The sequence below is a fragment of the Streptomyces sp. NPDC098781 genome (assembly GCF_044759995.1).
Taxonomy (GTDB): domain Bacteria; phylum Actinomycetota; class Actinomycetes; order Streptomycetales; family Streptomycetaceae; genus Streptomyces.
In genome coordinates this window covers 168194-281610 of the sequence record NZ_JBIWAK010000005.1, presented here as the reverse complement: position 1 = coordinate 281610, position 113417 = coordinate 168194, and the positions used below count along the sequence as shown (strand labels likewise).

Genomic DNA, 113417 nt, shown 5'->3' with positions numbered 1-113417 from the left:
AGCCGTCCGGAGGTGATCGCGTCGGCGATGCGGTCGGCGATGCGCCGGTAGTCCTCCATGTGCCCCCCTGACATTGCACCGAGGGCAAAGATCTTATTGCACCGAGGAGTTGACGCGACCTAGGGTCGTCCACATGACCCCCTTCCTCGCATACGAGGACAAAGGCGCGGATTCCTCACGGGTCCCCCTCGTCCTCGTGCACGGCCACCCCTTCGACCGCACGATGTGGACCCCGCAGATCGAGGAGTTCTCGGCCGGCCGCCGGGTCGTCGCCCCCGACCTGCGCGGCTACGGCGCCTCCCCCGTCGTACCGGGCATCACCCCGCTGTCCGTCTTCGCCGGGGACATCGAGGCCCTGCTGGACGACCTCGGGGTGGAGACGTTCGTCCTGGCGGGCCTGTCGATGGGCGGCCAGATCGTCATGGAGTGCTACGACCGCTTCCCCGAGCGGGTCCGGGGCCTGGTCCTCGCGGACACCTTCCCGGCGGCGGAGACGGCCGAGGGCCGGCGGACCCGGGACGCCATGGCGGACCGGCTGCTGCGGGAGGGCATGCGCGGGTACGCCGACGAGGTGCTGGAGCGGATGGTCGCGCCGTACGCGCCCGCCGAGGTCAAGGCCCACGTCCACGGCATGATGACCGCGACCGCGCCGGAGGGCGCCGCCGCGGCCCTGCGCGGGCGCGCGCAGCGCCCCGACTACCGCGCCCTGCTGACCCGCGTCAGGGTCCCCGCCCTGGTCGTGGTGGGCGCCGACGACGCCTACACCCCGGTGTCGGACGCCGAGGCCATGCACACCGCACTCCCGGACTCGGCCCTGAGGGTGATCGAGGGCGCGGCCCACATGCCGAACCTGGAGCGGCCGGCGCAGTTCAACCGGGCGCTGGAGGAGTTCCTGGCCCGGGTCGACACCTGACCCGACCGCCACGCAACCTTCGCCCCACGGCCCCCGTCTTTGAGGGAGGATTCGGGCATCCCACCCACGAGCGGAAGGCCGGGACTTGGAGACTGCGGCTGCCGAGTGGACGGCTTTCCCGGACGGCATGCCAGGGCGCCGGGCCCGGCGGCGGATCGGCGCCTGGTCGGCGGGCGGGCTGTTCGCGGGCGTCAGCGTGGTCGTCGGCTGCCGTGTCGCCGACACCGACGCGATCACCCCGGTGCCGCAACTCCTCGCCTTCCTGCCGTGGCTGCTGGTCCCGGCCGGCCTCGGACTGCTGCTCTCCCTGCTCTCGCGCTGGTGGTCCGGCGTGGTGTGGGCGCTCGTGCTGCTGGGGCTGCTGGCCTGGTTCATCGAGCCGTACGGCAGGACCGACCGCCCGGGCGGGCCCCCGCTCGCGTCCTTCCGGGTGCTGACCTCGAACGTCGAGTTCGGGCAGGCGACCGACGCCCTCGCCGCCGCCGTACGCCGGGAGAAGCCGGACATCGTGTTCGTCCAGGAGTGCGAGTACGGCTGCGACGCCACGCTCCGGAAGGCCCTCGGCACCGACTGCCCGCACCGGGCGGCGGTGGTGGCCGGCGGGTCGGAGGGTTCGGTCGTCCTCAGCCGCTTCCCGCTCGACCGCACCGACGGACTGCCCGGCACCATGGCCATGCCCGGTGCCGTCGCCGACGTCCGCGGGCACGCCGTACGGCTCCAGCTCGCCCACCCCATGCCCCCGCTGCCCGGACACGTCGGCCGGTGGCGCCGGGAACTCGGGGAGCTGCGGGACTTCGCCGCCGAGGGCGACAGGACGCCCCTCGTCGTCGCCGGGGACTTCAACGCCTCCCAGGACCACGCCGCCTTCCGCCGCGTCCTGGACACCGGACTTCAGGACGCCGCCCGGCTCGCGGGCCACGACCGCACAGCAAGCTGGCCGGCCCGGACGGCACCGGCGTTCGGAGTGCAGATCGACCATGTGCTGCTCTCCGCCGACTTCTCGGTGCGCACCGCCCGCTTCCTCGACCTGCCCGACACCGACCACCGCGCGCTGGTCGCCGACGTCACCCTCCACCAGCGCCGGTGAGCTGAACCGGGGGGCCCATTTGTCGGACATCCTGAACCGCCAGGGCACCGGGCTGCTGCTGCCGCCTTCGGCCCGGCCGACGCCGACCCGTCGGCCCGCGCCCGGATGCGCCGCCGCCTCTACCGCGACCTCGGCGGGGCGTGGTGGCCGCTGGTCGTGGCGGTGGAGCGGATCGTGGACGCGACCACGGCGGCCAGGGTGCGGGCGGGCCAGGGGCGACGCCGCCGTCCACGGCCGAGGTGACCCAGGTCGCCCGTCAGCTAAGGGAGTTGGCGGCGGGGGTGCGGGAGGCCGAGACCCTCTACGAGGTCCGCACGGACCTCACGGGCCCGGCGGGCAGCGTCCTGGAGCCGGTCCACCAGGAGGTGGCGGCGGACCGCGCCATCGCGTCCCCGCGCTGAGGAGGGACGGAACACAAATGGGCGCGGCCGCCCCGTGCAGGAGGGCGACCGCGCCATGTGGGGGGTGGTCCTGGTGGTGCGGGTGTGCCTAGCGGCCGGCCTTGTGCAGGGCCTTGTCCATCGCGGCGGCGAACCCGTTGGCCCACAGCTGCTCCACGCGGGCCCGCTCGTTCGCGTCCGGCTGCGAGTTCGTGCAGGACGGGCCGGGGCCGCCGCCCGACATCAGCTCACTGCACGGCCCCTCGTAGTGGTCCGGCAGCCCGAGCACGTGGCCCGTCTCGTGCGCGGTGACGCGCGTGGAGTCGTACTCCTGGTTCTGCTGGTAGTCGAGGAAGATGTAGCCGTTGCCGTGACCGTCGGTCGAGGCGTACGAGCCACGCGGGTCGTTGCCCTCGCGGTAGGTGAAGTCGGCGTTCGAGCCCTGCTGGAGCTGGACGTTGGATACCGAGCTGTTCCAGATCTGGGTGCTGCGGGATATCTGCGCGCTGAACGTCGGCGCGGCGGACGCGTCGTAGGTGACGGTGACGGCCGCGAGGCCCGGGTTCTCGGCGCGCTTCTCGGCGACGGACTTCAGTACCGCCTCGAAGAAGGCCCGACTCGAGTCGGACTCGGCCGAGTCGGCGACGTAGCCGGCCCGGACGTGGGCCGGGGCGGCCGTCGCCGGAGCGACCGTACCGAGGCCGAGGGCCGCGACACCGAGACCGACCGCCGTCAGCGAACGGGCGGACAGGGAGAAGGACATGCGCATCGATGACTCCTAGGTGGGGGGTGAGTCGTCAAGGCGAGTGTCTGCGCCTGTGTGGCCGCTGTGATGATGGCAATCGGCGATAGCCCTGCCCTATCGGGGCCCCAATTGGCGGGCATCGGTGGGGGTTTGTGCGGCTGGTGAAACCAGTGCGTCCGCTTTAGTCTCCCAGGGCATGGAGCTCGAGGTGAGACACCTCCGCGCGCTGTGCGCCATAGCCGACACCGGCAGTCTGCACCGGGCCGCGCGCCAACTGGGCGTCGCCCAGCCGTCGCTCAGCACCCAGCTGCGGCGGATCGAGCAGGAACTGGGCGGCACGCTGTTCCTGCGCGCCCGGACAGGCTGCCGCCCCACCCCGCTGGGCCGACTGGTCCTCAGCCGCGCCCGGCCGCTGGTCGCCGACATGCGCGCCCTGGTCGCGGAGGCCCGGGCGGCCGCGGTGGGCGGCCCGGAGCTGCGGGTCGGCTCGACGGCGAGCAAGGCGCTGGCGGGCTGGCTGCGCCGGCTGCGCGGGCACGGCCAGGACCCGACGCTCCATATGAACGTCTCCCCGAACGCCCTGCTGCGCATGGTCGCCGACGGCCAGCTGGACGTCGCCTTCGTGCACGAGGTGGAGGGCTGCCCGCTGCGCATCCCGCCCGAGCTGAGACTCCGCGTGCTGATGGACCGGGAGCCCCAGTTCGTGTCCCTGCCGACCGATCACCCGGCCACCGCGAAGTCGGAGGTCCACCTGCGTGATCTGGCCGACGACCGCTGGATGGTCGACCCGACGGTGGACGGCGAGTGGGACGCGGTGCAGCGGATGTTCCGCGCGGCCGGCGTCAACCCGCATGTCCTGCACGGCGACTACTACACGGCCGACGCCCTGGTCGCCACCGGCGAGGTGGTCGCCGTCTGCCAGCCCACCCACGCCGACAGCCCCACGATGGCGGTACGGCGTCTGCACGGCGACCCGCTCGGTGTACGCCTCCTCCTCGCGGCCCGTACGGAGACGGACCTCGACGGGGTGTATCCCGCGCTGGAGGAGGCGTACTGGGAGGCGGCGCGGCAGGCGCCGGCGTACCGGGAGTGGCTGGAACACGACGGTGAGCGGCAGTCGCCGGTCCCAGCCCTCCCGTAGTTCGGCGTCCGTGGGGGTCAGACGCCGATGTCGCAGCCGTCCTTGCGCCAGACCGCCACGACGGCCGGGCGGTTGATCTTGCCGGCACCGTCGGGCCAGGCGCTCAGCGGCTTCTCGGCCGTGGCGCCGTCGATCTCGCCCGGGTGCTGCACGGCCACGAGGACACGGCGGTCCTGGATGACCGGGCCGCAGGTCTCCGCGCCCTTCGGCACCGTGAGGAACTGCTTGAGCTCACCCCGGCGGTCACCGCGCGTGGCGACACCGAAGAGACCGTCGTGCGAGCCGAGCTGGGCGCCGTCGGTGGAGATCCACAGGTTGCCGTGCGAGTCGAAGGCGACGTTGTCCGGGCAGGAGATCGGGGAGACGTCGTCCTTCGGGAAGCCGGCGAAGTAGGTGGCCGGGTCCTCCGGGTCACCCGCGACCAGGAACAGCGTCCAGGCGAACTTCTTGCTGTCGGCGCGGTTCCAGCGCTCGGTCAGCTCCAGGATCTGGCCGTGCTTGTTGGCGTTGCGCGGGTTGGCCTCGTCCGCCTTGGCGTTGGAGCCGACACCGCGGTTGGTGTTGTTGGTGAGGGCGACGTACACCTTGCCGGAGTACGGGTTCGGCTCGATGTCCTCGGGACGGTCCATCTTGGTGGCGCCGACCTTGTCACCGGCGAGCCGCGTGAAGACGAACACCTCCTCCGCCGTCATGCCCTCGACGTGCGACTCGGCGCCGTCGCAGGTGGCGGTGGCCAGCGGAATCCACTCGCCGCTGCCGTCGAACTCACCGTCGGCGGGGAGCTTGCCGGTGCCGTCGATCTCGATGGCGGGGGAGTCACCGGTGAGCTTGGCGACGTAGAGCGTGCCCTCGTCGAGCAGCGAGAGGTTGTGCTCGCGCACGGAGCGCGAGTGGCCCTTCTTCATCCGCTTGCTGCCGACGAACTTGTAGAAGTAGTCGAAGCGCTCGTCGTCACCGGAGTACACGACCGGACGCCCGTCCTCGGTCAGCCGCACGGTCGCACCCTCGTGCTTGAAACGACCGAGCGCGGTGCGCTTGCGCGGCTTGGCGGTGGGGTCGTACGGGTCGAGCTCGACGACGTACCCGAACCGGTGCGACTCGTTCGGCTCCTGGGCGACGTCGAACCGCTTGTCGAAACGCTCCCACTTGCGCTCGGTGGCGCCGGTGCCGAGACCGTACCGCTTGTCGGTCGCCCGGCTGGCGTTGGCGAAGTACTGGTTGAAGTTCTCCTCGCCGTGCAGCGTGGTGCCCCACGGGGTGACGCCGCCGGAGCAGTTGTTGAGCGTGCCCAGGACCTTGGTGCCGGTCGGGTCGGCGGAGGTCTTCAGCAGGTCGGAGCCGGCGGCCGGCCCGGTGATCTTGAACTCGGAGGTGGCGGTCACGCGCCGGTTGAGCGGGTGCCGCGAGACGGGCGTGAGCTTGCCGCTGCGCCGGTCCCCCTCGACGACGACGGCGGACAGCCCGTGGGCCGCCCAGGCGACCTCGACCTGCTGCTTGGTCGGGTTGGCGGCGTCGTAGCCACGGAACATGAGCACTTCGTCCGTGTACTCGTGATTGGCGACGAGGACCTGCCGGTTGTGCTCACCCGGCAGGGGCAGCAGCGCGAGGAAGTCGTTGTTGTAACCGAACTGCTTGGACTGCGACTCGGCGGTCTGGTTCTCCGGGTCGAAGGCGGGCGCGCCGCGCAGGATGGGCTCGCCCCAGCGGATGACGATGTTCTGGCCGTAGCCGTCCGGGATGGTCACGGCGTCGGCGGTGTTCGGCGCGACGGGGGTGAAGCGCAGGCCGCGGGCGCCGCGGGAGGCGTGCCGGGTGCTGGTGGCGGCGGTGGCCTCGGCGGCGCTCGCCTCCGGGGCGGCGACGGTGGCGGAGGCGCCGACGGCGGTGGCCGCGGTGACGACGGCGGCGGCGCGCATCACGGTACGGCGGCTGAGGGCGTCGGCGATGACATCACCGACGTACGGGTTGGTGGTGGTGTTGGGCACCTCGTGGAAACAGGCGTCACCACACCGGAAGCGGCAGGTCAGGGCCGCCCTGCCACCATGATGCGAGTCGTTGTTGACGCTGACGATCGGCAACTGAATACGCATGGCTCTTGGTACTCCCCTTGCTTCCCCTTGAATGCAGCGTGGGGGACGGTAGGGGCACGTTTGTGCGGGAGCGGAGCATTTGAATGAACGCAGGATGAACCAGAGGTATCTGTACGGGAGTTGGTGTGCCGCGTCCGATCGACGCGATGTGACCCTTGACTTGTGCGGACCCCAGGTGTCCGCCCCTCCCCAAGATCACCATCCGGGGCCGCTAACCTTACGTGTCCGTCCTGGCCAGGGATCTACGGGCATCAACTCACGCGAAGGGTTGCGCACATGGGCATTCTCACTCTCCTGCGGAACGCGTTCGGCCGGTCACGCAAGGGGCGTAGCGCCGAAGCGGAGGGTGCGACGACGCCTTCGCCGGAGCCGACTCCGACGGTCCCCTCCCCGTCCCCGGAGGCGACCCCGACGGTCCCCTCCCCGTCCCCCGAACCCCAGCCACCGGCCACCGCCCAGGTACCGGAACCCCGAACGGCCCCGACGCCGGACACGGACGACAACGACGAGCACGAGCTGGTCTCGGCCGCATTCGACAACGTGACAGTGCCTCGACCGGCGGAGTCGGTGGAGGGGGTGGCGGAGACGCCGGGTGCTGAGACGCCGGTGGTCGAGGAGCGGGCGGCTGAGGAGCCGGTTGCGGAGGCGCCTGCGGTTGAGGAGCCGGCTGAGGTTGAGCCGGTTGCTGAGACGCCGGTGGTCGAGGAGCGGGCGGCTGAGGAGCCGGTTTCGGAGACGCCTGCGGTTGAGGAGCCGGCTGAGGTTGAGCCGGTTACTGAGACGCCGGTCGTCGAGGAGCCGGTTGAGGTTGAGCCGGTTGCCGAGACGCCTGCGGTTGAGGAGCCGGTCGCTGAGACGGCGGCTGAGGCAGAGGCCGTGGCTGAGGAGCCGGTCGCCGAGGAGCCCGCTGCGGCGGAGCCGGTCGCTGAGACGACTGTGGCCGACGAACCGGCCGAGGTGGAGCCGGTGGTCGAGGAGCCCGCCGCGGAAGCGCCCGCCACCGAAGAGCCGGCCGTCGAGGAGCCCGCTCCGGCAGCCACTGCCGACGAGGCGACGCCGGAGCCCGAGCCGGCCGCCGAGGTCGCGGCGTCCCCCGAGAACACCGCCGCGGCCGCCGACGGCGAGGACGCCCCACAGGAGTCACCCGCAGCCGACGACGAAACCCGCACGGGTGGTGCGGGTGGGAACACCCCGGCCGAAGGCGAAGCCGAGGCCGAGGCCACAGCCACCAACACCCCCGCAGCCACCGCCCTCGCCAAGGCCGGCCTGGAAACCGCCCGCGCCAAGGTCTACCTCGTCCTCGACCGCTCCGCGAGCATGCGCCCGTACTACAAGGACGGCTCCGCCCAGGCCCTCGCCGACCAGACCCTCGCCCTCGCCGAGCACCTGGACCCCGACGCCCCGAACACCTCCGTACACGTCGTCTTCTTCTCCACCGAGGTCGACGGCACCACCGACCTCACCCCGGCCTCCTCCGAGACCGCGGTCGACGACGCACACGCCGGCCTCGGCCGCATGGGCCGTACCAGCTACCACGCCGCCGTGGAAGCCGTCCTCGCCCACTACGACAAGAACGCCACCCCCGGCGCCCCCGCCCTGGTCGTCTTCCAGACCGACGGCGCCCCCGACGCCAAGACCCCGGCCACCCAGTCGCTCACCGAAGCCGCGAAGAGCCACCCCTCGGTGTTCTTCTCCTTCATCGCCTTCGGCGACCACGACAACAAGGCCTTCGACTACCTCCGCAAGCTGAAGACCGACAACACGGCCTTCTTCCACGCGGGCCCGACCCCCCGCGAGCTCACGGACGCCGAGCTCTACGACGGCGTACTGATCGACTGGCGCCCGTAACCCCCCGGAGATCACCTCGTAGATCACCTCGGAGATCAACCCGAAGATCACCTGACGGCCGCCCCTTCCCACCCTGTAAAACGGGAAGCGGGCGGCCCACCCATGTCGGCTACGATTTCAAGGTTCGCAAAGAACCAAGAACCCCGAATTCCGACCTGGGAGCAGCCCCCGATGGCTCGACACCTCATCACCAGCGCCCTTCCGTACATCAACGGAATCAAGCACCTGGGCAACATGGTGGGGTCCATGCTCCCGGCGGACGTGTACTCCCGGTACCTCCGCCAGCGCGGCCACGACGTCCTGTACATCTGCGCCACCGACGAGCACGGCACCCCCGCCGAGCTCGCCGCGAAGGAGCAGGGCATCCCGGTCGCCGACTTCTGCGCCCAGGCGCACGACGCCCAGAAGGCGGTCTACGACGGCTTCGCACTGGCGTTCGACTACTTCGGCCGCAGCTCCAGCCCGCAGAACGTCGAGATCACCCAGCACTTCGCCCGCAAGCTGCACGAGAACGGCTTCATCGAGGAGCGGGCGATCCGCCAGGTGTACTCGCCCGCCGACGGCCGCTTCCTCCCGGACCGCTATGTCGAGGGCACCTGCCCCCACTGCGGCTACGACAAGGCCCGCGGCGACCAGTGCGAGAACTGCACCCGCGTACTCGACCCGACGGACCTGATCAACCCCCGCTCCGCGATCTCCGGCTCCACGGACCTGGAGGTCCGCGAGACCAAGCACCTCTTCCTCCTCCAGTCCAAGCTCCAGAACGAGGTCCAGGAGTGGGTCGCCCGCCACGACGGCGTCTGGCCGCACCTGGCCTCCTCCATCGCCCACAAGTGGCTGACCGAGGGCCTGCACGACCGCGCGATCACCCGTGACCTGGACTGGGGCGTCCCGGTCCCGGCGGACACCTGGCCGGAGCTGGCGGCGGAGGGCAAGGTCTTCTACGTCTGGTTCGACGCCCCGATCGAGTACCTCGGCGCCACGAAGGAGTGGTCGGACCTCGACCCGTCCAACCGCGACTGGAAGTCGTGGTGGTACGACGTGGACGAGACCGTCCGCTACACGCAGTTCATGGCGAAGGACAACGTCCCGTTCCACACGGTGATGTTCCCGGCCACCGAGCTCGGCATCCGCGAGCCCTGGAAGAAGGTCGACTTCGTCAAGGCCTTCAACTGGCTGACGTACTACGGCGGAAAGTTCTCCACGAGCCAGAAGCGCGGCGTCTTCACCGACCACGCACTCGACATCCTCCCCGCCGACTACTGGCGCTACTTCCTGATCGCCAACGCCCCCGAGTCCGACGACTCGTCCTTCACCTGGGAGCACTTCACGGCCACGGTCAACAAGGACCTGGCCGACACCCTCGGCAACTTCGTCAACCGCGTCCTGTCCTTCTCCAAGAAGCGCTTCGGCGAGGAGGTCCCCGCGGGCGGCGAGCCCGGCGAGGCGGAGACGAAGCTCGGCGAGCAGATCGCCGAGCTGCTCGCGGAGTACGAGGGCCACATGGAGACCCTCCAGTTCCGCAAGGCCGCGGCGGCGCTGCGCGCCCTGTGGTCGGCCGGCAACTCCTACCTGGAGGAGAAGGCCCCCTGGCTGGAGATCAAGACCGACAAGGACGGCGCGGCCCTCACCCTGCGCACGGCGATGAACCTGATCCACCTGTACGCGGTGGTCTCGGAGCCCTTCATCCCGGCCAGCTCGGCCGCCATGCGCCAGGCGTTCGCCCTGCCCGACGACACGGCGACCTGGGTGACCGCCGACGAGGCCCGCTCCCTCACGGCCGTCCCCGTCGGCACCCCGTTCACCGTCCCCCCGGTCCTCTTCGCCAAGCTCACGGACGAGGACCTGGAGACGTACAAGGAGCGCTTCGGCGGAGAGGGCGCGTAGCACTCCGCTTCCCGGGCCCGGAACCGACATGGTTCCGGGCCCGTTCTCATGCGCTTCCGATCAAGCGAGAAGACCGAGTTTTGGGTAGCTTGAATCTACGTAGAACGAATCTACATAACTCCCTCGGGGGGTCGCATGCCCGCCTCGTTCGTAGGCCGCCGGACCGAACTGGCACTCCTTCGCAAACGTCTTGACCGTGTCACCGCCGACAGCGCCGGCACCGCGGTCGCCATGAGAGGCCGACGGCAGGTCGGGAAGTCCCGGCTGGTCCAGGAGTTCTGTGACCGGGCGGGCCGACCGTACGTCTTCTTCACCGCGACCAAAGGCGCCTCGCCCGTGGAGGGCATCGCGGACTTCATGGCGGAACTGCGTGAGTCCTCGCTCCCGACCGACCCGGAGCTCGTGCCGAGGACCGCCCCCACCAACTGGCCCGACGCCTTCCGTGCTCTCGCCGCCCTGCTGCCCGACACCCCGAGCATCGTCGTCCTCGACGAACTGCCCTGGCTCTCGGAACAGGACCCGGTCTTTGACGGCGCACTACAGACCGCCTGGGACCGACTGCTGTCCGGCCGCCCCGTACTGCTGCTCCTGCTCGGCAGCGACCTCCACATGATGGAACGGTTCACGGCGTACGACCGCCCGTTCTACGGACGCGCCGACAGTTTCGTCCTCGGCCCTCTCAATCCGGCGGAGACCGGGAACGCACTGGGTCTGGACTCGGCCGACGCCATCGACGCACACCTCGTCTCCGGTGGCCTGCCGGGAATTCTGCGAGCCTGGCCGCACGGCACCCCGGCGCTCGACTTCATCGAGTCCGAGTGCGCCGACCCCGCCTCACCGCTGTTCGGCGTCCCGGAGGCAGCGCTGCTTGCCGAGTTCCCGGCCCCGGACCAGGCACGCCGCGTCCTCGAGGCCGTGGGCAGCGGGGACCGGACGCATGCCAATATCGCTGCGACGGCCGGCAGCCAGAGTGGAGCACTGCCGTCCGGCATACTGTCGCCCCTGCTGCGCCGCCTCACCGAGGAGAAGCGGGTCCTCGCCTCGGACGCCCCGCTGTCGACCAAGCCCGGCAAACCCACTCTCTATCGTGTGGCCGACAGCAATCTGCGCCTCTATCTGGCTGCCATGCGCTCCGCGCAGGAGCTGTCCCGGCGCGGCCGCCCCGAGGCCGCGTACCGGGTGGTGGAGCGGCGCTGGGCCGCTTGGCGGGGCCGGGCCGTCGAACCGCTGATCCGTGAGGCGCTCGAACTCGCCGCCTCTTCAGGGGACTTCCCCTGGCCGGACACGGACGTCGTAGGAGGCTGGTGGAATCGCCGGTTCACACCGGAGATCGACCTCGTCGGTGCCGACCGCGCCCCAGTGGCCGGAAGCGTCTTCTTCGCGGGGTCCGTGAAATGGCTGGCCACCCCCTTCGACCAGCACGACCTGACCACGCTCGCGCAAGGCGCCGGCGAGATCCCCGGCTTCCCCTCCGACTGCGCCGGCCTGGCCGTCGTATCGCTGTCCGGTACGACGGCCGCGGTGACCGGTGACACGGTCGGACTCGTGTGGGGACCACGGGACGTGGTCCACGCGTGGGAATCGTGAGCCGTCGAGCACAGCCGGAGACGACTGACCGAGACTCATCGTCACGGCGCTAGGAGAGCACGCCGGCTCCCGTCGTGGCCGCCAGCTCCCCCGCAAGGTTCCCCACCGCCGTCTGCAACCCCGCCACCAACCCCGGCTTCCAGTTCACGGATGTCTTGATCTTCTTCGAGTTCGCGGCGTTGTACGCGGCCACGACGTCGGTGGCCGTGCCGTTGACGAGGTTGCCGCTGCCCGCGATCGAGCCCGTGCCGTCGCCGGAGAGCAGCTTGGCGACCTTCGCGCCGGACGGCAGCTTCCAGACGTTGTACTCGGCGACGACCTGGGCCTTGGCGCGGGAGTCGATGCTGTACTTGGGCTCGTAGCCGTTGAGGGGCGTCGTGTCGTAGACGTTGTTGTAGAGGTGGATCTGGCCGATGCGGGCCAGCGGCGCCCGCTGCACAATCCCCTTCCACACGTTGTGGTGGAGGGTGACGCGCAGCTTGCCGGTGCTGTCGCTGTCGCTGCTGCCGATGAGCATCGTCTTGTCGTGGTTGCTGAAGACGTTGCGCTCGACGGTCACCAGGTCCGAGCCGTTGGTGATGTCGAGGGCGCCGTCGTGGATCTGGTACTTGCGGCCGAAGTAGGTCTTCAGCGACTTGTCGAAGACCGGCGCGTCCGTGAACGTGTTGTGGTCGGCCCAGACGTTCGTCGCGCCGCGCAGGGTGACGGAGTCGTAGGCGGAGTTCCACTCGCCGGCCGAGCCGTCCGTCGGGTCCCACTGCGGGAAGCAGTCCTCGGTGGCGGCGAAGGTGAGGTTGCGGATGATGACGTTCTTGACGTTCTGCACCTGAAGGCTGCCGCCCTTGATGCCGGCGTTCGTGCCCGGGACGCCGACGAGGGTGGTGTTGGCCGGCACCCGGAAGACGATGTTCTTCTTCTGCTGCTCGGCGGCCTTCTTGCGGGCGCTCTCCTGGCCGCCCGCCGGCGCCTTCCTGCCGTACGTCGCCGGGTCGAAGGCCTTCAGATAGGCGGACAGCGAGTAGCCGGTGCCGGAGGCGTGGTCGGCGCAGGTCAGCTTCTTGCCGGCGTCGTCGGTGTTGGCGTCGATGGTGCCCTTGATCCGGATGATCCGGGGGGTCGTGTCGGAGACCGAGCCGAGCGCCTTCACGAGCTGGGCGCGGGTGCTGACGGTGAAGACGTGGGCCGAGTCGGCCTTGGAGCCGCCCGTCGTTCCGGAACCGGAGGCCGCCCAGCCGTCCTTGGCGGGCAGAACCTGGTGGTACAGGTCGACCGCGTCGGCGTTCGCGTTCATCACGAGGACACCGGCCCCGAGGCCGGCGGCCGCCACGGCGGCGGTGACGACGACGGTGCGGCGCCTGCGGAGGGAACGGCGGTGGGAAGGGGATGCCACGAATGAGTCCTTACGTGCTTCGGTGAGGCTCGCCCGCCGGCGAGCGGGCCCGCGTGAGCGGGCCTCCGAATCCCTCGTGGTCGCGGAGATCTGAAAGGTTGCCGTGAATTTCTTGATCGATCGGTGGCCAACTCGGGGACATCACGGGGATGTTGCCCATCCCGTTGGCATCGATCGCACCCCGGCGCCACCATGTCCCCCCACACGACCGTATGGTTTCCGCCATGGCAGTCCCTGAGGTCATTCCGATCGCGTACGAGCCGCACGGCCGTACCGAGGCGATCGGCTTTTACGAGGACGGGCAGTTCATGGGGTCGGTCACCTACGCCTTCCCCAAGGGCTTCGAACTCGACACGGGCTGGGAAGAGCACAAACGCCTCTACGCGGTCCTGCACACCTTCGATCCCGAGGGCAGGTACCGCGACTCGGAGATCTGGTGCGCCGGCACCTGGGCCGAGCAGCAGCGCACCGCGCAGGGCGCCGACTCGCCGCTCGCCCGTGCCCGCGCCCACCTCGCGACCCAGCTGCGCCGTCTGCCTCGGCGGACGTACACCGACATCGCGATACGGCCCTTCCAACTCACCGTGGACGGCGTGCTGTTCGGCCTCGTCACCGGCGAGGACGAAGGGGAGGTGTGGGCCGAGCTGTACCCCGACAACCTGGGCTTCGGCGCGCCCTGGGACGGTTCGTACGACACCTGATCGTTTGGGTCTCTATGCCTGGACCCCTCCCAGGCGCTATACATTGCGAAGATCATGTAGAGCCATCAAGTGGGGGGATCCATTCATGGCGCTCTTCGGTAACGCGCACACCATCGACTCGGGCCAGGCGCAGCAGGACTTCGCGCGTCTGCTCGGCCACGGTGAGCAGGTGCACGCCGCGTACCTGCTGATACGCGACACCATCCTGTTCACCGACCGCCGTCTGATCCTGGTCGACAAGCAGGGCATCACCGGCAAGAAGGTGGAGTACCACTCCATCCCGTACCGCAGCATCACGCATTTCGCCGTCGAGACGGCCGGCACCTTCGACCTGGACGCGGAGCTGAAGATCTGGGTCTCGGGGACGCCGACGCCGATCGAGAAGACGTTCACCAAGGGCGTCGACATCTACGAGGTGCAGGCGATCCTTACGCAGTTCGTGGCGAAGTAGCCCGCCCTTCCGGCCCCGCCGAGGTCAGCGGCCTCGGCGGGGCCGTCATAATCTGCGCACGATGATTCCGCTCCGCCGCCATCTGCTGACCGACGTCCTCAGGATCGGTGCCGTCTATCCGCTCGTCCTGGCCGGCGGGTACGCGGTCCGGGCGCACGGCCTGACGCCGCGGGAGTCGGCGCGGGGGCCGCTGGAACTGGCGACCGAGACGCCCGAGCCCATGGACCGGATCTCGGCGGAGGTCCAGCGGGGCCTGACCGGACTCGGCTGGCTGGTGCACCCCTTGGAGACCGACCCGCTCTCCGCCCGTCTCCTCGTGACCGGCGTGGAGGGCGCGCAGGAACACCCGGTCGACCTCCTGAAGGAAACCCTCTGGCACCCGCCCGTCATGACCGACCTGGGCCCGGCCCTCTCCCTCGACGACCTCATCGGCACCAAGGTCCGCGCCCTCACCGACCGCGGCACCGCCCGCGACCTGACCGACGTCTACGCCGCCGCGGCCCACTGGAGCTTCCCCGACCTGGAGGAACAGGGCCGCCGGCACGCCTGGGACGAGTTCGACCCGGCCGACCTCCAGACCCGGCTGGAGGCCACGGAACTGCTGGACGACCGGGAGTTCACCGCCCGGGGCCTGGCCGAGGAGTCCGTGCCGGACCTGCGCCGGTGGGTGCGGGCGTGGGCGGACGACATCGCGGAGCGACTGCTGGAGGAGGAGGCGCTCCGGCCGCCGGCGGACACGGACGAGTGACCCGGTGCCCCCTCGCTCACCTGGGCTTCGGTGCGGCCCGCTCGGTTCCGGCCGCACAACCCACTGGTAACATCCGCCCACTTGTGCGAGGGCAGGGGGCCCTCGTAGGGGAGGGAAACTCACGTGGGCAGACACGCCCCGAGACGAGCGGGCCGCAGCACGCTCGTCTCCGCACTGGCCGTGGCGTTGGCGGCCGGATCGATCACCCTGTTCTCCGGCACGGAGGACAGCGGCGCGCAGGCGGCCACGACCGCGGCGGCCGGGACCACCGAGATCGTCCTGGACGACCCGAGCAGCGAGACCCGGCGCACCGACCGGCTGCTCGCGGCGGGCGAGACCGGCTTCCTGCACCGGCAGGCGGGGGTCACCGGCCTGCTCTGGACGGACTACGACGACGGCTCCACCGTCGGCGTCGAGGGCACGTCGGGGCTCTACACGCCGACCACCACCAGCTGCTACGACATCCAGACCCGCTGCGCCACGGGCGTGTTCGGGCAGGGCGCCGACACCGTCGCGCTGCCGCACCGCACGTACGGCGACCCGGTGTACCTGTGGCGCCCGGACGGCAGTGCGCTGCGGACCGTGGACCTGAGCCAGTCGGCCGACCGGGTGGGAACGTACGGCGAGACCACCGTCACCGTCGAGTACAACGGCGTCGTCGACGGTGAGCAGCTGGACGGCCATGTCCTGCACCTCGTCGACCTCGTCGACGGACAGCAGCGCGACCGGGTCGTCACCGGCTATCCGGCCGACACCTACTGGGAGTGGAACAACGCGCGCACCGGCGACCATAACGGCGCCCTGCTGACCCACCCCGTCCACGACGAGTACGGCGAGGTCCAGTCCTACACCGTCGGCTACCTGGACTTCGCCACCGCGCGGTTCACGCCGGTCTTCACCGGCCTCGACTCCCTGCCGGAGCCGGTCCTCAGCGACGACCGGGTGGGCTGGTACACGGAGGCCGACGGTCTGCACCTCAAGCCGCGCGCCGATCTCGGGGCCGAGGAGACGGTCCCGGTGGCCGGCGCGGCGACCAATGTGTCCCCCAAGCCCGTGCCGACCCTGGTGGGGGATTGGGCGGTCCTCACCAGCGGCTCCGGCGTCAAGGCCGTCTCGCTGACCGTCGGCACCACGAAGACCCTGCTCACCGCCGCGTACGGCACCCCGCTGGCCACCCCCGACGGCGGCACGCTCGTCACCGGCGGCACCACCGCGTCCGACTGGTGGGTGCAGCGGGTGAGCCTCGGCGCCGACGGTACGCCGCAGGTGAAGAAGCTGGTCAAGGTCGCCCCGTACGAGAACGCCAAGACCGGAGTCGCGCTCAGCCGGGGCAACCTGCGGGTCGCGGAGGACAACCCCAGGAACGCCAACAGCGACACCACGTCCGTGCGCGGGATCGCCACGAACGGCAGCACCGCACTGACCGCGTCCGCCGCCACCGAGGGCGACCAGGTCTCCACCAAGTGCCCGTACCCGAACACCGCCTGCTCCGCGCTGTGGGGCAACAGCACCGCGGAGCCCGAGGACGTCTTCCTCAACACCTTCTACAACGGCGATGAGGGCGGCACCGGTCTGGAGAACGAGGACCAGCTGGTCTCCCTCCACGACGGGTGGTCCGGCTACACGCTGTCCTACGGCACCACCGGCGGCGCGATCGTCGACGTCTCCGACGGCTACGCGATCTACAACTCGGGCGGCTCGACGCCCGCGCAGTACGTCGGCGAGTTCGGGTACAGCCAGATCCTGAAGCGGTCGGTCCGGGCCGCCGGGCTCAACGGCTCCACCCTGTGGAGCGCGACGACGACCCCGGGCCGGCTCACCTCGTACGACCTGGTCACCAGGAAGACCCTCGCCACCGTGGACGTCCCGGGCCTGGGCTGTGTGCCGAACGAGCTTCAGGCGGCGGGCCGCTGGCTGTACTGGACGTGCGGGACCGCCTCGGCCGGCGTCTACGACACCAAGGCCAGGACGTCCCGGCCGGTCGCCCCCGGTGACGTGCTGCTCGGCGACGGCTTCACCGTCCGTCACGACCACGAGGCCGACCGGCTCGTCCTGACGGACGCGGCCACCGGCACGACGCGCGTGGTCGCCTCGGGTCTGCCCGACTCCGGGCTCCCCGTGGACCGTCGCTACCGGTGGACGGTCGACGAGTACACGGGCCTGGTCGCCTGGTTCGACAAGTTCGAGCAGACCCACCTCGCCACCACCGGCGTCACCCCGTCCGCGGTGACGGCCTTCCGCACGGAGGCCACCAACTACGCGGGTCCCTCAACGCCGTGGACCGGCGAGTGGCTGCTGTCCCGCCCGGTCACGTCCTGGTCCCTCACCCTCACCTCGGTCCAGAGCGGCGCGAACGGCAAGGCCACCCGCACGCTGACCGGCGGCGCCACCCCGGCGACGGTGTCGGCGTCCTGGAACGGCAAGACATCGAGCGGGGCGTACTTCCCCACCGGCGGGTTCACATGGACGCTGAAGGCGACGGGCCTCGGCACCACCACCCCCGTCACGGTGACGTCCGGTGAGGGCTATCTGGAGCGGGGCTCGGCGGTCCGCCACGACTTCGTCAGCCCCGACGGGGCCGACGGCCGCGGTGACCTGCTCACCCTGAACTCCTCCGGCGGCCTGACCTTCCACAGCGGCACCGGCACCGGCAAGTTCGGCGACAAGTACACCGGCACCGGCTGGCCCACCACCGTCACGGCCGTCCCCTTCGGCGACCTGAGCGGCGACCGCTGCAACGACGTCCTCGTGCGCTACAGCACCGGCGCCCTGCGGCTGTACAAGCCGGGCTGCGGCGCGGCGGTCAAGCCGTCGACGTCGTACACCACCCTGGCGAGCAGCGGCTGGACCCAGTACAACGCGTTCACCTCACCCGGTGACATCAGCGGCGACGGCCGCCCGGACCTGATCGTCCGCCATGCCTCCACCGGCACGGTCTATCTCTACAAGGGCACCAGCGACGGCAAGCTCGCCTCCCGGGTGAAGCTCTACGACAGCTGGAAGGGCTACAAGAAGATCGTCGGCGTCGGCGACATCACCGGCGACGGCAGGCCCGACCTCCTCGCCCAGGACACGGCGAACACCCTCTGGCGCTACGACGGCAAGGGCGACGGCACCTTCGCCGCCCGCGTGAAGGTGTTCACCAACTGGGGCGGCAACTACAACGTCGTCGTCGGCGTCGGCGACATCACCGACGACGGCCGCCCGGACCTCGTCTCCCGCGACACCAGCGGCAACGCCTGGCGCAACAGCGGCGACGGCAAGGGGTCGTTCGGCTCGCGCACCCAGATCGCGAGCGGCTGGAGCGGCTACAAGTCCCTTTCGTAGAACAGCGATCGACCCTCGCTGAGGCGCCCGGAGACCGAATGTCCCCGGGCGCCTTCACGTCCGGGGTCAGGTCGACGACGACGTGGCTCCCGGCTGCACCGAGTCGTCCGTGCCGTCATGCGTGGCCTCGGGGTCGACGCCCATGGTGAGGGTGCCGACGACGCCCTTCGCGATGGCGTTCTTCCGGTACTTCAGCTTCAGCAGGCCGCCGGTCGTCCCGCTCTGGTCGTAGATCGTGTCCTCGTCGAGCGTGGTGCGCGTGGTCGTGTTCGTGGAGTACGGCGCCACCTCGGCGGAGGCCAGCACGCTCTCCTCGTCGAAGAAGAACTGGCCCGTGTGGCAGGTGGTGCCGCCCTCGTACCCGGCGTCCGTCCAGGTGCCGTTCACATGCACCTTGGTGTGGATGTGGACGCAGCGGCCCTGGTACCAGCCGGGGAAGACCGTCCTGAACTCCACCAGGCCGCTGCGGTCCGTCTTCGAAGTGCCGCGCAGGTAGCGCTCGTCGTCCGTCGGCTCCTCGTGGACGCCGCCTCCGCCTCCCGGCTCTCCCGAGGGCTCCCCGGACGGGGGCTCACCCGTGGGCTCACCGGACGGCGGGGTGCCGCCTCCGCCGCCACCGCCGCTGCCCATGGCCTCGTATCCCGAGTACACGCCCAGCGCGTTGCAGTGCCAGATGTCGACCGCGGCGTTCCTGATGGGCTTGCACGTCTCGGCGTCGATCACCTTCAGACGGAGGGTGAGCGGGATGCCCTCCTGGTCCTCGGTGATGTCCTTGCGGAGCTTGTCCGCGTCGATGTAGTAGGGGCCCTCGGTGGTCTCCGAGGTGAGCTTGTAGCAGACCTCGGACGTGGTGGCCTCGTTGCCGGTCGCGCTCTTCTCGTCGGCGAACGCGCCGGCCGCCAGTGTGCCGCCCACGCCCACCGCGGCGACCGCGCCCGCTCCGGCGACGACGACCTTACGACGCGTCAGATCCCGTTTGTGCTTCGGCTCTTGGGCCGTGTGGTTTCCCGTCATGCCCAGGACGCTAGGTAAGAGCGCTGTAAGGGGCATGGGTGTGGGCTGTGGCTACCTGTGGAACCTGAAAGGGCCCGGAACCGAGCACGGTTCCGGGCCCCTCACTCAGCCGACTACTTGGGCTGCGGCTTGCGCACCGACAGGTGCAGCTCCTTCAGCCGCGCCTCCTCCAGCTCCGTCGGCGCGCCCATCATCAGGTCCTGGGCGTTGCCGTTGAGCGGGAAGGCGATGGTCTCGCGGATGTTGGGCTCGTCGGCCAGCAGCATGACGATGCGGTCGACGCCGGGCGCGATGCCGCCGTGCGGCGGGGCGCCGAAGCGGAACGCGCGCAGCATGCCGGCGAACTTCTCCTCGACGGTCTCGCGGTCGTAGCCCGCGATCTCGAAGGCCTTCAGCATGATCTCCGGCTCGTGGTTCCGGATCGCGCCGGAGGACAGCTCGACGCCGTTGCAGACGATGTCGTACTGCCAGCCGAGGATGTCCAGCGGGTCCTGGGTCTCAAGGGCCTCAAGACCGCCCTGCGGCATGGAGAACGGGTTGTGCGAGAAGTCGATCGCGCCGGTCTCCTCGTCCTTCTCGTACATCGGGAAGTCGACGATCCAGCAGAACCGGAAGACGCCCTCCTCGAAGTGCCCGGCGCGCTTGGCGGCCTCCACGCGGACCGCGCCCATGATCTTCGAGACCTCGTCGAACTCACCGGCGCCGAAGAACACGGCGTGACCGGCGGCCAGCGACAGGCGCTTGGTCAGCTCGGCGACGTTCTCCTCGGTGAGGAACTTCGCGATCGGGCCGGACAGCGAACCGTCCTCGGCCACCCGGACCCAGGCCAGACCCTTCGCGCCCTGGGAGACGGCGAAGTCACCGAGCTGGTCGAAGAACTTCCGGGGCTGCGCGGAGACGTCCGGCACCGGCAGCGCGCGCACGTGCTTGCCGGCGAACGCCTTGAACTCCGAGCCCTCGAACACGTCGGTGATGTCGACGAGTTCCAGCTGGGCGCGCAGGTCCGGCTTGTCGGAGCCGTACTTCAGCATCGCCTCGCGGAACGGGATCCGGGGGAAGGGGGAGGTGACGTGACGGCCGCCTCCGAACTCCTCGAACAGCTCCGTCATGAGCTGCTCGATCGGCTGGAACACGTCCTCCTGCTCGACGAAGCTCATCTCGACGTCGAGCTGGTAGAACTCGCCCGGCGAGCGGTCGGCGCGCGCGTCCTCGTCGCGGAAGCAGGGCGCGATCTGGAAGTAGCGGTCGAAGCCGGAGATCATCAGCAGCTGCTTGAACTGCTGAGGGGCCTGGGGGAGGGCGTAGAACTTGCCCGGGTTCAGGCGGGAGGGGACGACGAAGTCGCGGGCGCCCTCGGGGGAGGTCGCGGACAGGATCGGCGTCGCCATCTCGTTGAAGCCCAGCGCCGTCATCTTGTGGCGGATCGCCGAGATGACCGACGTACGCAGCAGGATGTTGCGGTGCATGCGCTCGCGGCGCAGGTCCAGGAAGCGGTACTCCAGGCGCCGCTCCTCGTTGACCCCGTCCTCGGTGTTGATCGTGAAGGGGAGCGGGGCGGCGGCGCCGAGCAGCTCGACCTCGCCGACCTCGACCTCGATCTCACCGGTGGGCAGCTCGGCGTTGATGTTCTCGGTGCCGCGGGAGACGACCTTGCCGTCGACCCGGACCGTGGACTCCTTGGACAGCTTGTCCAGGGCCTCGTACGCGGGCGTGCCGGGGCGGGCCACGAGCTGCGTGATGCCGTAGTGGTCGCGCAGATCGATGAAGAGGATGCCGCCCAGGTCGCGCCGATTGTGCAGCCAGCCACTCAGCCGGACGTCGGTGCCGACGTCAGAGGAGCGGAGCTCGCCGCAGGTGTGGGACCTGTACCGATGCATCGTCGTTCATCCAGTCTTCGCGGATCGGGGGCGTCGTTCCCGTGAAGCTCCGGGCCAGTGGATCTGGGGCAGATCCGGGGCCCTGTTTCACGTGAAACTCCCCCCAAGCCTACCGGGCACCCCAAGATCGCCTCCCCACCATTTCCCCGCGCCCAGGGCCCCTTCCGACAGATGTCCCGTACAGCTTCGGTGGCAGTCTGCGATCACCTCTTCTTAAAGTGGGGCAATGCGCACTGGTGAGCCCCTGCCCGCCGTGGGGGCGGTTCTCGCCGCCCTCGCGACCGGTCTGTGGCACTGGAACACCGCCACGGGACTGGTCACGGTCGACGCGGAGGCGGCACGGCTACTCGGTTTGCCCCCGGAACAGGCCACGCTCAGCCAGGCCCAGGTGCGCGCTCGTCTGCATCCGGTGGACTGGAACGAGATCAGCGGAGTGATCCAGCTCGCCGTCGCCGAGGGCACGCTCGGCGAGGTCCGGGTACGGATCATGGACGACCGGGGCCGGGTCGTCCGGGTCGGCCGCAGCCGCTTCCACGCCTCCTTCGACAGCGCGAAACGGTCGTACGAGGTGACGGGCTCCCTCCAGGAGGTCACCGAGCCCGCGCCGGGCACCCCGTCGGGGCGCAGGGCGGTCACGGGCGACTGGCGGCGCTCGCGGGAGGCGTTCCTGCTGGACGCCGGCCGGGCACTGGCTGAGGCGCGGTCGACGGAGGAGGTGCTGCGGGTCGCGGCGGGGCTGTCGATGCCGGGGTTCTCGCCGGACGGGCTGGCGGTCTTCGGCGTCACCGGCGACCGTCTGACGATCATCGGCCACCACGGTCATCAGCCCGGTGACGAGGACCCGTTCACGCATATGGCCCTGGACACGGACTATCCGGCCGCCGAGGTCGTCCGCACCGGCCGTGCCGTCTATCTCTCCTCACCCGAGCGCTACAAGGACCGCTACCCGCTCACCTGGCCGCTCGCCGCGCACTTCAACCGGCAGTCCTGGGCGTTCCTGCCGCTGACCGTCGCCGGCCGCACGATGGGCGCCTGGATGGCGGCGTTCACCTATCCGGTCGCCTTCACCCCCGACGAGCGGTCCGTGCTGACGACGGTCGCCCGCATGCTCGCCCAGGCCCTGAGCCGCGCCGAGGCCGCCGAGACCGCACGGGAGCTGACGGACGGCCTCCAACGCTCGATGCTGCCGCAGCTGGGCCCCGAGATACCTGGCATGGGCGTCGCCGCCCGCTATGTGCCGACGGGGGGCGGGCTCCAGGTCGGCGGTGACTGGTACGACATGATTCCGCTGCCCAACGCGCGCTTCGCCCTCGTCATCGGCGACGTCCAGGGCCACGACGTCCGGGCGGCGGGTCTGATGGGCCAGCTCCGGATCGCGCTGCGCGCCTACGCCTCCGAGGGCCACCGCCCCGACGCGGTCCTGTCCCGGGCCTCCCGCTTTCTGCACGGGATGACCTTCGGCGCCCTCGACGAGGACCCCTCCGACCTGCGCTTCGCGACCTGCCTGTACGTCGAGGTCGATCCCACGACCGGTCTGCTGGACATCGCCCGAGCCGGCCACCCGGACCCCGCGATCCGCATGATCGACGGCACGGTGCTCGCCCGTCCGACGGCCGGCGGCCTGCCCCTCGGTATCGACCCGGACGCCGACTACCCGACGACCCGGATCACTCTGGAGCCCGGCGAGACCATGCTGATCTGCACGGACGGCCTGATCGAGACCGGCGGCCACGACCTGGAGACCGGCTGGAAGCGGATCCGCACCATCCTGGAGGAGCACGACGGCGACCTGGAGACCCTCGCCGACGCCCTCGTACAGGCCGTGCACGGCCCGTCCTCCCACCACACCACCGGCCCGCTCGCCGACCGGCGCGAGGACGACATAGCGGTCCTGCTGCTGACCCGGCAGGGCGACGGCCGCGGCTACGGCGACACGGTGGCCGTACAGCCGAGGATCAGGCGCACCGTGCTGTCCGTCGCGCAGGCCGAGCCGGAGCGGGTCGCGGTGGCCCGCCAGCAGCTGCGCGAGATGCTGCACGACTGGACCTCCGAGGACCAGGTCGACTCGGCGGTCCTGCTGCTGTCGGAGACGCTGACGAACGTCCTCGTGCACACCGACGCCGACGCCCTGCTCCTCGCCGAGGTGCGGGGCGAGCACGGCGCCCGCCGGATGCGCGTCGAGGTCACGGACAACAGCGACGACCTGCCGCACAAGCGCAGCCCGGGGGAACTGGCGTCGTCCGGGCGGGGCCTGATGCTGATCGAGCTGCTGGCCCAGGCCTGGGGCGTCGACCCTCGCGGGGAGGGCAAGAGCATCTGGTTCGAGTTCTACGAGTCCGACGGCGCCGACGCCTCCGGTGGCTCGGCCGGCCCGGCGGGCGTCGAGCTGCCGTAGCGCTCTCTGAGTTCGTGCACGACGCCGGTGGCGGCGGCGGTGAGCGGCACGGCGAGCAGCGTGCCGAGGATTCCGGCGACGGACGCGCCCGCGGTGATCGTCACCATGACGACGGCGGGGTGCATCTGCACGGTCCGGCTCTGGATCGCGGGTTGCAGCACATGCCCTTCCAGCAGCTGCACGGCGAGCACGATCCCGAGCACCCACAGCGCGATGACGAACCCCCGGTCGGCGAGCGCGACCAGCACGGCGACGGCGCCGGAGAGGAAGGCGCCGAGGTAGGGGATGTAGGCGCCGATGAAGACGAGCGCGCCGAGCCCGACCGCGCCCGGCACGTCGAGGATCACCAGTCCGATGGTGATGCACACGGCGTCGATGAGGGCGATGAAGGTCGTCCCCCGCATGAACCCCTCCATGGCCCGGAAGGCCCGCCGGGCCATGGCCTCCAAGAGGTCCCCGGTTCCGCCCGGAGCGACGGACCGCAGAGCGCCCGCGGCCCGGTCGGAGTCCCGCAGGAAGAAGAAGACGAGCAGCAGCGCGAGCACCGCGAGGGCGATGCTCTCGCCCACGACACTGACCCCGCTGATGACCCCGGAAGCGGCCGAACCGCCGAACTTGGCGAGCAGCTCCCGGGAGTTGGAGGCGATGTCGTCCAGCGAGGTCCCCGCGGCCCCGAAGTGCTTGGCGAGGTCCTCGCCCGCCTGCTTGAGCGAGGCGACGATCTGGTCGCCGCTGTCGACGACCGCGGCGACGACGATGTACACGGCCCCACCGACGACCGCCACCACGGCGACACAGGTGAGCGCGGCGGACACCGACCGGTTCACCCCGGCCTTCACCATCCGCCGGTGCAGCGGCCGCAGCAACGCCGTCCCCAGTAGCGCGAGCAGTACGGGTACGACAGCGGTGCGGAGCTCCACCACCAGCCGGATCCCGACGTAGACGACCCCGGCGACGAGCAACGTGACGACACACCAGGCGGAGAGCCGGCGGACGGGATCGGGTAGTGGCGGGGTGGGGGCCTGCACGATTCCAGCGGACCATGCGCGGGGCGGGGCTGTCGTGTGCGGGCGGACCGGGTGGGTGACGGACGGCGAAGGCCCGGAACCGCGCGCTCGGCGAGCGGTTCCGGGCCTGTCCGTGCTGTCAGACGGTCTCGAAGCCGTTGACCCGCACGTCCGTCCCGCACACGTTGAAGGAGCCCGCGGCCCCGCCGTCCTTGGTCACCTTCACCGAGCGCGCCACGTCGTCGGGCAGGGCGATCTCGACCGTGGACGCCTGCACCGCGCAGACCTCGCGGCCCGAGGCGCTGCCCTCGAAGTTGAGGTCCGTGTAGGCCACCCACGCCTTCGCGGAGCCGCCCGCCTTGACGTCGACGGCGTCCGTGCCGTTGCCCGCGTTGTCCGTCTCGACGGGCTCGGACTTGCCCTGGTCGTCCTTGGCGGTCAGGGTCGTGGCGCCGACGATCGTGCAGGTGGCGTTCGAGGTGTTGGTGACCTCGATGTAGCCGGTGGCCGCCTGCTGCTCGCTGGCATGGTGCGCGGACTGCACGAACTTGACCTGGGTGTTCTTCGTGCTGCACGCCGAAGTGGCACCACCGTCGCCGCCGTCGCCCCCGCCCGTGCCCGAGGCGGAGTCCTTGCCGCCCGTGCCGGAGCCCCCCGTGCCGGTCCCCTTCGACTTCGAACCCGACCCGGACGACGCCGAGCCGGACGAGTCGGACCCGCCGGAGGAGCCGGAACCGGCTGACGCGGACGCCCCCGCGGACGCCCCGTCGGCGGCCGGCTTGCTGTCGTCGTTGCCACCGCAGGCGGTCAGTGCCAGGGCCGACAGGGCGAAGACGGCGGCAGTGGTGGAGATACGGGCGCGCATGCGCATGAGTTGGGTCCTTCCCCCGCAACAAAACGTGGACATCGCACAGGACGGCACGCTCATGGGCGGGGTTCCGTCCGTTACAGGACGCTCACGACCGTCACGCGGCTGTGATCAGCTCACCCGGGCGCGAGAACGGGTCCGGCCCCCGCCGCATGTGCGACCGGGGCCGGACCCGTCCGAGGTGACCGGGGTGGACCTACAGCCCGCCCTCCGACATCCCGTGCACCGCCGGGATCGTGCCGAGCCGGCCCTTCTGGAAGTCCTCGAAGGCCTCCATCAGCTCGTCCTTGGTGTTCATGACGAACGGGCCGTAGTGGACCATCGGCTCACGGATCGGCTGTCCGCCGAGGACGACGACCTCCAGGTCCGGGGTGTGCGAGTCCTGCTGCTCGTCCGCGCGGACGGTCAGCGAACCGCCGGCGCCGAAGACCGCCGTCTGGCCCAGCCGGATCGGACGCCTTTCGGCACCCACGGTGCCCTTGCCCGCCAGCACGTACGCGAGGCCGTTGAAGTCCTCACGCCACGGCAGCGTCACCTCCGCGCCCGGTGCCACCGTCGCGTGGATCATCGTGATCGGCGTGTGGGTGATGCCGGGACCGGCGTGCCCGTCCAGCTCACCTGCGATGACGCGCAGCAGCGCGCCGCCGTCGGGGGTGGTGAGCAGCTGGACGTTGCCGCCGCGGATGTCCTGGTAGCGGGGCGCCATCATCTTGTCCCTGGCCGGGAGGTTCACCCACAGCTGGAGCCCGTGGAAGAGGCCGCCGGACATGACCAGCGACTCCGGCGGCGCCTCGATGTGGAGCAGGCCCGAGCCGGCCGTCATCCACTGGGTGTCGCCGTTGGTGATCGTGCCACCGCCGCCGTTGGAGTCCTGGTGGTCGAAGATCCCGTCGATGATGTAGGTCACGGTCTCGAAGCCGCGGTGCGGGTGCCAGGGGGTTCCCTTGGGCTCGCCCGGCGCGTACTCCACCTCGCCCATCTGGTCCATCATGATGAACGGGTCCAGGTTGCGGTAGTTGATCCCGGCGAACGCGCGGCGCACCGGGAAGCCCTCACCCTCGAAACCGCTCGGCGCGGTCGTGACGGCGAGCACGGGACGGGCCACCGCTTCCGCGGGCGCGGCGACGCGGGGCAGCGTCAACGGGTTCTCGACGGTCACTGCTGGCATGTCGGTACCTCCTTGTGCGGCCACTTTAGTTGAGCATTGAACTTCTTGCCACCTCTAACGGGAAAAGCCCGGAAGTCATTCCCTCCGGGCACGACCGAAGGCCGGCGCCCTCGGCGGGCGCCGGCCTTCGTCACAAGAACCCGGAGCTTCGGCAGCGGCTCAGTGTGTCAGGAAGATCCGTCGTGAGGGGGTCCGATGGGTCATACAGCGGTTTCCGCCGGCCCGCGCCTCCGGGGAGCGGCGGGAACCGGCAGCGCGTCGCGCTGACCGTGAAAGGTGCATCCGACCCGGGGCCGCACGGGCGCCGCGGTCGACCCGGTGGCGCTGCGGGAGGCCGAGCTCGCCGCCGCCGTGGAGACCGTGCTCGACGGTCCGGCGCCGCGGCTCACCCGCCGAGGCCGACCGGTCAGCCGTACATCCGCCGCATCGCGAACTCGACCATCTGTTCGACGGCCTTCGCGTCGAAGACCATGCGGTGCTCGCCCTCCATGTCCACGACGAAGCCGTAGCCGGTCGGCAGCAGGTCGATCACCTCGGCGCCGGTGATGACGAAGTACTTGGACTCCTTGCCCGCGTACCTGCGCAGCTCCTTCAGCGAGGTGAACATCGGGATCACCGGCTGCTGGGTGTTGTGCAGGGCGAGGAAGCCCGGGTTGTCGCCGCGCGGGCAGTAGACCTTCGACGTCGCGAAGACCTGCTGGAAGTCCTCGGCGGACATCTGCCCGGTGGTGAAGGCCCGTACCGCGTCCGCGAGCGAGGGCGGGGACGGCTCGGGGTAGAGCGGCGGCTGCTGGCCGTATCCACCGACGCCACCGGCCATGGGCTGCTGCGGCGGGGCGTACTGCTGCTGTGCAGCACCGCCGTCCATGGGCTGGCCGTATCCGTACATGGGCGCAAGCGTACCGAGCGCGGCCTCGGCGCGGGCGGGTACGGGGGCGTCGGCAAACCGACAGCAGGTTGACAGCGACTCGACAGTCACCGTGCTGGTGTCGCGCGGTCGCCGCTCCTAGCGTCTTTCCATGCACCGAGACCACGCCGAAGCCGTCCACGAGCACGACCGTGGGCTCTCCCACGACCTTCCCGTCCTGGCCCGCCGCCGCATGATCCGGCTGATGGCCGGGGCGGGCCTGGTCCCGCTGGTGGGCTGCACCTCGGACGAGGGCTCCGCCGCGGCCGGCTCCTCCGCCAAGGGCACCTCGCCCGCCGCCTCCGCCGAGTGCGCGACCATCCCGGACGAGACCGCCGGCCCCTTCCCCGGCGACGGCTCGAACGGCGTGAACGTCCTCAAGGAGAGCGGTGTCGTGCGCAGCGACATCACCAGGAGCTTCGGCGACTCGGCGGGCGGCACCGCCGAGGGCGTACCGCTGACCCTCACGCTCACGGTCGTGGACGCCGCCTCCGGGTGCGGGACACCCAAGAAGGGCGCGGCCGTGTACGTCTGGCACTGCGACCGGGACGGCGACTACTCCCTGTACTCCGAGGGCGTCACCGAGGAGAACTGGCTGCGCGGCGTGCAGGAGGCCGACGACAAGGGCCAGGTCACCTTCAGGAGCGTCTTCCCCGGCTGCTACCAGGGCCGCTGGCCGCACATCCACTTCGAGGTGTACGGCAGTCTGGCCGACGCCACCGCGGCCACTTCCGTCACCGGCATCTCACAGCTCGCGTTCCCCGAGGACGTCTGCGAGACGGTGTACGCCACCGACGGCTACGAGTCGAGCGTGCGCAATCTGAGCGGGCTCTCCCTGGACACCGACGGTGTCTTCAGCGACGGCCACGACCGGCAGCTGGCGAACGTGAAGGGCGGTGTGACGGAGGGATACACGGCGACTCTGACGGTTCCGGTGTGACCTGTCACAGATTGCGGATCGGGGTTGCGTCTTATTACTGGCGGGTAGCATCATCGTAGCTACTTGTTGGTACGTGAACGTGCGCGAGGATCCAAGTGCCTCGCCGATCCCGCTACGGAGTCGTGACCATGGGGCACTACAAGTCGAATCTGCGCGACATCGAGTTCAACCTCTTCGAAGTACTCGGACGCGACAAGCTGTACGGCACGGGTCCGTTCGAGGAGATGGACGTCGAGACCGCGAAGAGCATCCTGGAGGAGCTGACCCGCCTCTCCGAGAACGAGCTCGCGGAGTCCTTCACCGACGCCGACCGCAACCCGCCGGTCTTCGACCCCGAGACGAACACCGCGCCCGTCCCGGCGTCCTTCAAGAAGAGCTACAAGGCCTTCATGGACTCCGAGTACTGGCGCCTGGGCCTGCCCGAGGAGATCGGCGGCACGACCGCTCCCCCCTCGCTGATCTGGTCGTACGCGGAGCTGATCCTCGGCTCGAACCCGGCCGTGTGGATGTACTCCTCCGGCCCGGCGTTCGCCGGCATCCTCTTCGACGAGGGCAACGAGGCCCAGAAGAAGATCGCGCAGATAGCGGTCGAGCGGACCTGGGGCTCCACCATGGTCCTCACCGAGCCGGACGCCGGCTCCGACGTGGGCGCCGGCCGCACCAAGGCGGTCCAGCAGGAGGACGGCTCCTGGCACATCGAGGGCGTCAAGCGCTTCATCACCTCCGGTGAGCACGACATGGAGGAGAACATCCTTCACTACGTGCTCGCGCGTCCCGAGGGTGCCGGCCCCGGCACCAAGGGCCTGTCGCTCTTCCTCGTGCCGAAGTACCTGTTCGACTGGGAGACCGGCGAGCTGGGCGAGCGCAACGGCGTCTACGCCACGAACGTCGAGCACAAGATGGGCCTGAAGGCCTCCAACACCTGCGAGATGACCTTCGGCGACCAGCACCCCGCCAAGGGCTGGCTGATCGGCGACAAGCACGACGGCATCCGCCAGATGTTCCGGATCATCGAGTTCGCCCGCATGATGGTCGGCACGAAGGCGATCTCCACGCTGTCGACGGGCTACCTCAACGCCCTCGAGTACGCCAAGGAGCGCGTCCAGGGCCCCGACCTGGCGAACTTCATGGACAAGACCGCGCCCAAGGTCACCATCACCCACCACCCGGACGTGCGCCGCTCGCTGATGACGCAGAAGGCGTACGCGGAGGGCATGCGGGCGCTCGTCCTCTACACCGCCTCGATCCAGGACGCGATCGCCGTCAAGGAGACCACCGGCGAGGACGCCAAGGCCGAGCACGCGCTCAACGACCTGCTCCTGCCGATCGTCAAGGGCTACGGCTCCGAGAAGGGCTACGAGCAGCTCGCCCAGTCCCTCCAGACCTTCGGCGGCTCCGGGTTCCTCCAGGAGTACCCGATCGAGCAGTACATCCGGGACGCCAAGATCGACACCCTCTACGAGGGCACGACCGCGATCCAGGGCCAGGACTACTTCTTCCGGAAGATCGTCCGCAACCAGGGCGCGGCCCTGAACTCCCTCGCCGAGGACATCAAGAAGTTCCTGGCCCTCGCCGAGGGCGGCGAGGAGCTGGCCGGCGCCCGCGAGCACCTCGCGAAGGCCGCCGTCGAGCTGGAGGCGATCGTCGGTCTGATGCTGACCGACCTCGCGGCCACCGAGCAGGACGTCAAGAACATCTACAAGGTGGGCCTGAACACCAGTCGTCTGCTGCTGGCCTCCGGTGACGTCGTCGTCGGCTACCTGCTGCTGAAGGGCGCCGCGGTGGCCGCCGAGAAGATCGAGACGGCCTCCGCCAAGGACAAGGCGTTCTACGCAGGCAAGATCGCGGCGGCGAAGTTCTTCGCGGCCAACGTCCTGCCCGGCGTCACCGGTGCGCGCAAGCTCGCCGAGGGCGTCGACCTGGACCTGATGGAGCTGGACGAAGCGTCCTTCTGACCGGTTCCCCGGTACCCGTTCCAGGCACTCACGGACATTCCACATCGTCCTTACCAGGGCCCGCTCCCCTTCACCGGGAGCGGGCCCTCGTACGTCGTTAAGGTGAACCCCATGAGCGAACCCCCCCGCTTCGACCGCGGCCACACCGACGACCTCATGTCCTTCCTGGCGGCGAGCCCGTCGCCCTACCACGCCGTGGCGAACGCCGCCGAGCGGCTGGAGAAGGCCGGATTCAGGCAGGTCGCGGAGACGGACGCCTGGGACGGGACGAGCGGTGGCAAGTACGTGCTGCGCGGTGGCGCGATCGTGGCCTGGTACGTCCCCGAGGGCGCGGCGCCCCACACGCCGTTCCGGATCGTCGGCGCGCACACCGACTCCCCCAACCTGCGGGTGAAGCCGCGGCCCGACACCGGCGGCCACGGCTGGCGACAGGTGGCCGTCGAGATCTACGGCGGACCGCTGCTCAACTCCTGGCTCGACCGCGATCTCGGCCTCGCGGGCCGGCTGACCCTGCGGGACGGCTCCTCGCGACTGGTGAACGTCGACCGCCCGCTGCTGCGCGTCCCCCAGCTCGCCATCCACCTGGACCGCTCGGTGTCGGCCGAGGGACTCAAGCTCGACAAGCAGCGCCATCTCCAGCCCGTCTGGGGTCTCGGCGACGTGCGCGACGGCGACCTGATCGCCTTCCTGGAGGAGACCGCCGGGCTGGGCTCGGGCGAGGTCACCGGCTGGGACCTGATGGTCCACTCGGTCGAACCGCCGGCCTACCTGGGCCGGGACAAGGAACTGGTCGCCGGTCCGCGCATGGACAACCTGCTCTCCGTGCACGCGGGCACGGCGGCCCTGACCGCGGTGGCCGGCTCCGGCGGCGGGCTGCCGTACATCCCCGTGCTCGCCGCCTTCGACCACGAGGAGAACGGCTCGCAGAGCGACACCGGCGCGGACGGGCCGCTGCTGGGCGGCATCCTGGAGCGCTCGGTGTTCGCGCGCGGCGGTTCGTACGAGGACAAGGCGCGCGCCTTCGCGGGCACCGTCTGCCTCTCCTCCGACACCGGCCACGCCGTCCACCCCAACTACGCCGAGCGCCACGACCCGACGCACCACCCCCGCGTCAACGGCGGGCCGATCCTCAAGGTCAACGTCAACAACCGCTACGCGACCGACGGTTCGGGCCGCGCGGTGTGGGCGGCCGCCTGCGAGAAGGCGGACGTCCCCTTCCAGTCCTTCGTCTCCAACAACTCCATGCCCTGCGGCACCACCATCGGCCCGATCACCGCGGCCCGGCACGGCATCACGACCGTCGACATCGGCGTGGCGATCCTTTCGATGCACAGCGCACGGGAGTTGTGCGGAGTGGACGACCCGTGGCTGCTGGCCAATTCGCTGGTGGCGTTCCTGGAGGGGTAGTTCGCGTCGAGTGGGGTACCCGCCTCCGACCGGAACCACCGGACAGGGAGGCGACACTTATGGGCCTCGGCGGATGCATCATCCTGATCGCCGTGGGAGCCATCCTCACGTTCGCGACCGACTGGGAGATGGAGGGGGTCAACCTTGACCTGGTCGGGATCATTCTGATGATCGTGGGGCTGATCGGCACCACGACGTTCAGCAGCATCGCCCGGCGCAAGCGGGTGGTGGTGCCGCCCTCGACTCCGGTCGTCGGGCAGGAGCCCCACCATCGCCGGGACGGCTACAACGACGGTTACGGCGCCTGAGAGTCCGCCTCACCGTCCATTCCGGCCAGCACCAACGGCAGCCGGTCCGCCCCCGCCCCGGTCAGGCGGACCGGCACCCCCCAGTCCTGCTGGTGCACATGGCAGGCCGGGTACTCGATGTCCGGGTCGTCGTCGCACGAGGCCGCCATCGCCGAGACGTGCAGGACGCCTTCGGGGACGGCCGGGTCGAGCTCCAGGGTGCGGGACAGGTCCGTGTCCGCGCCCTCGCCGGCCAGCAGCAGCCCGGGCGGGGTAGCCGAGACCAGCAGGCGGGTCGCGGGCCCGTACCGGGTGTCCAGCTTCTGGCCCGGCGGGGCCTGGAAGATCACGTCCAGGCGCAGCTTGCCCGGGGCGACTTCGGTGGCGGCACGCCGGGTGCGGTGCGCCACCGACTCGACGCGTACGGCCTCCTCCGGCAGACGCAGCCGCGTGAGCCGGTGCCGGGCCGACTCCACGACCACGATGTCGTCCCCGTCCAGCACCGCGTCCGACGGCTCCCGCAGATCCGTCGCCAGGGTGGTGACCTCGCCGGTCGCCGGGTCGTAGCGGCGCAGGGCGTGGTTGTAGGTGTCGCTGACGGCGACCGAGCCGTCGGGGAGAGCCGTCACACCCAACGGGTGCTGGAGCAGGGCCTGTTCGGCGGCGCCGTCGCGGTGGCCGAAGTCGAACAGGCCGGTGCCGACCGCGGTGTGGACGGTCCCGTCGAGGTCGATCCAGCGCAGGGCGCTCGTCTCGGAGTCGGCGAGCCAGAGGCGTTCGGGCGTCGCGGACAGGCCCGAGGGCTGCGCGAACCAGGCATCGGCGGCAGGACCGTCGACGAGACCCTCGTTGGTCGTGCCCGCGGCCACCGCGACCGTGTCCGACGCCGGGTCGTACGTCCACAGTTGGTGGACGCCGGCCATGGCGATCCACACCCGGCCGGCGAAGACCGCCACGTCCCACGGGGACGACAGGTCCACCTCGCGCGCGGGGCCCGAGGTGGGCGAGCCCTGCCACCACTGCCGGCCCGTGCCCGCGAGGGTGCTGACCTCGCCGGTGCCGAGGTCGAGGCGGCGCAGGGCGTGGTTGACCGTGTCGGCGACGAGTACCGAGGTGTCGTCGAGGAGGGCGAGGCCCTGCGGCTCATTGAAGGCCGCCGACTCCGCCGTACCGTCGGTGAACGCGCGCGTGCCGGAGCCGATCCGCCGTACGACCGTCTCCCCGTCGCGCTCCAGCTCCACCAGCTGATGCCGGGTGGTGTCACTGACCAGGAGGTTCCCCGACGGCAGCAGCAGCGCTTTGCCCGGGAAGCGCAGCGAGGTCGGCTCCGGCTCCGGCGCGACATACGGGCCGTCCCCGCGCCGCAGCGTCCCCTTCGCCTCGTGCTCGGCCTCCAGCTCGGTCACCAGGCGCTCGATGGCGTGCACATGGCCCTCACCGGCGTGCTGCGCGACCACGTACCCCTCCGGGTCGATCACCACGAGCGTCGGCCAGGCCCGCACCGCGTACTGCTTCCAGGTCGCGAGCTCCGGGTCGTCCAGCACGGCATGCTCGACGCCGTACCGCTCCACGGCGTCCAGAACCGCCCCGTGATCGGCCTCGTGCACGAACTTCGGCGAGTGCACCCCGACGACGACCACCGTGTCGCGGTGCTGGTGCTCCAGCTCCCTGAGCTCGTCGAGGACGTGCAGGCAGTTGATGCAGCAGAAGGTCCAGAAATCCAGGATCAGGATGCGACCCCGGAAGTCGGCGAGCTTCAGGTCCGCGCCGCCGGTGTTGATCCATCCGCCCTTGCCGACCAGCTCGGGAGCACGGACACGGGCGCGGCGGCGCGCGGGCGCTGGGGTGGGCACCGGATCAGCGTCGTTCATGCTTCAAGCTTGCCATCCTGGTAGGAACGTCGGATCACACGCGTGCGGCAGTGCCTACGGCACAGGGGGACGGGGGATGGCTGTGGACGGGAACGGGACGGCGGCCGACGGAACGGCGGCAGCGGGATTCATGGCGTTGCCGGGACGTACCGAGCAGCGGCGCGAGGCGTTCGCCGGGTGCCTGGCGGACGTCGTGCGCGCCCTCTCGCTCGATGTCGCGCCCGCATCGGAGTCCGACGATCGGCGGGCCTGGGTGTCAAAGGTCCGCACGGCAGTGAGGAACGCCTGCCGACAGGGCCTGACGGTTTCCGGGGAGTCGTTCGCCGCGCTGGTCGCAGCGGCCGTCCACGACCCCGACCCGAGCTTCAACCGCGTGTTCCTCGAGCCCGCGCTGAACGCCTTCGGGCGCAGACGCGTCCAGGTCGTGCTGCTCGGGTACCTGCGAACGGGCACGGACCTTGAGCGGGCGGGCGCCGCGCGGGCCTGGTACTGGTCGGCCCTGCCCCTGCGGATGCCCCTCGTACGGGCGGAGAACGGCGCGGAGAACGGCGGATCCACTGGTCAGCCGGAGACCGAGGACGGCTCGGACCTGAGGGCCGAGTGGCGGGAGGCCGCGCTGCGCGAGTTCGTGCGCAACGAGCACCTGGACGTCCGGCGCTGCATCCTGCCGGGACTGTCGCTCCGGAAGTCTGTCCATCCGCCGGAGCTGCACGACCTGGTGGACACGGCCGTCGCGCTGGCCCGGTCCCATCCGGACGAGTACATCCGCCACCGGGTGGAGCACCAGGTCGGCGACTGACGGGGCGAAACGCGGCCCGGCCCACCCGCCCGTCGGGGTCGCTCAGCGTGGAGTCAGGGTGTGTCCCGTCGTGGCGTCCACATGGTCCGGTACCTCGTCGTGGCGGTCGCCGACGGTCAGGGTGCCGGTGGGTTCGAGGAGGAGGATGGCGGCGGGGGACGGGGCGTACGGCTTGTGTTCGACGCCTCGGGGGACCGTGAACACCGAGCCCTTCGGGAGGACGACCGTGCGCTCGCCGGCCGACTCCCGCAGGGCGATGTGCAGTTCGCCGTCCAGGACCAGGAAGAACTCGTCGGTGTGGTCGTGGACGTGCCAGACGTGCTCGCCGTCGACCTTGGCCACGCGGACGTCGTAGTCGTTGACGGTGGTGACGATGCGCGGGCTCCACTGCTCGGTGAAGGAGGCGAGGGCCCGGTCGAGGGAGATGGGTTCTGTCATGTCCGTCATCGTGCGGGGTTCCCCGGCCGGTGCAGAAGTGCTAGGAATCGCATATGCCGCAAGGATCCTCGCACCGGGTCGTGCTGATCGTGGACGAGAACTCGAACCCCTTCGAGATGAGCTGTGCGATCGAGGTCTTCGGGCTGTCGCGGCCGGAGCTGGGCCGGGAGCTGTACGACTTCACGCTGTGCGCCGCCGGGTCCGAGACCCGGATGCGGGACGGCTTCTTCACGCTCACCGGGGTCGCGGAGCTGGACGCGGCGGACGAGGCGGACACGCTCATCGTGCCGAACCGGCCGGACACCGGAACCCCGCGCTCGCCCCACGTGCTGGACGCCGTACGACGGGCACACGCGCGTGGCGCCCGGCTGATCGGCTTCTGCTCGGGGGCGTTCACCATGGCGGAGGCCGGGCTGCTGGACGGGCGTCGGGCGGCCTGCCACTGGATGTGGGCCGAGTCCTTCCGGGCCCGCTTCCCACGCGTCCTGCTGGAGCCGGACGTCCTGTTCGTCGACGACGGCGACATCCTCACCGCGTCCGGCAGCGCCTCGGCGCTCGACCTGGGGCTGCACGTCGTACGACGCGACCACGGCGCAGAGATCGCCAATCACGTCTCCCGGCGGCTCGTCTTCGCCGCGCACCGCGACGGCGGGCAGAAGCAGTTCGTGGAACGGCCGCTCCCGGACGTGCCGGACGAGTCACTGGCCCCGCTGCTGGCCTGGGCGCAGGCACGGCTGCGGGAGCCGCTGACGGTGGCCGGCCTCGCGGCCCGCGCGGCGGTGTCGCCGGCCACGCTGCACCGGCGTTTCCGGGCGCAGCTCGGGACGACGCCGCTGGCCTGGCTGACGGGGGAGCGGGTGGCGCTCGCGTGCCGGCTGATCGAGCGCGGGGAGGAACGGCTGGACGTGGTGGCGGCGAGGAGCGGACTGGGCACGGCGGCGAACCTCCGCGCGCGCGTGCGGCGCGAGACCGGGCTCAGCCCGTCGGCCTACAGACGGCGTTTCGGACCGGGCGGCGGGGAACCCCTCGTGTCATGAGATTCCTCGTACGCGACCGGCTCCTCGGCTTCGGTGACGACTACTGGATCGAGGACGACCGGGGCAGCAAGGTCTACCTCGTCGACGGCAAGGCGATGCGGCTGCGGGACACCTTCGAGCTGAAGGACACCCAGGGGCACGTCCTCGTCGACATCCACCAGAAGATGTTCGCCCTGCGGGACACGATGGTGATCGAGCGGGGCGGGGAGCCGCTGGCGACCATCCGCCGCAAACGGCTGTCCCTGCTGCGCAACCACTACCGGGTGTCCCTGGCCGACGGCAGCACGGAACTCGACGTCAGCGGCAAGATCCTGGACCGGGAGTTCGCCATCGAGTACGACGGCGAACTGCTGGCCGTCGTCTCCCGGCGGTGGCTGCATGTGCGGGAGACGTACGGGGTCGACGTCGTACGGGACGACGCGGACCCGGCGCTGCTGATCGCGGTGACGGTGTGTGTGATCCACCTGGCGGAGAAGGAGCGCGGGGACGACTGACCCCGCCCGCCTGTGACGGCCCTCAGCGACGCGGCGGCGCCAGCCCGAGCATCCGGTCCTTCAGCGCCGGGAACTGGTCCCGCGTCACCGCGACCTTGCCCGGGTCGAACTCCACCGTGAGGACCTCCTCCCCCGCGCCGGACCGCGCCAGCACCTCGCCCCAGGGATCGACCACGATCGAGTGACCCGCCTGCGGAACTCCGGCGTGTGTCCCGGCCGTTCCACAGGCGAGCACGAACGCCTGGTTCTCCACCGCCCGCGCCTGAGCCAGCAGCGTCCAGTGCGCCCGGCGGCGCTCCGGCCAGCCCGCCGGGACGACCAGGGTCTCGGCGCCGGCGTCGACGAGACCGCGGAAGAGTTCGGGGAAGCGGAGGTCGTAGCAGGTGGCCACGCCCAGGACGGTCTCGGGCAGACGGACCGTCACCAGTTCCTCGCCCGCGCTCATCAGCACGGCCTCGCCCTTGTCGAAGCCGAACCGATGGATCTTGCGATAGGCGGCGACCAGATCACCGGAGGGGGAGAAGATCAGAGAGGTGTTGTAGAGCGGCCCCTCGGGGTCACGCTCGGGGATCGAGCCCGCGTGCAGCCACACACCCGCGTCGCTCGCGGCCTTGGCCATCGCCTCGTGGGTCGGCCCCTCCAGCGGCTCGGCCTCGTCGGAGAAGGCCTCGTAGGCGAAGGCTCCGGTGGTCCACAGCTCGGGAAGCACCACGAGGTCGGCCGACCCGGCCTGCTGCCGTACGAGCGAGGCTACGCGCACCCGACGCGATTCGACCGATTCGCCCTCGTTGACGTCGATCTGGAGCAGAGAGGCGCGCACACTACCACCGTCCTGGCATTCGAGTCGTCCACACGGGCCTACGATCGTCACACGAAAGCACTGCCGGGGTGCCGCACAGCAGCGTAACTTGGGGGTCCCCCCGGTTCGAGCGAAGCCGAGAACTGGGGGAGTTTCAAGACACCCGCCGCCTCCCACTGGCACCGCCGACACAACTTGCCCGCGTACCGACGTACCAACCGCCGAGGGGTCCCGTTCCGTGAGTCTGCATCCCACCCTCCAGCCCTACGCCGACGCCTGGACCCACTCGATCGAAGCGATATCCGAGCTGGTGACGCCGCTCGTGGAGGGCGAGTGGAACCGGCGGACGCCCTGCCCCGGCTGGTCGGTGCGCGATGTGATCTCCCACGTCATCGGCATGGACTGCGAGATGCTGGGCGACCCGCGCCCCATCCACACGCTCCCGCGTGACCTCTTCCACGTCACCAACGACCACCAGCGGTACATGGAGATGCAGGTCGACGTCCGCCGCCATCACACGGCGCCCGAGATGACGTCCGAGCTGGAGTACACGATCATCCGCCGCAACCGCCAGCTGCGGAACGACTCCCGCGACCCCGGCACGAAGGTGCGCGGCCCGCTCGGCGCGGAGATCACCCTCGAAGAGTCCATGCGGGGCCACGCCTTCGACGTCTGGGCGCACGAACAGGACCTGCGCACCGCCCTCGCCCGGCCGGGCAACCTCGACTCCCCCGGCGCGCACATCGCCCGTGACTTCCTGCTGGCCCAGCTGCCCGAGGTCGTCGCCACCAAGGCCGGGGCGCCGCGCAGCTCGGCGGTCGTCTTCGACGTGCACGGCCCGATCGAGTTCCTGCGCACGATCCGCGTCGACATCCAGGGCCGCGGCACCCTGGAAACGGCTCCCGCCCTCGGCCCCGCCGCCACCCTCACCCTCGACTGGGAGACGTTCTTCCGTCTGGCCTGTGGCCGTGTCACCGCGGAGGCGGTGGCGGACCGGCTGAAGACGGAGGGCGACCCGGACCTGACGACGGCGATCCTGCGCAACTTCACTGTGACGCACTAGGACCTCGGCGCACCGACGGTCATCGGTCATTGGTCATCGGTGGGCGGCGGGGCGAAAACCGCTGTCGTCCGCTGCCCGTCCACGGCTACCGTCCCGCCGTGACCGATACCGAAGCCACGACCACCCGTCCCCCGCGGCTGACCCGACTGACCTTCCACGGTCCGTTGTCCGAGGCGCGGGCCCACGGACTCGTCCAGCGACTCACCCGCACACCTCCCACGACCGTCCTCGACATCGGCTGCGGCTGGGGCGAGTTGATGCTCCGGGTTTTGGAGGCAGCGCCGAAGGCCACGGGCATCGGCCTGGACCTCGCCGCCGAGGATCTCGCGCGCGGTCGGCGCAACGCCGAGGACAGAGGGCTGGCGCAGCGGGTGGAGTTCATCGAGGAGTCCGCCACCGGCACCGCTCACGGACCGGCCGACCTGGTCCTGTGCGTCGGGGCGAGCCAGGCCCTGAGCGCCGTCGAGCCGCCGGCTCACCTCACCGAAGGGCTCCGCGCACTGCGCCGTCTGGTCACCGACGACGGCCGGGTCCTGCTCGGCGAGGGCTTCTGGCAGCGCACCCCGACCGCCGCCGAACTGCGGGGGATGTGGCCGGGGGCGGAGGCGAGCGACCACCACGAACTCGCCGCTCTGCTCGACGTCGTGGTCGACGCCGGTTTCCGCCCCGAGTGGACGGAGACGGCCGGCCTCGACGAGTGGGAGGAGTTCGAGTCGGCGTACCAGGCGGACGCCGAGGTGTGGCTGGCCCGGCACCCCGGTCACCCGCTCGCGGAGGAGACCCGGGAGCGCCTCGACCGGCATCGCCGCCAGTGGATGACCTACCGCGGGGTGCTCGGACTCGCCTACCTCACGCTGGTCCCGGTCCGCTGACTCAGGCGGGAACGTGCACCGTCTCCACCCTGCTGGCGACCAGCCGTTCCCGCTCCCGCAGCGCCGCCCGCTTGCGCAGCCGCAGGATCTGGCTGATGCCCAGCGCCTGGAGGACGAACACCACCGAGAAGGCGACGGAGTAGTCGCCGCCCGTCGCGTCCAGCAGCACACCGACGGCGAACAGTGTCGTCATGGAGGCCACGAAACCACCCATGTTCGTGATCCCGGACGCCGTCCCCTGACGCTCCGGAGGATTCGCGGGCCGGGCGAAGTCGAATCCCAGCATCGAGGCCGGTCCGCACGCCCCGAGCACCGCGCACAGCGTGACCAGCAGCCACATCGGCGCCGTGTCCCCGGGCCAGAGCAGTGTCGTCGCCCACAGGGTCGCCGTCGCCGCGACGGTCCCGAGCGCCAGCGGCAGACGGGCCTCGTGGTGCCGGGCGACGATCTGGCCGTAGACCAGGCCCACCACCATGTTCGACAGGACGACGAGGGTGAGCAGTTCACCGGCCGTCGCCCGGGACAGCCCCTGCGCCTCGACCAGGAACGGCAGCCCCCACAGCAGCAGGAACACCATCGCCGGGAACTGAGTCGTGAAGTGCACCCACAGCCCCATCCGTGTGCCCGGCTCCCGCCAGGACGCGGCGATCTGGCGCCGCACGTAGGCCGCCCCCTGGTGCGACAGCGGCGCCGGTTCGTGGCCTTCGGGGTGGTCCTTCAGGAACAACAGCAGCAGGACCAGTACGACGGCTCCCGCGCCCGCGCTGCCCGCGAACGCCGCCGTCCAGCCCACCCCGTGCAGCAGCCGTGCCAGCACCAGCGTGGAGACGAGGTTGCCCGCCATGCCCACGAGGCCGGCGAGCTGGGCTATCAGCGGACCGCGCCGGGCCGGGAACCAGCGGGTGCCGAGCCGCAGCACGCTGATGAACGTCATCGCGTCGCCGCAGCCCAGCAGGGCGCGCGAGGCGAGGGCCGTGCCGTACGACGGCGAGAAGGCGAAGCCGAGTTGGCCCAGGGTGAACAGCACCGTGCCCATGGCCAGCACCTTCTTGGTGCCGAGCCGGTCGACCAGCAGGCCGACGGGTATCTGCATGCCCGCGTACACGAGCAGTTGGAGGATGGAGAACGTCGACAGCGCCGAGGCGTTCACGTCGAAGCGGTCCGCGGCGTCGAGGCCGGCGACCCCCAGCGAGGTACGGAAGATGACGGCGACGAAGTAGACCGAGACGCCTATGCCCCAGACGGCGACGGCGCGGCGGCCGCCCGGAGGATCGCCGGGCAGCGCGGTGGGCAGGGCGGAGGGCTTCATCGCTCCTCACCCCGCGCGAGGTGCGAGAACCAGTCGATGTGCCGGTGGACCAGCCCGACCGCCGCCTCGGGGTCCCCGGAGCGCAGGGCGTCGAGGATCTCCTCGTGCTCGACCAGGGTCTTGGCGATCCGGTCGGGGTGGGAGTGCAGGACCGCTACGCCCATGCGGAGTTGACGGTCGCGCAGTTGGTCGTACAGCCGGGACAGGATCTCGTTGCCGCCGCTGCGGACGATCTCCGCGTGGAAGCAGCGGTCGGTGACGGCGGCTTCGGCGAGGTCGCCGGCGGCGGCCTGTTGCTTCTGCCGGGCGAGCAGTTCCTCCAGGCGCGCGATGAGTCCGGGGGGCGCGGGAACGGCCTTGCGCGCCGCGTGCTCCTCGACGAGGATCCGCGTCTCCACGACATCCTTGATCTCCTGAGCGGAGACCGGCAGGACCAGGGCGCCCTTCTTCGGGTAGAGCTTGATCAGCCCCTCGACCTCCAGGCGCAGCAGCGCCTCCCGCACCGGGGTGCGCGAGACTCCTACGGCCTCCGCCAGCTCACCCTCGGTCAGAAGCGTCCCGCCCTCGTAACGGCGGTCCAGGACGCCCTGTTTGACGTGGGTGTAGACACGGTCGGCGGCCGGCGGCTGCTTGAGGGGTGCGGGCGGGGCGGAAGGCATGTCCACAGCATAGATACAACACGTACGCATGACGGCGTCCGTCCAGTATGCGGACGCCATGGAAACCCTCAGGCAAAGAAGCAATATTCACTCCGCCTGTTGCACAACCTTGTGTGCTACTTACGTGTCACACACGTGCGGCACCAGCCTCTCCCCTCCAACTTGGCCGCACATTCGGGGCATTTCGACGCAATCGGGGTATATCAGTTGATCACCGCCACCAAGGGCCTCCGGGTCCGCAGAGCCGCGGCCGTCGTCGTGACGACCGGAGCGATGCTCGCCACCGGAGCCCTCACCGCGGCGCCCGCGCAGGCCGTCGCCACGCCGTCCATCACCGCCAAGGGCGGGTACCTGATGAACAGCGCGACCGGTGCGACGCTCTTCGCCAAGGCCGCCGACACCAAGCGGCTCACCGCCTCGACCACGAAGATCATGACCGCCAAGGTCGTGCTCTCGCAGGCGAACCTGAACCTGGACACGAAGGTGACGATCAAGAAGGAGGTCAGCGACTACATGGTCCGCAAGGGCTACCCGTCGTCCGCCCACCTGATCGTCGGCGACAAGGTCACCGTCCGACAGCTGCTCTACGGGATGATGCTGCCGTCCGGCTGTGACGCGGCGATGACCCTCGCCGACAAGTTCGGTTCCGGCACGACCGTCGCGGCCCGCACCAAGAGCTTCATCGGCAAGATGAACACCATGGCCCGGAGCCTGGGCATGACGAACACGAAGTTCGACTCGTTCGACGGAATAAGCAATGGCTCCAACGCTTCGACGCCCCGCGACCTGACGAAGCTCGCCCGCAGCGTGATGAAGAGCTCCACGTTCAAGGCCGTCGTGAAGACGAAGACGTACACGGCCAGGACCATCACCAAGACCGGTTCCACCCGGACGATGGCGACCTGGAAGAACACCAACGCGCTGCTCGGCTGGAACGGCACGCTCGGCATCAAGACCGGCTCCGGCACCGAGGCCAGGTACTGCCTCGTCTTCGCCGCGACGAAGAACGGCGAGCAGGTGATGGGCGCCGTCCTGACCGCCTCCTCCGAGGCCAACCGCACGGCGGACGTGAAGAAGCTGATCAACTACGGCTACGCCCGCATCAGCTGACACCACCTGACACATACGAAGGGGCGGCCACTCGACAGTGGCCGCCCTTTCGCTGTCACCGGTGGCTCACGCCCAGGTGATCAACCGCTTCGGCTGCTCCAGGATCGCCGCCACGTCCGCCAGCACCTTGGAACCCAGCTCCCCGTCCACCAGGCGGTGGTCGAAGCTGAGCGCCAGGGTCATGACCTGACGCGGCTTCACCTTGCCCTTGTGGACCCACGGCTGGAGCTTGATCGCGCCGACCGCGAGGATCGCGGACTCGCCGGGGTTGAGGATCGGGGTGCCGGTGTCGACGCCGAAGACGCCGACGTTGGTGATGGTGACCGTGCCGCCCTGCATCGCGGCCGGGGTGGTCTTGCCCTCCCGTGCCGTCGACACCAGCTCGCCGAGCGCCTCGGCCAGCTGCGGGAGGGTCTTGGCGTGGGCGTCCTTGACGTTCGGGACGATCAGCCCGCGCGGGGTGGCCGCCGCGATGCCCAGGTTGACGTAGTGCTTCTGCACGATCTCCTGGTTGGCCTCGTCCCAGGACGCGTTGACGTCCGGGTTGCGCCGGATCGCGACCAGCAGGGCCTTGGAGATCAGCAGCAGGGGGTTCACGCGCAGGCCCGCGAACTCCTTGTCCTCCTTGAGCTCCTCGACCAGCTTCATCGTGCGGGTCACGTCCACCGTCACGAACTCCGTGACATGCGGCGCCGTGAACGCCGAGCCGACCATCGCCGCGGCGGTCGCCTTGCGCACGCCCTTGACCGGGACACGGGTCTCGCGGGCCGTGTCGTACGCGGCCACCGGCGCCGGGGCGACGGCGGGCGCGGCGACCGGAGCGGCCGGGGCCGCCTGGGGCGCCGGCTCGGCGGCCGGAGCGACCGCCGCGTGGACGTCCTCGCGGGTGATGATGCCGTCGGGGCCGGTCGGGGTCACCGTGGTCAGGTCGACGCCCAGGTCCTTGGCCAGCTTGCGCACCGGCGGCTTGGCCAGCGGCCGGGGCGGCACCGCCTCGGGGGCGGGGCCATGGCCGTTCAGCTCGGCCTGGAGGGCCTGGGCCGCGGGCTCCTGGCTCGGGACGTCGGCACCCTTGCGCGGGCGGCGCTTCGTCGAGGTCTGGGCCACGCCGTAGCCGACCAGCACCGGCTGGCGGCCCGAGCCCTCGGCCTTGGGCTCCTCGGCCGGGGCCTCCGGCTGCGCGGCCGGCGCCTCGGCGGCCGGGGGCACCCCGCCCCCGAGGTCCACCGCGATGATCGCCGTACCGACGTCCACCGTCGTGCCCTCGGGGAAGTGCAGCTCACGGACCACCCCGTCGTACGGGATGGGCAGTTCCACGGCCGCCTTGGCCGTCTCCACCTCGCACACCACCTGGCCGTCGGTGACCGTGTCGCCCGGCTGGACGTACCACTTGAGGATCTCCGCCTCGGTGAGTCCTTCGCCCACGTCGGGCATCTTGAACTCGCGCACGGACGCTTCAGTCATCGTCGTCACGACCCTCTCCTCAGTACGCCAGGGCACGGTCGACGGCGTCGAGCACCCGGTCCAGACCCGGCAGGTACTCCTCCTCCAGACGCGCCGGCGGATACGGGGCGTGGTAACCGCCCACCCGCAGCACCGGGGCCTCCAGATGGTAGAAGCAGCGCTCCGTGATCCGGGCGGCGATCTCCGCGCCCGAGCCGAAGAACACCGGCGCCTCGTGGACCACGACCAGCCGGCGGGTCTTCTCGACCGAGGCCTGGATGGAGTCGAAGTCCAGGGGGGACACCGAGCGCAGGTCCAGGACCTCCAGGTTCCTGCCCTCCTCGGCGGCCGCGTCGGCGACCTCCCGGCAGAGCTTCACCATCGGGCCGTACGCGGCCAGCGTGAGGTCGGTGCCCTCGCGCACCACCCGCGCCTTGTGCAGCGGTCCCGGGATGGCCTCGGTGCTGACCTCGCCCTTGTCCCAGTAGCGTCGCTTGGGCTCGAAGAAGATCACCGGGTCGTCGCTCTGGATGGCCTGCTGCATCATCCAGTACGCGTCCGACGCGTTGGACGGCGACACGATCTTCAGGCCCGCCACGTGCGCGAAGAGGGCTTCCGGCGACTCCGAGTGGTGCTCGACCGCGCCGATGCCGCCGCCGTAGGGGATGCGGACGACGACCGGGAGCTTGACCTTGCCCAGCGAGCGCGCGTGCATCTTCGCGAGCTGGGTGACGATCTGGTCGTAGGCCGGGAAGACGAAGCCGTCGAACTGGATCTCCACCACGGGGCGGTACCCGCGCAGGGCCAGGCCGATCGCGGTGCCCACGATGCCCGACTCGGCCAGCGGGGTGTCGATGATCCGGCTCTCGCCGAAGTCCTTCTGCAGGCCGTCGGTGACCCGGAAGACGCCGCCGAGCTTGCCGACGTCCTCGCCCATGATGAGGACCTTGGGGTCGGTGTCCAGGGCGCGGCGCAGCGACTCGTTGATCGCCTTGGCCAGAGCCATGTTCTTGGACGTACTGGTCTCCGTCATGTCAGGCCCCCTCTACGTCCGCGAACGACGCCTGGTAGGCGGCGAACTGGGCGCGCTCCTCGTCGACGAGCGCATGCCCGTCCGCGTACACGTTCTCGAAGATGGCGAAGTGGTCCGGGTCCGGCATGGCACGGACCGCCTCGCGCACTCGTTTGCCCAACGCCTCGCTCTCGGTCTCCAGTTCCGCGAAGAATCCCTCGTCCGCGTGGTTTGAAGCCTCGAGATACCGGCGGACGCGCAGGATCGGGTCCTTCGCCTCCCAGGCCTCGCGCTCCTCGTCGGCGCGGTACTTCGTCGGGTCGTCGGAGGTGGTGTGGGCGCCCATGCGGTACGTGTACGCCTCGACCAGCGTCGGTCCCTCGCCGGCGCGGGCACGCTCCAGCGCCCACTTCGTCACGGCCAGACAGGCCAGGACGTCGTTGCCGTCGACGCGGACGCCGGGGAAGCCGTAGCCCTGCGCGCGCTGGTAGAGCGGCACGCGGGTCTGCTTCTCGGTCGGTTCGGAGATCGCCCACTGGTTGTTCTGGCAGAAGAACACCACGGGGGCGTTGTAGACCGCGGAGAAGGTGAAGGACTCCGCCACGTCGCCCTGGCTGGAGGCGCCGTCGCCGAAGTACGCGATGACCGCGCTGTCGGCGCCGTCCTTGGTGATGCCCATCGCGTAGCCGGTGGCGTGCAGCGTCTGGGAGCCGATGACGATCGTGTAGAGCTGGAAGTTGTTGCTGTTCGGGTCCCAGCCGCCGTTGTTCACACCGCGGAACATCCCGAGCAGGTTGGTCGGGTCGACCCCGCGGCACCAGGCGACGCCGTGCTCGCGGTAGGTCGGGAAGACGTAGTCGTCCTCACGGGTGGCCCGGCCGGAGCCGATCTGGGCGGCCTCCTGGCCGAGCAGCGACGCCCACAGGCCCAGCTCGCCCTGGCGTTGCAGGGAGGTGGCCTCGGCGTCGAAGCGTCGGGTGAGCACCATGTCGCGGTAGAGGCCGCGGAGCTCTTCGGGGGTGATGCCGGCGACGTACTTGTCGTACTCGGCGTTCTTGACGCGCTTGCCCTCGGGCGTCAGCAACTGAACGAGTTCGGGGTCCGTACTCGTCGTTTTCCTTGCGGTTGTCTTGCCGGCCGTGCTCTTGGTACCGGCGCTGCGTCGCGGCTTTCGCGCGGCAGTGCTCTCCACGGTCACGTGTGCTCCTCCGTCGGTCCGGCTACCCGGGTTCGCCGGGTGCCAGTGCGGCTCACCTGAAGCCCTACGGACGCACAGGGTGGGTGCGGCTCGTTGGGGGACAGGCGTGACAGGTGCCCCGGCGAGCGCCCTGCAAAAGGCACGTTACCCAGTGCTCCACATTTCTGTGAAACCCCTCCTGACCTGGGATTTTGCTTGGATTTCCAAGTAAATCCCGAAAGCCGGGAACAAGTCCTGGTCACAGCCTTGCAGGGGGCCGGAACAACGGCACGTTATATCGGTGAGCCAGGTCACGGGAAGAGCAGCCGAGGGGTGGATCACTCAGCCGGTGTGACATCACCCTCGTATGTGAAGAAGGAAATGTCCGGCTATTCCCGCTCGGTAAAAAACGATCAAGAATTGCCTCCGGGCGCGGCCGGGGGCGACGGCCGACGACTGGCTGTGACAACGCCCAGTTCGCGGGTCGTGCCGGCGCGCGGAGGAGGCCGTACGCAAACGCCACGCGCGCGTGAAGCCCGTTGCAGGGCCGCACGCGCGCGTGAGGGGTCGGTCCGGTCGCCGGGCGGGTCAGCCTCCGCCGGTGCCCGTCGGAGCGGTCGGGAGCGTCGGGTCGACCGTCGGGTCCTCCGTCGGCTCCTCGGTGGGCTCCTCCGTCGGCTCCTCGGTCGGCTCGGCCGTGGTCGGCTCCTGAGTCGGCTCCTGGGTGGGCTCCTCCGTCGGCTCCTCGGTGGGCTCCTCCGTCGGCGTGTAGTCCGGGTCGGTCTCCGTGCCCGTGCCGTCGTCCGTGACCTCGTCGGTCGGCTCCTCGGTGGCCTCGTCGGTCGGCTCCTCGGTGGCCTCGTCGGTGGTCTGCGTGGCGGTCGGCTTCTGCGGGGTGTCGTTGCCCCCGCCGCCGCCACCGCCGCCGTTGTTCAGCGCCAGCGCGACACCCGCCGCGATGGCGATCACCGCGAGGACGGCGAGGATCCACAGCTTGCCGCGGCCGCTGCCCCTGTTGCCGTGTCCCTCGAAGCCGCCGTCGTCCCCGCCGCCGTAGCCGGAGGGCAGGATCTGCTGCGGGATCTGCGTCGTACCGGAGGCCGGGGTGCCCGGGTGGCCCATGACCGTCGTACTCGCGAAGCCCGCGGACGGGGTGTGCCGGCCCTCGTGCATGGTCACCGGGCCGGTGTTCCAGGTGCCGGTGTGCCCGCCCTGGTCGTACAGCATCTGAAGGCCGTACTGGACGAGCCCGCGCATCTCCTCGGCCGTCTGGAACCGGTCGTCCGGCTCCTTGGCGAGCGAGCGCATGACCAGGCCGTCGAGCTCCGGCGGCGTGGCGTCGGAGACCTCGGACGGCGGCGTCGGGATGTCCTGCACGTGCTGGTAGACCACCGACAGCGGGGTCTCGCCGGTGAACGGGGGCCTCAGCGCGAGCAGTTCGTACAGGAGGCAGCCGGTCGCGTACAGGTCGGAACGGTGGTCGACCGCCTTGCCGAGCGCCTGCTCGGGCGAGAGGTACTGCGGGGTGCCCATGACCATGCCGGTCTGGGTCATCGTCGACTGCGCGCCGTGCAGCGCGCGGGCGATGCCGAAGTCCATCACCTTCACGGCGCCGTTGTTGGTGATGATGACGTTGGCGGGCTTGATGTCGCGGTGCACGATGCCGTGCTGGTGCGAGTAGGCCAGGGCCTCCAGGACGCCGGAGACGATGATCAGCGCCTGCTCGGGGCCGGGCGCCTCGGCGTTGAGGAGGAGGTCGCGGATGGTGCGGCCCTCGACGATCTCCATGACGATGTACGGCACGCTCTGGCCGCCCACGAAGTCCTCGCCGGAGTCGTACACGGCGACGATCGCATGGTGGTTGAGGCCGGCCACCGACTGGGCCTCGCGGGTGAAGCGGGCCTTGGACACCGGGTCCTCGGCGAGGTCGGAGCGCAGCAGCTTGACCGCCACGGTGCGCCCGAGACGTACGTCCTCGGCCGCGAACACCTCGGCCATGCCGCCCCGGCCGAGTCTGCGGGTCAGCCGGTAACGGCCATCCCCGACAAGTCCGCCATTACCCCACATTTCCGGCGCGTCTGACATACCGCCGCCAGCCGCCTCGGGGTCGGACGGGCCCTGAGCGCGCTGCTGCTGCTCCATCAGTCCTCGCCGTCGTTTCTGCCCGCGGTGCGCGCGGTGTTGTTACGGTCTCCGTCGGCCACGCTACAGCCTCGGCGCAAGCCGTCGGTCCGAGACGGCCGCCCTCAGCGGACGCAGACGGACCGGCCATCAAACCTGCACCCGGTCTCCTCGTGCAAATTCTGTGCACCGACCGTACGGCCCCTGTAACGCTTCCGCGTCGCTCCCTTCGCGTACGGTCACGGATCGGGCACCGCGCTTGACCTGTCAGTGCCGTGGGGCAGACTTGGCCGGGAATAGCACATTGGATCACTCGGGACCACCCGGTCCACGGGGTGGCAGGCGCCCATGGGGCACGGGGGACGCAGAACATGAGCCAGGACGGCGCACAGGGCGCGAACGCGGGGCGGTCGCTGGCCGGCGGCCGCTATCAGCTGCGCGACCTGCTCGGCCAGGGCGGCATGGCCGCGGTGCACCTGGCGTACGACTCCGTGCTCGACCGGCAGGTCGCGATCAAGACCCTGCACACCGAGCTGGGTCGCGAGCAGGCGTTCCGCGAGCGCTTCCGCCGCGAGGCGCAGGCCGTGGCCAAGCTCACGCACACCAACATCGTCTCGGTCTTCGACACCGGCGAGGACACCGTCGACGGCATGACGACGCCGTACATCGTCATGGAGTACATCGAGGGCCGCCCGCTCAGCTCGGTCTTCGACGACGACGTACGGCAGTTGGGCGCGGTGCCCGCCGACAAGGCGCTGAAGATCACCGCGGACGTCCTCGCCGCGCTGGAGATCAGCCACGAGATGGGCCTGGTCCACCGGGACATCAAGCCGGGCAACGTGATGCTGAACAAGCGTGGCGTGGTCAAGGTGATGGACTTCGGCATCGCGCGGGCCATGCAGTCCGGCGTGACCTCGATGACCCAGACCGGCATGGTCGTCGGCACCCCTCAGTACCTCTCGCCCGAGCAGGCGCTCGGCCGGGCGGTGGACGCCCGCTCCGACCTCTACTCGGTCGGCATCATGCTGTTCCAACTGGTCACCGGGCGGCTCCCGTTCGACGCGGACTCCCCGCTGGCGATCGCGTACGCGCATGTGCAGGAGGAGCCGGTCGCTCCGTCCACGATCAATCGCGCGCTGCCGCCGGCCGTGGACGCGCTGGTCGCCCGCGCGCTGAAGAAGAACCCGAACGAACGCTTCCCGAGCGCCGAGGCCATGCGTGACGAGTGCCTGCGGGTGGCCGCGTCCTTCCAGGCGGCCCCGCCGAGCATCGTGCCGGGCTCGCACACGCAGAGCGGCCAGGGCGTCGGCGCCTCGGTCTTCCCTCCGGTCGGCCAGACGCCGCCGCCCGGTGGCCCGGTTCAGTCGCCGTACCAGCCGACCCCGGCCCCGAACCCGTACGGCACCCCGCCCCCGTCCGGGCCCTCCCCGGCCTACGGCTACCCGCAGCAGCAGCCCGGCTTCCCGACGCCCCAGCCCGCGGCGTACTCCCCGCAGCCGGGCCACGCGACGCCGCCGCCGTACTCCATCTCGCCCCAGCCGCAGCGGACCTCGGGCGGCGGCAAGAGCAACAAGCCGGTGATCCTCGGCTCGGTCGTGGTGTCCGTCGTGGCGGTCGTCGGCCTGATCGTGGCGCTGTCCCTCAAGGGCGGCGGCGGCTCCGGGGACGACGACGCGGGCGGCAGCGGCGGCGCGACCGCCACGTCCTCGGCGACGAAGAAGGCGGGATACCGCGAGGGCGACACCGAGAACACGGTCGAGACGGAAGAGTGCACCGAGCCGGACGAGTCGTACCTCGACGCCGACAAGGTGGCCATGCCGAACTTCGCGTTCAAGCACTGGTCGTCGGTCGAGGCGTGCCTCAAGGCGGCGGGGTGGGAGTACAAGAAGGTCGACGTCGACGAGAACACTTTCGGTGACGGCACCGTGATGCGGCAGTCGCCCGCCGCGCGGAAGGACTTCGACCCGGACGACCCGCCGACGATGGAGTTCCAGGTCTCGACGGGCAATCCGCAGTGACACCGGCGAGCTGAAAGGGCCCGGCAGCATCTGGCTGCCGGGCCCTTCGCGGATCTGGGGGCGGTGGTTACAGGTACGGTCCGCCTGTGCGGCCGCCCGGGTGCTGCTCGCCGTCCTCGTGGCCGCCGACGCCGGGCGGGAGGGCGCGGCGCATCTGCTCCAACTGGGCGCGCGCGGCCATCTGCTGGGCGAAGAGCGTGGTCTGGATGCCGTGGAAGAGGCCCTCCAGCCAGCCGACCAACTGGGCCTGCGCGATGCGCAGTTCCGCATCGGAGGGGGTTCCCTCGTCCGTGAAGGGCAGGGAGAGCCGCTCCAGCTCCTCGACGAGCTCCGGCGCCAGACCGTCCTCCAGTTCCTTCACCGAACTGGCGTGGATCTCCTTCAGGCGGACCCGGCTCGCCTCGTCCAGAGGAGCGACGCGCACCTCCTCCAGCAGCTGCTTGATCATGCTGCCGATCCGCATGACCTTCGCCGGCTGCTCGACCTGCTCCGTCACGGGAATCTCGCGGGAGTCCTCGTCCGCGTTGCCGCCGCCGAGCGCCATCCCGTCCTGGCCGACGACCAGGATCTGGGGATTCTCGGACGACCGTTCGTTCCTCGGCATCTCCATGCCGCCATTCTCTCGCACCCGTACAGCTCATCATCGTGGTGCCCCCGGTGTGGGGTGATCCACCGTTTACGTGTCCCCTGTTTCTGTCAACCTTCCGGCCCTTCGCCGGTGACCCCGGACCGGAGCGGATTGGATCGGGTGGCGGAGTCCGGAATGCCGGGTATGCCAGGTGCTGTGAGGGTTGTTCCATGACTTCATGGCTGGGGGTGGCACGGGGGCGTACGCGAGCGGCTTCGAGCGGGCCGCGCGCCTTGTCGTGGCGGGCGGGGCCGCTGGTCCTGGTGGTCGCGGGGCTGGCCGTCGGACTGTGGGGGGCCGGAGTGTCGTACGGCCTCGACGGCCCGGTCGGCGAGGCTCCGTCCGGGGCGGCGGCGTCCTTCGGCTCCATGGCCGTGTCCCAGCCGGCGTCCGGGGCGTCCGGAGGCTTCTCGGACGCGGCCGACGCGCCCGCGACGGGCTCGGAGGCATCGCCGGGCTCGTCGGCCGAGGCCCCGCCCTTCTCCGTGCCGCCTGAGGCGCCCGAGGGCGCCTCCGCGTCGCCCTCCGCGTCGCGGGAGGCGAACGGAAAGGGTTCCGGGTCGCGGGAGGCGAACGGAAAGGGGTCGGGGGCGTCCGGCAGATCGGCCGAGGAGTCGGTGAAGGCAGTGGGGCCGAAGGCGTCGTCCAGCGCCACCGCCCACGGGCCCGGCGCGTACCGGGCCGACCCCTCCGACGAGCCGTCCCGCGCCGGGAGCCGGGCGGGTGAGGGCCGGGAGCGGCCCGGACGGGAGAAGGGGCCGCTGGAGGACGAGGAGGCGGCGAGAGACGGCCAGGACCGCGGTGAAGGGCGCGATGAGGAGCACGGGGACCGCTCGGAGCCGCCACGGGAGCGTGAGGGCGCGGACGACGGGGGGAGTGCGGCAGAGAGCTCGGATGCCGCCGACGCCCCCGCCGAGGATCCCTCCCCCGCCACCCCGTCGGCGCGCCCCGCCCAGCATCCCGCTCCGCACGCCGACGGCCCCACCGAGCCCGTGCTCGAACTCCTGCCGCTGGGGACGGGGCTCGTGCTGATCGGGCTCGGCCTGGGCCTCGCCTTCGTGGGTCTGCGGCTGCGGCGCGGCTAGAGCCTGTCGGCTGTCCTACGGCACGACGAGAAGCACCTTCCCGACATGCCCGCTGTCCTCGACGATCCGGTGGGCCTCGGCAGCGTCGCTCATGGGGAGCTCGCGGTCGACGACGGGGTGCACGTGGCCGGCGTCCAGGAGGGGCCAGACATGTTCGCGTACGGCCGCCACGATCGCCGCCTTCTCCGCGAGCGGACGGGCGCGCAGCGAGGTCGCGCTGATGGCGCCTCGCTTGGCGAGGAGCGCGGCGATGTTCAGCTCGCCCTTGATGCCGCCCTGCATACCGATGATGGCGAGCCGTCCGTTGACGGCGAGGGCCTGGACGTTGCGGTCGAGGTACTTGGCGCCCATGTTGTCGAGGATGACGTCGGCCCCGGCGCCGTCGGTCGCCTGCTTGATCTCCTCGACGAAGTCCTGTTCCCGGTAGTTGATCAGGATGTCGGCGCCCAGTTCGGCGCACCGCTCCAGCTTCTCCTTGCTGCCGGCCGTGACGGCGACCCGGGCGCCGACGGCCTTGGCGAGCTGGATGGCGAGGGTGCCGACGCCACTGGAGCCGCCGTGCACGAGCAGCGTCTCGCCGGGGCGCAGGTGGGCGATCATGAAGACGTTGGACCAGACCGTGCAGACCACCTCGGGCAGCGCGGCGGCCCGCGTCAGGCTCGTCCCCTCGGGCAGGGGCAGCAGCTGACCGGCCGGTACGACGACCTTCTCGGCGTAGCCGCCGCCCGAGAGCAGCGCGCACACCTCGTCGCCGACGGCCCAGCCGGAGACGTTCGGGCCGAGCTCGGCGATCCGGCCGGAGCACTCGAGGCCGGGGTAGGGGGAGGCGCCGGGCGGCGGGTTGTAGAAGCCCTGGCGCTGAAGGATGTCGGCGCGGTTGACGGCTCCGGCCACCACCTCGACCAGTACCTCGCCCTCGCCGGCCACCGGATCGGGGACCTCGTCCCACACCAGCGCCTCGGGCCCACCAGGTTCGGGAATCGTGATCGCATACATGGAACGGACGCTACTCCTCGCCCCGCGCGCCCGGATCGGCGTACTGCGAACGAAGCCGTCCGCCCCGTCCCCCCACTCCCATGTCCCTAGGTCCTTGTCCCCGGGGCGCTCGGTCCTTGGGCGGGTCCCTGCGGAAACCCTGTGCGCCACCGATGAGTTTGCGCCACCGTAAAAGTCTCCCCATGCGTAGCCCAAGAACGTGGAAGGACCACTCGGAAGGACCCCGACAGCATGAGCACGCAGACGACGTCCGGTCTCGCGATCGAGACCGCCGGCCTGGTGAAGACGTTCGGCGAGACACGGGCCGTCGACGGCGTGGACCTCGCGGTCCCGGCCGGCACGGTCTACGGCGTCCTCGGCCCGAACGGCGCCGGGAAGACCACCACGGTGAAGATGCTCGCCACCCTGCTACGACCCGACGGCGGCGAGGCTCATGTCTTCGGGCACGACGTCGTTCGCGAGGCCGACGCGGTACGCGGCAGGGTGAGCCTCACCGGCCAGTACGCCTCCGTGGACGAGGACCTCACCGGCACCGAGAACCTGGTCCTGCTGGGCCGGCTCCTCGGGCACGGCAAGCAGTCCGCGCGGGAGCGTGCCGCGCAGCTGCTGGCGGCCTTCGGGCTGACGGACGCGGCCGGGAAGCAGGTCAAGAACTACTCGGGCGGTATGCGACGCCGTATCGACATCGCCGCGTCCATCCTCAACACCCCCGACCTGCTCTTCCTGGACGAGCCGACGACCGGCCTCGACCCGCGCAGCCGCAACCAGGTGTGGGACATCGTGCGCGCGGTGGTCTCCCAGGGCACCACCGTGCTGCTGACCACGCAGTACCTGGACGAGGCCGACCAACTGGCGTCCCGGATCGCCGTCATCGACCGCGGCAAGGTGATCGCCGAGGGCACCAAGGGCGAGCTGAAGGCATCCGTCGGCGCCGGCTCCGTCCATCTGAGGCTGCGTGATCCGCAGCAGCGGCCGGAGGCCCAGCGGGTGCTACGGCTGGCCCTGGACGCGGATGTGCAGCTGGAGCCGGATCCGGTGGCCCTGACCGCGCGGGTGGGCTCGGGCGCGACCAACGGCCAGGGGGCCGCGGAGCAGGCGGGCCGCGCGCTGGCCGAGCTGGCCCGCACCGGCATCACCGTCGACAACTTCTCGCTGGGCCAGCCCAGCCTGGACGAGGTCTTCCTCGCCCTGACCGGACACGACACCCATGACGCCGGCGACACACACGTCGACGAGGACGCCGACAAGGACGAGGTGACGGCATGAGCACCGTGACGCAGACCGAGAGCAAGGACCTCGCCCCCGTCAGCGCCGAGTCGCTCGCCGCGCTGCTCATCGCCCAGGAGCGTCCGCCGCGGCCCAGCGCCTTCTCGGCCTCCATGACCTTCGGCTGGCGGGCGGTGTTGAAGATCAAGCATGTGCCGGAGCAGCTCTTCGACGTCACCGCGTTCCCGATCATGATGGTGCTGATGTACACCTACCTGTTCGGGGGTGCCCTGGCCGGCTCCCCGCAGGAGTACATCCAGTTCCTGCTGCCGGGCATCCTGGTGATGTCGGTCGTGATGATCACGATGTACACGGGCGTCTCGGTGAACACCGACATCGAGAAGGGTGTCTTCGACCGGTTCCGCTCGCTGCCGATCTGGCGGCCGTCGACCATGGTCGGCTATCTGCTGGGCGACGCCCTGCGCTACACGATCGCGTCCGTCGTGATGCTCACCGTCGGCATGATCATCGGCTACCGCCCGGACGGCGGGGTGGTCGGTGTGCTCGCCGGGATCGCGCTGCTGGTCGCCTTCTCGTTCGCGTTCTCATGGGTCTGGACGATGTTCGGGCTGTTGCTGCGCAGCGAGAAGTCGGTGATGGGCGTCAGCATGATGGTGCTGTTCCCGCTGACCTTCCTGTCCAACATCTTCGTCGACCCGAAGACGATGCCGGGCTGGCTCCAGGCCTTCGTCAACAACAGCCCGATCACCCATCTGTCCTCGGCGGTCCGCGAGTTGATGGCGGGCAACTGGCCGGCGGACGAGATCGCCTGGTCGGTCGGCTGGGCCGCCCTGCTGGTGCTGGTCTTCGGGCCGATCACGATGCGGCTGTACAACCGCAAGTAGGGCCCGGCCCCTGTCAGATGGGCTTCATCCCTGGGGGCAGACGCCGGTCATCGGGTGTGACCTGAGTGGCCGGCGTCGCCCGCACGATGGTGATGAGCCGGTCCGTCAACTCCAGGGTCCCGACGGCCGCATCGTCGTATCCGAGGACGCGATGTCCCCTGATGACGCTGACCACGAGGTCGTCGGTCTGTCGTGGGGTCTTGCCCACCTCGGCCTTTATGACCGGCCGTTCGACGATGTCGAGCCCGCTGCCCTGGTGGATGAGGTCCTCCAGGACCATGCCGGCGGCAGGGCTGAGCACGGACAGTCCGAGCAGACGTCCGGCCGCGCTGGCGCTGGTGATGACCGCGTCGGCGCCGGACTGCTTGAGCAGCGGTGCGTTCTCCTCCTCACGCACCGCGGCCACGATCTTCGCGCCACGATTGAGCTGGCGTGCCGTCAGCGTCACCAGCACGGCGGTGTCGTCCCGCTGGGTGGCGATGATGATCTTCCGCGCCCTGTGCACCTCGGCCCGCCTCAGGACCTCGCTGCGTGTCGCGTCGCCCGTGACCCCGGCGTAGCCGTCCGCGACGGCCGCCTCGATCACCTTGGAACTCGGGTCGACCACGACGACCTGGTCCTTCCTCAGGCCCGTCGCACAGACGGTCTGGATCGCCGAACGGCCCTTGGTGCCGAAGCCGACGACGACGGTGTGGTCGCGCAAGGTGGACCTCCAGCGGGTCAGCCGCCACTCCTCCCGGGTCCGTTCGGTGAGGACCTCGAGGGTGGTGCCGACCAGGATGATCAGGAACAGCACGCGCATCGGCGTGATGACGAAGATATTGGTGAGCCGGGCCGCGTCACTGACCGGGGTGATGTCGCCGTATCCGGTGGTGGAGAGGCTGACGGTCGCGTAGTAGAAGGCGTCGAGCAGATCGACGGAACCGTCGGAGTTGTCGTTGTAACCGTCGTGGTCGGCATAGACGATCAAGGCGGTCACCACGAGCAGCGACAGAGCCAGCACGACCCGCTTGGCGACCTGCCGGAACGGATGCTCCACGATCTTCTTCGGGAGCTTCACCCGATAGGTGGCGACCCGCTCGTCCGCCTGTCTTGCTATGGCGTCCTGGCCCGGAAGTTTCACGTGAAACACACCTCGATGCCGGCACTGGCCCAAGGCAGATCGAGCAGCTCGGCCTCCTGACCGGCCCGCGCACCGCCGGGCGGTACGACGGCGACGGCGTCGGCGGCCGCCATACCCCGCAGCATGGCGGGGCCCTGGTAGTGCAAGGGCACGGCATGGTCACCGCGCAGCACGACCGGGATCAGCCGGGTGTCGTGCGGATGGCCGTGCGCGGCCTCCTTCAGGGGCAGCGTGTACGACTCGGGGGCGGGGCGGGCCCCAAGGGTGCGCAGCATGGGCTCGGCCAGGGTGAGCAGACCGGAGACCGCGGCGAGGGGGTTGCCGGGCAGACCGACCAGGTACTGGTTCTCCTTGGTGCGGGCCAGCAGCATGGGGTGGCCGGGCCGCACCTTGACGCCGTCCACCAGGAGTTCGGCGTCGAGACGCGCCAGGGTGGGGTGCACATGGTCGACGGGGCCGGCCGCGGTGCCGCCGGTGGTGACGATCAGGTCGGCGTCGGACTTGGTGAGGGTCTTGCGCAGCGCCTTGGCGTCGTCGCCGAGCCGGTGTACGGCGATGACCTCGGCGCCGAGCGCGCGCAGCCAGGGCGGCAGCAACGGGCCGAGGGCGTCGCGGATGAGCCCGTCGTGCGGAAGTCCTTCGGTGAGCAACTCGTCGCCGAGGATCAGGACTTCGACGCGGGGGCGGGGTACGGCGGTGAGGGTGTCGTATCCGGCCGCCGCCGCCAGACCGAGCACGGCCGGGGTCACCAGGGTGCCGACGGCGAGCAGTTGATCGCCGCTGCGGCACTCCTGGCCGCGTGGGCGAATGTCCTGGCCGTGCTGGATCTCCCGGCCGGCGTGCAGCTGGCCCTTGGCGTCCGTGCGGCCGTGCTCGCTGCGCAGGACGGAGGTGGTGTCCGGGGGGATGCGGGCGCCGGTCGCGATACGGACGGCCTCGCCGTCGGTGAGCGGCTCGGGCTCGGCATGGCCGGCCAGGACGCCCTCCTCCCGTACCTCCCAGGGGCCGGGTCCCGCGACCGCCCAGCCGTCCATCGCCGAGGTGTCGAAGGAGGGCAGGTCGGTGAGGGCGGTGAGGGGGGCGGCCAGGGTGAGGCCGAGGGCGGCGTCGAGGGGGACGGAGACCGGGGCGCGGCCGACGGCCCGGGAAACCGTACGAGCGGCGCGGGCGGCGATCTCCCGGGCCTCGGGCCAGGGGGTCGCCCTGTGGTGGCGTTCCGGCTTGGGGCGGTCCCGCTGCCGGTCCTGGGCGGGCTGGTCGGGCGCGGGCACGGGGTCGCCGGGGGTGCGGTGACCGTTGCCTTCGTTCACGAGCGCGAGCACCTCCTCGACGTCGAGGTCCTCGGCGTCCTCGCCGGTCCGGACGCCGCGGGGGGTCATCCGGCGTCCGGGCGGGTGTCGGGGGTGGCGTCGGGGGCCTGGTCGGGCTCGCCGGCGGCCTCCTCGGCCCAGCGCAGGGCGAGGGCGGCGGCCTTGCGGGCTGCCTCGGCGACGGCTTCGGGTCCGCCCTGGCCGCCCTGGGCCTGCGCTGCGGCGTATCCGACGAGGAAGGTGGTCAGCGGGGCCGCGGGCCGCGCCACGCCGTGGGCGGCGTCGCGGGCGAGATCCAGCAGCGCCTTGGTGTCGACGTCGAGGTCGATACCCAGTTCGTCCTTGACTGCGGAAATCCATTCATCCAACACGTGCCCATGCTCCCTGATGCGTGCCCTGGCGGTGGCGATGTCGTCCCAGGTGTCGCAGTCGAAGGACGCGACGGGGTCGGGGACGCGGATGAGTTCGAGTGCGCCGGTCAGCCGGCGCAGGGGGAGACCGGCGAGAGGGGCGCCCTCGGCACCTGCCGGGCCGTCGTGTCCCTGGGCGAGCGCTGCCAGTGCGCGGCGCAGCGCGGGCGCGCGGTACGCGGCGACGAGCGGCTGGTCGCGGCCGTCGGCGTCGGTGAGCAGCGCGCCGTCGGCTCCCCCGGTGCGCAGGGCGGCCAGCAGCCGCCGTACCGTGCGCCCGTCGAGAAACGGCAGGTCGGCCGAGAGGACGACGACGAACTCGGCGGTGGTGTGCCGCAGCCCGGCGTCGAGGGCGGCCACCGGGCCGCCGCCGGGCGGGTCCTCGCGCGCCCAGGTCACCCGGCGTGCGGTCGGGCGGGGCTCGGCGACGACCACGGCGGTGCGCGCGTCGGCGCAGGCGGCGAGCACCCGGTCGAGCAGCGGGCGCCCGCCGACGCGGACGGCGGGTTTGTCCACGCCGCCGAGCCGCCGGGCACCTCCTCCGGCGAGCACGACGGCGTCGTACACGACGTGGTCCCCCGTGTCGGTGGCGCCCTGCGCGCCCGTCGGCTCGTACGCGGTCACCCCCCGAGTATGCGTGCCTTCACGATCACAGGGAACGCAGGGGAGGGCACCGGTCGAGCAACCGTCACAGGGTGCGCAGCAGCACCGCCGGCTGTTCCACGCAGTCCGCCACATACCGCAGGAAGCCGCCCGCCGTGCCACCGTCGCAGACCCGGTGGTCGAAGGTGAGGGAGAGCTCGACGACCTGGCGCACCGCCAGCTCACCCTCGTGCACCCACGGCTTGGGGATGATGCGGCCGACGCCAAGCATCGCGGCCTCGGGGTGGTTGATGATCGGCGTGGAACCGTCGACCCCGAACACCCCGTAGTTGTTCAACGTGAAGGTGCCGCCGGTGAGTTCCGCCGGGGTGAGGCTGCCCGTGCGGGCCGCCTCGGTCAGCCGGGCGAACTCGGCGGTCAGCGACTCGGCGTCCCGCGCGTGTGCGTCCCGGACGACCGGCACGACGAGTCCCCGGTCGGTCTGCGCGGCGAACCCGAGGTTCACGTGGTCGAGCTGGACGACCTCCCTGGCCTCCATGTCGACCGTGGAGTTCAGCTCCGGGAACCGGGCCAGGGCGGCTGCGCAGATCCGGGCCAGCAGGGCGATCAGGGAGATCTTCGGTCCCCCGGCGGCGTTCATCGCGGTCCGCGCGCGCATCAGCTCCGTCGCGTCGGCGTCCACCCAGCAGGTCGCGTCGGGGATCTCGCGCCGGCTGCGGGAGAGCTTGTCGGCGACGGCACCGCGGACGCCCTTGAGGGGGACGCGGATACCGGCGGCGGGAGCGGAGGAGCGGACGGGGGCCGGCGCGGGCGGGACGGCGGCGGTGGGCGCCGGTGCCATGCGCGGCTGCGGCTCGGCCGTCGGCTGCGCGGAGCGGCCGTGCACCTCGGCGGCCCGCAGCGCGTACTCCACGTCGGCCCGCAGGATCAGTCCGTCCGGTCCGGAGCCGTGCAGCTCCCGCAGATCCAGGCCGTTCTCCCGGGCGAGACGGCGTACCAGCGGGGAGATCACCGGCACCGGGCCGTCACCGCGGGTCTCCTCGTCGGCCGGTGCCATGTCCCGGCCGTGACCGGCCCGACCGTGCCCCGCCGCGGTGCCGACGGGCCGCGCCACGCTCTCCGCGCCGGCCTCGCGCGCGGCGGCGCCGTTGGCCGACGGTGGCGTCGGGGTGGCCGGGCGCACCCTGCGGCGCCGGGCCGGAGCCTCCGAGGTGCCGTAGCCCACCAGCACGTTCCCTGAGCCCTCGGCCTCGCCGTCGGAGGCCGACGCGCCCACCGCCACGGTCAGCAGCGGTGCCCCGACCGGCAGTTCCGTGCCCTCCTCGCCGAAGCGGGCCGTGACCACGCCGCCGTAGGGGCAGGGGATGTCGACCATCGCCTTGGCCGTCTCGACCTCGACGACCGGTTGGTCGACCGCGACGACGTCGCCGACCTGGACCAGCCAGCGCACGATCTCCGCCTCGGTGAGCCCCTCCCCGAGGTCGGGGAGCTTGAACTCGAGCACCTGTGCCATCAGCTCTCGGCCTCCCACTGCAAACGCCCCACGGCGTCCAGGATCCGGTCAACGCCGGGCAGGTGGTGACGCTCCAGCATCGGCGGCGGATAGGGGATGTCGAACCCGGCCACGCGCAGCACCGGCGCCTCCAGATGGTGGAAGCAGCGCTCCGTGACCCGGGCCGCGATCTCCCCTCCCGGTCCGCCGAACCCGCCCGACTCGTGTACGACGACCGCCCGTCCGGTCCGCCGTACCGAGGCGGCGACCGTCTCGTCGTCGAACGGCACCAGCGAGCGCAGATCGACGACTTCCAGGTCCCACCCCTCCTCCCGCGCCGCCTCGGCGGCTTCGAGGCAGACGGGCACGGACGGTCCGTACGTGATGAGCGTGGCACTCCGGCCGGAGCGCCGCACCACCGCGCGGCCTATCGGTTCAACGGTCCGCGGATCCTCCGGGTTCCAGGCGTCCTTCGACCAGTACAGCCGCTTGGGCTCCAGGAAGACCACCGGGTCGTCGGAGGCGATGGAGGCGCGCAGCAGTCCGTAGGCGTCGGCGACGGTCGCGGGCATGACGACATGGAGCCCCGGAGTCGCCATGTAGTACGCCTCGGACGAGTCGCTGTGGTGCTCGACGCCGCCGATGCCGCCGCCGTACGGGACCCGGATGGTGATCGGGAGCGGCATCTTGCCGTGGGTGCGGTTGCGCATGCGCGCCACGTGGGAGATCAGCTGCTCGAACGCCGGGTAGGCGAAGGCGTCGAACTGCATCTCCACCACCGGGCGCAGGCCGTACATGGCCATGCCGACCGCCGTGCCCAGGATGCCCGCCTCGGCGAGCGGGGTGTCCGTGCAGCGGTCCTCGCCGAACTCCTTGGCGAGCCCGTCGGTGACGCGGAAGACACCGCCGAGAGTGCCGACGTCCTCACCCATGACGTGCACGGTGGGGTCGTCCGCCATGGCGTCGCGCAGCGCTCGCGTGAGCGCCTGCGCCATGGTGGCCGGCTTGACGGCGACGGTGGTCATCGGTGCGCGCCTTCCTGGTGGGCCTCGGCGTCCAGCTCGGCCTGCAACTGCGCCTGCTGTTCCCGCAGTTGCGGGGTGGGCTCGGCGTACACGTGGGCGAACAGGTCCGCCGGGTCGAGCGCCGGGTCCTGGTTCATGCGCTCCCGCAGATCGGCGGCCATGGCCTCGGCGGCGTCCTTCGCGGCCTGCTTGCCGTCGTCGTCGAGCAGCCCGCGCTCGGTCAGCTCGTGCTCCAGGAGGGCGATCGGGTCGTGCCCGCGCCAGGTCTCGACCTCGGAGTCACCGCGGTAGCGGGTGGCGTCGTCGGCGTTGGTGTGGGCGTCGATGCGGTAGGTGACCGCCTCGATCAGGGTGGGGCCGCCGCCCGCGCGCGCCTGCCGTACGGCATCGCCGACGACCTCCAGCACGGCGGCGGCGTCATTGCCGTCGACCAGGCGGCCGGGCATGCCGTAGCCGACGGCCTTGTGGGCCAGCGACGGGGCCGCGGTCTGCTTGGCGAGCGGTACGGAGATCGCGAAGCCGTTGTTCTGGACGAGGAAGACGACCGGCGCCTGCCACACGGCGGCGAAGTTCAGCGCCTCGTGGAAGTCGCCCTCGCTGGTGCCGCCGTCGCCGACCATGGCGAGCGCGACCACGTCGTCGCCCTTGAGGCGGGCGGCGTGCGCGAGGCCGACGGCGTGCGGAAGCTGGGTGGCGAGCGGCGTGCACAGGGGGGCCACGCGGTGCTCGTGCGGGTCGTAGCCGGTGTGCCAGTCGCCGCGCAGCAGGGTCAGGGCCTCGACGGGGTCCACGCCGCGTGCGACGGCCGCGAGGGTGTCGCGGTAGCTCGGGAAGAGCCAGTCGCGCTCCTCCAGGGCGAGCGCGGCGGCGACCTCGCAGGCCTCCTGACCGGTGCTGGACGGGTATACGGCGAGGCGGCCCTGCTTGGTCAGCGCGGTCGCCTGCGTGTTGTAGCGGCGCCCGCGCACCAGCTCGGCGTAGAGCCGGCGCAGCAGGTCCGGGTCGGCCTTCGCGGCCGTCTCCGTCCCGAGGACGCGGTAGGGCTCGGCGTCGGGCAGCAGCGGCGCGGGGTCCATACGGGGCTGCCAGGCGGGCGGCGGCGATGGCCGGTACGCGCCCCGCTGCTCCATGACCGTCATGACGGCACCTCCTCGTGGGAGTGACTACGGGAGGCGCAGCTTCTGTGATGCGCCTCACCTACCGATTGTTCGGTCGTCGGCACATTTTGGCTACAGGCACCCTCAGGCTGTGGACAAACGGTTCTCCACAACCTCCAATGAACGCACTACGTCCACGGAAGGAAGGTAGGGGGACATGGCGCCTGAACAAATGGCCGAGAGCCCGGACGGCGGCGTCCCCCTGCCGCCGCCGCGTCCGCTCGACGCCATCGATCAGGACATCCTGCAAATGCTCCAGGCGGACGGCCGTGCCTCGATACGGTCGGTCGCCGAGCGGGTCCATGTCTCGCGTGCCAACGCCTACGCCCGCATCAACCGTCTCATCGAGGACGGCGTCATCCGCGGTTTCGGCGCCCGCGTCGACCATGAACGCGCCGGTCAGGGCACTTCGGCGTACATCACCCTGAAAATCGTCCAGAACTCCTGGCGCACGGTCCGCGAACAGCTCCGCCAGCTCCCCGGCGCCTCCCACATCGCCCTGGTGGGAGGCGACTTCGACGTCCTGCTGCTGGTGCACACCCCCGACAACCGGGCCCTGCGCGAGCTGGTCCTCACCCGCCTCCAGGCGATCCCCGAGGTGCTCAGCAGCCGCACGCTGCTGGTGTTCGAGGAGGAGGACCTGGAGCCGCAGGGGTGAGCCTCCGCTTCAGTGGGCCCTGCGCAGTCCCCCGAAGACCAGCCGCACCACGGTGTCCGCCACCTCGCGCTCGTTCATGCCGCGGCCGTCGGGGCGGTACCACTCCACGATCGAGTTGACCATGCCGAAGACGAGCCGGGTGGCGAGCCGTACCTCCACGTCGGCACGCACCTCGCCGTCCGCCGCGGCCGCCTTGAGCAGCTCGGCGACCTGGTGATCGAACTCGCGGCGCCGTTCCAGGGCCCAGCGCTCGGTGGCGGTGTTGCCGCGCACGCGCAGCAGCAGCGTGACGTAGGGGAGCTCGGATATCAGCACCTCGACCATGCGCCGCACGACGTACTCCAGGCGGTCGGCGGCGTGCCCCCCGCGCGCGGGCTCCTCGTCGAGGATGCCGAAGAGCCCGTCGAGCGCCCGGCTGACCGCGCGGCGCAGCAGCTCCTCCTTGCCCGTGACGTGGTGGTAGATCGACGACTTGGAGATGCCGGCCGCCTTGGAGAGGTGCTCCATGGAGGTGCCGTCGTAGCCGCGGTCGTTGAAGACCTGCACGGCGACCGTCAGCAGCGTCTCGGGGGTGTACGTGTCGCGCTTGGCGGTGGTCATGAGGTGCTGCCCTCCCGCTTGTCGGAGGCGTACGCGTGGCGGTACAGCGCGAGGGACGGCGCGTAACGGCCCGAGGGCTCGCGCACATGCAGCTCGTCCAGGAGGTCGTAGGCCCAGCCGCGGCCGAGCCTGCGGCTCCATTCGAAGGGCCCCATGGGGTAGTTCACGCCGAGCCGCATCGCGGTGTCGACGTCCTCCTCGGTGGCCACGCCCTTGGCGACGGCGTCGTGCGCCAGGTCCACGATCCGGGCCACCGTGCGGGCGACGATCATGCCGGGGACGTCACCGATGACGCTGACCGCCTTGCCGAGCCCCTGGAAGAGACCGACGGCCTCGGCGAGGGTGGCCGACGAGGTGTCCTGGGAGGCGGACAGCGCGATCCGGGTGGCCCGGCGGTAGTCGAGGGCGAGGTCGAAGTAGACGACGTCCCGGAACTCCACCGAGGTCTGGCCGTCGGCGAGCGCCAACTGGCCGCCGCTGGGCAGCACCAGGCGCGTGCCGTGGTCCTCTTCCTCCTCGCGCACCGGGATGCCCGCCTCGCGGATCAGGGAGAGCAACTCGGACGCGGGGCCGAGGTCGCCCTCGGCGACGACATAGGCGGGCTGCGGCTGCTTGTCCGCGGTCTCCGGCTCGTCGCGCTCCGCGTCCTCGGCGTAGTCGTACCAGCCGTGCCCGCTCTTGCGGCCGAGCCGGCCCGACTCGACCAGACGGCGCTGGGCGAGCGAGGGCGTGAAGCGCACGTCCTGGAAGAACGCCTGCCACACCGAGTGCGTGACGGACTCGTTGACGTCCTGACCGATCAGGTCGGTGAGCTCGAACGCGCCCATCCTGAAGCCGCCGCACTCGCGCAGCACCGCGTCGATGGTGGCCGGGTCGGCGCCCTGCGCCTCGTGGACCGCGAAGGCCTCGGCGTAGAAGGGCCGGGCGATGCGGTTGACGATGAACCCGGGGGTGTCGGCGCAGGCCACCGGCGTCTTGCCCCACGCGCGTGCCGTCTCGTACGCGCGCGTGGCCGACGTGACGTCCGTGGCGAACCCGGAGACGACCTCGACCAGCGGCAGCAGCGGCGCGGGGTTGAAGAAGTGCAGGCCGACGAAGCGGCCGGGATTACGCAGCGCACCGCCGATGGCGGCGACGGACAGGGACGAGGTGTTGGTGGCGAGCAGGCAGTCCTCGCCGACGACCTCCTCCAGCTCGCGGAAGAGCTCCTGTTTGACGTCGAGGCGCTCCACGACGGCCTCGACGACCAGGGCGCAGTCCGCGAGCTCGGCGAGGGACTCGGCGGGCAGCAGCCGGGCGCGGGCCGCGTCGCGGTCGGCGCCGGTGAGACGCTCCTTCTCGACGAGCCGGTCGAGGCGCGCGCCGATCGCGTCGGCCGCGTCCTGGGCCCGCCCGGGAGCGGCGTCGTACAGCCGTACGGGATGGCCGGCGACCAACGCGACCTGGGCGATGCCCTGGCCCATCGTGCCGGTGCCGACCACGGCCACGGGGCTGCTGAGGGCGAGTGCTGTCATGTGCGCGATCCTCCCGCACGGGGTTTTCCACAGATGCGGCGGACCCCCTTGAACCGACCGATCGTTCGGTTACTCTAACTCTGACTGGCTGTTGCTGCCCATGTTTCTGCCCAGGTCATGAGCTCGACGGAGAGCTCTGGAAACGAGGAGTTGGTCCCGCATGGCCGCCGAACTGACCACCCACGAGCTGATCGCCAAGCACCGGCCCACCCTCGACCAGGCGCTGGAAGCCATCCGCACCCGCGCGTACTGGTCACCGCACCCCGAGCACCCGAAGGCCTACGGGGAGAACGGCAGCCTGGACGCGGCGGCGGGCAAGGCCGCCTTCGACGCGCTCCTCGGAAACCGCCTCGACCTCGGCCAGGCCGGCACCGACGACTGGGTGGGCGGCGAGTCCTCGCCGTACGGCATCGAGCTGGGCGTGGAGTACCCGCACGCGAACATCGACGAGCTGTTGCCGGCCATGCGCTCCGGCATGCGTGAGTGGCGCGACGCGGGCGCGGAGATGCGCGCGGTGGTCTGTCTGGAGATCCTCAAGCGGATCAGCGACCGGACGCACGAGTTCGCCCACGCGGTCATGCACACCTCCGGCCAGGCGTTCATGATGGCGTTCCAGGCCGGCGGCCCGCACGCGCAGGACCGCGGCATGGAGGCGGTGGCGTACGCCTACGTCGAGCAGGTCCGCACCCCCGACACCGCGGAGTGGACCAAGCCGCAGGGCAAGCGCGACCCGCTGGCGCTGAACAAGCAGTTCACACCGGTCCCGCGAGGCATCGCGATGGTCGTCGGCTGCAACACCTTCCCGACCTGGAACGGCTACCCGGGCCTGTTCGCCTCCCTCGCCACCGGCAACGCGGTCCTGGTCAAGCCCCATCCGCGCGCGGTGCTGCCGCTGGCGCTCACCGTGCAGGTCGCCCGCCAGGTGCTCGCCGAGGCGGGCTTCGACCCGAACCTGGTCGCGCTGGCCGCCGAGCGCCCCGGCGAGGGCGTCGCCAAGACCCTGGCCCTGCGCCCCGAGATCCGGATCATCGACTACACCGGCTCGACCGTGTTCGGAGACTGGCTGGAGGCCAACGCCCGCCACGCGCAGGTCTACACAGAGAAGGCCGGCGTCAACACGGTGCTCGTCGACTCCACCGACAACTACAAGGGCATGCTGTCCAACCTGGCCTTCTCGCTGTCCCTGTACAGCGGCCAGATGTGCACCACCCCGCAGAACCTGCTCATCCCCCGCGACGGCATCCGCACCGAGGAGGGTCCGAGGACCTTCGACGAGGTCGTCGCCGACCTCGCCCGCGCGGTCGACGGCCTCCTCGGCGACGACGCGCGTGCCAACGCGCTGCTCGGCGCGATCGTCAACCCGGACGTCAAGGCCCGCCTGGAGGCCGCCGCCGGCCTGGGCGAAGTCGCCCTGGCCTCACGGGAGATCGCGAACCCGGAGTTCCCGGACGCGGTGGTCCGCACACCGGTGATCGTGAAGCTGGACGGTGCCAAGCCGGACGACGAGGCGGCCTACATGAGCGAGTGCTTCGGGCCCGTGTCGTTCGCGGTGGCCGTCGACTCGACCGCCGACGCGGTGGAGCTGCTGCGCCGGACCGTGCGGGAGAAGGGCGCGATGACCGTCGGGGCGTACACCACCGACGAGGAGGTCGAGGCGTCGATCCAGGAGGTGTGCCTGGAGGAGGCGGCCCAGCTGTCGCTGAACCTCACGGGCGGGGTGTACGTCAACCAGACGGCCGCGTTCTCCGACTTCCACGGGTCGGGCGGCAACCCGGCGGCCAACTCGGCGCTCACCGACGGGGCGTTCGTCGCCAACCGGTTCCGGGTCGTCGAGGTGCGCCGGGAGGCCTAGGCACCGCCGAGGCTCCAGTGGTACAGCGTCATCGCCACGCTGGTGGCGAGGTTGTAGCTGGAGACCTGCGGACGCATCGGCAGCGCCACCAAATGGTCGGCACGCGCGCGTAGTTCGGCCGACAGACCGCTGCGCTCCGACCCGAAGGCGAGGACGGCGTCGTCCGGGAGCTTCACGCCCCGGATGTCGTCGCCCTCCGGGTCCAGGGCGAACAGCGGCCCGGGGGGCAGCTCGGCCACGGCCAGCCGCTCCACCGCCGTCGCGAAGTGCAGCCCGGCCCCGCCGCGTACGACCGTCGGGTGCCAGGGGTCCAGCGTGCCGGTGGTGACCACGCCGGTCGCTCCGAAGCCGGCGGCCAGGCGGATCACCGCGCCCGCGTTGCCGAGGTTGCGGGGGTTGTCGAGGACCACGACCGGGGTGGTGCGCGGGAGGTGCGCCAGCTTGTCGAGGTTGGCGGCCCGGGACGGTCGTACGGCCAGGGCGGCCACCGCCGTGGGGTGCGGGCGCGGCACCAGGGACGTGTACGTCGCCTCCGGGACCTCCGTCAGAAGCGCGGCCAGGGTGTCCCGTACGTCCGGCGCCAGTTCGTCGGCGAGGGCCAGCGCGGCCTCCCGGTCGACGGCGACCGCGACCGGGACCTCGGCTCCGAAGCGCACGGCGTGCTTGAGGGCGTGGAAGCCGTCGAGCAGGACGGCGGTCCCGGCGAGCCGGTTCCAGGTGGTCACAGTCATGCCGTGAAGCCTACGGGCGCGTGCTCGGGGTTCTCCGGGGCGCGCGGCGCGGGGAGCGTCTCGGGGTCGTCGCCACGCCGGACCAGACGCGACAGGCGTCCACGCGCGCGTGCGGCCCGGTCGCCGAGGCGGCGCAGGAAGGACGTCGGCAGGAAGACCGCGTCCGCCGCGATCATCGCGAGCGAGAAGAACGGCAGACCCAGGACGATCGCGATCACGGCGTGCTCGGTGATCATCACGGCCAGGAGGGCGTTCTTGACCCGCCGGTCGAAGAGCGTGAACGGGAAGGCCACCTGCACGATGACCGTCCCGTAGGTGATGAGCATCACCATGGTGCCGCTGGAGGAGAGCAGGTCGGCGAGGGCGGGCCAGGGCGAGAAGTAGTCCAGGTGCAGCGGGTAGTAGACGGCGGAGCCGTCCTGCCAGCGAGAGCCCTGGATCTTGTACCAGCCGGCGGTCGCGTAGATCAGACACGCCTCGGCCATGATCACCAACAGGGCACCGTTGTGCACGATGTTGCCGACGACGTCCAGCAGGATGCGGGGCTCCGCGGTGCGCGCGAGGCGGCCGACGATCCACCACACGGCCAGCGTCAGCCAGACGCCCCACAGGATCACCGGCACGGTCGGATCGCCGTCGAGCCGGCCCGCCACGGTGGCCGCGACCAGCGCGAACCCGAACACGCACCACAGCGCCGGGCCCCAACGGTCCGGCGCCACGCCCTCGCCCCGCGCGCGTGCCTCGCGCGCGAGCCGGGCCCGGCGCTCGTCCAGCGACCAGACCTGGCCGCAGCGCGTGAACACGAGGTAGACGCACATCAGGTGCAGCACGTTGTCGCCGCCGTCACCCATGAAGATGGAGCGGTTCTGCAACGACAGCACGCCGACCATGAACAGCACGGACATCGTGCGGGTGCGCCAGCCCAGCAGCAGCAGAACGCTGGTCAGGACGGCGAAGACATAGACGCTCTCGAACCAGAGCCCGCCGCTCGACCAGATCAGCGCGGTGAAGGAGCCGTTCGTTCCGATCAGCTGCTGGGCGAGGTCGAAGTCCCAGGGGCCGTCGGGGCCGTACAGCTCGTGGCGATGCGGGAACTCGCGCAGCAGGAACAGCAGCCAGGTCGCGGTGAAGCCGATCCGGATCACGGCCGTCTGGTACGGGCCGTGCGCGGACTCGGTGACGCGGGCGATGACCGAGGAGATCGCGAGGGCGAGGCGGCTCACCGGGCGCCTCCCGCGGCCTCGACCGTGCCTTCGGCGGCGGCCCGTCCGGTCCCGGCCGCGTCGGCGCTCTCGTCCTGCGGGATCCCCCACCAGGGCAGCACCCGGTAGGTCGCCTTGTCCGAGATCTGCTCGTCGCTCCACTTCGGCGGGGGCACGTTCGTGGTGCGGGAGCGGACCTGGACGCGTTCGACGGTGCCGCCCGCGCCGGCCGCGTCCACCCGGTCGAGGCGCAGCTGCACTATGTGCCGCAGATAGGTCTCGGACAGGGCGCCGCGCAGGCCCACCGGACGGTTCTGGGCGTCGTGCGTGGCGACGAAGAAGTCCCAGGCGCGCCGCAGCTCGTTCTGCTGAGTGTGGCTGGGGAGCAGATTGCCGTCGATGGCCCGGCCGTCCTGCGCGGACAGGTCGTACCAGCCCGTCGTACGCGCTGCGCCGTCCGCCGTGTCGACCTCGGCGCGGACCTGGACGGCGATGTTCTGCTGGAGCGGGTTGGGGGCGAACAGCTTCCAGTTCTGCTCGAACTCCGGATATATCCAGTCGTCGATCGCCTGGCCGTGCTGTTTGGTCACCGTGTTCGGCGGCGCGACGTGCAGAAAGACCATGCCGACATGGACACAGACGGCTATGGCCACGACCGCGAGGGCGAGCGCGGCGCCGATCTGGTACCGCAGGGAGAGAGCGGCCACACCGGTCCGGGGTTCCGGTTCCGGTTCGGGGAGCGGTCCGGTGCCGGGGGGCGCTACGGCAGGCGGAGCCTCCTCGGGCTTTTGGTCCGGCCCGTGCCGGGCGCCCGAGCCTGCGTGGTGCGCGTCCATCCTGCCCCGTTTCCCGATTCCGGTCCGTCTTTCCTCGGCGCTCGCACGGGAACGGTACTCAGGCCCACGCGCCAGGCACAGCCCCTGGCGGGCCGCCGTTGCCCACACGATACGGGGGTCCCGCCGGGCGGTAGGGGCACACTGGGGCACACCGCGTGACCTGACCTCATGCGGCCGGCTCCTGAAGGATTCCCTTCTTCTAGAACCTGTTCTATCTTGACGCACCGTCAGATCTCCGTGCGTGTGGAAGGCAGGGACCGTGGACTTCACCTTCACCGAGGAGCAGCAGGCGGCGGCCGAGGCGGCGCGCGGGGTGTTCGCCGGGGTCGCGCCGGACGCGGTGCCCTCTCCCGCGCTCACCCCGGGCGCCGTCGCCGACGAGTTCGACCGCCCGCTGTGGCGCCGCCTCGCGGACGCCGACCTGCTGAGTCTGCTGCTCAGGGAGGAGTACGGCGGGGCGGGCCTGGACGCCGTCGCCCTGTGCCTGGTGCTGCGCGAGTCGGCGAAGGTCCTCGCCAGGGTGCCGCTGCTGGAGAGCAGCGCGGCGATGGCAGCGATCCAGGCCTTCGGAAGCTCCGAGGCGAAGTCCGCGCTGCTCGCCCGGGCGGGGCGCGGTGAGATCGTGCTGACGGTCGCCTCGCACGGCCGCACCGGTCATGACCCGGCCGAGCTCGCCACGACCGCCCGGCAGGACGACTCCGGGTGGGTGCTGGACGGGGTACAGACCGCGGTGCCCTGGGCGTACGACGCCGATCTCGTCGTCGTGCCGGCCCGTACGGCCACCGACCGGACCGTCCTCGCGCTCGTGCCGTGCGGTGCGGAGGGGGTCACGCTCGCCGAACAGTTCTCGACCAGCGGGGAACGGCTCGCGGAGCTACGGCTGGAGTCGGTGCGGCCGGCGGAGCGCGATGTCATCGACGCCGAGGGGGCGTGGGAGTCGCTGCGGGAGCTGCTGGCCACGGGGACGTGCGCGCTGGCGCTCGGGCTGGGGGAGCGGGTGCTGGGGATGACGTCCGAGTACGCGAGCAAGCGGGAGCAGTTCGGGTATCCGATCGCCACGTTCCAGGCGGTCGCCGTGCAGTCCGCCGACCGCTACATCGACCTGCGCGCGATGGAGGCCACCCTGTGGCAGGCCGCGTGGCGGATCGCCTCGGGAGCACCGGGGCCGCTGCCCGCCTCCGGGGACGTGGCCGTCGCCAAGATCTGGGCCTCGGAGGGCGTACGCCGGGTCGTGCAGACGGCACAGCATCTGCACGGCGGATTCGGCGCCGACGTCGACTATCCGCTGCACCGGTACCACGCCTGGGCCAAGCACCTGGAGCTGGCGCTCGGCCCGGCGGCGGCACACGAGGAGGCGCTGGGGGATCTGCTGGCGGCGCATCCGCTGGGATGAGCCGGAGGCCGCTGATCTGCGGATGCGGCTTCCGCGGATACGGCTTCCGCGGATGCGACTTCCGCTGATTCGCTACAGGACGAAGCCGGGCTGGCCCTCGTCGTTCACCACGGGACGTCCGAGCGCCGCCCACACCTGCATGCCGCCGTCCACGTTCACGGCGTCGATGCCCTGCTGGCCGAGGTACATCGCGACCTGGGCGGAACGCCCTCCGGAGCGGCAGATCACATGGACCCGGCCGTCATGCGGCGCGGCCTCGGTCAGCTCGCCGTACCGTGCCACGAAATCGCTGATGGGGATGTGAAGTGCCCCTTCGGCGTGGCCGGCCTGCCACTCATCGTCCTCGCGGACGTCCAGGAGGAAGTCGTCGTCCTTGAGGTCGGTGACCTCGACGGTGGGTACGCCTGATCCGAAATGCATGACGTCGACGCTACCTGACAGGTGCGGGACTGTTTCGGGCTCCTGAGGGGGAGGGGGCGGATCTGCCGTCGCGAGGCCGCGTGCTCGTGGTGGGGATCGCGCGGTTCCCCGCGCCCCTGACGGGGCGCTTCTCGTGCACTAGCCGAGCAGCGCGGCCAGTTCCGCCTCTCGCTCCGACACCTGGGCCAGGAGTTGCTCGGCGATCTCGTCGAGGAGGCGGTCGGGGTCGTCGGGCGCGAGCCGGAGCATCCCGCCGATCGCGCTCTCCTCCAAGTCCTTCGCGACCAGGGCGAGCAGCTCCTTGCGCCGGGCGAGCCATTCGAGGCGGGCGTAGAGCTCCTCGGTGGGGGTCGGGCCCTGCTCGGCCGGCGCGGGCCCCGCGGCCCACTCCTCGGCCAGCTCCCGCAGCAGCGCCTCGTCACCTCGGCCGTAGGCGGCGTTGACGCGGGTGATGAACTCCTCACGCCTGGCCCGTTCCGCCTCTTCCTGGGCGAGGTCGGGATGGGCCTTGCGGGCCAGCTCGCGGTAGAGCTTGCGGGCCTCGTCACTGGGGCGCACCCGCTGCGGGGGGCGTACCGGCTGGTCCGTGAGCATCGCCGCGGCCTCCGGGAACAGCCCGCCGCCGTCCATCCAGCCGTGGAACAGCTCCTCGACACCGGGCATCGGCAGCACCCTGGCCCGCGCCTCGTCGGCCTTGCGGATGTCCTCGGGGTCGCCGGTGCGGGCGGCGACCGCCTCCGCGATCCGGGCGTCCAGCTCGTCGAGACGGGCGTACATCGGGCCGAGCTTCTGATGGTGCAGCCGGGAGAAGTTCTCCACCTCGACGCGGAAGGTCTCCACCGCGATCTCGTACTCGATCAACGCCTGCTCGGCGGCCCGCACGGCACGCTCCAGCCGCTCCTCGGGCCGCTCGGCACCGTCCTCGGCCGTCACCTGGGCCTCACCACCCTGCTCAGCTCCGCCGACGGGCACCTCGGCACCGTCCGGCGCCCCCGCACCAGCGGGCTCGGCCTGGGACTGCTCAGCTTCCGGCGTCATCACCCGCCCAGCGTAGGCCACGACGGGGCCGGCACTTCGAACACCGACGCCCGAGGCCCACGCCGGGTCGGCGCCATGCGGAGACCGGGGCGGGTGACGGGGGCGGGTGACGGGGGCGGCGAGCCGGGCGACCTGGCGACGGCGAGCCGGGCTGACGGGGGGCGACGAGCCGAGCGGCCGGGGCGACGGCGAGCTGGGCGACCGGGCGACGGCGATGAGTCGGCAGGCGGGCCGGGCTGCGCGTCGGCAGGCGGGCCGAGCTGTACGTCGGCGGGTGGCCGAGGTGTGGGCCGGGCGGTGCGTAGGCGCGAGGTCGGCGGTGGGTCGGCCCACGGACCCGACCGACCTGCCGCCGCCTCCACGGCGTCCTGCCTCACACCCCCGTCTCGGCCGCGATCCGCCCCGCCCGCACCGCCTCCACCAGCGCGGTGTGGTCCGCCTCGGTGCGGTCGGCGTAGGCGACGGCGAAGGAGGCGATCGCCTCGTCCAGCTCCTCGTTCTTGCCGCAGTAGCCGGAGACCAGGCGGGGGTCGGCGCTGTGCGAGTGGGCGCGGGCCAGGAGGGCTCCGGTCATGCGGGCGTAGTCGTCTATCTGGTCGGTGGCCAGCGCGGCCGGGTCGACGCTGCCCTTGCGGTTGCGGAACTGCCGTACCTGGAAGGGAAGTCCGTCGACGGTCGTCCAGCCCAGCAAGATGTCGCTGACCACCTGCATGCGCTTCTGGCCGAGAACCACGCGCCGCCCCTCGTGGTCGGGCGCCGGCACCTCGAAGCCGGCCGTGACGAGATGCGGGACCAAGGCCGAAGGACGTGCCTCCTTCACCTGGAGGACGAGCGGCTCACCCCGGTGATCCAGGAGCAGGACCACGTAGGAGCGGGTGCCCACACTCCCCGTACCGACCACCCGGAACGCCACGTCGTGCACCGCGTGGCGAGACAGGAGCGGGTGTCGGTCCTCGGAGAGCGTCGTGACGTAGCTCTCCAGCGACGCCGCCACCACCGCCGCCTCCTCGTCCGGAACCCGGCGCAGCACCGGCGGCGCGTCGACGAAGCTGCGGCCGCCGTCCTCGGTCGGCGCCGTCGACTTCGCCGCGAAGCGACCGCTGGTGTTGGCCCGCGCCTTCTCCGCGACTCGCTCCAGGGTGCCGAGCAGGTCATGAGCGTCGGTGTGGGAGACCAGTTCCTCGTCCGCGATCGCGTTCCACGCGTCCAGCACCGGGAGCTTGGCCAGCAGGCGCATGGTGCGCCGGTAGGCACCGGCCGTGTCGTGCGCCGCCTTCCGGCAGGCGTCCTCGTCCGCGCCCGCCTCCCGGCCCGCCAGCACCAGCGAGGTCGCGAGCCGCTTGAGGTCCCACTCCCAGGGGCCGTAGAGCGTCTCGTCGAAGTCGTTCAGGTCGATGACCAGGCCGCCGCGCGGGTCGCCGTAGAGCCCGAAGTTCGCCGCGTGCGCGTCGCCGCAGATCTGGGCACGGATGCGGGTCATCGGGGTGCGGGCGAGGTCGTAGGCCATGAGTCCCGCCGAGCCGCGCAGGAAGGCGAAGGGCGTCGCCGCCATCCGGCCCACCCTGATCGGCGTGAGCTCGGGGAGCCGGCCGAGGTTGGACTCCTCGACAGCAGCCACGGCGTCCGGGCGGTCGGCGTCCAGGTCGAGAACCGCGTGCTCGGCGCGCGGCACCCGCCTGCGCAGTGCCTTCCCCTCCTCCTTGGGCAACCCTCCGCCGGGCCACTCCGCGAAGCCGGGCACGCGAGGCAGCGGGCGAGCCACGGTCCGGGACCCGGGCGCCCCGGCTACCGCCTCGGCTGCTTCCGCCGCTTCCGCCGCCGCAGCCTCCGCACCGACCTCGGTCATAGCGACCGCCTCCCCCGCTCACGCACATCCGACACGAACATCAACTCGTGCCGACGTTACAACCGCCGGCCGGGAGCGCGTCAGACCCTGTGGACAACTCCAGGGCTGTGGAAAACCGCCCGGATCACACGGTTCTCGACCTGGACGCCGCCCGCCCGGCCGCCTCAGCAGCCCTCGGGCCGCTCCCCGTCCGGCAGGTACTTCTCCGCCCATCCCCCGAGCTCGACGAGCGCGGGCTCGAGTGCGGCACCCGCCTCCGTCAGCCGGTACACGACCCGCAACGGCGGCCCCTCGTACACCTCGCGTACGACGAGTCCGGCGGCCGCCAGTTCGGTGAGCCGGTCGGAGAGCATGCGCTCGCTGATGCCGGGAATCGCCCGGCGCAGGGCGACGAAGTACGCGGGGCCCGCGGTCAGGACGGACACGATCGGGCCGGTCCAACGCTTTCCGAGCAGCTGGAAGACGCGTGCGATGCCCGCGTCGACCCGCTTGCACTCCGCCACGTCGTGATCCTGCTCACCCGTCGCCATGGACCCAGGGTACTGCCCTGAACTTGGGGGGGTGAAAAAAAGTAAGCGACTGTGTTATCCATAGTCCTATACGAATTTTCAGTCACAGCGGGAAGGTACGTCCGTCCACGTACTGCTGCTTTCCCCTGCCCGCTCCCCCCTTTCCCCCTCCCTCCCTCCTCCCTCCTCCTTCCTCCTTCCGTCTGGAGAGACCCCATGGCCACGCTCTTGCACATCGACTCCTCCGTCTTCCCCACCGACGCCTCCTCCTCCCGGGCCGTCACGGACGCCTTCAGCCGCAGCTGGCAGGAGCAGCACCCGCACGGCACGGTGATCCACCGCGACCTCGCCGCCGACCCGGTGCCGCACATCACTGCCCACGCCCACACCGCCGGCTTCTCCGATCCGGCCACGCACACCCCGGAGCAGGCGGCCGCCTTCACCGAGCGCGTGAAGCTGATCGAGGAACTGGAGAGCGCGGACGCCGTGCTGATCGGCGCCCCGATGTACAACCTGACGATCCCGTCGACACTGAAGGCCTGGCTGGACAACGTGGTCCTGTTCGGCCGCACCGCGGGCGACGCCCAGTCGCTCAAGGGCACCCCGGTCACGGTCGTCGCCAGCCGCGGCGGCGCGTACGGTCCGGGCACACCGCGCGAGGGCTACGAGTACGTGCAGAACTATCTGTCGGCCGTCCTCGCCGACTTCCTCGGCACCGACCTCGACTTCATCGTCCCGGAGCTCACGATGGCCACGGCCAACCCGGAGATGACCGACCTGATCCCCCTCTACGAGGCGTCCCGCGAGCGCGCCCTCGACGCCGCCGCCGCGAAGGCGAAGCAACTGGCCCAGCGACTCGCGGCGTAGGGCGGCCGGGCGCGGCACGCGCGCGTGCCTCTCTTTCCCCACCACGCGCGCGTGCGTCTCTTTCCACTGCCACGCGCGCGTGCGGGTCAGGGACAGGGTCAGGGGACCTCTAATCCGGCTCCGATAATCCGGCTCCGATAATCCGGCTCCGAGCCGTCGGCCGTCACTTCGGCCGGAAGTACGACCCCCCGGCCACCCCCTAACGCCCCGGCCCGCACAATCACCGCATGCACACGATCTCAGTCGTCCTCGTCGCCCTCATGGCGCTGCTGCACGTCTACATCCTGGTTCTGGAGATGTTCCTGTGGCAGCGCGGCCCGGGCCGCCGCTTCCACGGCTTTGACGCCGAGCTGGCCCGCACCACGGCTCCGCTGGCCGCCAACCAGGGCCTCTACAACGGCTTCCTGGCCGCCGGCCTGGTCTGGGGGCTGATCGAAGACGACCCGACCGGGTACCGGGTCCAGGTCTTCTTCCTGTCCTGCATAGTCGTCGCCGGCGTCTACGGCGCGGCCACCGCCAACCGTCGCATCCTCTTCGCCCAGGCCCTGCCCGCTGCCGTGACCCTCGCGGCGGTCGTCGTCGCGGGCTGAGCCGGCGCCGAGTCCGTACCGTGGTCCGAGGGCCCGCCAACTCCCGGGACGGAGCGAGCGGTTCGCGCCGCCGTCATGCGTGTCCGGGAACGATCTTTCGGTAGAAGCCGACCCGGTCCTGCCCCGGTCATCATCCGCGCGGTGAAGGAGATCTCGGACGTGCCCGTGGCCGCCTACCAGGTCTCCGGCGAGTACGCGATGGTCGAGGCCGCGGCGGCCAACGGCTGGCTCGAGCGGGATCGCGCGGTCCTGGAGACGCTCACCGGGATTCGCCGCGCGGGCGCCGACATCGTGCTCACCTATTGGGCCATGGAGGCAGCCGGCTGGCTGAACCAGCGCTGAGCACACCGAACCCCGCGGCGGCCGCTGCCGATTCACAGAGCAGCGGTCCACAGAGCAGCGGTCCCCAGACCAGCAGTGCACACACCATGGGTTCACAGACCAGCGGTTCACAGAGCAGCGGCGCACAGACGGCGCCCCGCCCACAGTGACCGCGAGCACGCCCTTCCAATGACCCCGACCGGACCCTCCGGCGGGCTCATCACCTTGCCGGGCGGCGCCAGAACCCATGCCGGGAACCAGAACCCGTACGAACTGCCCCCGACGGGGCAGTCAGTCCGCGACAGCGGGCTCCGCCGCGGCTGCGGGGACATCCCGCACGCCCATGCGGAGGTGCTCGACGTGGTAGAGGGCCTGGTCGAGGAGCTCGGCGACGTGGTTGTCGTAGAGGGCGTAGATGATCGAACGGCCGTGCCGCTCGCCGGTGACCAGACCGAGGTTGCGCAGCAACCGCAGCTGGTGCGAGCAGGCGGAGGCTTCCATCCCGACGGCGTCGGCGAGGTCGCTCACCGAGCACGGGCCTTCCTGAAGGCGGGCCAGGATGTGCAGCCGCGAAGGGGTGGCGAGGGCCTGGAGTGTGGCGGCGACATCGGCGGTTCCGACCGCGTCGAGGCGCTCGCGCGGGGTGGCGTTGCCGGCATTGCCCGTTCCGTGGCCCATGAGCACATCATACCTACGACACCTGAAGACCTATTCAAATGTTCCTGTATGGTGAGGATGTTGCCCGAGTCCGCCCGCGAAGGGTTGCGTCGTCATGTCTTCAGTCCTCGCCCAGCGGCCCGCGCCGCCTGCCGCCGGCCCGCGTCCCGCGCCCCCGCGGCGCCGCACGCGGGTGTTGGCGCTGCCTGAGGCCCGGTGGGCGCTGGCCGCGCTGCTCCTGTTCCTGATCGCCCTCCCGCTGGACCTCTTCGGCACCCCCACGTGGACGTGGGCCCCGTTGTATGCCGCCGTCTACCTCACAGGCGGCTGGGAGCCGGGATGGGAGGGCCTGAAGGCCCTGAAGCACAAGACCCTGGACGTGGACCTGCTCATGGTCGTCGCCGCGCTCGGCGCCGCCGCCATCGGCCAGGTCCTCGACGGGGCGCTGCTGATCGTCATCTTCGCCACCTCCGGCGCCCTGGAGGCGGTCGCGACCGCCCGCACCGCCGACTCCGTCCGTGGCCTCCTCGACCTCGCCCCGACCACGGCGACCCGTCTCCTGCCCGGTGGTGGCGAGGAGACGGTTCCGGCCGGCCAGCTCGGCATCGGCGAGATCGTCCTGGTGCGACCCGGGGAGCGGATCGGCGCCGACGGCCAGGTGATCGAGGGGGCCTCCGATGTCGACCAGGCCACCATCACCGGCGAGCCCCTACCCGTGGCCAAGCGAATCGGGGACGAGGTGTTCGCCGGCACCGTCAACGGCACCGGAGCCCTGCGGGTACGGGTCGAGCGGGATCCGTCGGACTCGGTGATCGCCCGGATCGTGCGGATGGTCGAGGAGGCTTCCGAGACCAAGGCCCCCACCCAGCTGTTCATCGAGAAGATCGAGCAGCGGTACTCGATCGGCATGGTCATCGCCACGCCGGCCGTGTTCGCGCTCCCGCTCGCCTTCGGCGACACGTTGCAATCGGCTCTGCTGCGCGCGATGACGTTCATGATCGTCGCCTCGCCGTGCGCGGTGGTGCTGTCCACGATGCCGCCGCTGCTGTCCGCGATCGCCAACGCGGGGCGTCATGGCGTCCTGGCGAAGTCCGCCGTCGTCATGGAGCGCCTGGGCCAGGTCGACGCCGTCGCCCTGGACAAGACCGGCACCCTCACCGAGGGCACTCCCCGCGTCACCGACGTCCACCCCGCACCCGGCTCCGGCCTGGACGAGAACGCCCTGCTGGCACTGGCGGCGGCGGCCGAGCATCCCAGCGAACATCCCCTGGCCCGCGCCGTCGTCCAGGCCGCCGACGAACGCGGCCTCACTCCGGCCGAAGCGACCGACTTCACCTCCGAGCCCGGCGCCGGTGTCATCGCCACCGTCGACGGCCACACCGTTCAGGTCGGATCACCGGCCCGCCTCACCGCCGCCGTCGACGCGGAGACCGGCCGTTCGGTGCAGAGGCTCGAAGACCAGGGCCGCACCGCGGTACTCGTCCTGCGCGACGCCGTTCCGGTGGGGGTACTGGGCATCTCCGACCGGCTCCGCCCCGACGCCAGGGCCACGGTCGCCGCCCTCCGCGCCCTCACCGGCAGCCCACCGGTCCTCCTGACGGGCGACAACGAACGCGCCGCCCGGCACCTGGCCGGCGAGGTCGGCATCACCGACGTCCGCGCCGGCCTCCTCCCACAGGACAAGGTCACCGCCGTCCAGGAATGGGAGGCCGAGGGACGCCGGGTCCTGGTGGTCGGCGACGGCGTCAACGACGCCCCCGCGCTGGCCGCGGCCCACACCGGCATCGCGATGGGCAAGGCGGGCTCCGACCTCGCCCTGGACACCGCCGCCGCCGTCGTCCGGGACGAACTGGCCACCGTCCCCGCCCTCGTGGACCTCTCCCGCAGGGCCCGCCGGCTCGTGATCCAGAACCTGGTCATCGCCGGAGTCTTCATCACCGTGCTCGTGGCCTGGGATCTCATCGGCACGCTCCCGCTGCCCCTCGGCGTCGCCGGCCACGAGGGCTCCACCGTGATCGTCGGCCTCAACGGCCTGCGCCTGCTGCGCGAACGAGCCTGGACGACCTCACTCGGCGAGGGCGCCGCATGAGCGGGCGTTCCCGCCGCGACCGGCCGGCCACCCGGTGCACGGTCACCGTCTGCCGGGGATGCTGCTGCGGCACCGCGGCCAAGGTGCCCCGGCTGGACCACGAAGCACAACTCACCGAACTGCGCACCGCGCTCGCGGGCGTCGCGACCATCCGCCGAACCGACTGCCTCGACGCCTGCGAACGCGCCAACGTCATCGTGATCCAGCCCTCCGCCGAAGGACGCCGGGCAGGAGGCCGGCCGGTCTGGCTCGGCCAGGTCAACGACCCCGACGCCGCCGCCGACATCACCGCCTGGGTCCGCGACGGCGGCCCCGGGGTGATCGAGCCGCCGGGCGTACTCGACCTGTACGCGTTCCGCCCCTCGCGCCGCGTCCGCGCCGAACTCCACGACGAATAGCTACGCACGCGCCACCCCGCGGAGCACGGGTTCGTCGCCTCGCGGGCAGCGGTGGCCGGTGAGCCCGTGGACGTGCCGTCTCGCGGTTGCCGTCGGGGTGTTGGCCGGAGCTGCCCGTCCTGCGGCACGGCTCACTCGCCTCGGCACTCCAGCCCGACTGAGACCGGCCCCACCCGTGAGATAGCTCACGCGTCGAGGCCTGCCATATGCCCTGATCAGACTGTGTGATGACTCACAACGATCATGGAAACGAGAAACGGGCCCCTGCGGTGACTTCAGTCACCTACAGAGACCCGTCTCACCGGTTTCTCATGGTGCGCGAGGGGGGAGTTGAACCCCCACGCCCTTGCGGGCACTGGAACCTGAATCCAGCGCGTCTGCCTATTCCGCCACCCGCGCATTGGGTGTGTCCTCGGGGCCTTTCCCTGCGGTCCGGCGCCTTCCGACACCCAGAACATTAGCACGCTCGCCAGGGTGGGTTCACATCCCTTATCCCCAGGCAGCCGCTGTGCTGCCGCCGCTCCGGCGCCCACCAGCGCAGTCGCCGACAGGCACCCGGCGGCCTCCGATCCGCGGTGCCCTCCGCTCCGTATCAACGAGTACATGTTCACGTATCAACCTCGTACCGGTCCTGGGTATCTCCCCAGGAGCAGGTCGGGGTCCACAGTCAGGTGCGGGACACTGGTCTGCGGCCGCCTCTACGATCCATGGCAAGACACGGCAAGACTGTGACTGTCAGGAGTTCGAAGGGGAGCTCCGAAGGGAACTTCGAGGGCGTCGACACCCGTCGACCGGGCCGACAGGGGGAACCAGCCGATTCACCGGCGCGTGGATACGATCAGTAAGCAGTACCAGGTAAGGCAGTGCCCGCCCGGCGGGACACAGGACGAAGCAGGCTACGGAGGAGGTGCCCCATGGGAGTCCTGAAGAAGTTCGAGCAGCGTCTCGAAGGTCTGGTCAACGGCACCTTCGCCAAGGTGTTCAAGTCCGAGGTGCAGCCCGTCGAGATCGCGGGAGCGCTCCAGCGGGAGTGCGACAACAACGCCACCATCTGGAACCGCGACCGCACGGTCGTCCCCAATGACTTCATCGTGGAGCTGAGCACGCCGGACTACGAGCGGCTCAGCCCCTACTCCGGCCAGCTCGGCGACGAGCTCGCCGGCATGGTCCGCGACTACGCCAAGCAGCAGCGCTACACCTTCATGGGCCCGATCAAGGTCCACCTGGAGAAGGCCGACGATCTCGACACCGGCCTGTACCGCGTGCGCAGCCGTACGCTCGCCGGCTCCACCGACCAGCAGAGCGGCGGCCGGCCGGCCGCTGCTCCCGCCGCCCCGGCCGGGCGGCCCGGTGGTGCCCAGGGCCAGGGCGGCTACGGCTACCCGCCGCCCGCCGCGCCCGCGGGCGCCCCGCCCATGCCGGCCGCGCCGCCGCCCGGCGGCCGCCCCGGCGGTTACGGCTACCCGCAGCCCGCGGGTGGCCAGCGTCCGCCCGCCGCACCCGCGGCCGGCGGCCGTACCCGCTACTGGATCGAGATCAACGGCACCCGCCATCAGATCTCCCGCGCCACGCTCGTGCTGGGCCGCAGCACCGACGCCGACGTGCGGATCGACGACCCCGGCGTCTCCCGCCGGCACTGCGAGATCCGGACCGGAACGCCCTCGACGATCCAGGATCTCGGGTCCACCAACGGCATCGTGGTGGACGGGCAGCACACCACCCGCGCTACGCTCCGCGACGGCTCGCGGATCGTCGTGGGCAGCAGCACCATCATTTACCGGCAAGCCGAAGGGTGAAGCGGGGGCAATGTCAGAGCTGACCCTCACGGTCATGCGGCTGGGTTTCCTGGCCGTACTGTGGCTGTTCGTGATCGTGGCCGTGCAGGTCATCCGCAGCGACCTGTTCGGTACGCGCGTCACCCAGCGCGGGTCCAGGCGGGAGGCCGGACGCCAGCAGCAGGCCGCCCGGCAGGCGGCCGCGCCGCCGCAGCAGCGCGGCCAACAGAGCGGCGGCCGCCAGCGCCGTAACGCTCCCTCGAAGCTGGTCGTGTCCGAGGGCACCCTCACCGGCACCACGGTCGCGCTCCAGGGCCAGACGATCACCCTGGGCCGGGCGCACGACAGCACGATCGTGCTGGACGACGACTACGCCTCCAGCCGGCATGCCAGGATCTACCCTGACCGCGACGGCCAGTGGATCGTCGAGGACCTGGGCTCCACCAACGGCACGTACCTCGACCGAACGCGGCTGACGACCCCCACACCGATTCCGCTGGGCGCGCCGATCCGCATCGGCAAGACCGTCATCGAGCTGCGGAAGTAGTACGACAATGAGCGAGCGGAGCGAGCACGCAGCGGTGGCCCACACCACGGGCCCCGGCGCGCTCCCGACCGGAGGGTGGGCACCGTGCGGATGTACCCGGAGCCGACGGGCGAGGTGCGCATGAGTCTGTCACTGCGCTTCGCCGCCGGATCGCACAAAGGCATGATCCGGGAGGGCAACGAGGACTCCGGATACGCCGGTCCCCGTCTGCTCGCCATCGCCGACGGCATGGGCGGCGCGGCCGCGGGCGAGGTCGCCTCCTCCGAGGCCATCTCGACGATCGTCGCCCTCGACGACGACGTCCCGGGCTCCGACATCCTCACCTCCCTGGGTACGGCCGTACAGCGCGCCAACGACCAGTTGCGCGGGATGGTCGAGGAGGACCCGCAGCTGGAGGGCATGGGCACGACGCTCACAGCCCTGCTGTGGACCGGGCAGCGCCTCGGCCTCGTGCACGTCGGCGACTCGCGCGCGTACCTGCTGCGCGACGGCGTCCTCACGCAGATCACCCAGGACCACACCTGGGTGCAGCGGCTGGTCGACGAGGGCCGCATCACCGAGGAAGAAGCGACCACGCACCCGCAGCGGTCCCTCCTCATGCGCGCGCTGGGCAGCGGCGACCATGTCGAGCCCGACCTCTCCATCCGTGAAGTCCGCGCCGGCGACCGGTACTTGATCTGCTCGGACGGCCTCTCCGGCGTCGTCTCCCACCAGACCCTGGAAGAGACCCTCGCCAGCTACCAGGGCCCGCAGGAGACCGTCCAGGAGCTCATCCAGCTGGCGCTGCGCGGCGGCGGCCCCGACAACATCACCGTGATCGTCGCGGACGTCCTCGACCTGGACACCGGCGACACCCTCGCCGGGCAGCTGTCCGACACCCCGGTCGTGGTCGGCGCGGTCGCCGAGAACCAGCAGCACCACCTGCACGACAACGGCATCATGCAGACCCCGGCCGGCCGCGCCTCCGGGCTCGGCCGCCAGGTGCCCGGACAGGGCGGCGAGTTCGGACCGCCCGGCTCCGGCGGCGACACCGCCGGTTACGCCCCGGAGGGCAGCTTCGGCGACTACACCGACGACGACTTCGTCAAGCCCCGCAAGGGCCGCAAGTGGCTGAAGAGATCCTTCTACTCGGTTCTCGCGCTCGCCGTCATCGGCGGCGGTCTGTACGGCGGCTGGCGCTGGACGCAGACGCAGTACTACGTGGGCTCCAACGAGGAGCACGTCGCCCTGTACCGCGGGATCAGCCAGGACCTGGCCTGGGTCTCGCTCTCGAAGGTGGAGAAGGACCACCCCGAGATCGAACTCAAGTACCTGCCGCCGTACCAGCGCAAACTCGTCGAGGCGACCATCGCCGAGGGCGGCCTGAAGGACGCCCAGGCGAAGATCGACGAGCTGTCGCTCCAGGCGTCCGCGTGCCAGAAGCGATCCGAGCAGCAGGCCGCCGAGAGCGCGAAGAACTCCAAGACGGGCGAGGGCGAAGCCGGAGGCACCACGGGAACCACCCGTACCTCCCTTACGTCCAAGGCGACACCGACGCCGAATCCCTCGGCGTCCACCCAGTCCCCGCCCCCGTCCTCCTCCACCTCCCCGACCCCGACTGCGACGCCGAAGCCCGGCCCCACTCTCTCGGAGGAAGAGCAGAAGGTCGTCACGAACTGCGGTACGCAGTAGGCAAGCCGTGAGAGGCCCCGTCACACGATGAGCAGTACTACGAACTCGCCGACGCATCACACGTCCACGATCGGCGCGATCGGCGCGCCGAGCAGGCGCAACACCGAGCTCGCGCTGTTGGTGTTCGCGGTTGTCATTCCGGTCTTCGCCTACGCCAACGTGGGGTTGGCGATCAATGACGAGGTGCCGGCCGGTCTGGCCGGCTACGGCCTCGGGCTCGGCCTGCTGGCGGGCATCGGTCATCTGGCCGTCCGGAAGTTCGCGCCGTACGCCGACCCCCTGATGCTGCCGCTGGCCACCCTGCTGAACGGGCTCGGCCTGGTCGTGATCTGGCGCCTTGACCAGTCGAAGCGACTCCAGCAGAGCAGCAGCTACGTCGAAGCGGCACCACGACAGCTGCTCTACTCCGCGATGGGCGTCGCCCTGCTCGTGGCTGTGCTGATCTTCCTGAAGGACCACCGCGTCCTACAGCGCTACACCTACATCTCCATGGCCGCCGCGCTGTTCCTGCTGGTCCTGCCGCTCGTACCCGGACTCGGCGCGAACGTCTACGGCGCCAAGATCTGGATCAAGATCCCCGGTCTCGGCACGCTCCAGCCCGGCGAGTTCGCGAAGATCGTCCTGGCGGTCTTCTTCGCCGGATATCTCATGGTCAAGCGAGACGCCCTGGCCCTGGCCAGCCGCCGCTTCATGGGCATGTACCTGCCGCGCGGCCGCGACCTCGGTCCGATTCTCGTCGTCTGGGTGATCTCGATCCTCATCCTGGTCTTCGAGACCGACCTCGGTACGTCGCTGCTGTTCTTCGGAATGTTCGTCATCATGCTGTACGTCGCCACCGAGCGGACCAGCTGGATCGTCTTCGGTCTGCTGATGTCGGCGGTCGGCGCCGTAGGTGTGGCGAGCTTCGAGCCGCACATCCAGACGCGTGTGCAGGCCTGGCTCGACCCGGCACGTGAGTTCCAGCTCAGCCGCTCCGGCATCCAGGACGGCATCGTCCACTCCGAGCAGGCCATGCAGGCCCTGTGGGCCTTCGGCTCCGGCGGCACTCTCGGGACCGGCCTCGGCCAGGGCAACTCCGACCTCATCGGCTTCGCCGCCAACTCCGACTTCATCCTCGCCACGTTCGGCGAGGAGATGGGCCTGGCGGGCGTCATGGCGATCCTGCTGCTCTACGGCCTGATCGTCGAACGCGGTGTGCGCACGGCACTCGCGGCCCGCGACCCGTTCGGCAAGCTGCTGGCAGTCGGCCTGTCCGGCGCCTTCGCCCTCCAGGTCTTCGTCGTGGCCGGCGGTGTCATGGGTCTCATCCCGCTGACCGGTATGACGCTGCCCTTCGTGGCGTACGGCGGTTCCTCCGTCATCGCCAACTGGGCGCTGATCGGCATCCTGCTCCGCATCAGCGACACCGCACGCCGCCCGGCGCCCGCCCCCGCGCCCAACCCCGACGCCGAGATGACCCAGGTGGTCCGTCCGTGAACAAGCCCCTACGCCGGATCGCGATCTTCTGCGGACTTCTGGTCCTGGCCCTGCTCATCCGTGACAACTGGATCCAGTACGTCCAGGCCGACGAGCTCAAAGCCGACAAGAACAACCGCCGTGTCGTCATCGAGCGCTACGGCACCCCCCGCGGCGACATAATCGTCGACGGCAAGTCCATCACCGGCTCGCGGGAAACCTCCGGCAGCGACTTCAAGTTCAAGCGCACCTACACGAACGGGCCCATGTGGGCGCCCGTCACCGGATACGCCTCCCAGGCCTTCGGCGCCAACCAGCTGGAGTCCATCGAGGACGGCATCCTCACCGGCAACGACGACCGGCTGTTCTTCCGCAACACCCTCGACATGCTCACGGGCAAGGAGCGGGAGGGTGGAAACGTCGTCACCACCCTCAGCGGCGCCGCGCAGAAGGCCGCCTACGAAGGGCTGAAGCAGCAGGGCGGCAAGGGCGCCGTCGCCGCCATCGAGCCCTCAACCGGCAAGATCCTGGCGCTGGCCTCCTACCCGTCGTACGACCCCTCGTCCTTCGCCGGCAACTCCACGACGACCGACACCGACGCGTGGCAGAAGCTCCAGAAGGCGAACAACCCGAACGACCCGATGCTCAACCGGGCGCTGCGCGAGGTCTACCCGCCGGGCTCCACCTTCAAGGTCCTCACCGCGGCCGCCGCGCTGGAGCACGGCCTGTACACGGAGGCGGACGCGAAGACGAACTCGCCGGACCCGTGGGTCATGACGGGCACGACCACCAAGCTGCCGAACGAGGGCAACATCCCCTGCAAGAACGCGACGATGCGGGTCGCCTTGCAGTACTCCTGCAACACCGTGTTCGGCAAGATCGGCGCCGACCTCGGCAACGACAAGATGCTGGAGACGGCCAAGAAGTTCGGCTTCACCGAGGAGCAGTTCACGCCGATCCGCACCAGCGCGTCCGTCTTCTCCGACGACATGAACCCCTCGCAGACCGCGCTGTCCTCCATCGGCCAGTTCAACACCGCCGCCAGCCCGCTACAGATGGCCATGGTCGCCTCGGCCGTCGCCAACAACGGCACGCTGATGAAGCCGTACATGGTCGACGAGCTCCAGACCAACAACCTCGACGCCATCGAGACGACCGAGCCCGAGGAAATGAGCAAGCCGCTGTCGGCGGTGAACGCGCAGATCCTCCAGTCGATGATGGAGACGGTCGTCGAGGAGGGCACCGGCAAGAAGGCGCAGATCGACGGCGTGAAGGTCGGCGGCAAGACCGGTACCGCCCAGCACGGTGTGGACAACAGCGAGAACCCCTACGCGTGGTTCATCTCCTACGCCAAGGCCGAGGACGGCAGCTCGCCGGTGGCCGTGGCCGTGGTGATCGAGGACGAGAACGCGGTCCGCGACGACATCTCCGGCGGCGGCCTCGCGGCGCCCATCGCCAAGAGCGTCATGGAGGCGGTCATCAACAGCAAGAAGTGACCCCGCTCACGTCCCCTTCACATCGGTGCACGTTGCGATACCGGTCCTGTATCGGGTTACGGGCTTGGCCAGGTCACACAAGATGAGCCGGGTACGGTATGCCCGGACGGCACACCGGCGCACCCACAAGGGTGAGGTCGGGACCGACGGAGAGGGCTGGTAGGTAGCTTATGGAAGAGCCGCGTCGCCTCGGCGGCCGGTACGAACTGGGCCAGGTGCTCGGTCGTGGTGGCATGGCGGAGGTCTACCTCGCGCATGACACCCGCCTCGGCCGCACCGTAGCGGTGAAGACGCTGCGCGCGGACCTCGCGCGCGACCCGTCCTTCCAGGCCCGCTTCCGCCGGGAGGCCCAGTCGGCCGCCTCGCTCAACCATCCCGCGATCGTGGCGGTCTACGACACGGGCGAGGACTACATCGACAACGTGTCGATCCCGTACATCGTCATGGAGTACGTCGACGGCTCCACGCTTCGTGAGCTTCTCCACAGCGGCCGCAAGCTGCTGCCGGAGCGCGCCATGGAGATGACCATCGGCATCCTCCAGGCCCTGGAGTACTCCCACCGCAACGGCATCGTCCACCGTGACATCAAGCCGGCCAACGTCATGCTGACGCGCAACGGCCAGGTCAAGGTCATGGACTTCGGCATCGCCCGCGCCATGGGCGACTCCGGTATGACGATGACGCAGACCTCCGCGGTCATCGGCACGGCCCAGTACCTCTCGCCCGAGCAGGCGAAGGGTGAGCAGGTCGACAACCGGTCCGACCTGTACTCGACCGGCTGCCTGCTCTACGAGCTCCTGACGGTCCGCCCGCCCTTCGTGGGTGACTCCCCGGTCGCGGTCGCGTACCAGCACGTACGGGAAGAGCCCCAGGCTCCCTCGGTCTTCGACCCGGAGATCACGCCCGAGATGGACGCGATCGTCCTGAAGGCGCTGACCAAGGACCCGAACTACCGCTACCAGTCGGCCGACGAGATGCGCGCCGACATCGAGGCCTGCCTCGACGGCCAGCCGGTCGCCGCCACGGCCGCGATGGGTTCGGTGGGCTACGGCGGCTACCCCGACGACCAGCCGACCACGGCCCTGCGCTCCTCGGACGCCGGCGCCACGTCGATGCTGCCGCCGATGAACCCGGACGACGGTGGCTACGGCTACGACGACCGCCCCGACCGGCGCCGCCAGAAGAAGTCGAACACCTCGACGATACTGCTGGCCGTCGCGGCCATCCTGGTCCTCGTCGGCGCCGTCCTCATCGGCAAATGGGTGTTCGACGGCGACAACGCGAGCAACAGCCAGGTGGCGGTTCCGAACCTCGTCGGCGAGACCGAGTCGAGCGCGAAGAATCTGCTGACCAACAGCGATCTCAAGATCGGCACGGTCACGCCGAAGGAGTGCGAGAACCAGCCCAAGGGCAATGTCTGCGACCAGGACCCAGCTTCCGGGACCAAGGTCGACAAGAACACCAAGGTGGACATCGTTGTGTCTACCGGGGCGCCGAAGGTGACGGTACCGAGCGTGATCGGTCTGAGCCTGGAAGACGCCAAGGACCAGCTCACCGGTGACGACTACCAGTTCGAGATCAAGACCGAGACCCGGGAGACCTCCTCGGACGATCCGAACACTGTCCTTGACCAGGACCCGCGCCGTGGCGAGGAAGTGGAAAAGGGCACCACGATCACCCTCACCGTCGCCAAGGAGGAGGAGAAGGCCACCGTGCCCGACGTCCTCGGCAAGTCCTGCGACGAGGCGAAGGCGCAGATGACGGCCAACAACCTGGTCGGCACCTGCACCGAGGTGGACACCCAGGACCCGAACCAGGTCGGCAAGGTCATCGCGACCTCGCCGCAGGCGGGCAGCGAGGCCGACAAGAACTCCACGGTGACCATCCAGATCGGCAAGCAGGCCCAGCAGAAGACCCAGGTGCCGAACGTCGTGGGTCAGACGGTGGGCCAGGCCAAGCAGACTCTGGCGGCAGCCGGCTTCACCAACATCCAGTTCGCCAACGGCAGTGACCAGAGCGACACGGCGTTCGTCACGGATCAGGACCCCAAGGGCGGCCAGGAGGTCGACGACCCGGCGGGCACCCAGATCACGCTGACGACCGTGGGCTTCGGCAACGGCGGGAACAACAACGGCGGGAACGGCAACGGAGGCATCTTCGGCTAGACCGGACGTCACGCCAGAAGGCCTCGGCACCCGTGACAGGTGCCGAGGCCTTGTCGTTCGTCAGCCGCGCAGTTCCTCCGGCAGCGTCCGCTCCTCGTCCACCTTCTCGACCCGCTCCAGCTCGCCCCACACCACGTACCGGTACCGGCTCGTGTACACCGGCGTGCACGTCGTCAGCGTGATGTAGTTGCCGGCCTTCGTCCTGCCCGACTCCTTCGGGATGTCGGCGAGGACCTGGACGTTGTACTTCGAGGTCTCGGGGAGGACGGCGTAGACCTTGTAGACGAACCACTTGTCCTTCGTCTCGAAGACGATCGGGTCGCCCTTCTTGAGCTTGTGGATGTTGTGGAACTTGGCGCCATGGCCGTCGCGGTGCGCGGCGAGGGAGAAGTTGCCCTTCTTCCCGGAGGTGGGGAGCGCCGACTTGACCGGGTCGGTGTAGTAGCCGGCGACGCCGTCGTTGAGGATCGTCGAGGTCGTGCCCTTCTCGACGAGGATCTCGCCCTTGCTCATCGCGGGCACGTGGAGGAAGCCGATGCCGTTCTTGGCGTCGTACTCGGCGGGCCGGCCGGAACCGTCGTCCTGGTGGGCCCAGATGTCACGGACCTTGTCGGACTGCTTGTCCGCCTCGCGGTCGGCGAGGACGTTCGTCCACCAGAGCGAGTAGACGACGAACAGGCCCAGTACCAGGCCCGCCGTGATGAGGAGTTCGCCGAAGACACTGACCGCCTGCGCGATCCGGCCCATGCGGCGACGTGGGGACGGGGGGCGCCGGGAAGCCGGGGAGGCCGTGTGATCTTCCGTGCCCTCGGTGGTCGCTGCCACTTTTCATCTGCCCTTAATTGACGAGCGCATCCGGCTTGCCCTTGCTGCGCGGCCGTTCCTCGACCATCTTGCCCCAGACGATCATCCGGTACTTACTGGTGAACTCCGGGGTGCACGTGGTGAGTGTGATGTACCGGCCCGGCCCGGTGAAACCCGACCCCGGCGGAACCGGCTCCAGCACGCTCACGTTGCTCGGCGACGTCACCGGCAGGATCGACGCCATCTTGTACACGAAGTACTTGTCCTGCGTCTCCACGACGATGTCGTCGCCCTGGGCGAGCCGGTTGATGTAGCGGAAGGGCTCGCCGTGGGTGTTGCGGTGGCCGGCCAGCCCGAAGTTCCCCGTTTTGGCGTCCGGCATCGCCGTCTTGAGCTTGCCCTCGCCGTAGTGACCGACCATGCCCCGGTCGAGCACCTTCTTGTTGCTGATGCCCTCCGCGATCGGGACGGCGACATCCAGCTTCGGGATGTGCAGGATGGCGAAGCCCTGCCCCGGTTCGAAGGTCCCCGGGTTGCGCTTGCCGCTCGCCCAGTCGTTCTGGAGGCTGCTGGCTTCCTTGTCCGCCTGGGCGTGCGCGCGGATGTTCGTCCACCACAGCTGGTAGCTCACGAACAGCAGCATCAGCACGCCGGTGGTGATGAACACCTCACCGATCGCCCGGCTGACGACCGTGGCCGGACTCGCCTTGCGCGCCCGCGCCTGCCGGCGGGCCTCCATCCGCGAGAGGGGAGCGCCGGAGCCCTCCGAGCCCGTCTCCGCGTCCTCCGAGACAGGGCGGGAACCGCCATGACGCCCGTGCCGCCCCTTGGCGGCCTTTCTACGGGCCGCGCGTCCGCCCGTCGGGGTTCCTGTGGCCGAAGCGGCTGAGGATGCGGGAGAGGGCGATATGGGCTCGCCGTCGGCGCGGGCCGACGGATCGGCGACCCGGAGAGCTACGGTCTCGTCGTCCGCCGGAGGTATGTACGGCTCCGCGTAAGGCTCTTGGGGTTCCGCGTACGACTTCTGGGGCTCCGCGTACGGCGCCTGGGGAGAGGAGGGCATCCCGTCGCCGTAGCGCTCTCCGCCGTAGCCCCGGGTGCCGTACTGCTCGGCTCCGTAGCCCTCGCCGCCGTATCCGGCGCCGCCCTGCCCCTCGGCGCCCTGCGCCTGAGTGACGTAGCTCTCCCCGCCGTACCACTCCCCGAGCGCACCCGAGTCCCCGTACGGCTGCTGCCCGTACGAGGTTCCCTGGTCGCCGGCGCCGCCGTAGGAGTCCGTGAAGGACTCCCCGTACGGTGCGCCGGACTCGCGCTCAGGGCGCAGCGCGGTCACGCCGTGGCCCTGCCCACCACCGGGGCGAGCCCCGCCGACCTCGCCACCGCATCCTGGTCGCCGCACTCCACCAGCCAGTTGGCCAGCATCCGGTGCCCGTGCTCGGTGAGCACCGACTCGGGGTGGAACTGCACGCCCTCGACCGGGAGTTCACGGTGCCGCAGGCCCATGATGATGCCGTCGTGCGTCCGTGCGGTGACCTGGAGGTCGGCCGGCACCGTCTCCGGCTCCGCCGCCAGCGAGTGGTAGCGGGTCGCCGTAAACGGCGTCGGGAGGCCCGCGAAGACGCCCTTGCCCTCGTGCTCGACCAGCGAGGTCTTACCGTGCAGCAGCTCCGGGGCCCGGTCGACCACGCCGCCGTAGGCCACCTGCATCGACTGCATGCCGAGGCAAACGCCGAAGACCGGCACTCCGGTCGAGGCGCAGTGCCGGACCATGTCCACGCACACACCCGCCTGCTCCGGCGTACCCGGGCCCGGCGACAGCAGCACTCCGTCGAAGCCGTCCTGGGCGTGCGTGGTGGACACCTCGTCGTTGCGGAGCACCTCGCATTCGGCGCCCAGCTGGTAGAGGTACTGGACCAGGTTGAAGACGAAGCTGTCGTAGTTGTCCACGACAAGGATGCGCGCGCTCACTGGTTGTCCACCGTCACATCGTTGAAGGGCAGAAGCGGTTCGGCCCACGGGAAGACGTAGTTGAACAGGACGTAGACGACGGCCGTGACCAGCAGGAGTGAGAGCATCGCCTTCACCCATGCGTTTCCCGGCAGATGCCGCCAGATCCAGCCGTACATGCCGTCCCTTTCGTCGCACCACGGCACCAGACTCACGCCGTTACGGCCACCAGACTAACGGCGCAACGCCTCCGGTTTCCCGGCCTCCACAGGCTGGGTGGAGTCCAGATGAGCCCACACGATCAGCCGATGGCTGTGCCCCCACTCGGGATCGCACGTGGTGAGGGTCAGATAGCGGCCTTCACGTGTGTACCCCGACTTACGGGGCACAGGGTCGATCACCTCAATGTCCGTGGGCACGGTTTTGTAGGGGCCTTTGTCGATCCGATACGTGAACCAGGTCGTTCCGTCGGTCAGCACGACCGCGTCACCGGGCCGCAGCCTGGGGAAATCCTTGAAGGGGTCGCCGTAGGTACGCCGGTGGCCGGCCACCGAGAAGTTCCCCTTCTGGCCGAGCTGCGCGGTGTTCGCGTAGTGGCCGAGTCCCTTCTTCAGGGTCTTGGTGGCGGTGCCTTCGAGCACCGGCTTGTTCCACGTGAAACCAAGCCGCGGGATGTACATGATCGCGAAGGGCTTGTCCGCTGTGTACGGTGCCGGCTTCGGCGGGCTCGCCTCGGCGCCGGGACTCGCGGCGCCGCCGGGAGCCGCGTCGGTCGGACGCACCGCCCCCTGTGCCCACTGCTCTTGCAACTGGTCGATCTGGTCGTCCATGACGTTGTCGGCCTTCACGCCGGTCCAGAAGAGGACATAAACGACGAAAAGGACGATCACCGTGCCGACCGTGATGCACAGTTCACTGACGGACCTGACGACGACGCGCACCGGCAGCTCCAGAGAGGCTCACTCCACAGGCTTGGCGTACCGCAGATCCACTGTGCCCGAGTAGCCGGGCAGAGTCACCGTCCCGTCCTCGGTTACTTTCCAGCCGAGGCCGTAGACATTGACGTACACCATGTAGTTCTGGATCGCCGGCGAGGCCGCGAGCGCCTGCTGCATCTTCTCCGGATCGCCTACGGCCGTGATCTTGTACGGCGGCGAGTAGACCCGGCCCTGGAGGATCAGGGTGTTGCCCACGCAGCGCACCGCGCTCGTGGAGATCAGCCGCTGGTCCATCACCTTGATGCCCTTGGCGCCGCTCTGCCACAGCGCGTTGACCACGGCCTGGAGGTCCTGCTGGTGGATGACCAGATAGTCCGGCTGCGGCTCGGGATAGCCGGGGAGCTTGGCGGTGGCGTCCGGCGGGGCGTCGTTGAGCGTGACCGTGATCGCCTCGCCCGTCAGCTTCTGCGTGCCCGCGCCGCGCTCCAGCGCCGCCAGCTTGTCGTCCTCCGCCTTGGTGCTGCCGTCGTCCCGCTCGGCGAGCGCCTCCACGTCGTCGCGCAGGGTCGCGTTCAACTCATTGAGCTCACCGTTCTCATGGCTGCGCTCATGGATCAGGTCCGAAAGCTTCAGCAATGAGGCGTCCGTACGGATATTGGTGCCTTTGGCCGTGTTGAAACTGGTGAAGAAAATGAGCCCGGCCAGGGCGAAGACCGCGGCGGTGAGCACCCGTACCGGCCGGAAGCGGCCTCGGGCGGAAGGGCTGGATCCCGTACCGGGAGAGTCGGCAGAATTGCTCAACGTACCCTTATCTCCTTCGGCGCCGCGGAAGCACTACGCTAACGGACGCCCGGGGGAGCAATCAGAGTCCCCTTGTACGCTGCCCCGGAGCCAGCCCAAGTTCCCTGCGCGGCCACGCAGCGCATCGACAGGAGAGACCCTCGTGCCGAAGTCACGTATCCGCAAGAAGGCCGACTACACGCCGCCGCCGTCGAAGCAGGCGACCGCCATCAAGCTGAACAGCCGCGGCTGGGTCGCGCCTGTGATGCTGGCCATGTTCGTCATCGGCCTGGCCTGGATCGTCGTCTTCTATGTGACCGACGGTTCGCTGCCCCTCGACGCCCTGGGCAACTGGAACATCGTGGTGGGCTTCGGCTTCATCGCCGCCGGATTCGGCGTCTCCACGCAGTGGAAGTAGCGGTCGAAGCTGCCGGAGCGGCACTCGAACCCGCGGCCACCGCATGGTGAACGTAGCTCTGCCCAGGGCTATCCGCTGAGTTATCCACAGCCGTTTTCCACAGTGGGGAAAAAGAACGACGATCTGTGGATAACTCATCGAGTGTTGACGCCGGTGTGACGGAACTACCGGTGAACGGCACCCGACCGAAAGCTTGTTCGCCCCCTGCCTGACCTGCGGAAACGCCTGTCAGTGACAGGGGGCACAGTTGTTCCCACACAGCGTGCACAGGATCCGCCACACGCTGTGGACAACACGGTGGCTCAGGTGGATGACCGCCCCGCTCAGGTGAGCTGGAGCGTCCTCAGCACGGTCAGCAGCACGACCACGGCCAGGACCAGCGCACACGTGCCGTACTGCACCAGCGTCCGGCGCTCACGCGGGGCGTGGACCATGGCGTAGCCGATGACGACGCCGGCGACAAGACCGCCGATGTGGGCCTGCCAGGCGATGTTGTTCCAGCCGAACGTGAAGATCAGGTTGATCACCAGCAGCGCGATGATCGGCCGCATGTCGTACTGGAGCCGCCGCATCAGCACGGCGGTGGCGCCGAAGAGCCCGAAGATCGCGCCGGAGGCACCGAGCGATGCCGTGGTCGGCCCGGCGAGCAGATAGGTGAGGGCACTGCCCGCGAGGCCGGAGCAGAAGTAGAGCGCGAGATAGCGGGCGCGGCCGAGGGCGGCTTCCAGGGGGCCGCCGAGCCACCAGAGGCTGAGCATGTTGAAGGCGAAGTGCCAGATGGCCTCGTGCGTGAACATCGAGGTGACCAGCCGCCACCACTCGCCTTCGGCGACACCCTCGGTGGGGTTGAAGGGGGCGGGGGGCCAGCTGCCGATGAGGACCAGGTCGTTCAGCAGCGAGGTGCTGGTCTGGACGGCGATGAAGACCGCGAGGTTGATCCCGATGAGGATCTTGGTGAGCAGACGGGGGTCCGCGGCGATGGTGCCGCCTGCGAGGGTGCGGGGCTGTGCGGCGCTGGGGGCGTGCCCGGTGCCGGAGCCACCGCGGACGCAGTCCGGGCACTGGAAGCCGACGGAGGCGCTGACCATGCACTCGGGGCAGATCGGCCGCTCGCAGCGGGTGCAGCGGATGCCGGTCTCGCGGTCCGGATGGCGGTAGCAGACGGGCAGGCTCTGCGCGTCCTGCGGGCTGCCTGCCGGCTGGTCCATGAGGTCCCCTAGATCGTCCCAGGTCGTCGAACGCGATGCACGTCCTCATGCACCGCCCCGCTCTTCCATACGGACGAGCGGGGCGTTTGGTTCCCTGCGGCAGGTGTCGGACCGGGCCTCAGCGGGTCTCGACGACGACGGACTCGATCACCACGTCGTTGACCGGGCGGTCGGTGCGGGGGTTCGTCTGGAGGGTCGCGATGGCGTCGATGACCTTCTGGCTGGCCGCGTCGGTGACCTCACCGAAGATGGTGTGCTTGCGGTTGAGCCACATCGTCGGCGAGACGGTGAGGAAGAACTGCGAGCCGTTGGTGCCCGGGCCGGCGTTGGCCATGGCGAGCAGGTAGGGCTTGTCGAAGGCGAGGTCCGGGTGGAACTCGTCCTCGAACTGGTAGCCCGGGCCGCCGGTGCCGTTGCCCAGCGGGTCACCGCCCTGGATCATGAAGCCGCTGATGACGCGGTGGAAGACCGTGCCGTCGTAGAGCTTTGCCGTGGACTTCTCTCCGGTGGCCGGATTCGTCCACTCACGCTCACCCTTGGCGAGTTCGACGAAGTTCTTGACCGTGATCGGCGCGTGGTTCGGGAAGAGCCGGACCTCGATGTCGCCGTGGTTGGTCTTGAGGGTGGCGTAGAGCTGCTCAGCCACGATCTGCCTTCCGTTGTCTTTCTGTGACCCCCCGATCCTCGCACGGACGACGGCATACGTCGCCAAGCTGTCGTTCACCGGTACGCAACCCGGCGCTTCGCTTGCAGAAAAGTCGCCGAGTGGGTACCTGACAGGGGCGCGAGGCGGGGAACCGTGGCATTGTCGACGACAAGCCACAGTTGCACCACATTGGTCCGCTATTGCGTTTGATCAAGTTCATCGGCACCCATATGCCCGCCCTCACATGCCGCAGAGCGTTCCGACAGGCATGATCCGTAAAAGGGTGGAAAGTCGAATTACCGTACGCCACCGAGGAGGAGGATCCCGTGACCCGCATCGACAGCGTGCGCGCCGCGACCGGCTCGGCGAAGGACAGCGTGCTGCACGCCGCGGAAGTGGTGGCGCCCTACGCCGACACCGCCAAAGACAGGGCCGCGCAATACGCACAGGAGGCGCGCGTACGGCTCGCGCCGATGGTGTCGCAGGCCACCGAGCAGGCCCGCGCGCAGGCGCGTCTCCAGTACGGCGCACATGTGGCGCCCTACCTGGAACAGGCTCGTTCGCACGTACCGCCGAAAGTCGACCAGGCCGCTCATGACGCGGCGGCCCGTACACGCAAGGCGGCCCGGCAGGCCGCCGACTACTCCCGACCGAGGTTCGAGCAGGCCGTGGCCGCGGCCGCACCCGTGAGGGACGAGGCCGCCGCACGGGGCGTCGCGGCAGTGGCCGCGCTGCGCGGCCAGGTCTCGGCGAAGGAGATCGAGAAGCTGGTCCGCAAGCATGAGCGACGCGCCAGGACCGGACGCGCCGTGAAGATGCTGGCGGTGCTGGGTCTCCTGGCGGGCGGCGCTTTCGCCGCCTGGAAGTGGTGGGACAAGCAGGCCAACCCGGACTGGCTGGTCGAGCCGCCGGCCGCGACGGAGGTGCCCGAGTCCGGCCGTCTCGCTTCGGTGGACGGCAGCGGCCAGACCGACCTGGACCCGGAGGTCCAGGTGAAGGAGGCCGAGGAGGAGGCAGCTCGGCGCGACGACGGCCGGTGAGATGACGACGGCCGGTGAGATGAGGAGGCTTCCCCTTCGAATGTGAGGGGGGCGTCCTCTTCGGAGGTGAGGGGCTTCCCCTTCGCCGGCTGCCGAGAACCATGGGTGGTGTGCGCCCCGTGCGACGGGCGCGCACCACCCTTTGTCGTCCCGCCCTGCCGATGACGGCCGATCAGGAACGCACGCGTCTCCTCGCCACCGATGGCGTGCCCGTCCCACGAGAAAGCCCTCTGACCTGCGTTTCCGTAGGTCAGAGGGCTTGGTGTGTGGAGCCTAGGGGAGTCGAACCCCTGACATCTGCCATGCAAAGACAGCGCTCTACCAACTGAGCTAAGGCCCCTGAAGAGGAACGTCCGACCGGAAAGAAACCCCACACCGGCGGGCGCCCTGACCAGAGTACCCGGTCGCCCCCCGGATCCCGCAAAAGGATTGGGGGTCCCCGTAAACGACCACTCTCCGTAGGATGCTCGGCGTGGTTCGCGACAGCGAACCGCGGTTTTGGGGAAGCGATGGGGAGACGCAATGGACGCCGCACAGCAGGAAGCCACCGCAAGAGCGCGGGATCTGCAGCGGAACTGGTACGGGGAGCCGCTGGGGACGCTCTTCCGTAAGCTCATAGACGATCTTGGTCTCAACCAGGCTCGTCTCGCGGGGGTACTGGGCCTGTCCGCACCGATGCTGTCGCAGCTGATGAGCGGGCAGCGGGCGAAGATCGGCAATCCCGCAGTGGTCCAGCGGGTGCAACTGCTCCAGGACTTGGCGGGGCAGGTCGCGGACGGCAGCGTGAGCGCGGCCGAGGCCACCGAGCGCATGGACGAGATCAAGAAGTCGCAGGGGGGCTCCGTGCTCAGCAACACCACGCACACGACGAACAGTTCGGGTGCGCCCACGGTCAAGCGGGTGGTCCGCGAGATTCAGTCGCTGCTGCGCTCGGTGGCGGCCGCCGGCGACATCATCGAGGCGGCGGACACCCTCGCCCCGACCCACCCGGAACTGGCAGAGTTCCTCCGGGTGTACGGCGCCGGCCGCACCTCCGACGCGGTCTCGCACTACCAGTCCCACCAGAACTGACCCCGTGGCCCGGTCGCCGAGGGGGTCGGCGGCCGGGCCGACGGTGTGCGTCCTGAGCGGGCACGAGGGGGTCGTGCGCGGGAGTACGCGAAGGACGGTCAGCGAGGGGGAGTCGTATCGCTCGTCGAGGGGGAAGCAAGGGGGGTAGCCGGAGGGGGAGGAGCGACGCACAACCATGGGTGAGGTCTTCGCCGGGCGGTACGAACTGGTCGACCCGATCGGACGCGGAGGTGTCGGCGCCGTCTGGCGTGCCTGGGACCACCGCCGCCGTCGGTATGTGGCCGCCAAGGTGCTCCAGCAGAGCGACGCGCACTCCCTGCTCCGGTTCGTCCGTGAGCAGGCCCTCCGGATCGATCACCCGCATGTGCTCGCGCCGGCCAGCTGGGCCGCCGACGACGACAAGGTCCTGTTCACCATGGATCTCGTGGCCGGCGGCTCCCTGGTCCATCTCGTCGGGGACTACGGCCCCTTGCCGCCCCCGTTGGTCTGCGTCCTCCTCGACCAGCTCCTCGCGGGGCTGTCCGCGGTGCACGCGGAGGGCGTGGTCCACCGTGACATCAAGCCCGCCAACCTGCTCCTCGAAGCCACCGGCACAGCGCGCCCACGGCTGCGGCTGTCCGACTTCGGCATCGCCATGCGGCTCGGTGAGCCGCGTCTGACCGAGACCAACCTCGTGGTGGGGACGCCCGGTTACCTGGCGCCCGAGCAACTCATGGGAGCCGAACCGGACTTCCCCGCCGATCTGTTCGCCGTGGGCCTGGTCGCGCTGTACCTGCTGGAGGGAGCCAAGCCGGACGCCAAGGCGCTCGTCCAGTACTTCTCCGCGCACGGAACGCCCAGTGCGCCCAAGAGCATCCCCGAACCGCTGTGGCAGGTCGTGGCCTCGTTGTTGCAGCCGGATCCGCATGCGCGGTTCCGCACGGCGACGGGCGCGCGCAAGGCCCTCGGCGCGGCCGCCGAGGTTCTGCCCGAACCCGGTCCCGACGACGAGCTCATCGAGATCTTCGACCAACTCGGTCCGCTGCCACCGGGGTTCGCACCGGAGGGGCCGCTCAAGCGGGCGCCGGGGATCGACGCGGGTAGGGGCGGCTCCGGGCGGGGCGGCTCCGGGCCGGGTGGCTCCGGGTCGGTCGGCGAGAGCTTGGGTGGGACGGGGAGCAGCTCCGGCACGGGTGGGAGGGAGAACACCCCGGGCACGCGTGGGAGGGAGAACACCCCGGGCACGGGTGGGAGGGGGAGCCTCTCGGGTGCGGCGGGAACGGTGAGCTCCGCCGGGTTCGCGCACTCGACCGGGATGGCGGGCTCCGCCGGGTCCGGGGCCGGCGCCTGGGCCGGCCCGGACGCCAGCGGCTCGGACGCCGCGCTCCACGATCCGCGCCGAGGCGTGACGGGGCCTGGTCTGGGCGCCAGCCCTGCTGCGGCTCCCGCTCCGGACGTCACCCCACCCCAGTCCGGCTCCGAATCCACGCCGCGTCCGGATGACAGCAGCGGTCCCCTCTCCATGTCGGACACCGGCAGCTTCCACCTGCCCCCGCCTCAGTCCACAGGCTCCGTCCCCCAGACACCCCACCCCACGCAAAGGCCCCTGCCCCAGCCGCCGCAAGCACCACCACTCCGGGCACAGGGCCACGGCCAGGGCCAGGCAGGCAGCGACGCACACAACGGCGTGCACCACCCCTCCGCCCACAGCTCCCCCTACGACACCACCCACGTCCTGTCCTCCCCCCAGTCACGGCCACCGCATTACCCGGCTCAGCTTCCGACGACCACGCCGGTACATCCCCAGCCCGTCGATGCCTCTACTGCTTCGTACACCGCCCAGAGCCCGCAGGTTCCACCTTCGGCGCCCCCACTTCCGCAGCCGAACCGCCGCGGCGGTCACCGCGCAGCCCGACGCACACCTCGTCGCGCCGCCCGCCGCCCCGGCCCGCCCGCCAAGGTGACGGTGCCCCTCCTGCTGCTGGCGCTGGCCTGCTACGCCGTCGGGTTCTGGGCACTGGCGCAGATCTGAGCCCGTGGTGGGCTGCTGGTCTCGCGGCCGGGCTCGAGAACCGCACTTGCCGACGGCCCTCCTGGCCCCACTACCGCCCCGAGCCCTTGTGCCGCGCCCCGGCCCGCTACGCCACTTCCCGCTACCCCGCTATCCCGCTACCCGGCCCCAACCCCCCGGCGAGCCACCACCATCCACACCCCCAACACCACCAGCACCAGCGTCCCCGCCCCGATCCCACTCACCGCGAGCAAGGTCATCGCAGCGTCCCCGCCGCCCCCGGTCCCGGCCGCGCCCCCCGCAGCCGCCTCGCGCTCCCCGGCCGAGACCCGGAACACACCCCGCGGCTCGGACTCGCCCGCATAATCGGGACCTGCCTGTGCCGTGCCTTCCTCCCGCACGCGCAGCGTCAGCTCGAACGGCCCCTCGCCGTACCTCTCCGCCACCTCGGCCGCCAGGTGCACCACGAGGTAGTAGGAACCGGCGAACCGCATGGCCCTGAGCCGGTCGGGGCCGGCGTACCGGTTCTCGTACGCGACCGGCGGCAGGGGCTCGAGTTCTGCGGCCTTGCGGCTGCCGTCGTAGTTGGCGCTCGCGTCGTCGACGAAGCCGCGTACGGGGTTGTAGAGCGAAAGGTCCAGCGCGCCGACGGCGTACCCGTCACCGCTGTTCGAGCTGCCGAGTTCGGCGGTGGCGTACAGCTGGCGGCCCCAGTCGAGCGGCACCTGGTAGAAGAGCGTCCGGCCGGGCTCGATGTCGGCGGTCCAGACGCCTTGGCCGACGGTGACCGCGGAGGCGAAGCCGGAGCCGCCTTCGCGGCGCTCGCCGTCGCCGGCGAGGAGAGCGGGCGAGGCCGAGTCCCAGGCCTCGGGGGCGCTCGTCTCGCCGGTCTGCCTCCGGGGCGGCTCGGAGGTGGCGAAGAGCTCCAGGTCCCAGCTGTCCGGCGCGGACTCCGCCGTTCCGGCACGCTCGACGATCACGTCATAAGTGCCCGCGCTCGCACAGCGAGGCCGCTTGGCCGACGCCTCGCGTGCGCCCCATGCCGCGATCGGACGCGGGCTGCGGACCACGCCGAAGGTCTCCGTGTCCTGGGAGCAGGAACGGCCCGCCGCGTCCCGCACGGACACCTTGACGCCGTCGCCGGCGTAGCGGGTGCTGTCCGCTGCGGGGACAGCGGTCACGGACACGTACACGTCAGAGGTGGCGTCGAGATCGAGGCGGTAGTGGATCTCGCCCGTGCCGGGCAGGGAGCTCTTGTACTCCGTGCCGGGTGTGAGCGGTTCGGCGTCCGCGGCGCCGGTCGCGCCCGTGACGGGCCGGGCGTCCGGGGCGAACCCGTAGGGTGCGGGGGTCCCGGCGGCTTGCGCGAGCGGAAGCGGCAGAGCAGCCGTCGTGCAGAGCAGCAGCGTCATGACGACCCCACGCGCGCGTGCCGGGGCGTGACCGCGCCGCATCCTCGCGGAACGCCGCCCCGCCGTACGCCGCCGCCTCATCACGCGCCACTCCTCGTCGCCGCCGGACCATGGACCGTCGCCCATCCTGCCCAGCCCGGTCGCGCGTCACCCCCGCAATCCGTACGACAGTCCGAAAAGCCCGGCTCTAGAGCCTGCGCATCGCTTCCGCAACTCGAAGCCGCGGCACCCGACCGGCCGCGTGACACACAAAACCCCGGCCGCGTGGGCGGCCGGGGTCTGTGTGCGATCCGTCGTGGTGGCTCACGAACCCGTGGGCACGGAGTCAGTCGCCTCCGTCCACAGATCCTGCTCGGCGCGATCCGCCTGGATCTGGCGGTACACGAGGAGCCCGCCGATGGCGGCCAGTGCGACCAGGAGAAGCTTCTTCACCGCGCGACCTCGTCTTTCGTTGACGTAGGGGACCTCTGGCGCCCGACTATACACACCGGTCGATATCAATCGGTGACCTGCGTCCGCGCTCAACTGCCCGTCGGCACACCCCAGTAGAAGCGGACAGCGCCGCTCCGATCGGAGGGTGATCACACCCCGACGGACGGTGACCTTTGGTCCCTTTCCTCCAGTTTCGCGCACCTGTCGAGCCACTTGCGCCCATTCGAGTGGTGTTCATCTGAAGATCGACGCGTCATGGGCGTCGGTCCATGACTTCTCGGCCCCCATACACATCATGAGGAAAGTACGCAAATCGCCCAACCCGAAAGTGAGGGGCCATGACCAGGAACAGGGTCATGAACCTGTGGACGGCCGTCGTCACCGCGTTCCTCGCGCTGTGCACGGCGCTCGGCTTCGTCACCAACACCGCCGCCGCGGCCGTGCCGCACACCGAGACGAGCCGCCGGAGTGGCGGGGACGACAACAACCGCAGCGCGGAGCTGCCGGTCCCGGCGACTCCCCACTGGGCCTGGTCCTACGCCAGAGCCCTGCCTCCCACGATGAAGCAGCGCATCCGCGCCGAGGCGCACGGCAAGACCCCCAGCTGCCGCCACCGCCCGCTCACGGAGACGGAAGCCGCGGCGTCCACCTCGACCACCCGAGAATGCGCCCACGAGGATGCTCCGGACCGACCACTGGTCCCACATCAACGCTGAACCCGGGCTCGCCCCCAGCGGCGAAGGCTCAGCAAGCTGTAATCCTCTGCTCCAATGCTTCGAATCCGCCGTCACAGCGAGCTTGCGCACACGCACCGCTCATGACGGCAGCCCCTTCAGCAGTACCGCGGCCCGCTTCATCCGGACCCCGGCCCGCCTCCCGGCTCGACGATGTGCCGGAGATAGGCCCAGGGATCGTTGAGGTAACGCCGCCAATGGTCGACGATTTCCAGATCCCGCCAGCCGGCGGGACGCATTCCGTGGTCACCCACCTCGATGATCTCGGCGCCGGGCAGCGCCGTCAGCACGGGTGAGTGCGTCGCGCAGATGATCTGTGCGCCGGAACGCCCCAGTTCGTGCAGATGCCCCACGAGTTGAAGACAAGAAGCGAAGGACAGCGCGGCCTCGGGCTCGTCAAGGACGTACAGCCCAGGCTCCTGAAACCGCTCGCGGAAGGCCATCAGAAAGCCCTCGCCGTGGCTCATCTCGTCCGCGGCCCCGGACAGCCTTCCGGACTTCTGCTCCCGGCCCAGCGCGTCCAGCGCCGTCTCCGCCCGCAGGAAGAAACCTCTGCGGCGCGTACGAGGCCCGCGCAGCATGCGGCGGCCGGCCGCCGTCGCCTCGAACCGGATCCGCCCGCCCAGGTCCGACGGCTCACGCCAACTCGCGTACTTGTAGCCGGCTGATCCGCCCCAGGAGTCCAGGCCGAAGCCCTCCGCCAGCGCCTCCACGAGCGTCGACTTGCCGGAGCCGTTCTCCCCCACCAGGAACGTGACCGGCGCGGTGAATCTCAGTCCGTCGTCCAGCAGCTGCCGCACGCACGGCACGGACCACGGCCACCCGCCGTCCTCCCCCAGCTCGCCCTCGGCGAGATGCGCGTATGCCCGTTCGACGATCATGCCGCCCAGGCTCTCATCCGGCACTGACAATCGGGGCCGACGTCACAATCGGGGCCGGCGTCACGATCGGGCGGGGTCGCACGACCGGGAATGCGAAAGACCCCCAGCCTTGATGGACCGGGGGTCTTCTCGCTGTGGGGCTAACAGGATTTGAACCTGTGGCCTCATGGCTCCGCAGGCGCACTCGGCTGGACGCCAATCGCGCAGCCAGCTGCTGCTTCCGAGCCATTCCCATGGTCTCCCCATGGGGGGGTTGCAGTCGCGGTGCCGAGGGATCGCGGTGATCCTGGCAGTGGAGCATGGCCGGCGCCGCATGGGCGTCGTGCATCGGTGACCGCGCTGTACAGGAAGGTGGCGGCCATGGCGGCTATGCAGAACGGACACCGGGGCCCAGGCAGCGGCGAAAGACTCAGCGGCGCGTCCGTGTTCGCGGGAGCGGCGATGATGCTCAGCGGGCCGCTCAGCATCCTCATGGGGGCATCCGGCATCGCAGGGGACAACCTGTTCGCCGCGTCCCAGTACGCCTACCGGTTCGACCTGACGGCTTGGGGCTGGATTCACATTGTGGTGGGACTGGCACTCGTCATCGCTGGCATGGGGGTCGTGACAAACAAGAGCTGGGGTCGCGGAGCCGGTGCAGCGGCGGCAGGGATCAGCCTGATCACCCAGTTCATGTTTGTTCCGTACTACCCGCTGTGGGCCTTCCCGGTGATGACACTTGACCTCCTGATCATCTTTGCGCTGACGAGATTCCATCTTGGAACCAACGGCGGTCAGTGACACACCTCAGCCCACCACACTCCCCAGCTCCCATCCCGGTGTCGGCCGATACCCCCGCCGGAGGCATCGTCTTGACCGTGGCCGCCTATGCGGTGATCGACTCCTGGCCTCCGGCCCTATCCACACGTGGGCGCGCGTAGGCGGCGGCAGCGTCAAGCGGGCCGAAGGCAGGGCGCGGGCGCCGGTAGAGCCGGGAAGCCCGACCAGCGGAGCGGAGCGCAGCCGGGGCTTGATCAGTTAGAGAAATCTGTAACAGCTCTCATGCCTTATGGCCTTCGCCGTCGACTGCGCCTGCGGAGGCACTGGCTGGCTGGACGGCGGCTTCTACGTCCGGGAGGGAGACGTACACCTGGCGGCGCCGACGAGCGGTGTCCGCTCCGCGCCACCTGACGCGACCCTGGGGGTTGGTGTCAACCGTTGATGTCAAAAGACCCCCGGCCCTGTGGACCGGGGGTCTTCTCGCTGTGGGGCTAACAGGATTTGAACCTGTGGCCTCATCCTTATCAGGGATGCGCTCTAACCAACTGAGCTATAGCCCCGCCGCGCTCTGCGGTGTGTGTCCCGCGCGCTGACTCCTGAAGATTAGCGCACGACGTGGGCAGTCCCAAAATCGGTTGTCGGAGCACCGTCACTAGAAGTTTGAAACCGCCCTCGGGCGGCAAAGGTCACTCGTCCTCTGCGAGCGTCAGCTCGACACCGCCCACGAAGCCGGCGGAGAGGTTGTAGATGAACGCGCCGAGCGTCGCCAGCGCCGTCGCGAGGACGACGTCGATGACGGCGATGATCGAGGCGAACATCAGGACGTGCGGCAGCGACAGGAAGGACTGGAGGTCGAAGCCGTTCGACTCGTTCGAGCCCGTCGCCTCGGAGATCGTGCCGCCGACCGTCGAGAAGACGCCCATCGCGTCCATGACCATCCACAGCACCGCGGAAGCCACGATCGTGCAGATGCCCAGCGCGATGGAGAGCAGGAAGCTGACCTTCATCACCGACCACGGGTCGGCCTTGGCCACCCTGAGGCGCGCCTTGCGGGTGCGCGGCGTCGTGGTCGCCCCCGTGCGTGGCCGGCGTACCGCGCTGCCCGGAGCGGGCGTCTGGTAGGCCTGCGGCGGGTGGTAGGGCGTGGCCGGCTGCTGCGACTGCCGTTCCCCGGGCAGCGGCGACGCCGACGGCGCGGGGGCCGCCTGCTGGGCGCCCGCGGGCTGGGGCTGGGGCTGGGCTCCCGCGCCGGCCGCGTACTGCTGCGTACCCGAGCCTCGGGTGTCCGTCACGGGTCCCCCCTGGGATCCAGGTGCGCCGGGCGAGGAAGGGCCTTGCGCGGGCGACTTGACCGCCTTCAGCTGAGTGGTGTGCGTGTCCGTCGCGGGCGCGGCGGAGCCACGGCCGCCGCCGTCCGTACCGGCCGTAGAACCGGTCGAGGTACCGGACGACCCGGCGCCCGTGGCTCCGCTCACGATGACTCTCTCCTCGTGCTACTCGGCCGAGGGTGCGTCACCCTCGTCCGTGCCGATGGTCGTGGCGGCACCTTCGGCGGTCTCGTCGACGACCACGTCGCCGTCGACTTCCTCCGCCTCGCGCCCCGCCTCGGCGTTACGTGCGACACCGACGACGGCATCGCGCTTGCCCAGGTTGATCAGTTGGACGCCCATGGTGTCACGGCCCGTCTCCCTGATCTCGTTGACTCGCGTACGAATCACACCGCCGCCCAGCGTGATGGCGAGGATCTCGTCGGTCTCCTCGACCACCAGCGCGCCGACGAGGGAGCCGCGGTCCTCGACGATCTTGGCGGCCTTGATTCCGAGGCCGCCGCGACCCTGGACGCGGTACTCGTCGACCGCGGTCCGCTTCGCGTACCCGCCGTCGGTGGCAGTGAACACGAACGTACCGGGTCGAACAACATTCATCGAGAGCAGCTCGTCTCCCTCACGGAAGCTCATGCCCTTGACACCCGAGGTGGCGCGGCCCATGGGCCGCAGCGACTCATCGGTGGCGGTGAACCTGATCGACTGTGCCTTCTTGCTGATCAGAAGCAGATCGTCGTCGGCCGAAACGAGTTCGGCACCGATCAGTTCGTCGTCGGAACCGTCCTCCATCGCACGGAGGTTGATCGCGATCACACCGCCGGAGCGCGGCGAATCGTAATCCTTCAGAGGCGTCTTCTTCACCAGACCCGCCTTCGTGGCGAGCACGAGGTAGGGCACCGCCTCGTAGTCGCGGATCGCGAGGATCTCGGCGATGGCCTCGTCCGGCTGGAAGGCCAGCAGGTTCGCGACGTGCTGCCCGCGCGCGTCCCGGCCGGCGTCCGGGAGCTCGTACGCCTTCGCGCGGTACACCCGGCCCTTGTTGGTGAAGAACAGCAGCCAGTGGTGGGTCGTCGAGACGAAGAAGTGGTCGACGATGTCGTCTTCCTTCAGCTTCGTCCCGCGGACGCCCTTGCCGCCGCGCTTCTGCGCCCGGTAGTCGTCCGTCTTGGTGCGCTTGACGTAGCCGCCGCGCGAGACGGTGACCACGATGTCCTCTTCGGCGATGAGGTCCTCGATGGACATGTCGCCGTCGTAGGGCACCAGCATGGTCTTGCGGTCGTCGCCGTACTTCTCGACGATCGCCGCCAGCTCCTCGCTGACGATGCCGCGCTGGCGGACCGGCGAGGCGAGGATCGCGTTGTACTCGGTGATCTTCGCCTGGAGCTCGTCGTGCTCCTGGACGATCTTCTGGCGCTCCAGGGCGGCCAGTCGCCGCAGCTGCATCTCGAGGATGGCGTTGGCCTGGATCTCGTCGATCTCCAGGAGCTCCATCAGGCCCGTGCGCGCGATCTCGACCGTGTCACTGGCCCGGATCAGCGCGATGACCTCGTCGATGGCGTCCAGGGCCTTCAGCAGGCCGCGCAGGATGTGCGCCCGCTCCTCGGCCTTGCGCAGGCGGAACTTCGTACGGCGGACGATGACCTCGATCTGGTGCGTCACCCAGTGGCGGATGAACGCGTCCAGGGAGAGCGTGCGCGGGACGCCGTCGACGAGCGCCAGCATGTTGGCGCCGAAGTTCGTCTGAAGGTCCGTGTGCTTGTAGAGGTTGTTGAGTACGACCTTGGCGACCGCGTCCCTCTTGAGCACGATGACGAGACGCTGACCGGTGCGGGAGCTGGTCTCGTCCCGGACGTCCGCGATGCCGCCGATCTTGCCGTCCTTCACCAGGTCGGCGATCTTCTGCGCGAGGTTGTCGGGGTTGACCTGGTAGGGCAGCTCCGTGACCACCAGGCACTGGCGGTTCTGGATCTCCTCGACCTCGACGACCGCGCGCATGGTGATGGAGCCGCGGCCGGTGCGGTACGCCTCCTCGATGCCCTTGCGGCCGACGACGAGCGCGCCGGTGGGGAAGTCCGGGCCCTTGATGCGCTCGATGAGCGCGTCGAGGAGCTCCTCGTGCGTGGCCTCCGGGTTCTCCAGGTACCACTGGGCGCCGGAGGCGACCTCGCGCAGGTTGTGCGGCGGGATGTTGGTCGCCATGCCGACCGCGATGCCGGCCGAGCCGTTGATCAGCAGGTTCGGGAAGCGGGCCGGCAGGACGGTCGGCTCCTGGGAGCGGCCGTCGTAGTTGTCCGTGAAGTCGACGGTCTCCTCGTCGATGTCACGGACCATCTCCATCGACAGCGGCGCCATCTTGCACTCGGTGTACCGCATGGCGGCCGCCGGGTCGTTGCCCGGGGAGCCGAAGTTGCCGTTGGAGTCGACGAGCGGCATGCGCATCGACCACGACTGGGCGAGGCGCACCAGGGCGTCGTAGATCGAGGAGTCGCCGTGCGGGTGGTAGTTGCCCATGACGTCGCCGACCACGCGCGCGCACTTGTAGAAGCCGCGCTCGGGGCGGTAGCCGCCGTCGTACATGGCGTACAGGACGCGGCGGTGGACGGGCTTGAGGCCGTCCCGGACGTCCGGCAGGGCACGCGAGACGATGACGGACATCGCGTAGTCGAGGTAGGAGCGCTGCATCTCCGTCTCGAGCCCGACGGGCTCGACACGCAGGGTCTGTCCCTCGTCAGGCGTGACGGGAGTGTTCTCGTCGGTCATTGCTGGTGAAGGTCCTTCCTGGTGCGGTCAGCTGAGACCGACTCAGATGTCGAGGAAGCGGACGTCCTTGGCGTTGCGCTGGATGAACGCGCGGCGGGCCTCGACGTCCTCGCCCATGAGGACCGAGAACAGGTCGTCGGCCTGGGCGGCGTCGTCGAGGGTGACCTGGCCGAGGACGCGGTGCTCCTGGTCCATGGTCGTGATGCGCAGCTCCTCGGCGTTCATCTCGCCGAGACCCTTGAAGCGCTGGATCGAGTCCTCGCGGACGCGCTTGCCGCGCTGACGGCCCATCTCCAGGAGCGCGTCGCGCTCGCGGTCGGAGTACGCGTACTCCACCTCGTCCCGGCCCCACTTGATCTTGTAGAGCGGGGGACGCGACAGGAACACGTGTCCGGCCTCGACCAGCGGCCGCATGAAGCGGAACAGGAAGGTCAGCAGCAGGGTGTTGATGTGCTGGCCGTCGACGTCGGCGTCCGCCATCAGGATGATCTTGTGATAGCGGAGCTTCTCGATGTCGAAGTCCTCGTGCACACCCGTGCCGAAGGCCGAGATCAGCGCCTGGATCTCCTGGTTCTGAAGGATCTTGTCGATCCGCGCCTTCTCGACGTTGAGGATCTTTCCTCGGATCGGGAGGATCGCCTGGTACTCCGGGTTCCGGCCGGACTTGGCCGAGCCGCCGGCGGAGTCACCCTCGACGATGAAGATCTCGCACTTGGTGGGGTCGTTCGACTGGCAGTCGGAGAGCTTGCCCGGGAGTGAGGCGCTCTCCAGCAGGCCCTTGCGGCGGGTCAGGTCGCGGGCCTTGCGGGCCGCCACGCGCGCGGTGGCCGCCTGGATGCCCTTGCGGATGATGTCCGCCGCCTCGTTGGGGTTGCGGTCCAGCCAGTCGTTGAGGTGCTCGTAGACGGCCCGCTGCACGAAGGTCTTCGCCTCCGTGTTGCCCAGCTTGGTCTTCGTCTGGCCCTCGAACTGCGGCTCGCTCAGCTTCACCGAGATGATCGCCGTCAGACCCTCGCGGATGTCGTCACCCGTGAGGTTGTCGTCCTTCTCGCGCAGCAGCTTCTTGTCGCGCGCGTACTTGTTGATCAGGTTGGTGAGCGCCGCGCGGAAGCCCTCTTCGTGGGTGCCGCCCTCGTGCGTGTGGATGATGTTAGCGAAGGAGTACACGCCCTCGCTGTAGCCGCTGTTCCACTGCATGGCGACTTCGAGGGAGAGGGCCTTGTCCTTGTCCTCGGCCTCGAGGTCGATCACCGACGGGTGCACCACGTCTCCCTTGCGGGAGTTGAGGTACTTCACGAAGTCGACGATGCCGCCCTCGTAGTGGTACGTGACCTTCTTGACCTCGGCGGTCTCGTCCGCGCCGGCCTCGTCCGCACCGGACGTGGCCTTCGCCGACTCGCGCTCGTCAGTGAGTTTGATCGTCAAACCCTTGTTGAGGAACGCCATCTCCTGGAAGCGCCGCGAGAGCGTCTCGAAGGAGTAGTCGGTGGTCTCGAAGATGTCGCCGTCGGCCCAGAAGGTGACCGACGTGCCCGTCTCCTCGATGGCCTCGTGCTGGGCGAGCGGTGCCGTGGGGACGCCCATCTTGTAGTCCTGCGTCCACCGGTGGCCGTCGGTACGCACCTCGACGGCGACCTTGGAGGACAGGGCGTTCACGACGGAGACGCCCACGCCGTGCAGACCACCGGAGACCGCGTAGCCGCCGCCGCCGAACTTGCCGCCGGCGTGCAGCACGGTCAGCACGACCTCCAGGGCCGGCTTGTTCTCGGAGGGCACGATGCCCACCGGGATGCCACGGCCGTTGTCGACGACGCGCACGCCGCCGTCGGGGAGGATCGTGACCTCGATGGTGTCCGCGTGGCCGGCCAGTGCCTCGTCGACGGAGTTGTCGACGACCTCGTACACGAGGTGGTGCAGTCCGCGCTCACCGGTCGAGCCGATGTACATGCCGGGGCGCTTGCGGACCGCGTCCAGACCTTCGAGGACGGTGATGGCGCTGGCGTCGTACGAGGCGGTGACCTCGCCGTTCGACGAGGTCACCGCGCCGCTGGCGCCGGCGTCGGTGGACGGGATGTTCTCGTTGGGGTTGCCGGAATCGGCCACGAAGCGCCCTTTCTGGCACAGCACGAGCCAGGCTCTGGGGGTACCCCCTCCGGGGGAGGGTGCCGGAGCGGCTGCGGCATGTTGCGTTGGTAAGCCTTGATCAGCGTTGCTCAGCTTTCCCGGACGGTCCCCACGAGTGGGGCGGGATTGCGCTCCAGTCTACCGGTAGCGCCGACAGTGATGGGGGTTTGCCGGTACCTGAGTCCGCATGTGCCGCCCTGAACCTGCCTCCGCCGACTCCCGATATGCGGATGGGGGCTCCAAGAGGCTCACAGAGCCACTCAGCGCTTCCGGCCGTCAACCCTTGGCTACTTCGGAGTCAGGTCATGATTCGCAACCGCGTGCGGTTGAACGAGAAGCAGGTCGCCGACCGCACTTCGTGACCGTCGACGACTGCTGATGTGATGTCGGTCACCTGTGCCTGATGATGCTGGTGAGGCTGCTGTGAAGGCGGTTCCGCGGGGGCGGCTCGGCCTTCGCGGCACGCGCTGCCGATGGGCTGATCGCCGCCTGCCCGACCGGCTCGATCAGCCGTAGGTGTCGCCGGGACCCTGGCTTCCGGGAGCGCGCAGCGGGCCGTAGCGCCGGGGCGGGCCGCTGGGACCGTGCACCTTGATCTGCTTCACCGCGCCGTGCCCGAGGTCCTCGTTGAGGCGGGCGACCAGCGTCGGGGCGAGCAGCCGCAGGTTCGTCGCCCAGGCCGTCGAATCGCAGCGCACGACCAGGACGCGCTCGTCCTCGTCGTACTTCTCCGGCACACAGTGCTTGGCCACGTCGTCGCCGACGATCTGCGGCCAGCGCCCCATCACACCGCCCACCGCGGCCGGGGTCTCCCAGCCCCGCTCGGTGATCAAGCGGTTGATGGCGGAGCCGAGCGCCATGGGGTCGCGGCCGTCGGCGCGCGCGCCGGAGCGCAGGCCGCCCCCACGGCGCGCCTGCTTCTTCTGCTGAGCGGCGTCCCCACGCGCGCGTGCCTGCTCCTTGGCGGCCCTCAGTGCCACGCGCGCCAGGTCGACGCCGGAGGGTTCGGGGGTCTTCCTGGGGGCGTTCTCGGACGGCTCCTCGCTCATACGCGCTCCACAGTCCCCTCGGACACCGAGTACCGGGCCCCTGCCAGCACATGCGGTACGTCGTCGTCGACCGCCGCCGTCACCAGGACCTGCTCGCCGGGCGCGACCAGCTCGGCCAGCCGCTCACGGCGACGGCTGTCCAGCTCGGCGAAGACGTCGTCGAGGATCAGCACCGGTTCGTTGCCCTCGGCCCTGAGCAGGTCGTACGACGCCAGGCGCAGCGCCAGCGCGTACGACCAGGACTCGCCGTGCGAGGCGTATCCCTTGGCGGGCAGCTGACCGAGTTTGAGATTCACGTCGTCCCGATGCGGACCCACGAGCGTGACCCCGCGCTCGATCTCCTGCTTGCGGGCCTCGGCGAGCGCCGCCATCAGCTGCTCGAAGAGGTCCTCGCGGCTGTGTGCCTCGCCGGGAGCCGACGGCTTGTACTCCAGGGCGACGGGGCCGCCGCCGGGCGCCAGCTGCTCGTAGGCCTTGTCGGTCAGCGGCTGGATCGCCGCGATCAGGTCGAGGCGCTGGGCGAGCAACTCCGCGCCCGCGCGCGCCAGATGCTGGTCCCAGACGTCGAGCGTGGACAGGTCCATGGAGCGGCCGCCGTGCCTTCGGGCGAGCGCGGCCGACTTCAGGAGGGTGTTGCGCTGCTTGAGGACGCGCTCGTAGTCGGAGCGCACGCCGGCCATCCGCGGGGAGCGGGCGGTGATCAGCTCGTCGAGGAAGCGCCGCCGCTCCCCGGGGTCGCCCTTGACCAGCGCGAGGTCCTCCGGCGCGAACAGGACCGTCCGGACGATGCCGAGCACATCACGCGGTCTGACCTGCGAGGACCTGTTAATGCGGGCGCGGTTGGCCTTGCCGGGGTTCAGCTCCAGCTCGACCAGCTGCTGCCGCTCGCCCTGTCGCACCTGCGCCCGGATCACCGCTCGCTCGGCGCCCATGCGGACCAGGGGGGCGTCGGAGGCGACGCGATGGCTGCCGAGGGTGGCGAGATAGCCGACGGCCTCGACGAGGTTGGTCTTGCCCTGGCCGTTGGGGCCGACGAAGGCGGTGACGCCCGGGTCGAGCGGAACCTCGACCCGGGCGTACGAGCGGAAGTCGGCCAGCGACAGATGCGTGACGTGCATGGTCGTTCGCCGACCTCCCCCAACATGTGGTTGGACTTTCCCCAGTTGTGGACAACCGGGTCACTCCCGAGGGTGCCAGGGTGCCATCCCCAGGGTGTGGAAACTTTCGCGTGGACCTGTGGGCCTGTGGCCTGGCCCTTGTGAACTACTTCTGCTCGACCGCGTGGCCGCCGAACTGGTTCCGCAGCGCCGCGATCATCTTCATCTGCGGCGAGTCGTCCTGGCGGGACGCGAACCGAGCGAACAGCGACGCGGTGATCGCCGGCAGCGGCACCGCGTGGTCGATGGCGGCTTCCACAGTCCAGCGTCCCTCACCGGAGTCCTGTGCAAAACCCCTGAGCCTGTCCAGGTGCTCGTCCTCGTCGAGGGCGTTCACCGCGAGGTCCAGCAGCCAGGAGCGGATCACCGTGCCCTCCTGCCAGGAGCGGAAGACCTCCCGGACGTCGGTCACGGAGTCGACCTTCTCCAGCAGCTCCCAGCCCTCGGCGTAGGCCTGCATCATGGCGTACTCGATGCCGTTGTGGACCATCTTCGCGAAGTGGCCCGCGCCGACCTTGCCGGCGTGCACCGCGCCGAACGTGCCCTCCGGCTTGAGGGCGTCGAATATCGGCTGCACCTTGGCGACGTTCTCCGCGTCACCGCCGTACATCAGCGCATAGCCGTTCTCCAGGCCCCAGACGCCACCGGAGACGCCGCAGTCGACGAAGCCGATCCCCTTGGCCGCCAGCTCCTCGGCGTGCCTCTCGTCGTCCGTCCAGCGCGAGTTGCCACCGTCCACGACGACGTCACCGGGCTCCAGGAGCTCGGCGAGCTCGTCGACGGTCGACTGGGTCGGGGCACCGGCCGGGACCATCACCCAGATCACGCGCGGGCCCGGGAGCTTGCCCACAAGCTCTTCCAGGCTGTGGACATCCGCGAGGTCGGGGTTGCGGTCGTATCCGACGACGGTGTGGCCCGCGCGGCGGATCCGCTCGCGCATGTTGCCGCCCATCTTGCCGAGGCCGATGAGACCGAGCTCCATCAGAGTTGTTCCTTAGGTTGCTGTGGCGTGTGAGGCACATTCGTACCG

At 70.3% G+C, this 113417-nt stretch carries 98 protein-coding genes, 3 tRNA genes and 2 pseudogenes (1 of these 103 cut by a window edge); 46 read left to right on the top strand and 57 right to left on the bottom strand.

Annotation, left to right across the window (positions count from 1 at the left end; all coding sequences use genetic code 11):
• Positions 1–59, bottom strand: the 5' end (the start) of a protein-coding gene (locus tag ACIQWG_RS22065) for a PLP-dependent aminotransferase family protein (RefSeq protein ID WP_404099386.1). It extends 1261 nt beyond the left edge of the window; 59 of the gene's 1320 nt are visible here — the first part of the coding sequence; it begins with the start codon at positions 57–59; the stop codon falls past the left edge of the window.
• Between the two features lie 74 nt (positions 60–133).
• Here ACIQWG_RS22065 and ACIQWG_RS22060 point away from each other — a divergent pair, with 74 nt between their 5' ends.
• From ACIQWG_RS22060 to ACIQWG_RS22050, 3 genes and pseudogenes are all read left to right on the top strand, one after another.
• On the top strand, positions 134–913 hold the full coding sequence (locus ACIQWG_RS22060) for an alpha/beta fold hydrolase (RefSeq protein ID WP_404098367.1): 780 nt from the start codon (positions 134–136) through the stop codon (positions 911–913).
• 85 nt (positions 914–998) lie between these two features.
• Positions 999–2000 carry an endonuclease/exonuclease/phosphatase family protein gene (locus ACIQWG_RS22055; RefSeq protein ID WP_404098364.1) on the top strand — a complete coding sequence of 334 codons (1002 nt, stop codon included), beginning with the start codon at positions 999–1001 and terminating at the stop codon, positions 1998–2000.
• A 60-nt stretch (positions 2001–2060) separates the two neighbouring features.
• Positions 2061–2401: pseudogene (locus tag ACIQWG_RS22050) on the top strand (FUSC family protein); the annotation flags it as partial.
• An 88-nt stretch (positions 2402–2489) separates the two neighbouring features.
• Here the strand turns inward: ACIQWG_RS22050 and snpA are convergent.
• Complete coding sequence (snpA, locus tag ACIQWG_RS22045) at positions 2490–3149, bottom strand: snapalysin (protein WP_404098363.1); 660 nt, start codon at positions 3147–3149, stop codon at positions 2490–2492.
• Between the two features lie 172 nt (positions 3150–3321).
• On the opposite strand from snpA, the gene ACIQWG_RS22040 reads away from it, so the two are divergent.
• The gene (locus ACIQWG_RS22040) at positions 3322–4266 is read left to right on the top strand and encodes a LysR substrate-binding domain-containing protein (protein ID WP_404098360.1); all 945 of its coding nucleotides are present in this window, start codon (positions 3322–3324) and stop codon (positions 4264–4266) included.
• Between the two features lie 17 nt (positions 4267–4283).
• Here ACIQWG_RS22040 and ACIQWG_RS22035 read toward each other — a convergent pair whose 3' ends face one another.
• Entirely contained in the window at positions 4284–6356 is a 2073-nt protein-coding gene (locus tag ACIQWG_RS22035) for a PhoX family protein (protein WP_404098357.1), read from the bottom strand.
• A 276-nt stretch (positions 6357–6632) separates the two neighbouring features.
• On the opposite strand from ACIQWG_RS22035, the gene ACIQWG_RS22030 reads away from it, so the two are divergent.
• From ACIQWG_RS22030 to ACIQWG_RS22020, 3 genes are all read left to right on the top strand, one after another.
• The gene (locus ACIQWG_RS22030; protein ID WP_404098354.1) at positions 6633–8204 is read left to right on the top strand and encodes a VWA domain-containing protein; all 1572 of its coding nucleotides are present in this window, start codon (positions 6633–6635) and stop codon (positions 8202–8204) included.
• A 171-nt stretch (positions 8205–8375) separates the two neighbouring features.
• Positions 8376–10091 (top strand): methionine--tRNA ligase, encoded by a 1716-nt coding sequence (metG, locus tag ACIQWG_RS22025; protein ID WP_404098351.1) that lies wholly within the window; start codon positions 8376–8378, stop codon positions 10089–10091.
• A 135-nt stretch (positions 10092–10226) separates the two neighbouring features.
• Positions 10227–11678 carry an ATP-binding protein gene (locus ACIQWG_RS22020; RefSeq protein WP_404098348.1) on the top strand — a complete coding sequence of 484 codons (1452 nt, stop codon included), beginning with the start codon at positions 10227–10229 and terminating at the stop codon, positions 11676–11678.
• Between the two features lie 49 nt (positions 11679–11727).
• Here ACIQWG_RS22020 and ACIQWG_RS22015 read toward each other — a convergent pair whose 3' ends face one another.
• A complete protein-coding gene (locus ACIQWG_RS22015; RefSeq protein WP_404098345.1) occupies positions 11728–13068 on the bottom strand; it encodes a polysaccharide lyase family 1 protein in 1341 nt (446 codons plus the stop codon).
• Between the two features lie 224 nt (positions 13069–13292).
• On the opposite strand from ACIQWG_RS22015, the gene ACIQWG_RS22010 reads away from it, so the two are divergent.
• The 4 genes from ACIQWG_RS22010 (at position 13293) to ACIQWG_RS21995 (ending at position 18295) form a co-directional block, all read left to right on the top strand.
• Positions 13293–13769, top strand: coding sequence for a hypothetical protein (locus ACIQWG_RS22010; protein WP_404098342.1), 477 nt, complete (start codon positions 13293–13295; stop codon positions 13767–13769).
• Between the two features lie 85 nt (positions 13770–13854).
• Entirely contained in the window at positions 13855–14220 is a 366-nt protein-coding gene (locus ACIQWG_RS22005; protein ID WP_030950219.1) for a PH domain-containing protein, read from the top strand.
• A 61-nt stretch (positions 14221–14281) separates the two neighbouring features.
• Positions 14282–14968, top strand: a complete 687-nt coding sequence (locus ACIQWG_RS22000) for a nucleotidyl transferase AbiEii/AbiGii toxin family protein (RefSeq protein ID WP_404098338.1) — start codon at positions 14282–14284, stop codon at positions 14966–14968.
• Positions 14969–15091: 123 nt separating this feature from the next.
• Positions 15092–18295 (top strand): FG-GAP-like repeat-containing protein, encoded by a 3204-nt coding sequence (locus ACIQWG_RS21995; RefSeq protein WP_404098336.1) that lies wholly within the window; start codon positions 15092–15094, stop codon positions 18293–18295.
• Between the two features lie 66 nt (positions 18296–18361).
• Here ACIQWG_RS21995 and ACIQWG_RS21990 read toward each other — a convergent pair whose 3' ends face one another.
• The gene (locus ACIQWG_RS21990) at positions 18362–19309 is read right to left on the bottom strand and encodes an intradiol ring-cleavage dioxygenase (RefSeq protein WP_404098333.1); all 948 of its coding nucleotides are present in this window, start codon (positions 19307–19309) and stop codon (positions 18362–18364) included.
• A 113-nt stretch (positions 19310–19422) separates the two neighbouring features.
• Positions 19423–21186 carry an aspartate--tRNA ligase gene (gene aspS, locus ACIQWG_RS21985; RefSeq protein ID WP_404098330.1) on the bottom strand — a complete coding sequence of 588 codons (1764 nt, stop codon included), beginning with the start codon at positions 21184–21186 and terminating at the stop codon, positions 19423–19425.
• Between the two features lie 226 nt (positions 21187–21412).
• On the opposite strand from aspS, the gene ACIQWG_RS21980 reads away from it, so the two are divergent.
• A complete protein-coding gene (locus ACIQWG_RS21980; RefSeq protein WP_404098328.1) occupies positions 21413–23581 on the top strand; it encodes a SpoIIE family protein phosphatase in 2169 nt (722 codons plus the stop codon).
• On the opposite strand, the gene ACIQWG_RS21975 is transcribed toward ACIQWG_RS21980, so the two are convergent.
• The 4 genes from ACIQWG_RS21975 to ACIQWG_RS21960 all read right to left on the bottom strand — a co-directional run bounded on the left by ACIQWG_RS21975 (position 23515) and on the right by ACIQWG_RS21960 (position 27513).
• A complete protein-coding gene (locus tag ACIQWG_RS21975) occupies positions 23515–24609 on the bottom strand; it encodes an AI-2E family transporter (protein ID WP_404098326.1) in 1095 nt (364 codons plus the stop codon). The genes ACIQWG_RS21980 and ACIQWG_RS21975 overlap by 67 nt on opposite strands.
• Positions 24610–24727: 118 nt before the next feature.
• Complete coding sequence (locus ACIQWG_RS21970; RefSeq protein WP_404098324.1) at positions 24728–25459, bottom strand: DUF4232 domain-containing protein; 732 nt, start codon at positions 25457–25459, stop codon at positions 24728–24730.
• 193 nt (positions 25460–25652) lie between these two features.
• Positions 25653–26624: a pirin family protein gene (locus ACIQWG_RS21965; RefSeq protein WP_404098321.1), complete on the bottom strand. Its 972-nt coding sequence runs from the start codon at positions 26622–26624 to the stop codon at positions 25653–25655.
• A gap of 406 nt (positions 26625–27030) precedes the next feature.
• Positions 27031–27513, bottom strand: a complete 483-nt coding sequence (locus ACIQWG_RS21960) for an SseB family protein (protein ID WP_383412208.1) — start codon at positions 27511–27513, stop codon at positions 27031–27033.
• 130 nt (positions 27514–27643) lie between these two features.
• Between ACIQWG_RS21960 and ACIQWG_RS21955 the strand changes: the two genes are divergently transcribed.
• The 4 genes from ACIQWG_RS21955 (at position 27644) to ACIQWG_RS21940 (ending at position 32141) form a co-directional block, all read left to right on the top strand.
• Positions 27644–28471, top strand: a complete 828-nt coding sequence (locus ACIQWG_RS21955) for an intradiol ring-cleavage dioxygenase (protein ID WP_404098318.1) — start codon at positions 27644–27646, stop codon at positions 28469–28471.
• 128 nt (positions 28472–28599) lie between these two features.
• The gene (locus ACIQWG_RS21950; RefSeq protein WP_404098315.1) at positions 28600–30426 is read left to right on the top strand and encodes an acyl-CoA dehydrogenase; all 1827 of its coding nucleotides are present in this window, start codon (positions 28600–28602) and stop codon (positions 30424–30426) included.
• A gap of 111 nt (positions 30427–30537) precedes the next feature.
• Positions 30538–31833, top strand: a complete 1296-nt coding sequence (locus tag ACIQWG_RS21945) for a M18 family aminopeptidase (RefSeq protein ID WP_404098312.1) — start codon at positions 30538–30540, stop codon at positions 31831–31833.
• Positions 31834–31892: 59 nt separating this feature from the next.
• Positions 31893–32141 (top strand): DUF6458 family protein, encoded by a 249-nt coding sequence (locus ACIQWG_RS21940; RefSeq protein WP_404098310.1) that lies wholly within the window; start codon positions 31893–31895, stop codon positions 32139–32141.
• Here ACIQWG_RS21940 and ACIQWG_RS21935 read toward each other — a convergent pair.
• Positions 32129–33991: an NHL domain-containing thioredoxin family protein gene (locus ACIQWG_RS21935; RefSeq protein WP_404098307.1), complete on the bottom strand. Its 1863-nt coding sequence runs from the start codon at positions 33989–33991 to the stop codon at positions 32129–32131. The genes ACIQWG_RS21940 and ACIQWG_RS21935 overlap by 13 nt on opposite strands.
• Positions 33992–34067: 76 nt before the next feature.
• On the opposite strand from ACIQWG_RS21935, the gene ACIQWG_RS21930 reads away from it, so the two are divergent.
• On the top strand, positions 34068–34790 hold the full coding sequence (locus ACIQWG_RS21930; RefSeq protein WP_404098304.1) for a hypothetical protein: 723 nt from the start codon (positions 34068–34070) through the stop codon (positions 34788–34790).
• Positions 34791–34832: 42 nt separating this feature from the next.
• Here ACIQWG_RS21930 and ACIQWG_RS21925 read toward each other — a convergent pair whose 3' ends face one another.
• Complete coding sequence (locus ACIQWG_RS21925; protein WP_404098302.1) at positions 34833–35228, bottom strand: cupin domain-containing protein; 396 nt, start codon at positions 35226–35228, stop codon at positions 34833–34835.
• 53 nt (positions 35229–35281) lie between these two features.
• On the opposite strand from ACIQWG_RS21925, the gene ACIQWG_RS21920 reads away from it, so the two are divergent.
• Both ACIQWG_RS21920 and ACIQWG_RS21915 read left to right on the top strand, forming a co-directional pair.
• Entirely contained in the window at positions 35282–36265 is a 984-nt protein-coding gene (locus ACIQWG_RS21920; protein WP_404098299.1) for a GlxA family transcriptional regulator, read from the top strand.
• The gene (locus ACIQWG_RS21915; RefSeq protein ID WP_404098296.1) at positions 36262–36759 is read left to right on the top strand and encodes an LURP-one-related/scramblase family protein; all 498 of its coding nucleotides are present in this window, start codon (positions 36262–36264) and stop codon (positions 36757–36759) included. The genes ACIQWG_RS21920 and ACIQWG_RS21915 overlap by 4 nt, the downstream gene beginning before the upstream one ends.
• Before the next feature lie 22 nt (positions 36760–36781).
• Here the strand turns inward: ACIQWG_RS21915 and ACIQWG_RS21910 are convergent, their stop codons facing one another.
• On the bottom strand, positions 36782–37579 hold the full coding sequence (locus ACIQWG_RS21910) for a carbon-nitrogen family hydrolase (protein ID WP_404098293.1): 798 nt from the start codon (positions 37577–37579) through the stop codon (positions 36782–36784).
• 217 nt (positions 37580–37796) lie between these two features.
• Between ACIQWG_RS21910 and ACIQWG_RS21905 the strand changes: the two genes are divergently transcribed.
• Both ACIQWG_RS21905 and ACIQWG_RS21900 read left to right on the top strand, forming a co-directional pair.
• A complete protein-coding gene (locus tag ACIQWG_RS21905; protein WP_404098290.1) occupies positions 37797–38621 on the top strand; it encodes a maleylpyruvate isomerase family mycothiol-dependent enzyme in 825 nt (274 codons plus the stop codon).
• Positions 38622–38719: 98 nt separating this feature from the next.
• Positions 38720–39493, top strand: a complete 774-nt coding sequence (locus ACIQWG_RS21900) for an SAM-dependent methyltransferase (protein ID WP_404098287.1) — start codon at positions 38720–38722, stop codon at positions 39491–39493.
• Between the two features lies 1 nt (position 39494).
• Here ACIQWG_RS21900 and ACIQWG_RS21895 read toward each other — a convergent pair whose 3' ends face one another.
• Both ACIQWG_RS21895 and ACIQWG_RS21890 read right to left on the bottom strand, forming a co-directional pair.
• A complete protein-coding gene (locus ACIQWG_RS21895; protein WP_404098284.1) occupies positions 39495–40802 on the bottom strand; it encodes a nitrate/nitrite transporter in 1308 nt (435 codons plus the stop codon).
• Complete coding sequence (locus tag ACIQWG_RS21890) at positions 40799–41461, bottom strand: GntR family transcriptional regulator (RefSeq protein ID WP_404098281.1); 663 nt, start codon at positions 41459–41461, stop codon at positions 40799–40801. Before ACIQWG_RS21890 ends, ACIQWG_RS21895 begins: the two co-directional genes overlap by 4 nt.
• Before the next feature lie 207 nt (positions 41462–41668).
• On the opposite strand from ACIQWG_RS21890, the gene ACIQWG_RS21885 reads away from it, so the two are divergent.
• On the top strand, positions 41669–42571 hold the full coding sequence (locus ACIQWG_RS21885) for a D-alanyl-D-alanine carboxypeptidase family protein (RefSeq protein WP_404098278.1): 903 nt from the start codon (positions 41669–41671) through the stop codon (positions 42569–42571).
• 66 nt (positions 42572–42637) lie between these two features.
• On the opposite strand, the gene ACIQWG_RS21880 is transcribed toward ACIQWG_RS21885, so the two are convergent.
• From ACIQWG_RS21880 to ACIQWG_RS21865, 4 genes are all read right to left on the bottom strand, one after another.
• On the bottom strand, positions 42638–44044 hold the full coding sequence (locus tag ACIQWG_RS21880) for a dihydrolipoamide acetyltransferase family protein (protein WP_404098275.1): 1407 nt from the start codon (positions 44042–44044) through the stop codon (positions 42638–42640).
• Between the two features lie 10 nt (positions 44045–44054).
• Positions 44055–45047 carry an alpha-ketoacid dehydrogenase subunit beta gene (locus tag ACIQWG_RS21875; protein ID WP_404098272.1) on the bottom strand — a complete coding sequence of 331 codons (993 nt, stop codon included), beginning with the start codon at positions 45045–45047 and terminating at the stop codon, positions 44055–44057.
• A gap of 1 nt (position 45048) precedes the next feature.
• Positions 45049–46224: a pyruvate dehydrogenase (acetyl-transferring) E1 component subunit alpha gene (pdhA, locus tag ACIQWG_RS21870; RefSeq protein WP_404098270.1), complete on the bottom strand. Its 1176-nt coding sequence runs from the start codon at positions 46222–46224 to the stop codon at positions 45049–45051.
• Positions 46225–46791: 567 nt separating this feature from the next.
• A complete protein-coding gene (locus tag ACIQWG_RS21865) occupies positions 46792–48345 on the bottom strand; it encodes a protein kinase (protein WP_404098267.1) in 1554 nt (517 codons plus the stop codon).
• A gap of 350 nt (positions 48346–48695) precedes the next feature.
• Here ACIQWG_RS21865 and ACIQWG_RS21860 point away from each other — a divergent pair, with 350 nt between their 5' ends.
• Positions 48696–50342, top strand: a complete 1647-nt coding sequence (locus ACIQWG_RS21860) for a protein kinase (RefSeq protein ID WP_404098264.1) — start codon at positions 48696–48698, stop codon at positions 50340–50342.
• Positions 50343–50409: 67 nt separating this feature from the next.
• Here ACIQWG_RS21860 and ACIQWG_RS21855 read toward each other — a convergent pair whose 3' ends face one another.
• Positions 50410–50952, bottom strand: coding sequence for a bacterial proteasome activator family protein (locus ACIQWG_RS21855; RefSeq protein ID WP_404098261.1), 543 nt, complete (start codon positions 50950–50952; stop codon positions 50410–50412).
• Between the two features lie 188 nt (positions 50953–51140).
• Here ACIQWG_RS21855 and ACIQWG_RS21850 point away from each other — a divergent pair, with 188 nt between their 5' ends.
• On the top strand, positions 51141–52055 hold the full coding sequence (locus ACIQWG_RS21850) for a hypothetical protein (protein ID WP_404098258.1): 915 nt from the start codon (positions 51141–51143) through the stop codon (positions 52053–52055).
• 15 nt (positions 52056–52070) lie between these two features.
• Here ACIQWG_RS21850 and ACIQWG_RS21845 read toward each other — a convergent pair whose 3' ends face one another.
• The gene (locus ACIQWG_RS21845; RefSeq protein WP_404098255.1) at positions 52071–53051 is read right to left on the bottom strand and encodes an NAD(P)H-quinone oxidoreductase; all 981 of its coding nucleotides are present in this window, start codon (positions 53049–53051) and stop codon (positions 52071–52073) included.
• A gap of 231 nt (positions 53052–53282) precedes the next feature.
• On the opposite strand from ACIQWG_RS21845, the gene ACIQWG_RS21840 reads away from it, so the two are divergent.
• Together ACIQWG_RS21840 and ACIQWG_RS21835 are read left to right on the top strand one after the other, a co-directional pair.
• Positions 53283–54317 (top strand): ATP-binding cassette domain-containing protein, encoded by a 1035-nt coding sequence (locus tag ACIQWG_RS21840; RefSeq protein WP_404098253.1) that lies wholly within the window; start codon positions 53283–53285, stop codon positions 54315–54317.
• Positions 54314–55162, top strand: a complete 849-nt coding sequence (locus ACIQWG_RS21835) for an ABC transporter permease (RefSeq protein ID WP_404098250.1) — start codon at positions 54314–54316, stop codon at positions 55160–55162. The genes ACIQWG_RS21840 and ACIQWG_RS21835 overlap by 4 nt, the downstream gene beginning before the upstream one ends.
• Positions 55163–55175: 13 nt before the next feature.
• Here the strand turns inward: ACIQWG_RS21835 and ACIQWG_RS21830 are convergent, their stop codons facing one another.
• The 6 genes from ACIQWG_RS21830 to pdhA (ACIQWG_RS21805) form a co-directional block, all read right to left on the bottom strand.
• A complete protein-coding gene (locus ACIQWG_RS21830; RefSeq protein ID WP_404098247.1) occupies positions 55176–56294 on the bottom strand; it encodes a potassium channel family protein in 1119 nt (372 codons plus the stop codon).
• Positions 56282–57664: a molybdopterin molybdotransferase MoeA gene (locus ACIQWG_RS21825; RefSeq protein WP_404098243.1), complete on the bottom strand. Its 1383-nt coding sequence runs from the start codon at positions 57662–57664 to the stop codon at positions 56282–56284. The genes ACIQWG_RS21830 and ACIQWG_RS21825 overlap by 13 nt, the downstream gene beginning before the upstream one ends.
• Positions 57661–58629 (bottom strand): NTP transferase domain-containing protein, encoded by a 969-nt coding sequence (locus ACIQWG_RS21820; protein WP_404098241.1) that lies wholly within the window; start codon positions 58627–58629, stop codon positions 57661–57663. Before ACIQWG_RS21820 ends, ACIQWG_RS21825 begins: the two co-directional genes overlap by 4 nt.
• Before the next feature lie 64 nt (positions 58630–58693).
• The gene (locus tag ACIQWG_RS21815; RefSeq protein WP_404098238.1) at positions 58694–60121 is read right to left on the bottom strand and encodes a dihydrolipoamide acetyltransferase family protein; all 1428 of its coding nucleotides are present in this window, start codon (positions 60119–60121) and stop codon (positions 58694–58696) included.
• Positions 60121–61125: an alpha-ketoacid dehydrogenase subunit beta gene (locus ACIQWG_RS21810; protein ID WP_404098235.1), complete on the bottom strand. Its 1005-nt coding sequence runs from the start codon at positions 61123–61125 to the stop codon at positions 60121–60123. Before ACIQWG_RS21810 ends, ACIQWG_RS21815 begins: the two co-directional genes overlap by 1 nt.
• Positions 61122–62264 (bottom strand): pyruvate dehydrogenase (acetyl-transferring) E1 component subunit alpha, encoded by a 1143-nt coding sequence (gene pdhA, locus ACIQWG_RS21805; protein ID WP_404098232.1) that lies wholly within the window; start codon positions 62262–62264, stop codon positions 61122–61124. The genes ACIQWG_RS21810 and pdhA (ACIQWG_RS21805) overlap by 4 nt, the downstream gene beginning before the upstream one ends.
• Before the next feature lie 190 nt (positions 62265–62454).
• Here pdhA (ACIQWG_RS21805) and ACIQWG_RS21800 point away from each other — a divergent pair, with 190 nt between their 5' ends.
• Entirely contained in the window at positions 62455–62940 is a 486-nt protein-coding gene (locus ACIQWG_RS21800; protein ID WP_403458864.1) for an Lrp/AsnC family transcriptional regulator, read from the top strand.
• 9 nt (positions 62941–62949) lie between these two features.
• On the opposite strand, the gene ACIQWG_RS21795 is transcribed toward ACIQWG_RS21800, so the two are convergent.
• Both ACIQWG_RS21795 and ACIQWG_RS21790 read right to left on the bottom strand, forming a co-directional pair.
• Entirely contained in the window at positions 62950–63540 is a 591-nt protein-coding gene (locus ACIQWG_RS21795) for a TetR/AcrR family transcriptional regulator (RefSeq protein ID WP_404098229.1), read from the bottom strand.
• Positions 63537–65054, bottom strand: a complete 1518-nt coding sequence (locus ACIQWG_RS21790; RefSeq protein ID WP_404098226.1) for a 3-hydroxyacyl-CoA dehydrogenase — start codon at positions 65052–65054, stop codon at positions 63537–63539. The genes ACIQWG_RS21795 and ACIQWG_RS21790 overlap by 4 nt, the downstream gene beginning before the upstream one ends.
• Before the next feature lie 160 nt (positions 65055–65214).
• Here ACIQWG_RS21790 and paaN point away from each other — a divergent pair, with 160 nt between their 5' ends.
• Positions 65215–66906 (top strand): phenylacetic acid degradation protein PaaN, encoded by a 1692-nt coding sequence (gene paaN, locus ACIQWG_RS21785; RefSeq protein WP_404098223.1) that lies wholly within the window; start codon positions 65215–65217, stop codon positions 66904–66906.
• Here the strand turns inward: paaN and ACIQWG_RS21780 are convergent.
• Genes ACIQWG_RS21780 through ACIQWG_RS21770 form a run of 3 tightly spaced genes read right to left on the bottom strand, consistent with a single transcriptional unit; the run spans position 66903 to position 69675 of the window.
• The gene (locus ACIQWG_RS21780; RefSeq protein WP_404098220.1) at positions 66903–67637 is read right to left on the bottom strand and encodes a TrmH family RNA methyltransferase; all 735 of its coding nucleotides are present in this window, start codon (positions 67635–67637) and stop codon (positions 66903–66905) included. The two genes, paaN and ACIQWG_RS21780, sit on opposite strands and share 4 nt — an antisense overlap.
• Complete coding sequence (locus ACIQWG_RS21775) at positions 67634–68860, bottom strand: HTTM domain-containing protein (protein WP_404098218.1); 1227 nt, start codon at positions 68858–68860, stop codon at positions 67634–67636. Before ACIQWG_RS21775 ends, ACIQWG_RS21780 begins: the two co-directional genes overlap by 4 nt.
• Complete coding sequence (locus tag ACIQWG_RS21770; protein ID WP_404098215.1) at positions 68857–69675, bottom strand: DUF5819 family protein; 819 nt, start codon at positions 69673–69675, stop codon at positions 68857–68859. The genes ACIQWG_RS21775 and ACIQWG_RS21770 overlap by 4 nt, the downstream gene beginning before the upstream one ends.
• Positions 69676–69934: 259 nt before the next feature.
• Between ACIQWG_RS21770 and ACIQWG_RS21765 the strand changes: the two genes are divergently transcribed.
• The gene (locus ACIQWG_RS21765) at positions 69935–71068 is read left to right on the top strand and encodes an acyl-CoA dehydrogenase family protein (RefSeq protein ID WP_404098212.1); all 1134 of its coding nucleotides are present in this window, start codon (positions 69935–69937) and stop codon (positions 71066–71068) included.
• A gap of 72 nt (positions 71069–71140) precedes the next feature.
• Here the strand turns inward: ACIQWG_RS21765 and ACIQWG_RS21760 are convergent, their stop codons facing one another.
• The 4 genes from ACIQWG_RS21760 to ACIQWG_RS21745 form a co-directional block, all read right to left on the bottom strand.
• Positions 71141–71488 (bottom strand): rhodanese-like domain-containing protein, encoded by a 348-nt coding sequence (locus ACIQWG_RS21760; RefSeq protein ID WP_404098210.1) that lies wholly within the window; start codon positions 71486–71488, stop codon positions 71141–71143.
• Between the two features lie 138 nt (positions 71489–71626).
• Positions 71627–72529, bottom strand: coding sequence for a hypothetical protein (locus tag ACIQWG_RS21755; RefSeq protein ID WP_404098207.1), 903 nt, complete (start codon positions 72527–72529; stop codon positions 71627–71629).
• Between the two features lie 370 nt (positions 72530–72899).
• Positions 72900–74372: a DUF2252 domain-containing protein gene (locus ACIQWG_RS21750; protein WP_404098205.1), complete on the bottom strand. Its 1473-nt coding sequence runs from the start codon at positions 74370–74372 to the stop codon at positions 72900–72902.
• A gap of 164 nt (positions 74373–74536) precedes the next feature.
• Positions 74537–74902: a winged helix-turn-helix transcriptional regulator gene (locus tag ACIQWG_RS21745; protein ID WP_404098202.1), complete on the bottom strand. Its 366-nt coding sequence runs from the start codon at positions 74900–74902 to the stop codon at positions 74537–74539.
• A gap of 195 nt (positions 74903–75097) precedes the next feature.
• On the opposite strand from ACIQWG_RS21745, the gene ACIQWG_RS21740 reads away from it, so the two are divergent.
• From ACIQWG_RS21740 to ACIQWG_RS21730, 3 genes and pseudogenes are all read left to right on the top strand, one after another.
• Positions 75098–75748, top strand: a complete 651-nt coding sequence (locus ACIQWG_RS21740; protein WP_404098199.1) for an FMN-dependent NADH-azoreductase — start codon at positions 75098–75100, stop codon at positions 75746–75748.
• A 227-nt stretch (positions 75749–75975) separates the two neighbouring features.
• Positions 75976–76338: a DUF1304 domain-containing protein gene (locus ACIQWG_RS21735; RefSeq protein WP_404098196.1), complete on the top strand. Its 363-nt coding sequence runs from the start codon at positions 75976–75978 to the stop codon at positions 76336–76338.
• Between the two features lie 129 nt (positions 76339–76467).
• Positions 76468–76680 (top strand): annotated as a pseudogene (locus ACIQWG_RS21730) (porphobilinogen synthase); the annotation flags it as partial.
• Between the two features lie 270 nt (positions 76681–76950).
• Here ACIQWG_RS21730 and ACIQWG_RS21725 read toward each other — a convergent pair.
• Entirely contained in the window at positions 76951–77337 is a 387-nt protein-coding gene (locus tag ACIQWG_RS21725; protein WP_404098193.1) for an ArsR/SmtB family transcription factor, read from the bottom strand.
• 94 nt (positions 77338–77431) lie between these two features.
• On the opposite strand from ACIQWG_RS21725, the gene ACIQWG_RS21720 reads away from it, so the two are divergent.
• Positions 77432–79405: a heavy metal translocating P-type ATPase gene (locus tag ACIQWG_RS21720; protein WP_404098190.1), complete on the top strand. Its 1974-nt coding sequence runs from the start codon at positions 77432–77434 to the stop codon at positions 79403–79405.
• The gene (locus tag ACIQWG_RS21715; RefSeq protein ID WP_404098188.1) at positions 79402–79803 is read left to right on the top strand and encodes a (2Fe-2S) ferredoxin domain-containing protein; all 402 of its coding nucleotides are present in this window, start codon (positions 79402–79404) and stop codon (positions 79801–79803) included. The genes ACIQWG_RS21720 and ACIQWG_RS21715 overlap by 4 nt, the downstream gene beginning before the upstream one ends.
• 312 nt (positions 79804–80115) lie before the next feature.
• Here ACIQWG_RS21715 and ACIQWG_RS21710 read toward each other — a convergent pair.
• Positions 80116–80202: transfer RNA gene (locus tag ACIQWG_RS21710), tRNA-Leu, on the bottom strand.
• A gap of 515 nt (positions 80203–80717) precedes the next feature.
• Between ACIQWG_RS21710 and ACIQWG_RS21705 the strand changes: the two genes are divergently transcribed.
• From ACIQWG_RS21705 to pknB, 6 genes are all read left to right on the top strand, one after another.
• Positions 80718–81599, top strand: coding sequence for an FhaA domain-containing protein (locus ACIQWG_RS21705; protein ID WP_404098185.1), 882 nt, complete (start codon positions 80718–80720; stop codon positions 81597–81599).
• A 10-nt stretch (positions 81600–81609) separates the two neighbouring features.
• A complete protein-coding gene (locus tag ACIQWG_RS21700) occupies positions 81610–82125 on the top strand; it encodes an FHA domain-containing protein (protein ID WP_404098183.1) in 516 nt (171 codons plus the stop codon).
• A gap of 90 nt (positions 82126–82215) precedes the next feature.
• Positions 82216–83796, top strand: coding sequence for a Stp1/IreP family PP2C-type Ser/Thr phosphatase (locus ACIQWG_RS21695; RefSeq protein WP_404099383.1), 1581 nt, complete (start codon positions 82216–82218; stop codon positions 83794–83796).
• 27 nt (positions 83797–83823) lie between these two features.
• Positions 83824–85272 (top strand): FtsW/RodA/SpoVE family cell cycle protein, encoded by a 1449-nt coding sequence (locus ACIQWG_RS21690; protein ID WP_404098181.1) that lies wholly within the window; start codon positions 83824–83826, stop codon positions 85270–85272.
• Entirely contained in the window at positions 85269–86747 is a 1479-nt protein-coding gene (locus ACIQWG_RS21685; RefSeq protein ID WP_404098178.1) for a peptidoglycan D,D-transpeptidase FtsI family protein, read from the top strand. The genes ACIQWG_RS21690 and ACIQWG_RS21685 overlap by 4 nt, the downstream gene beginning before the upstream one ends.
• Positions 86748–86917: 170 nt before the next feature.
• The gene (gene pknB, locus ACIQWG_RS21680; RefSeq protein WP_404098175.1) at positions 86918–88912 is read left to right on the top strand and encodes a Stk1 family PASTA domain-containing Ser/Thr kinase; all 1995 of its coding nucleotides are present in this window, start codon (positions 86918–86920) and stop codon (positions 88910–88912) included.
• A gap of 60 nt (positions 88913–88972) precedes the next feature.
• On the opposite strand, the gene ACIQWG_RS21675 is transcribed toward pknB, so the two are convergent.
• From ACIQWG_RS21675 to ACIQWG_RS21650, 6 genes are read right to left on the bottom strand one after another with little or no spacing between them, the layout of a single operon-like run.
• Positions 88973–89737 (bottom strand): class E sortase, encoded by a 765-nt coding sequence (locus ACIQWG_RS21675; RefSeq protein WP_404098173.1) that lies wholly within the window; start codon positions 89735–89737, stop codon positions 88973–88975.
• A 13-nt stretch (positions 89738–89750) separates the two neighbouring features.
• Positions 89751–91049 carry a class E sortase gene (locus ACIQWG_RS21670; protein ID WP_404098170.1) on the bottom strand — a complete coding sequence of 433 codons (1299 nt, stop codon included), beginning with the start codon at positions 91047–91049 and terminating at the stop codon, positions 89751–89753.
• Positions 91046–91684: an aminodeoxychorismate/anthranilate synthase component II gene (locus ACIQWG_RS21665; RefSeq protein ID WP_404098168.1), complete on the bottom strand. Its 639-nt coding sequence runs from the start codon at positions 91682–91684 to the stop codon at positions 91046–91048. The genes ACIQWG_RS21670 and ACIQWG_RS21665 overlap by 4 nt, the downstream gene beginning before the upstream one ends.
• Positions 91681–91878: a hypothetical protein gene (locus tag ACIQWG_RS21660; RefSeq protein WP_404099450.1), complete on the bottom strand. Its 198-nt coding sequence runs from the start codon at positions 91876–91878 to the stop codon at positions 91681–91683. Before ACIQWG_RS21660 ends, ACIQWG_RS21665 begins: the two co-directional genes overlap by 4 nt.
• Before the next feature lie 18 nt (positions 91879–91896).
• Positions 91897–92604, bottom strand: a complete 708-nt coding sequence (locus ACIQWG_RS21655) for a class E sortase (RefSeq protein ID WP_404098166.1) — start codon at positions 92602–92604, stop codon at positions 91897–91899.
• A gap of 18 nt (positions 92605–92622) precedes the next feature.
• Entirely contained in the window at positions 92623–93402 is a 780-nt protein-coding gene (locus ACIQWG_RS21650) for a DUF881 domain-containing protein (RefSeq protein ID WP_404098163.1), read from the bottom strand.
• A gap of 142 nt (positions 93403–93544) precedes the next feature.
• Here ACIQWG_RS21650 and crgA point away from each other — a divergent pair, with 142 nt between their 5' ends.
• Positions 93545–93799 carry a cell division protein CrgA gene (gene crgA, locus ACIQWG_RS21645; RefSeq protein ID WP_404098161.1) on the top strand — a complete coding sequence of 85 codons (255 nt, stop codon included), beginning with the start codon at positions 93545–93547 and terminating at the stop codon, positions 93797–93799.
• A 323-nt stretch (positions 93800–94122) separates the two neighbouring features.
• Here the strand turns inward: crgA and ACIQWG_RS21640 are convergent, their stop codons facing one another.
• Together ACIQWG_RS21640 and ACIQWG_RS21635 are read right to left on the bottom strand one after the other, a co-directional pair.
• Positions 94123–95007, bottom strand: a complete 885-nt coding sequence (locus ACIQWG_RS21640; protein WP_404098160.1) for a rhomboid family intramembrane serine protease — start codon at positions 95005–95007, stop codon at positions 94123–94125.
• A gap of 118 nt (positions 95008–95125) precedes the next feature.
• The gene (locus ACIQWG_RS21635) at positions 95126–95653 is read right to left on the bottom strand and encodes a peptidylprolyl isomerase (protein WP_404098157.1); all 528 of its coding nucleotides are present in this window, start codon (positions 95651–95653) and stop codon (positions 95126–95128) included.
• Between the two features lie 326 nt (positions 95654–95979).
• On the opposite strand from ACIQWG_RS21635, the gene ACIQWG_RS21630 reads away from it, so the two are divergent.
• Positions 95980–96693 carry a DUF5324 family protein gene (locus ACIQWG_RS21630; RefSeq protein WP_404098155.1) on the top strand — a complete coding sequence of 238 codons (714 nt, stop codon included), beginning with the start codon at positions 95980–95982 and terminating at the stop codon, positions 96691–96693.
• A gap of 267 nt (positions 96694–96960) precedes the next feature.
• Here ACIQWG_RS21630 and ACIQWG_RS21625 read toward each other — a convergent pair.
• Positions 96961–97033: transfer RNA gene (locus ACIQWG_RS21625), tRNA-Ala, on the bottom strand.
• Positions 97034–97215: 182 nt separating this feature from the next.
• Here ACIQWG_RS21625 and ACIQWG_RS21620 point away from each other — a divergent pair.
• Both ACIQWG_RS21620 and ACIQWG_RS21615 read left to right on the top strand, forming a co-directional pair.
• Positions 97216–97764 (top strand): helix-turn-helix domain-containing protein, encoded by a 549-nt coding sequence (locus tag ACIQWG_RS21620; RefSeq protein ID WP_404098152.1) that lies wholly within the window; start codon positions 97216–97218, stop codon positions 97762–97764.
• A gap of 175 nt (positions 97765–97939) precedes the next feature.
• Positions 97940–99775, top strand: coding sequence for a serine/threonine-protein kinase (locus tag ACIQWG_RS21615; RefSeq protein WP_404098150.1), 1836 nt, complete (start codon positions 97940–97942; stop codon positions 99773–99775).
• A gap of 137 nt (positions 99776–99912) precedes the next feature.
• On the opposite strand, the gene ACIQWG_RS21610 is transcribed toward ACIQWG_RS21615, so the two are convergent.
• Together ACIQWG_RS21610 and ACIQWG_RS21605 are read right to left on the bottom strand one after the other, a co-directional pair.
• Entirely contained in the window at positions 99913–101166 is a 1254-nt protein-coding gene (locus ACIQWG_RS21610) for a hypothetical protein (RefSeq protein WP_404098147.1), read from the bottom strand.
• Positions 101167–101469: 303 nt separating this feature from the next.
• Positions 101470–101598, bottom strand: coding sequence for a DLW-39 family protein (locus tag ACIQWG_RS21605; protein ID WP_003999697.1), 129 nt, complete (start codon positions 101596–101598; stop codon positions 101470–101472).
• 338 nt (positions 101599–101936) lie between these two features.
• Here ACIQWG_RS21605 and ACIQWG_RS21600 point away from each other — a divergent pair, with 338 nt between their 5' ends.
• Positions 101937–102314 (top strand): DUF6344 domain-containing protein, encoded by a 378-nt coding sequence (locus tag ACIQWG_RS21600; protein ID WP_404098145.1) that lies wholly within the window; start codon positions 101937–101939, stop codon positions 102312–102314.
• Between the two features lie 137 nt (positions 102315–102451).
• On the opposite strand, the gene ACIQWG_RS21595 is transcribed toward ACIQWG_RS21600, so the two are convergent.
• The gene (locus ACIQWG_RS21595; RefSeq protein WP_404098143.1) at positions 102452–103213 is read right to left on the bottom strand and encodes an ATP-binding cassette domain-containing protein; all 762 of its coding nucleotides are present in this window, start codon (positions 103211–103213) and stop codon (positions 102452–102454) included.
• Between the two features lie 330 nt (positions 103214–103543).
• Here ACIQWG_RS21595 and ACIQWG_RS21590 point away from each other — a divergent pair, with 330 nt between their 5' ends.
• The gene (locus ACIQWG_RS21590; RefSeq protein WP_404098140.1) at positions 103544–103993 is read left to right on the top strand and encodes a hypothetical protein; all 450 of its coding nucleotides are present in this window, start codon (positions 103544–103546) and stop codon (positions 103991–103993) included.
• 465 nt (positions 103994–104458) lie between these two features.
• On the opposite strand, the gene ACIQWG_RS21585 is transcribed toward ACIQWG_RS21590, so the two are convergent.
• The 7 genes from ACIQWG_RS21585 to gnd form a co-directional block, all read right to left on the bottom strand.
• Positions 104459–104532: transfer RNA gene (locus ACIQWG_RS21585), tRNA-Ile, on the bottom strand.
• 126 nt (positions 104533–104658) lie between these two features.
• Positions 104659–105447, bottom strand: coding sequence for a DUF3566 domain-containing protein (locus tag ACIQWG_RS21580; RefSeq protein WP_404098137.1), 789 nt, complete (start codon positions 105445–105447; stop codon positions 104659–104661).
• An 18-nt stretch (positions 105448–105465) separates the two neighbouring features.
• Positions 105466–108057 carry a DNA gyrase subunit A gene (gene gyrA / locus ACIQWG_RS21575; protein WP_404098134.1) on the bottom strand — a complete coding sequence of 864 codons (2592 nt, stop codon included), beginning with the start codon at positions 108055–108057 and terminating at the stop codon, positions 105466–105468.
• Positions 108058–108099: 42 nt separating this feature from the next.
• Complete coding sequence (gyrB, locus tag ACIQWG_RS21570) at positions 108100–110184, bottom strand: DNA topoisomerase (ATP-hydrolyzing) subunit B (protein WP_404098132.1); 2085 nt, start codon at positions 110182–110184, stop codon at positions 108100–108102.
• Between the two features lie 503 nt (positions 110185–110687).
• Positions 110688–111230 (bottom strand): DUF721 domain-containing protein, encoded by a 543-nt coding sequence (locus ACIQWG_RS21565; RefSeq protein WP_404098129.1) that lies wholly within the window; start codon positions 111228–111230, stop codon positions 110688–110690.
• Entirely contained in the window at positions 111227–112348 is a 1122-nt protein-coding gene (recF, locus tag ACIQWG_RS21560; RefSeq protein WP_404098127.1) for a DNA replication/repair protein RecF, read from the bottom strand. The genes ACIQWG_RS21565 and recF overlap by 4 nt, the downstream gene beginning before the upstream one ends.
• 145 nt (positions 112349–112493) lie before the next feature.
• Positions 112494–113369, bottom strand: coding sequence for a phosphogluconate dehydrogenase (NAD(+)-dependent, decarboxylating) (gene gnd / locus ACIQWG_RS21555; protein WP_404098125.1), 876 nt, complete (start codon positions 113367–113369; stop codon positions 112494–112496).
• Positions 113370–113417: the final 48 nt, after the last annotated feature.

What these genes read in the sequence shown, in the direction of transcription:
- ACIQWG_RS21565 (WP_404098129.1), bottom strand. Translation starts at nt 111,230, where the DNA reads ATGAGCGAGGAGCCGTCCGAGAACGCCCCCAGGAAGACCCCCGAACCC.
- ACIQWG_RS21990 (WP_404098333.1), bottom strand. Translation starts at nt 19,309, where the DNA reads ATGACGGGAAACCACACGGCCCAAGAGCCGAAGCACAAACGGGATCTG.
- ACIQWG_RS21825 (WP_404098243.1), bottom strand. Translation starts at nt 57,664, where the DNA reads ATGACCCCCCGCGGCGTCCGGACCGGCGAGGACGCCGAGGACCTCGAC.
- ACIQWG_RS21815 (WP_404098238.1), bottom strand. Translation starts at nt 60,121, where the DNA reads ATGGCACAGGTGCTCGAGTTCAAGCTCCCCGACCTCGGGGAGGGGCTC.
- ACIQWG_RS21725 (WP_404098193.1), bottom strand. Translation starts at nt 77,337, where the DNA reads ATGGGCCACGGAACGGGCAATGCCGGCAACGCCACCCCGCGCGAGCGC.
- ACIQWG_RS22040 (WP_404098360.1), top strand. Translation starts at nt 3,322, where the DNA reads ATGGAGCTCGAGGTGAGACACCTCCGCGCGCTGTGCGCCATAGCCGAC.
- ACIQWG_RS21920 (WP_404098299.1), top strand. Translation starts at nt 35,282, where the DNA reads ATGCCGCAAGGATCCTCGCACCGGGTCGTGCTGATCGTGGACGAGAAC.
- metG (WP_404098351.1), top strand. Translation starts at nt 8,376, where the DNA reads ATGGCTCGACACCTCATCACCAGCGCCCTTCCGTACATCAACGGAATC.
- ACIQWG_RS21980 (WP_404098328.1), top strand. Translation starts at nt 21,413, where the DNA reads ATGCGCACTGGTGAGCCCCTGCCCGCCGTGGGGGCGGTTCTCGCCGCC.
- ACIQWG_RS21890 (WP_404098281.1), bottom strand. Translation starts at nt 41,461, where the DNA reads ATGCCTTCCGCCCCGCCCGCACCCCTCAAGCAGCCGCCGGCCGCCGAC.
- ACIQWG_RS22020 (WP_404098348.1), top strand. Translation starts at nt 10,227, where the DNA reads ATGCCCGCCTCGTTCGTAGGCCGCCGGACCGAACTGGCACTCCTTCGC.
- ACIQWG_RS21960 (WP_383412208.1), bottom strand. Translation starts at nt 27,513, where the DNA reads ATGTACGGATACGGCCAGCCCATGGACGGCGGTGCTGCACAGCAGCAG.
- ACIQWG_RS21940 (WP_404098310.1), top strand. Translation starts at nt 31,893, where the DNA reads ATGGGCCTCGGCGGATGCATCATCCTGATCGCCGTGGGAGCCATCCTC.
- ACIQWG_RS21715 (WP_404098188.1), top strand. Translation starts at nt 79,402, where the DNA reads ATGAGCGGGCGTTCCCGCCGCGACCGGCCGGCCACCCGGTGCACGGTC.
- ACIQWG_RS22005 (WP_030950219.1), top strand. Translation starts at nt 13,855, where the DNA reads ATGGCGCTCTTCGGTAACGCGCACACCATCGACTCGGGCCAGGCGCAG.
- ACIQWG_RS22010 (WP_404098342.1), top strand. Translation starts at nt 13,293, where the DNA reads ATGGCAGTCCCTGAGGTCATTCCGATCGCGTACGAGCCGCACGGCCGT.
- ACIQWG_RS21700 (WP_404098183.1), top strand. Translation starts at nt 81,610, where the DNA reads ATGTCAGAGCTGACCCTCACGGTCATGCGGCTGGGTTTCCTGGCCGTA.
- pdhA (WP_404098232.1), bottom strand. Translation starts at nt 62,264, where the DNA reads ATGACGGTCATGGAGCAGCGGGGCGCGTACCGGCCATCGCCGCCGCCC.
- ACIQWG_RS21800 (WP_403458864.1), top strand. Translation starts at nt 62,455, where the DNA reads ATGGCCGAGAGCCCGGACGGCGGCGTCCCCCTGCCGCCGCCGCGTCCG.
- ACIQWG_RS21720 (WP_404098190.1), top strand. Translation starts at nt 77,432, where the DNA reads ATGTCTTCAGTCCTCGCCCAGCGGCCCGCGCCGCCTGCCGCCGGCCCG.
- ACIQWG_RS22035 (WP_404098357.1), bottom strand. Translation starts at nt 6,356, where the DNA reads ATGCGTATTCAGTTGCCGATCGTCAGCGTCAACAACGACTCGCATCAT.
- ACIQWG_RS21795 (WP_404098229.1), bottom strand. Translation starts at nt 63,540, where the DNA reads ATGACCACCGCCAAGCGCGACACGTACACCCCCGAGACGCTGCTGACG.
- ACIQWG_RS21615 (WP_404098150.1), top strand. Translation starts at nt 97,940, where the DNA reads ATGGGTGAGGTCTTCGCCGGGCGGTACGAACTGGTCGACCCGATCGGA.
- ACIQWG_RS21810 (WP_404098235.1), bottom strand. Translation starts at nt 61,125, where the DNA reads ATGACCACCGTCGCCGTCAAGCCGGCCACCATGGCGCAGGCGCTCACG.
- ACIQWG_RS21845 (WP_404098255.1), bottom strand. Translation starts at nt 53,051, where the DNA reads ATGTATGCGATCACGATTCCCGAACCTGGTGGGCCCGAGGCGCTGGTG.
- ACIQWG_RS22000 (WP_404098338.1), top strand. Translation starts at nt 14,282, where the DNA reads ATGATTCCGCTCCGCCGCCATCTGCTGACCGACGTCCTCAGGATCGGT.
- ACIQWG_RS21915 (WP_404098296.1), top strand. Translation starts at nt 36,262, where the DNA reads ATGAGATTCCTCGTACGCGACCGGCTCCTCGGCTTCGGTGACGACTAC.
- ACIQWG_RS21930 (WP_404098304.1), top strand. Translation starts at nt 34,068, where the DNA reads ATGGCTGTGGACGGGAACGGGACGGCGGCCGACGGAACGGCGGCAGCG.
- gnd (WP_404098125.1), bottom strand. Translation starts at nt 113,369, where the DNA reads ATGGAGCTCGGTCTCATCGGCCTCGGCAAGATGGGCGGCAACATGCGC.
- ACIQWG_RS21740 (WP_404098199.1), top strand. Translation starts at nt 75,098, where the DNA reads ATGGCCACGCTCTTGCACATCGACTCCTCCGTCTTCCCCACCGACGCC.
- snpA (WP_404098363.1), bottom strand. Translation starts at nt 3,149, where the DNA reads ATGCGCATGTCCTTCTCCCTGTCCGCCCGTTCGCTGACGGCGGTCGGT.
- ACIQWG_RS21760 (WP_404098210.1), bottom strand. Translation starts at nt 71,488, where the DNA reads ATGCATTTCGGATCAGGCGTACCCACCGTCGAGGTCACCGACCTCAAG.
- ACIQWG_RS21925 (WP_404098302.1), bottom strand. Translation starts at nt 35,228, where the DNA reads ATGACAGAACCCATCTCCCTCGACCGGGCCCTCGCCTCCTTCACCGAG.
- pknB (WP_404098175.1), top strand. Translation starts at nt 86,918, where the DNA reads ATGGAAGAGCCGCGTCGCCTCGGCGGCCGGTACGAACTGGGCCAGGTG.
- ACIQWG_RS21745 (WP_404098202.1), bottom strand. Translation starts at nt 74,902, where the DNA reads ATGGCGACGGGTGAGCAGGATCACGACGTGGCGGAGTGCAAGCGGGTC.
- ACIQWG_RS21620 (WP_404098152.1), top strand. Translation starts at nt 97,216, where the DNA reads ATGGACGCCGCACAGCAGGAAGCCACCGCAAGAGCGCGGGATCTGCAG.
- ACIQWG_RS21690 (WP_404098181.1), top strand. Translation starts at nt 83,824, where the DNA reads ATGAGCAGTACTACGAACTCGCCGACGCATCACACGTCCACGATCGGC.
- ACIQWG_RS21860 (WP_404098264.1), top strand. Translation starts at nt 48,696, where the DNA reads ATGAGCCAGGACGGCGCACAGGGCGCGAACGCGGGGCGGTCGCTGGCC.
- ACIQWG_RS22060 (WP_404098367.1), top strand. Translation starts at nt 134, where the DNA reads ATGACCCCCTTCCTCGCATACGAGGACAAAGGCGCGGATTCCTCACGG.
- gyrA (WP_404098134.1), bottom strand. Translation starts at nt 108,057, where the DNA reads ATGACCGACGAGAACACTCCCGTCACGCCTGACGAGGGACAGACCCTG.
- ACIQWG_RS21840 (WP_404098253.1), top strand. Translation starts at nt 53,283, where the DNA reads ATGAGCACGCAGACGACGTCCGGTCTCGCGATCGAGACCGCCGGCCTG.
- ACIQWG_RS21865 (WP_404098267.1), bottom strand. Translation starts at nt 48,345, where the DNA reads ATGGAGCAGCAGCAGCGCGCTCAGGGCCCGTCCGACCCCGAGGCGGCT.
- ACIQWG_RS21935 (WP_404098307.1), bottom strand. Translation starts at nt 33,991, where the DNA reads ATGAACGACGCTGATCCGGTGCCCACCCCAGCGCCCGCGCGCCGCCGC.
- ACIQWG_RS21950 (WP_404098315.1), top strand. Translation starts at nt 28,600, where the DNA reads ATGGGGCACTACAAGTCGAATCTGCGCGACATCGAGTTCAACCTCTTC.
- ACIQWG_RS21750 (WP_404098205.1), bottom strand. Translation starts at nt 74,372, where the DNA reads ATGACCGAGGTCGGTGCGGAGGCTGCGGCGGCGGAAGCGGCGGAAGCA.
- ACIQWG_RS21695 (WP_404099383.1), top strand. Translation starts at nt 82,216, where the DNA reads ATGTACCCGGAGCCGACGGGCGAGGTGCGCATGAGTCTGTCACTGCGC.
- ACIQWG_RS22030 (WP_404098354.1), top strand. Translation starts at nt 6,633, where the DNA reads ATGGGCATTCTCACTCTCCTGCGGAACGCGTTCGGCCGGTCACGCAAG.
- ACIQWG_RS21945 (WP_404098312.1), top strand. Translation starts at nt 30,538, where the DNA reads ATGAGCGAACCCCCCCGCTTCGACCGCGGCCACACCGACGACCTCATG.
- paaN (WP_404098223.1), top strand. Translation starts at nt 65,215, where the DNA reads ATGGCCGCCGAACTGACCACCCACGAGCTGATCGCCAAGCACCGGCCC.
- ACIQWG_RS21705 (WP_404098185.1), top strand. Translation starts at nt 80,718, where the DNA reads ATGGGAGTCCTGAAGAAGTTCGAGCAGCGTCTCGAAGGTCTGGTCAAC.
- ACIQWG_RS21735 (WP_404098196.1), top strand. Translation starts at nt 75,976, where the DNA reads ATGCACACGATCTCAGTCGTCCTCGTCGCCCTCATGGCGCTGCTGCAC.
- ACIQWG_RS21790 (WP_404098226.1), bottom strand. Translation starts at nt 65,054, where the DNA reads ATGACAGCACTCGCCCTCAGCAGCCCCGTGGCCGTGGTCGGCACCGGC.
- ACIQWG_RS21600 (WP_404098145.1), top strand. Translation starts at nt 101,937, where the DNA reads ATGACCAGGAACAGGGTCATGAACCTGTGGACGGCCGTCGTCACCGCG.
- ACIQWG_RS21955 (WP_404098318.1), top strand. Translation starts at nt 27,644, where the DNA reads ATGCACCGAGACCACGCCGAAGCCGTCCACGAGCACGACCGTGGGCTC.
- ACIQWG_RS21855 (WP_404098261.1), bottom strand. Translation starts at nt 50,952, where the DNA reads ATGGAGATGCCGAGGAACGAACGGTCGTCCGAGAATCCCCAGATCCTG.
- ACIQWG_RS21875 (WP_404098272.1), bottom strand. Translation starts at nt 45,047, where the DNA reads ATGACGGAGACCAGTACGTCCAAGAACATGGCTCTGGCCAAGGCGATC.
- ACIQWG_RS21780 (WP_404098220.1), bottom strand. Translation starts at nt 67,637, where the DNA reads ATGACTGTGACCACCTGGAACCGGCTCGCCGGGACCGCCGTCCTGCTC.
- ACIQWG_RS21965 (WP_404098321.1), bottom strand. Translation starts at nt 26,624, where the DNA reads ATGCCAGCAGTGACCGTCGAGAACCCGTTGACGCTGCCCCGCGTCGCC.
- ACIQWG_RS21835 (WP_404098250.1), top strand. Translation starts at nt 54,314, where the DNA reads ATGAGCACCGTGACGCAGACCGAGAGCAAGGACCTCGCCCCCGTCAGC.
- ACIQWG_RS21850 (WP_404098258.1), top strand. Translation starts at nt 51,141, where the DNA reads ATGACTTCATGGCTGGGGGTGGCACGGGGGCGTACGCGAGCGGCTTCG.
- ACIQWG_RS21895 (WP_404098284.1), bottom strand. Translation starts at nt 40,802, where the DNA reads ATGAAGCCCTCCGCCCTGCCCACCGCGCTGCCCGGCGATCCTCCGGGC.
- recF (WP_404098127.1), bottom strand. Translation starts at nt 112,348, where the DNA reads ATGCACGTCACGCATCTGTCGCTGGCCGACTTCCGCTCGTACGCCCGG.
- ACIQWG_RS21970 (WP_404098324.1), bottom strand. Translation starts at nt 25,459, where the DNA reads ATGCGCATGCGCGCCCGTATCTCCACCACTGCCGCCGTCTTCGCCCTG.
- ACIQWG_RS21640 (WP_404098160.1), bottom strand. Translation starts at nt 95,007, where the DNA reads ATGGACCAGCCGGCAGGCAGCCCGCAGGACGCGCAGAGCCTGCCCGTC.
- ACIQWG_RS21770 (WP_404098215.1), bottom strand. Translation starts at nt 69,675, where the DNA reads ATGGACGCGCACCACGCAGGCTCGGGCGCCCGGCACGGGCCGGACCAA.
- ACIQWG_RS21610 (WP_404098147.1), bottom strand. Translation starts at nt 101,166, where the DNA reads ATGACGCTGCTGCTCTGCACGACGGCTGCTCTGCCGCTTCCGCTCGCG.
- ACIQWG_RS21595 (WP_404098143.1), bottom strand. Translation starts at nt 103,213, where the DNA reads ATGATCGTCGAACGGGCATACGCGCATCTCGCCGAGGGCGAGCTGGGG.
- aspS (WP_404098330.1), bottom strand. Translation starts at nt 21,186, where the DNA reads ATGCATCGGTACAGGTCCCACACCTGCGGCGAGCTCCGCTCCTCTGAC.